Origin of the sequence: Psychrobacter immobilis, from assembly GCF_904846185.1 — a bacterium.
Lineage (GTDB): Bacteria > Pseudomonadota > Gammaproteobacteria > Pseudomonadales > Moraxellaceae > Psychrobacter > Psychrobacter immobilis_B.
On sequence record NZ_CAJGZQ010000016.1, the window covers coordinates 1 to 89,521 of the forward strand.

Consider the following 89,521-nt stretch of genomic DNA (forward strand, 5'->3'; position numbering starts at 1 on the left):
CTGATCTAAACCCTATCGAGAAAAAGTGGGCACAGGCTAAGTTTCTACGCCAAGGGTGGATGGAGAATAATTTACCAAAACTGTTTCAGGATATGGGCTGTATCTCTTTTATTATAGACTGACTATAGTTTGATTGTATTCAAGCTCAATATAGAGCTTGTAAGACTTGACTAAACCTTATCAGATTATTATTTTAATAAGTAATTTTAGAAAAAATTATTTAATGTAATTGATGTAGAATTAAAAAAATGTACTTACCGTACTATAATTTCCATTTTCTGTACTGACCGCTATCAAAAAAGGAGTTTTTATGAAAAAGCTTGCGGCTTGTCTTGGTTTTGCCTTGGCTTGCATCTCTACCTCTCATGCTGAAAGCATCGCTGGTTACAGCTTTGAAAAATACCCTGCTAAAATCTATAACGCTAAACAAGCGCCCTTAAAATTAGGTGACTGGCGCTCTTTTCGTACTCGTCTTAGAGAAGCTCATAAAGAGGGTCACATTAACTTCGCGGGTAACTATATCGTAACAACTTGGGGCTGTGGTACAAGCTGTGTGTCAGGGGCTATGATTGATAAACGTACTGGCAAAGTATACGATATTCCACTAGGTGAAACTGAGGATAGTGTCACCCCTTATGAAAGTGGCGCAGAATGCTTCGCAGACGGCGCAGAACTTGATGACAACGAGCGTTTGGCTTTCTATCCCAATAGCCGCTTATTTATCAGTCGCAATTGTGAAGGCGAGCAAGTCAACGAAACCACAGGTAAACAACTTATCACCTATTATGTCAACATTTGGGATGAAAAGACCAAGACATTCAAACTAAAAAAGGTTCAGCAATCTAAACTCGTTAAAGTGGACTACAGTCAATTTTAAACTAACTTTTTTCCTGTATTTACCTTTTAAAGCCAAGTTTTTAGCCTAAACTTGGCCCATACTACTCCCTACCTTTTTTAGAGGCCTTAGCTTGGGCTATCTTGACGGAAAAAATCAACCACCTCAACATTGTAGTAGCACACTAAATTTAAGCTGTATTTAAGAGAAGATCTGCTGCCCACAAAAAAGCCAGGCAACTCAAGCTGCATGGCTCTAAAATCTTGAAAGACTTATCTATGATTAGGTTCGCGCCACACAGCATGCTCACATACCTCACAGCACCAACGCTCTTTTGAGCGCATATATGGAATGTCTGCTGGTATCTGTAAAGGGCACACATAACCACAGTATTCGCATCGCACATCATCTAAATAAGCAAAACACTCACCGATTGTTTCGAATAGTACTTGAGGGCTTATCTCATACTTCTCACAGACGGCTTCTACATGCACTATATAATCACTTTCGTTATCATATGTCCAGTAATCCTCACAGATTCTTAGATCTCGTGCATTCTGCGTCATATGCGGCTGAAGCTTTACAGTCATCATGTTCTCCTCAGTAGCCGACATAGTCAGAGTGCGGTAATAGCTCATAAAGCTCGCTTTGAAGCTTACTGCACATATCTTCTACAAAGTAACCATCCTGAGCATCTAAGCGCTTCTGCACCCATACACGCATTGCCATATCGTTATCAAAGCAGCGCTTCACTCCCAAGAAGCGAGCGAGGTTATGACCCGATGAAACATACAACTCACGCATCAATGCATTAGCAATCTCATTCGCATCCTCACTGATTGCACCATCAGGCTTAAACTCAGCAAACAGCTCTCCATAATTGATGATTTTCATTGTGACGTCTCCTTGTCAGCTTGTATGTTCGTGATTAGCCCTTCTTTAGTCTCAGAGCTATTTGATGTGCTGGTTAGCTTCTCCTTGCTCGCCAGTAGCAAATTATCCATCGCTGAGCCATCCTGTCGAGTGATATCAGGAACATAGCGGCTATACACCCGAAACAGCATCTCCGTACTGCTGTGACCCATCTGCCGTGCTATCCACTCAGGATTTTCACCAGCAGCCAGCCAAAGCGTCGCTGCGGTATGCCGAGTCTGATAAGCACGCCTGTGTTTGAGACCGAGCAGTGCAAGCGTAGGCTTCCACACCCGCCGATTTACATTGCGGTACTCCATGGGATTACCTTGTGAGTTGCAAAACACAAACTCTGACTTACCATAGGTGCGCGCCTTCTGCTCTAGTAAGGCGTCATAGACTAACTGTGACATCGCAATATCACGCTGTGAGCCTAATGTCTTCGTCGGACCCATCTCACCATTGACTAACGCTCCTCTGATACTGATCTCACGACGAGCAAAGTTAATACATTCCCACTTAAGCCCATCAATTTCACTGGTACGCATTCCTGTGAAAAAGCGAATGGTGTAGTAGGGCTTATAGTCAGCGCGTACGTGCTTTAAAAACAGCCATACCTCAGCTAGGGTAAAAGGATTTACATCAGGACGAGCCTGCTTGAGATTCTTAATATTTTTATAAGGCATCTCAAACTCATGGCGATCTGACGCTTCTTCTAGTATCATACGAAGAAGTATCATGATCTGATTGATTCGTGCTACTGACAGACTTGACTGACCATCTTTACCGTAACGAACTTTGGCGAGAGAGCTACGGAAGGTCAGCAAGTCTGGTTTTTTTATAGCATGTACCGCTTTACCCCCAAACTCAGGTAACAAGTACTTATTCAAAATAATCTGTGTCTTTTGCCGATAGCTCGGCCGCCATTCAATCTTCCTCTCCTCATAAAAAATCTCTGAAAACTGCCTAAAGGTGGGATTACGACTGATACAAGCTTCCGCTCTATCAGCCAGTGCGATCATCTCCTGTGCCCGTTCACTTTTTGGAAAGTAGGCGCCATAGTCAAAGATGCCTAAAGTTATTTCTGCTTCCATTTTCTTCATTACTTGTGCTAATTTTTTACGATTAGCTGGGTTGTCTTCTAAACTCGTCTTTTCTCGACAGCGCTTACCTAAGTAGCGGAAGTCAACGACCAGTTTGCCAAACCGTCCTCTCATAGTAGCCATAGTAAATCTCCTTCTACTATTGAAGTGCCATTCCATTGATAGCGCTCATGACCGGCTTACACATATCCTCTTCGATACGCTCCCATACATACAGAATCTTACGACCACCAAAAGGGCGTATATAGTGAATGTTCTCGATCAAGACAGTGTCCTTGAGTTGGTTACGGATAGTACGCGCATCGTATTTGATACGTTCGGCTAGTTCTTGAGTGGTGAGATAGGTCTGTGACATAATAGTTCTCCAGTCAGTATTAAATAGTTTTCAATAAACACTTTGTTATTGCCAACGAGTACTATATTATCAGAAAAGTAGTCATTGGCAAGTACTTTTTACTTACCAATAAGGAATTTATTGTGATTTCATGTAACTTACCGGTTCTTTTAGCAGAAAGAAGGTTGCGTGTAGCAGATTTAGTGAGAATGACAGATATCAGTAAATCGACGCTGCATAGAATCTATAATGATGATACGACTAGAATTGAGTTCGATACTTTGAGTAAGCTATGTAATGTATTAGAAGTAACGCCAGGGGATATTTTGAAGTATGTTCCAGATGAACTTGGTGAGGACGACTCTTCAGGAAAAGAGTGAATTAACTATCGCGATAACCATTGATAAGGAATTTCTAGCCAAAAACTGATTAGGGCTAAAGCATATTTACAAGGCTTAATAATTTCTATTGTTAGGTTGGAGTCATCAATTTTTAAATGACGGTTAGCTTTAAATAGTGTGGATCTTAAATACATTTCCAATAAATGATGCATTTAAAAAACACGTTTTTTGCTGAATTGAGGTTGGGTTCAAAATCATCATAGTGCCAAATTTATTAGGTTAGGTGTCAGGATGGTTTTTAGCGAAAAATAGCTAGGTTGTGGTCAGTTATGTAGGTGAGGTTTTAGGGCAGGGCACAGTTTGGGCACCAAATGGGCACCGCACCGAAAACGAGCTTTTTGACTGAGTAGATAAACTTAACTATATTAAAAAAGATATTTCGAGAATTTCTCTACAAACCCCGAAAATTGGACAAAAAAAAGCCTCACTGTTAAGAGGCTTTTTTCAATTTACATTGAACAACTTCATAACTTAAGGAATAACAAAATAACCCTTTAAAGCCTTTATTCTATTGATATTCAGCATTTATAGATATATCATGTACTACAACGTACAACATTATTCTATAATATAAAACATTCTAAATGGCTACCAAAGTGGCTACCAGAATGGCTATCAAAAAGGGTTAAGGTAATGGCAAAGCAAGAGATAAAACTAGACTCACAAATACCAAAGGCCATAAGAGAAGCTACTCAAGCTGGCAAGACAACTATTTATCCTATTGCTGGCTATAAGGGCTTAGAGCTAAGAGTTAGACCGCATAAAGATAGCCCAGACGCTACAGCCGACTTTAGACATCGCTATACCCACCCAATTACTGGCAAACGCCCTTATATGACGCTAGGACAATACCCAGCGTTAAGCCTTGCTGATGCCCGTCAATATCACAGCGACAATATGCAACTACTAGCCAAAGATATAGACCCTTTAGAGAACAAAGAAACACAGAAACGGCAAGAAATAACCGATCGTCAAAACATACTTAATCATTTCATTAATGAGTGGCAAGCATTACAGGATAGTAAGAACCTGAGCGCAAAAACAATATATAACAATCAGCTGCTAATTAAGCCCATCAAACAAAAACTAGGGCATATGAAAGTAACAGATATAACGCCAAGTATTGTTATAAGGTTTATTCAAGATATACAAAAAACGCATCTCAACAAAGGGTTAAGGGCTAAGATCATACTTAAAAGCATTTTACAAATAGCTAAGGCTCATATGATTATTGAGTACAACCCAGCAAGCGACCTACAAGGAACGCTTAAAAGCCCCAAAACACAACACCGCCCATCATTAACAGACCCTAAAGAGTTTGCCGAACTGCTAAGAGATATTGACCAGCTAGACGATGCAAGCCAGCTTTATAATAAAAGAATATTACAATTATTATCGCTTACGTTTGTTCGCATTGGTGATGCTTGCACTATGAAATGGAGTGATATTAATTGGCTTAAAAAACAATGGGAGTTTAAACCGCAAAAGTCTGGCAATAGAGGGGATATGGTGGCCAGTATCGTTATACCACTAGCACCGCAAGCCATTGCTATATTAGAGCAGATGAAGCCGCTTACAGGTGATAGCGAGTATGTATTTCATAACCCTAGACGCAAAAAAGAGCCTTATCACCATACGCAAGAAGTGAATAAAGTATTAAACAGTGAGTTAATGAATAACGGACTAGGCTATAAAGATATTCACAGCCCACACGGTTTTAGAAGTAGCGCAAAAACTATGCTAATGGAGCGGCTAGGTTATGACGAACTGATAACCGAACTGGCACTAGGCCACCGCATGCTTAACGCTTATGGCACTGCTTATAGCCGTATGGATTTACTACATCAAAAAGCTAATATGATGACAGCATGGGCGAACTACCTAGACGATATTAAAGCAGGTAAGTTTGACAATGTTATTCATGCTGATTTTAAGAAAGCAGCCAAACAGAACCACGGCTAAAACCTAACCAACAAAACCCACCAATGGAGAAGCAACAATGATGACACTAGACACCAAACCAACACGCCAGCAATTAGATGACCGCGCATTTTGGGATAATCTACCGCCTGATGGTGCAGAATATGACGGCTTGAAATACGCACCTATTTACTCAGTATTAATTAATGGGGAGCTTGTCAAATATAAAACTGACCACGGGAAAAAGCTTAATAATTCATTTTTCTATGATGTTGCTATAAAAGAAGTAGAGCGACTATCAAATGATCGTGAAAATGTTGATCTAAAGATAACAGGCTATTGGCAACAGTTATGACCATATTTAGCGACTAAACACCGCTACAATGACCATGCAAGGCTAGGACTAATTACCCGAACGGCTGCAATTTACACACCTTAAAGCAGCCAGCGCCTTGCACCTATTTTTATTAAGGTGTGTAAAGGTGTGATGATATGGGATTAATGGACAAACCAAAACAGGATTTTGAGCAAGATTATATTTCAATAAAAAACTTTATTTTATATCTAGCATTCACACAGAAAGAACCCGTGGAAACCGTTGTTTCATGGTTACTCTATAATGGCTTTGATCAAGATATTACTTCTTATAATGTAGATAAACATTATAGAACTTACGAATGTAAGAAAAAGAAAGGCAAAGATAAGAACATCGTGGATTTTTTTAGTCAAATTAGTATTGATACCTATCATGCCTACCATGAGTTTGAAAACGATATAGACCATGAGTCTTATTCACATTCTTATAAGTTAGTAGACGATTATTTTTTTCTAGCATTCGAAGACTTAGATAAGTTGGATTATTTAAAAGATTTTGATATAGACATAAGAGAGGCTACAAAATATAGCTACACTATATATAACTGTGATAATGTCACTGTTAAGACCAAACTTAAACACCCACTTGTAAGAACGGGCTTAACATGGATAAATTTTAGCTTAGAAGAGAGAAATAGCAAACAGGCTAGCAATACTGCAAAGGGTCATGATGATAATGCCCTCGCAATAAGTTTAGATTACATTACTAGGCAAATAGAATGGGCGGCTAGTGGTGAATCTAACCCTAGCGAAGATCACGAAAAAGATGAACAGCTTATCAGTGAAAATCAAATTACAAATAGTCGCAATCAAGATAGTAAATTGATAGCAGTATTAGCTTTATTGCTTGCTAGAAAATCTAGCGCTTATACTATTGGTGACAACAAACCAAATGCCACGCAAATCAGCAATGCCATTTATCAGTTTGCAATTGACGACCTACAGATAGCTGATGAAGATACAAATGGGCTAAAAGCGAACATAGCTAAAATTAGTAAGTCTATTCAAGAACATACGGACATTCTTTACAAGCAACCACTGAAAAAACCTTAACTTTAACTTTAATTAATTAACTTTAATTTTTAACAACACCCCACATCGCACAATAAGCCTTAACAACTTTCATTAACTGAATAGGAGTTAAGGCAATGCCTAACACTACCCACGCAGCACCCACCAATAAGCTAAACCTAGCTTACCTATTAGCGAACCCAAAAGAACTTTATCAGGTTAAGCAGATAGCCGATGTATTCCAAAAACACCCTGAAACCATTAGACGCTGGATCAAAGCTGGCACGATAACAAAGCCGTTATCTATCAATGGCGTTTACTACTTCAAAGGTAGCGACATTGTGGACTATCTAAACGCTACTAATGAGGGAGCTTAGTCATGGATAAGCTAAAACGCAGCCAAAACCAAATCATTAAAGATCATCTTTTGACTGGTCAATCAATCACACGCTGGCAAGCTATCGAGCTTTATAAAATCGCCACGCTACCCACTCGCATTAATCAGCTAGAAAATACAGGCTTAACCATACAGCGCAAGCGAGTAGATAAAGACGGCAAGCATTGGCACGTTTATTGGGTTGATACCGATCATCTGGCTAATGAGGTGCAATTATGAGTAATGACGAACTGGTCAACGAAGTAATGAGCAGGCTCAAAGAACAGGGCTTTTTGATGATAAACGAAGATTTTATAGATCAGCTCATTATTACCTTACACGCTAATGTAACCATTATTAATAACATGACCCAGCTTGCAGAGCTAGAAACCAAGATACTAGGCAGTTTGCTACCTAAAGGCAGTAGGCAAGTGGAGTCACTAAAAAACCTATCTATAAAAATAGCAGAGATAGCCTTCAGCGTAGAGGGAGTGAGAGATGAGCAACGATAACAGAACCAACTTAAAAGCCGACCACAACCAGCACAGTGACAACCAGCACCCCAAACGCAAGCGCTCGATTATCGGTTATATCTCAATCATAGCTTGCTTGCTGATGTTGTTATTAGCCATTTCATGCCAGCCTAAACACCCTCAAATATTTACACAATTGGAGGCAATCAGTCATGACTAGCAATTCAGATAAACCGCAAACCTTTTTTGATGCACAAGTCGCCTTTGCTAAGTCAAAACATGGCAAAGCGCAAAAGGCAAAGGATAAACACGGTTACCGCTACCACCAAATCAAACAGGCAGCGACTCAGACGCGAAGTGATGCTAAGGAGTGCAAAGATGATAGCTGAAAATAACAAAGCCCATGCTATCAGCACAGGCTTGTCACAATTTATAGCAGATTTTAGACTCGCTACATTGGCAGATGTAACAGGTCATGGCACGTTAGAAAGCTTACTAAGTAATGGATCATTAAACTCAGTTATCTATCTAGATAGAGATATTAGCATATTTACAGGAGCGCTGGCAGGAGAAAAGCAGCTCGACACTGCTAACACTATCGGACTGCTAAAAGTTAATAATCAAGCTGAGATTGTCACACTCGCCAGCATACCGCTTGACGATAACGGACGTATCTTTATATCTGACACTGATATACCGAGTGCTTTTGTCATTGGCTCAATGAGTCGTGATAGTAAGTGGATAGTCATAGCTGATCTTGCTGAGGCAGTGCGATGTTATAACGCTTATTGCAAGATAGGTATTGATATAACGGTACTCACTTGCCTTGTACCTAGTTTGTTTAATCGGACGGTGAAACATTTTGCAGAGGTGCAGCAAGTAACCATCATGACCACTTCACAGCACAAGGCCAAAGTAATAACACCACTTAAGGGCGTGAATGTTGAAGCTATTATCTGTGAGCATACGCTCATTTATGACGCGCTTGAGTTTAACGCTGATTATGATGACTTGATCGCTGATGCTGAGGTTATCGACTTGCAAGCATTAGGCAAACCAAAGCCCAAACCGATTAGCCAAACCTTGCCACCAGTTAAGACACTCACAAGCGACATGATGCCTAAACTGCTATGGGATTATGCTTCAAACAGTGCTGAGCGCCTGAGCGTACCGATTGAATATGTGCTCATGCCCTTGATGGTATCGTTAGGTAGCTTGATAGGCTCAAAATTGAGCATTTACCCTAAGATGTACGATAACTGGGAGGTAGTACCGAACTTTTATGGTGGCATTGTAGGCAATCCATCAAGTAAAAAAACACCGTCTTTGACTGAGGGATTAAAACCTATTAGCTACTTAGAAGCACTGGCTGAACAAAACCATCATAAAGACAAACTTGAGTATGACACGCAAAAAGAGCTAAACAAGCATATGACAAAGGCAGCTGAGAAGCAGCTCAGTGACCTTGCCAAAAGACTAGCGACCCAATCTGATGATGATGCTGATGCTGAAATTAGTCATGATGATTTAAAAGCCAAAGCGCAAGAGTTGGCAGAGGCAAAGCAAAGTGATGAGCTTATACCTGAAATGAAACGCTACTCTACAAATGATGGAACTATAGAGAGTATCGGAGAGCTTGAGAATAAACATAAAAATGGAATGTTAATAATACGAGATGAGCTGACAGCATGGTTTGCTTCGTTAGATGGTGATGCTAATAGTCAAAATAAATCATTTTTTCTTGAAGGCTTTAACGGCTTAGGTAGTTTTAAAGTCGATAGAATTGGTAGAGGTCACGTACCTGTCAGCAATCATTGTCTATCGGTCATTGGTGGCATACAACCTGACAAGCTCGAGTATTATTTATCTAAAACGATGAAAGGTTTAGGCAATGACGGACTTATTCAACGCTTTCAGCTGATGGTTTATCCTGACCCACTACCAAACAGTAAAGAGCGTGATTTGCCACCTGACAAGCAGAGTCGTGATGCTATCTATAGCTTGTTTGAAACTATCGACAGTATGCAGTTAGGTGACTTTATGCGCTATGGTGCTAACCCTATTGATGACTATCACAAGCGCCCTTATTACCGCTTTACTGATGAAGCCTTTCAAGTGTTTATGAATTGGTATGATGAGCTGAAACTCAGAGCTGGTGACGCTGAGCATAGCATCATAGCTGAGCATCTGATTAAGTATGCTAAAACAGTACCGTCATTAGCGCTAGTCTTTCATTTAGTGGATTGTATCGAACACGGTACGTCTTTAGGTGCAGTCAACTTGAACGCACTTAATGCAGCGCTGGCATGGTGCGAAGTGTTAGAGAGTCACATGATAAGAATATATAGCACCGTTACTGACAGCGCTAATATCAAAGCCTCTTATCTAGCCGATAAAATAATGAAAATGGTCAAAAAGGGAGCTGACAAAACTGACACAACCGATTGGATCGGTCACGGCTTTACCGCACGCCAGCTAATCCGGAAAGGGTGGAAAGGTTTGACTGATACTGATGATGTACTTAATGCGCTTGAAATATTAGTCGAAAATGACTGGTTAAGCTGGCAGGAGATACCAAGCACAGGGCAAGGTGGCAGACCGACTGAGCGCTATACTATCAATACAAGATTGACTGAGCTTAAATAGGTTTTGTCAGTTATGTCAGTGCAGTATCTAGGCATTATTGTAATTTTAAACGTTAAAAAGCCTACTATTTTTAGTAGGCTTTTTATATAGGAATTTTTATTTATTGGAATACACACTCATCGACAAATGGCATACCAATAACTTCTCCAGCACCACGACACAATAAGTTAACTTGTTGTCCTTTACTAAGTGTAGAAGCAGTATCAGTAAAATTATCATCACCTTCTGCAGATACACTCATAAACATTTCTCCAGTTCCTAACTGAAGAACAGCTTGGTCTGAAATTCCACTATCAATACTTTCAATAGTTCCTGATATTTGAAGTAGCTTACCTTTATACTGTTTATCTGCTCCAACTTCATTACTGTCATAAGCATTATATAGTTCGGTAGCTGTCACAGGAATAGCTGTTTCAGTTGAGACCGTATCAGTTGTTGATGAAACACTACCTTCGTCATCACCAGAAAAAATAAGACCTATAACAAATAAAACAACCAAAATTATTACAATCCACTTTACTATTTTCTTCATATTCTTTCCGCTACGGTAAAATTATAGAAAGTTAACTATACAAAATGTTACGTTTAAATGATATGTTATTAAACATTAGAATACATCAATTATGATTGATTTTACTGATGAATAGGTCTTAAATGTTATAATATAATAAAACTACCTAATGGTTTAGATAACATGCCAGCGCTTGCCACCACTCACAGCTTGAATGATTACTTAAAGTTACCCATCTCACGCTATCGTGAGCAGCTTAAACAAGGTAACGCTAAATATATAGGAGTCAACTACACCCACCGCAACAAACCCTATCAATATTCTATTCAGCTAACAAAATCAGCTTGTCACTATGGCGGTTATCGTTACTGGTGGCTATGCCCTCAGTGTAGCAAGCGTGTCAGTGTTTTATATTGTGCTGGGTTATACGTTTGCAGACATTGCATAAATGCACCTTATGGCAGTCAGCTACAACAGCCGATAGATAGAGTGTTTAGCCGTATAAGTGAGATTAGAGTGCGTTTAGGTTGGCAACAAGGCGTTATTCATGGAGTAGGTGCAAAGCCTCGCTATATGCACTCAAAGACGTTTGATAAGCTGGTTAATGAGCATGACAAGCTTAGCGCTCAAGTTTGGCAGCAAACACTAGATAAACTAAATTGCACTCACTGAGGGATTAAATGCGATTACCTGACCTTAACGACTTGATCCAAGATTTACAGCTCGCTAAGCAAATGGCGATAGATGACCACAACCCAAACGCGCTAGTAGTCGCTACTATTGCACAAGCGAAGTTACTAGGACTGGATAAGCCGATTAAAGACGTAACGGCAAACAATGATGAGTCAGTCGTTTTTAATATCACGGGTGTATCGCCTGAACCATTAACGCCTGAGGTAGCGCTCGCTATCAGTAAACGATTAGAAGATGAGTATTGAGATAATGAGCAGATTAACGCTAGATGACTTACTAGATCAGTTAGAACAAGCGCGTCAAATGGCCATAGAGGAACGTAAGCCCACCGCCATGATACAAGCGACTGTTACCACAGCAAAGCTACTAGGACTCGATAAGCCCATGATTAAAGATGTTAATGCTGATGACGTACAGACCATTAGTGATCTTATGAATGAGTTGTCAGCTGAGCAGGCAGCAATAACCTATAAAAATATTATGGGGTAAAGAATGAAAATGAGTATTGATGACTTAATGACTGAGCTTGACGACGCTAGATTGATAGCTAAGGCAAACGGTCAAGCGTCTGCTATGGTCACCGCTACAATGAGCAAGGCCAAGATATTAGGATTATTAGACAATCCACCAATGCGAGATATTGAACCGATAGCAAACAGACCTACAGTGATAAGACTGATAGCGCCAACATTAGACAGTAAGGGTAAGGCGGTATAAATGAGTAAAGTAACGATTGATGACTTAATAGCTGAGTTAGATAATGCTTCAAAGCTGGCTAGTGACTGTCAAAAACCATCTGCTATGATTACAGCGACTATGAGCAAAGCTAAGCTGTTGGGATTAGACAAGGGCGTTAATAATGCTGATGAGGTGCAGCCAGTAAAAGTAGTTATCAATGTAGAGGACGCTCGCAAGCCTGACAGAGTTTGCTAGTTGTTGAACGAGCAAAAAAATGATCCTAACCTCAACTTGAGATTAAAGTAAAAAGCAATAGCTAAACTTTTAATTACGCGGCTGTAAAAATATGCGTATAGGGGCGGTCATTACTAATAAAGAGCTAAACAATCACACCGCCCTATGGCCACCAGTAAGCATAGGTAACTATGAAAATGGCTACCAAACTGGCTACCATATAGCAGGTAATTTAAGAAAACTATATTATAAACAATAACTTACGCACAAAAAAAAGCCTCACTGTTAAGTGAGGCTTTTTAAGTATTTGGAGCGGGAAAAGAGATTCGAACTCTCGACCCCAACCTTGGCAAGGTTATGCTCTACCACTGAGCTATTCCCGCTAATTATCAATTAACTATCGTCAGTTGATGAAGGCGTATTATACGCAGTTTTTTGAACGTGTCAACAGTTAGTATGAAAAAAAGTAAAAGATAGTAAATTGGCATATTATCCTAGCCTTCATCTGTGATATAACAGATTGTTGTAATCTATATTCCAAAAGCTTTGCTTTCTATAAATAGGCTGGAATACAGTTTTATAATGACTTTAACCATATTAATCATTTTCATGATTTATAAAGATAACACTTAAGGATAAGTACTATGAGTCAACAATATACCATCGCTGATTATTTGTTTGATCGTGTCGCAGAAGCAGGCGCGTCAGAGATATTTGGCGTACCTGGTGATTTCAACTTAACTTTTTTAGATAATATTATTGCCTCTGATAAGCTGCGCTGGGTGGGTAACACCAATGAGTTAAATGCAGGTTACGCAGCTGACGGCTATGCACGTGAGCGCGGCTTTGCGGCGATGGTGACGACCTTTGGGGTGGGAGAATTGTCAGCGATTAACGCGACCGCAGGCTCTTTTGCTGAGTATGCACCAGTGCTACATATCGTAGGCGCGCCAAGTACGGCTTTACAAGATTCAAAGCGCCGCATCCATCACTCACTTGGTGACGGCGTGTTCAATCATTTTATTAAGATGGTAGAGCCGGTCACGGTAGCACGAGCGCAGCTTACCCCTGAAAATGCTGCCTCAGAAATCGACCGTGTGATTCGCTTAATTCTTAAAAAACATCGTCCAGGCTATCTGTTACTATCGCCTGACGTTGCTCGTCAACCTATTTATCCACCGACTACAAAGCTTGTTGATAGCCAAGAAGACATCACCAGTCAAGCAGCATTGGCAGATTTTAAACAAGCGCTCATAGAGTTTCTGCCAAACAAAACCACGACGCTGATGGCAGATTTGATGGTGCATCGTTTGGGACTACAGCCGCAGCTTAAGGCATTGATTGCCGATACGGATATTCCCTATACGACGTTATCATGGGGCAAAACTTTGCTTGACGAAAATAGTGAACGTTGGGCAGGGACTTATGCTGGCGTGGCATCACGTCCCGTGGTCAAGGATGCAGTCGAAAACTGTGAGTGCTTAATAAAAATAGGTGTGCAATATACCGATACTACGACGGCAGGTTTTAGCCAAGATATTGATGAAAGTACAGTGGTTGATTTGCATTATGAGCGCGCGAGCATTGCTGGCAAAAACTTTGCGCCCATTGCCCTAAAAGACGCCCTAAAAACGCTACATGAAGTCTTGACCTCAGATATTAATATTGTGCCAAAGCCGTTCTGTAAAGAAGTCAAGCCGCATGAGCAGCAGGGTAAGGACAGCGAGGCTATTTTTCAAGATGATCTATGGCATATCATTGCCGATCATCTAGACCATAATAATTTGGTGTTTGCAGAACAGGGAACGGCGTATTTTGGCATCAGTGATGTGCGTTTACCAGAAGGCGTGACTTGTTATGGACAACCAATGTGGGGCTCGATTGGTTATACGTTGCCGGCAAGTTTGGGTGCGGCTATTGCATCGCCAAACAAGCGCAGTGTCTTATTGATTGGTGATGGCTCAGCATTATTGACCATTCAAGAAATCGCGGTGATGATTCAAGAGCATATCAATCCAGTGATTGTACTGATTAATAATGATGGCTATACCGTGGAGCGGGCGATTCATGGTGAAAACCAGCGCTATAATGACATTCCTAAGTGTAACTGGCAGATGATGCCAAAAGCTTTTGGTGCCACCGATGATAATAGTCTGCTGCTAAAAGCAGAAACAGCAGGCGAGTTAAAAGCGGCTCTTACGCAAGCAGCAGCTGTAAAAGACAAATTGGTTATGTTGGAGGTCATCGCTGATAAGCATGATATCCCGCCACTACTCGCCGATATCAGTGCCGCACTGAAGCCAAAAAATGATTGAGTGAGTAATAGAAAACTCGCTTCATAAAAATGAATAGCCCCATTGCTAGATGGGGCTTTTTGCACGTTTTTATCATATAGATTAATTAATCAGCTATTGCTCTTATGTCGGTTTGCAGACTTTAGTATCATGGTGGATTGGGCTATTTCCAGCCCTTATCATTCCATAGGAGATGACCCCGTCGTGATTTGGTTAAAAATGCTTATTGGTGCTCTAATGGTATTGGCGATTCAATTATTCGCGCAAACCAGATTTTTTTATTTGGCAGCACTCGCGCCACTGTTCCCCACATTTACGTTAATCAGTCACTTTATTGTGGGTACTGAGCGTAGCCCCGCTGATTTAAAAGTCGCATTAATATTTAGTATGCTCGGTGTCATACCGCATCTTATTTATACCTTTGTGGTATTTTTTAGCATCGGTTACGTCAGCTTATATAAGGCATTACTGTTCGGCGTTGTCGCTTGGACAATAGCCGCAGCGATTTTGGTCCTTACATGGCAGTACATTCAGGCTTAGTTGTGGTTAGAAAAAAACGTAAACTCTGTCAAAGGGCAATATATCAAAGGTATATATGAAATTCAGTACATATTTCTACAGATAATTTTTATAGATTCGGTCGTAGATGTTATTCTTAAGAGCGATTTTATGGTGCTACCTGTAGCAAACTAAAATTAGAATTATCGCGATAACTCCATTCATTACAATTTATAAAAATAGGGCTTAAAAAAGATGGATACCTTAAATATCATCTATCTCGTAGGGGCATTGTTAATTTTCGCCAGTATTATGGCAAGTACGTTATCGGCGCGCTTGGGCGTTCCGCTATTGCTGTTGTTTTTGATCGTAGGGATGTTGGCTGGCGAAGATGGTATTTTAGGTATCGAGTTCGCCCAATACGGGCTTGCTAATTTCGTTGGGCAGGCAGCTCTTGCTTGTATCTTGTTAGATGGTGGGCTACGCACATCTTTTAAGTCATTTCGAGTGGGTCTCAAGCCTGCTATTACCTTAGCCACTTGGGGCGTACTTGCGACGGTAATGATACTGGGTATATTCGTCACTTGGCTACTCGATGTTGATTGGCGACTTGGTTTGTTGATGGCGGCCATTGTTGGTTCAACCGATGCAGCAGCGGTGTTTTCGCTATTGCGTAATGGCGGCGTCAAACTTAACGATCGTGTACAGGCTACATTGGAGCTAGAATCGGGCGCGAACGATCCTTTGGCTATTTTGCTGGTGACAGGATTAATCGCTTTAAATGTTGATCCCGCTGGACAGACAATACTGGGCTTTTTAGGGTTGTTATTACAGCAGCTTGGCTTTGGTTTGGGCATGGGCTTACTGTTTGGTTATTTATTGGCAAGGCTATTACCAAAAATACACTTGGCAGAAGGTATGTATGCCATTTTGATCATGTCTGCTGGCTTGGCAGTCTTTGCCGCGACTAATCTGATTGGCGGCAGTGGATTTCTGGCAATTTATCTCACTGGTGTGCTAATTGGCAACCATAAAGTGCGCTCAACTGAGCATGTGATGCGGGTGATGGATAGCTTTGCGTGGTTGTCACAAGCGGTATTATTTGTGGTACTAGGGTTATTGGTGACGCCATCGCATGTGATTGATGTTTGGTATTACTCCGTCGCGATTGCAGCTTTTATGATTTTTATTGCTCGCCCTATTGCGGTCTATACCAGTGTGAAACCCTTTAAATTTAAAGACAGAGAAATCGGCTTTATTTCTTGGGTAGGTCTGCGCGGCGCGGTTCCTATTACGCTTGCCATATTACCGGTGATGGCGGGAATAGACGGCGCTTTTATGTTGTTTGATATTGCTTTTGGCGTGGTGGTTTTGTCTTTGATTTTACAAGGCACGACCATTCCTTTTATGGCAAATTTATTCAAAGTGCGTATTCCTAGTAATAAAGATCCAGAAGAAGAGCATGAGGTTTGGGTATCTGACAAAGCAAGCATTACTTTATATGAGTTTGAAGTAAAGTCAGGGGCATTTGCGATTGATCGTCATCCAATGGCCATCTCTAAGCGCATAAACCCTGATGAAATCAGTGTCTTTGCCTTGGTACGCAGGCAGCATATTATCGTTGTTGATGAAAATACCAAGCTCAAATGCGGTGATAGGGTGTGGTATGCGATGACAGGGAACCACGCCACCCAAATTGCTAAGATTTTCAATGATACGACCCTTGATCATAAAGCCATGGATGACTTCTATGGCGATTGGCTGCTATCTCCAAGCGTGAAGCTTGGAGATTTGCCGTTTTTTACTGGTATTATGGCGTCTGAGTCGCTTGTCGATAAACTCAAATCCAAATCTGAGGACAGCGCCAAAAGCATGTGGGATCAAACGGTCGCTGAATATATCAATGATAGCTTAGAGATAAAGCCAGTATCGGGTGATACGGTCGACATCAATGACGAATGGTCGTTGGTCATAAAAGAAGTGGATGATAAAGGGAAGCTTAGAACCATTGGTTTAAAGCATCTAGAGTGATTAACAGCAGGGTAGCTATGTAGCTATTTGCCGTCATTATTCACAAAAGACGCGTCATTTGACTTAAAAACTCGGCGACTTGTTTGTGTAAGTTTTCTCGATAAGCCCAATGATGCTTGACCTCGTAACTGGCCTCATTGGGCAGTAGTATTTTCATCAGCCCCATTTCTTCATAACGCTTGGCTAAATCATTAGGCAAGTAACCAACATGATGACCCGCCAGAATGAGCTGCGCGGTCGCCTCCATATGATAGGTAGTGGCACTCAAGGTTTTTGGACGGACATGATTGATACTCAAATCGGTAATATAGCCTCGTTTTATCCATGGATAGTTTTGTTCCAAATCCTCAAAAGTTAACCCTTCTGACCCATAAAACAATCGATGCTCGCGTCCACAGCAGACCACCTGCTTTTCAATAAATGCGGGCTGAAAAGTGAGTAGTGGTGGAAAACTGCCAAAATATCCCACACCAATATCACTCTCGTTGCTTAGCAGCTTCTCTAGCATGCTTTCAGGGCTTTGCACATCGATAGAAAAGTGGATAAGGGGATTGTCACGATAGCTAGCAGCCAAGCATTGGCGCAAAGCATCATAAAAAAACGTCGGCATCTGGTCAATGAGACACAGTCGGATATGACCGCCACGCACCGAATCCAATTGGCGAATATAGTGCAGTTGATGCTGAAAACTGGCAACCGCTTCAGTAAAACTCAAACAGGCTTCATAAACCGCTGCGCCATCTTCTGTCAGCTTAAAACCCGCGCGCCCACGATGACAAAGCGTCATACCTAAGCGATCTTCTAAATGGGTCAAATGACCACTAATGACAGAGGTCGTCACATTTAAGCGAGACTGTGCGGCTGTCACGCCCTGACACTCTACAATCGCCATAAAGCTGCGCAAGGTTTTGATGTCTATTTTTATCAATTCATCTAGCATCGGTCATTATTCCTCAGTAGCTATGATGTCTATCAAAATGAATCTTATATTTATCACTTTTCTAACATCAAATTTATATCAAACTTCTGATAATAACGGTTAAATCTAAATTACTACGAAAAATAAGAAGTTTACTTCTAAATTTTACCATGGTCTGACTTCAAATATTTAGGTATTGTCAAAGCATATAAAAAATTGCCTATTTTAAACAAACTGAAACAAGGATGTGATTTATGAAATTCAATCAACCATTAAGCGGCAACGATATGCCAAGATTTGGCGGCTTTGCTTCTATGATGCGCTTGCCGACTCAAGCTGATGCAGAAGGGTTAGATGTGGCGTTTGTGGGTGTGCCTTTAGATATTGGTGCGTCAAACCGTAGCGGTGCGCGATTGGGTCCACGACAAATTCGTGATGAATCACGCATGATTCGTCCCTATAATGTCGCCACTCGTGCAGCGCCTTTTGAGTCTTTACAAGTTGCTGATATCGGCGACGTGCCTATCAATACTTTCAACTTGCTAAAAAGCATTGATATCATCGAAAAATTCTATACTGATAAAATCGTGAATCATGGTGCTATTCCATTGACGTTGGGCGGCGATCATACCATTGCCTTGCCTATCTTACGTGCGCTTGCCAAAAAACACGGCCCTGTCGGCATGGTGCATATCGATGCGCATGCAGATATCAACGATGAGATGTTTGGCGAAAAAATCGCTCATGGTACACCGTTCCGCCGTGCTGTCGAAGAGAACTTAATCGATGGTAACCGCGTGGTACAGATTGGCTTACGTGGTACAGGCTATAGCGCCGAAGAGTTTGATTGGTCAACCCAGCAAGGCTTTCGTGTGGTGCCTGCCGAGGAATGCTGGTACAAGTCGCTGACGCCATTGATGGCAGAAGTACGCGAAAAGCTCGGTGATGGCCCCGTCTATTTAAGTTTCGATATCGATGGTATTGATCCTGCGTTTGCACCGGGTACGGGCACTGCTGAAATCGGTGGCTTGACCTCAACGCAAGCGATAGAAATCATTCGCGGTATGCGCGGACTTGATGTGGTGGGTGGCGATTTAGTAGAAGTGTCACCGCCGTATGATCCATTTGGTAACACCTCAGTATTGGCGGCAAACTTGCTGTTTGAGATGCTATGTATCTTACCGGGTGTGCGCTATGACGATAAGGTAAAGGCGGTGTATTAAGAATAATTTATAATCGCAAACTGCTTTTTATCAAGCTGCTTTTTATAAGGGATTAAAGGGCAGCTTGGGTTTAACACTGAACAACTTATTTAAACGCGATTGAACTTTTTAGGATGATTAACTCATGACGCAAACGCTTCAAACATCTTCTTCAGCGCCCGCCAAGCCGTCTCTGACATGTGGTGAGCTGCTCGTACAGTGGCTAGAGTATTATGGGGTAGAGACCGTATTTGGTATTCCGGGTGTGCATACGGTCGAGCTATATCGTGGTCTACCAAACACCAACATCCGCCACGTGACGCCGCGTCATGAACAAGGCGCGGGGTTTATGGCTGATGGCTATTACCGAGCGTCTGGCAAAGTCGGGGTATGCTTTATTATCACAGGCCCCGGTATGACCAATATCATGACAGCCATGGCGCAGGCGTTGGCAGACTCTATACCGATGCTAGTGATTTCTAGTGTTAATAAAGTGGCAGATACGGGCAGCGGTGAAGGGCACTTGCATGAATTGCACGATCAGCAAGGCATGGTCAGTAAGGTTACACTCATGAGCAAAACTATTTGGCAGCCTGAATCGTTACCCAAGGTCATCGCTGAAGCGTTTGCATTATTTAATGGCGCACGTCCAGGGCCAGTGCATATCCAGCTGCCCATTGATGTGATTACCGCAGATGCCAGCCATGTCGCAAAGCCCTCTAATTATTTAAATAAATTTGTAAAAAATTCAACTGATGCACATGGTTTAACGTTACCTCAAGTAATGAGACCGCTGCCCAATCCTGCGCAATTAGATTTGATCGTTGAATCTCTAAAAGCGGCAAAAAATCCAGTGATACTTTATGGTGGTGGCTGCGTCGATGTCGATCATGACACGCAAAAACTGGCAGAGCTTATCGATGCACCGACGTTTTTAACCATCAATGCCAAAGGTTTGCTGCCACCTAGCCACCCATTAAGTTTGGGTAGCAATCAGTCATTAGAGGCAGGTCGCGCCGTTATTTCTGAGGCTGATTGGGTATTGGCGATTGGTACTGAGCTGAGTGAGACTGATTATGATGTGTTCTTTAATGGCGAGTTTAAAATCAATGGCACGCTGATTCGTATCGACTGCGATGCCCAGCAATTACAGCGTCCTTTTAGAGCCGATATCGCAGTATTGTCCGATGCGCAAATGGCGGTAAGTGGTCTATGTAGTCGTTTAAAGGGTCAGGTGTTAAATCATCAAGCGGTATCACGAGTAAATGAGGCAAAACAAGCACTATTAGCAGGAATGACACCAGACTTTGCTGGGCAAAATGCGCTACTTCAATTGATTCGAGATGAAGTGAAAGACGTCATCTTCGTTGGTGATTCAACGCAGCCTGTCTATAGCGGCAATCTTGGTTTTGAGGCATTGGCGACGCGTCGATGGTTTAATTCATCGACTGGATTTGGCACGTTAGGTTATGGTTTGCCTGCTGCCATTGGTGCCATGATTGGTTCAAACAGTCCAGTGGTCAGCTTGATTGGCGACGGCGGTATTCAATTTACCATCGCAGAACTCATCTGTGCCGCCGAGCTTGAGCTGCCATTGATTGTGCTGCTGTGGAACAACCAAGGCTATGGCGAGATTCGTCGTTATATGGAAGAGGGTGGATTGCCACTAATCGGGGTTAATATTAAGACGCCAAACTTTGAGCCGCTGGCAGCAGGATTTGGTGCAGGTTATCGCAGAATCACAGCCAAACAGCAATTGCTCGACGCTTTAAAAGAAGATATCAAAGGTAAGCAACCCATCATCTATGAAGTTGATGAAGCCGATGACTTTTTGATTGAAATGGGTAAAACGTTCACCTGCTTTAGCTAACAATATAGTTAATCCTATATAAATCAGATACGGTGTCAGGCTTGCTTAGTCTGCTATTTGTAGTGCTTTCACTCGCCTTCCTTGTATCTAAATTATATTGAACCAACTATACCAACACTAAGCATAATAAAGGCTGGTCGCTCAAGGAAGAACGTCTATGATGCCACATGCTAACCGCTCGTCTGGTCGCTTGAGTACCTCGCTGGCAAGCTTATTAACGGATTTATCCGCCGTTGTTGGCGCGACCAATGTATTGACCAAACCCAGCCAGCAGCAGTCGTATACACAAGGAGCGATTGCTTCTATCACGGATGCTGTCGCGGCAGTTGTGATACCAGACTCTCTTGTGGCACTATGGCGCGTCATTAATCTCTGTGCGGCGGCTGATGTGATTATTATTGCTCAGGCTGCTAACACAGGGTTGACAGGAGGCTCGACACCTTACGGAGAGTACGATCGAGCAGTCGTCGTGATTTCTATGCAACGATTGGGCGGTGTTCATCTGCTCAATGATGCAGCAGAGCTTGTTGCCTTGCCAGCGGCTAGCCTCCAGCAGTTGGAGTCTCAGCTTGCGCCATTAGGGCGTGAGCCGCATTCAGTGCTGGGCTCAAGTTGTGTTGGTGCTTCAGTGATTGGCGGTATTTGCAACAGCTCTGGCGGTATGTTGGTGCAGCGTGGTCCGGCGTATACCGAGATGTCGCTATTTGCCAAACGTAATGCCATGGGTGAGTTTGAATTAATCAATCACTTAGGCATTGATTTAGGTGCAGAACCAGAAGAGATGCTTAGGAATTTACAAACTGGCACGTTCAATAAAAATCCAGATAGTGCCAACAGCAAGTCCTGTACAAACCATCATTATCAACACAAAGTGCGCGATTGCGAGGCAGACACACCTGCCAGATTTAATAATGACCCTAACGGATTATATGAAGCCTCTGGTTCAGCAGGCAAAGTCATTGTCTTTGCGGTTCGAGTCGCGACATTTGCCAAACCGACGCAAGAGCAAACGTTTTATATCTCGACTAATGACGCCAATACTTTGACCACACTCAGGCAACAGTGGCTAAAAAGCGAGCTAAACCTGCCTATTTTGGCAGAATATATGCATCAAGATTACAACGATATTACCATGCGCTATGGCCGCGATACTTGCTTAAGTATGCGAAAACTGCCAGCCAGTAAGATAGGAGCATTGTATCGGTTACAAGCCAAGATTGGCTATTATTTGGATAAATGGCGACTGCCTCAGACTTTACCAGATCGGCTGCTACAAATGACTGGTGTTTTCATGCCGCCGTCATTACCCAATTCTTTGGCTGAGCAGGCGTGCTCCTATCGTTATCATTTAATCATTAAAGTCGCGGATGGCAATAATACGGACGATGATAATAGCAATGATAACGGCAGTCATGGTCATATTGCCGCCGCTCAAGTATTTCTAAAGTCCCATATGCAGCAGCATCAAGGCGTCGTACATCTTTGTACAGCAGCAGAATCCCAAGCATTATTGGTGTTTCGTAGTGCGGCAACTGCTGCCATGTTTCGTTATTACAATCTTAACCACACAAGGTTTGGCGAGCTATTATCTACCGACATTGCCTTACCAAGGAATGCCGTAGATTGGGATGAAGTGCTACCTATTAACTTACAAAAGCAGGTCAGTAAACCCTTTTATTTGGGGCATTTTTTCTGTCATGTCATGCATCAAGACTATCTGTTATACCTTGAAGTGGATGCAAAAAAATTCAAGGATGAGTTGTTGGCGTTCTACGATCAACGTCGTATAGAGTACCCTGCTGAACACAATGTCGGTCATGTATATACCGCAAAATCTGCACTACATACTTTTTATAAAAAACTAGATCCGACCAATTCGCTAAATCCAGGCATTGGTCAGACAGCAAAATGGAAAAATTGGCGATCGTCGCCCATCAAGGAGGAATTAAATGACGAATTATCTCGATAAGTCGCAGCAACCGATATTAGGAAACGATGTTGTCGATTCAGAAACGCCGCAAGGAGAGCAGTGGCGTGCGTCAATGTGGAAGTTTTTATTGTTTTCAGCATTGGGCATTGCACTATTTATAATACCGTTCCAATGGGACGGAAAGGTTACGATTTTATTGGGTGTGTTAACGGACGCTTTGCAAGCTTTGTTGGGCGGTTCTGTCGTTTATGTGGCAATGGCAATCGTGACGACATCCTTTCTTGGGGCGCTGGCTGTGAAGGTATTAAAGCCCAACCTACATGAAGACTCTATAGTCAAAAAACTCTTCGATGTTGATTGGTTTTGGCTCACTGCCCGATTGCTAGGGATGGTGTTTGTCTGGATGATTTATCTGCAAGTCGGCCCTGAGTTTATTATTAATCGTAATACGGGCGGCGTTATTTTTGAAGATTTGATTCCAATTTTGATTCCTTTGTTTTTCTTCGCCATTTTATCGTTACCGTTTTTGACAGATTTTGGTTTGATGGAGTTTTTGGGCACACTGGCGAGCAAAATATTTGTCAAGCTGTTTAAGTTGCCAGGACGCTCAGCGGTAGATGCGATGTCCTCTTGGTTTGGCGCGGCTTCTATCGGTTTGCTGGTGACCATGCAGGAGTATGATAAAAGCTACTATAGTCAGCGTGAAGCGGCGATTATCGCGACGACTTTTTCGGTGACTTCTATCGCTTTTACTTACGTCGTCGCCAAAACCATCGGCGTGGACGATAACTTTGTTTATTTTTATCTGACCATTGCTTTGACGGGCTTTATCGCCGCGATTATTATGCCGCGTATACCACCACTTTCCTTAAAGCCTGACACCTATCATTCTGGCAAAAGTATGCTCGATGAAGGGATTCCTGCTCAGTACACAACTTACCAGTGGGCAGTCAATCGTGCTGTGACGCGCGCGCACTCAATGCCAAGTCTGGGTCAAGTATTCAAACGTAGTGTAAAGAATTTATTCGATATCTATTTTGGGCTAATCCCCGTGATTTTCGCAATTGGTACGATTGGTCTGGGCTTAGCCGAATATACGCCTGTGTTTAAATGGTTGTCTACACCGTTGGTACCGCTGCTTGATTTGTTACAAATTCCAGAGGCAGCAGAGGCGGCTCCAGCGATGATTATGGGCTTTGCGGATATGTATTTGCCAGCCTTGGTCGGTAAAAGTATTGAGAGTGAGATGACAAGATTTATCGTTGGTGCATGTTCTATTACTCAGATTATTTATATGTCTGAAGTGGGCGCGCTGATTTTGAAATCAAACATCAAGCTGAATGTGTTAGAGCTGTTTATGATTTTTATTCTTCGTACTCTGATCAGTTTGGTGGTGATTACCTCAGTGGCACATTTACTTTATTAGCCATGCAGTCAATATTAACCCAGCCTCTAGCATAACGAGATAATGTGCTAAATAATCGGTTTATCTAACTAAAGAATAAACTGATTATTTAGCGAATGATTTATAGAGACACTTATAAAGACAATAGGTATAACAACAATTATATCAAACCATATAAGGTGATTGACCATCATGGAAATGACGAATGCTAACAGTTTAACTAGAGAAAGCGCCATCCAAACGGTTCAAGATGAAGTGATGTTAAATACAGCCTATATAGATGGCAAATGGATGACTATTGAAGCACCTGCTACCGATACTGCTGATGCTGATAGCTATGATTCGAATTATGATTTATATGATTCAAATTCGGGAACAATGATCGCTACCACTCGATTGTGTACCAAGGTACAGGTAGAAGTGGCAGTCAATGCGGCTTCTGCGGCGTATCCATCTTGGTCGCAAACCGCCGTAAGCGAGCGCGCATCGTATCTCAACGCCATTGCTGATACGATGGATCGGCAGTTTGACAAATTGGTGGGATTGTCTGTGTTAAATAACGGTAAGCCCATTGAAGAGGCAAAAATAGACGTGAGCGATGCCATTGCCTGCTATCGCTATTATGCCAATTTCATCACAGAACAAGCGACTTGGTCGGAGGTATCTACTAGCGAGTCAGGCATACGTTTGCTAAAAACGTATGCACCTATTGGTATTTGCGCCCTTATTGTCCCGTGGAATTTTCCAATGGTGACCACTGCTTGGAAGTTAGCTCCTGCATTGGCTGCAGGCTGTACGGTGCTATTAAAGCCCTCCGAGGTGACATTATTGCCAGAGTTGATGCTGGGCAATATATTGTCTGCTATTAAACTACCGAAAGGAGTCGTTAATATTTTACCGGGTGCAGCTGAAGTGGGCGCTGCCATGACCTGCCATCCATTAATCGACAAAATTTCCTTTACTGGTAGCAACGCCGTTGGTGAAAAGGTGATGAGCCAAGCGGCAAAAGGTATCAAAGATGTCAGTCTAGAGCTGGGTGGTAAATCAGCCATTGTCATATGTGCAGATGCCGAGATCGACTACGCTTGTGATTTAATCATCGGTGGCATATTTACCAATGCCGGTCAGATCTGTTCAGCCACCTCAAGACTGCTCGTTCATGAAAGCATTGCTCAGTCGTTGTTCGACACATTAAAAGTTAAGACAGAAAGTTTGCAAATGGGTGATGGCTTTGACACTGACACGCAAATGGGTCCACTGGTTAGTGAGCAGCAGCTGAATCAAGTAAAAAAATATTTCGACATTGCTGCTGCCGAAAACCTGACTTGTCTCACAGGTGGTGAGGTCTTAAATCGACAAGGGTATTTTGCGATGCCGACCATTTATACCAATGTTCCAGTGACCAGTCGATTATGGACAGAGGAAGTTTTTGGGCCGGTACTAGTGAGTCAAACGTTTACCGACCATGCCGAGGCGATTGCTTTAGCCAATGATAGCCAGTTTGCTTTGGCCGCGAGCATTGTCAGCGCTGATGAAACGGCGGCAGTCGAGATGGCGCTACATATTCAAGCAGGTCATATCTGGATCAATGAACAACAAATTGTACTGCCAGAGTCAGGGTGGGGCGGCTTTAAGCAAAGTGGTATCGGTCGTGAGCTGGGCGTAGATGGCTTGTCTGCGTATCAAAAAAGCAAGCATGTGCTATTGAGTCATTAAACGTTGGGCGCTTTCATATCTTATTTAGCCATTGATATTGCTACCAATGGCTAAATAAGATAGTTGCTCTGTAAATTAACTTTACTGGACTAAGAATGCCATTCGATATAAAATTGAGCAATCATTCAAATTTTATCGCTGTGCTTATTTTTATATGAGATTACGGCTTTTGAGATGGAAAAACTATGTCACGTACCGCACTTTATAACCGTCAGGATGCCTTAGAACGCGCGTTACAGCTTTTTTGGCAAAAAGGCTTTCATGCTACTTCGTTAAAAGACATAGAAGAGGCGCTCGATATGCGTCCAGGAAGCATTTATGCTGCGTTTGGCAGTAAAGATGGATTATTTCAAGAAGCGTTAGACTACTATGCTCGCCTAGGTTTGAGTGAGCTTGAGCGGGTAATGGGCGCTTATCAATCGCCGCTGTTGGGGTTAGCCGCTTTCGTGCGTCAGTTGGGCGGTATTCGTGATAAAGGGCTGCCAAGTCAGGCTTGCATGCTGGTCAAAAGCTTACTGGAGCTTGGTGCTCGTGAGCAGACAGCGCTACAAAAAGTTGAAATGCTGCTGGCAGGTATGGAGCTGCGTTTTATAAATTACTTTACCGAAGCACAGCGGCTGGGTGAATTGGATACTGAGCTTGATGCGACTAGGCTTGGACGACGACTACAGGCGGAAATCATGGGGCTGCGTGCTTTTGCGCAGCGTGATGTCGAGAGTGCAGCGGTGCAAGCGTTGGCTGAAGATATGGCGCTCTCTATAGAAGCACTGCGTATTGATAAGCATACTGGCGTGTAGTGCATGTTGACTATTTGCAAATAAGCACTGCTAAAGGGTTATTGCCGATTAAGTAAGGCTGATTGCTAAGATATTTTTGGTATGAAAAAAAAGGGTTTTAGCGTTACTGTATAGTCTCGGGCTATACAGAAACTCTAAAACCCTTAGCTTTTCTAAAACCCTTAGTCTTGAAAACTCAACCATCAATAGATGATTTAGTCTGGCATGTCAGCCAACTGCTGCAAAATGCTTTTATAATTCTCAACACCTTGAGCACCGCTAATTAAATGACGCTCATTGAAAACCATAGATGGCACACTTTGAATGCCTTGTTGCTGCCAATGCTGCTTTTCTTTTTCTACCGCTGCAGCAAATCGCTGATCTTTTAAGATCGCCAGTGCTTCGCTACGATCCAGTCCGATTTCTGCTGCCACATCTGCAAGTACGGTACTGTCAGCCACATTTTTATTATCGACGAAATGTGCGACGAACAATGCTTGTTTTAGGTCGTGTATACGTCCTTGCTGATCAGCCCAATGCAGCAACTGATGCGCATTAAAAGTATTGTAAGTATGAAAGTCATCGGTAAACTGAAAATTAAATCCAGCTTCAGCACCTGCTTCGGTCATTCTAGCTCGGTTCTCTTGAATGTCCTCAGCAGTCGTACCGTACTTCTCCATGATATGCTCACGATAGTTTCGTCCTTCGTGCGGTGTATTAGGATTTAACTCAAATGGATGCCAGTGAATCTCGTGCGGAGTGTTGGTTTGTTTTAATGCCTCGGCTAGTTGACTATAGCCGATAGCGCACCAAGGGCAGACCACGTCCGACACGATATCTATTCGTAATGGCTTTTTTAAATCACTCATAGTGGCTCCTTATTGTATGCTTAGATAAATGGTCTTCTTATATACTGTACTTACTTGTATATGATGTTTTCTTATAGGCCTTATACAAAGGGCTATCCTAAATAAAATAATCTAGAATAGCCCTTTGTATTTTACACAATTTGTATTTTACACAATTAGTCAGCTTCAATTAGACAGCTTTATGCCATTCAAACTTTTCGAAAGGCTTGTCGATTGGCGTGTTGGCTAAATGGTTGGTGTAGTTGCTCATTACTTTTTGAGCCGCTGCAAGAACCACTTCTAAAATCTGACGTTTAGTAAAGCCTGCATCTAAGAACGCTTGAACTGCGTCATCATTTACATTACCACGATCACGAACGACCGATAGCGTAAAGTCGCGTAATGCTTCTAGTTTTGGAGTTGGTAGTGGCGTCTCGTTACGCAATGCTTCGGTGATTGCATCATTTACTTTCATACTTTTGGCAATACCTGTATGAGCAGGGACGCAATAATGACACTCATGCTCGACGTTGATGGTTTGCCATACAACAGTGGTTTCCTCATCATCAAAACTGCTGTCTAAAAATAGTTGATGTAGCTGTTGGTAGCCTTCGAGCAAGCCAGGCGCTTCAGCCATGACGGCATGTAGATTAGGTACCATGCCAAATGCTTTGATAGATACATCAAGCAAATCTTTACTTTCTGCTGGGGCTGTGTCTTTGTCGTGTAGAGTGAAGTCAGTCATATTAAAACCTTTTATTCATTATTAATAAATTGTTGTAAAGTAAGTGTGCAAGTGACTAAAGAGCCAAACATTTATTTGAGCGATTACTCATATTAATCAATGGAATTTACTTGAGTCGCTTAACAACTGCAGCCACTATAATTCATTTTGAGCAATCGTTCAAATAATATTTGAGTGAATGCTCAAGTTGTTTGTAACTTTGACTTACATTCAAAGCTAGGCGGCATCACGACAGTTATTTGTTTTTCTTAACCAAGTCATTGCTAAATGGCATTGTTAACAATCCCCATAGCGAAGCATTTTGTTTGGCTGCTGGGTATTCTTTTAGTCCAATATCTAGCTCATTATCAGACTGCTTTGCTTTACCCTTATAACTATCAAAAATCCAATCCCACCAAATGACACTAAAGCCATAATTTGAGTTGGTTTCACTGACGCGTTGGCTATGGTGAATACGGTGCAAAATCTGGGTCATTAATATTAATCGCAGCGGTTTTTCAAGCGAAGGTGGCAGGCGAATATTGGCATGGTTAAATATCGCTAAGCCATTTAACGCAATCTCAAATATCAATACGGCGATGGCAGGAACGCCCAACAAGCTGACGGCAACGAGCTTCACTAGAATGCTTAAAACGATTTCAATGGGATGAAATCTAAGCCCTGTACTGGCATCGACATGTGCATCAGCGTGATGGACTTTATGCAGACGCCATAGCATAGGCACGCGGTGAAATAATCGATGCTGCCAGTAAATGATGATGTCGAGCAATATTAAGCTTAGTATGATGACGACAATGCTTGGCAAATTGATGATATTAAATAGACCAATCCCATGCTGCTGATTATAAAGCGCCACAGCCGTTAGACCGACAGGCACCGCTAGACGAGCAATAACGGATGACGCAAACACCAAGCCAAAGTTAGCGAACCAGCGTTTGCTGCTTTTGATCGGTGCTTGACGTGCAGGCATGCGCCATTCTATCAGCATCATAATCACTAAAATGCTTAAAAAGAACCCAAGCCGCCACCATACTTCGTTAGTCATTAGCTGCCTCTTAACTTATTATATTTATATACTGTTTTTATCTATTTCTAGCTGTTTAAGGGTATGGTAGCCACCATGGATACGGGTAAAAATCGTAATTGCGCAAGCAGTGGCAAAAATGCTGGCGAGTAATACAAAGTGCTGTGGCCACAGGCAAAAAGCGACAAACAGTGCGATGGTTTCGGTGCCCTCAGTCAAACCGTTTAAATAATAAAAACTCTTATATTTAAACTGCGGTTTATTCAGTGTAAACTTTTCCGCAGCAATGGCAAACGCTAAGAAGCTAGAGCCTGTGCCAATAAAGGTCGCGAGTAATAAAGCGCCAGCAATGGCATTCTGTTCAGGATTTGCCAATATAAAACCCAGCGGGATGGCGGCATAAAATAAAAAGTCGAGCGTAATATCTAAGTAGCCGCCTGCGCTAGAGCTTTGCTTTGCATAACGGGCTAAAGCGCCATCAAGACCATCAAAAATACGATTTAATGCAATGGCTGCCAGTGCGCCATACCAAAGCTCAAACGCCAGTAATGGCACCGCTAACATACCGATTAAAAAGCCTGCCACCGTGAGTTGATCAGCCGTAATACCGCGTTTGTGCAAGACAACGACGACAGGGCTTAGTATCGGCTTAATCATGGGCGTAAGAAATTTATCTAGCATGCGCTTGCCTTTTGTATTTCGCTTTGATGTTTAGAATTTAGATCTACAAGTTTAAAAGTATAAGCCTAAAACTACAGGTCTAAATGAATAACTTTACCGTTTGCGGCCTCAGCATCGCTATAATCGTGCGTGACCATGATGGCGGGAAGTTTATGAGTGCGGATTTGCTCAAACACCAGTTGCCGCGTATCTACTCGAAGTTGGGTATCAAGCTTGCTAAAAGGCTCATCAAGTAGTATCGCTTTTGGTGCGCTGAGCAAGGTGCGCAGTAGCGCCACTCGTGCTTGTTGTCCGCCCGATAAATTATCAGGATGGCGATCTCCCATGCCTGCTAGCCCCACTTGTGCCAGCGCTTGTTCTATTTTTTCACGGCGCTGTTTTTTATTGCTGTTTTTATTACTTTTAGGCATCGCAAACGCAATATTACCTGCGACCGATAAATGCGAAAACAGTAGGGCATCTTGATACAGTACCCCAATATGCCGCAGATGCGTCGGCAGATGGCTTACATTTTCATCATTTAACCAGACCTCACCAATAGCGGTAAAACCATTTGGCAATATACCTGTGAGCCAATTCAATAAACTCGATTTACCACTGCCAGATGGACCCATGATGGTTAGTATTTCACCACCAGCAATCTGCTCATCTAGGCTGAGTAGTAGCTCGCCTTTTCGATATAACTGTAAGTTTTTTATCTGTAAAGAGGATTGCATCAAAGGCCCTTTTCTTTGCGTTTTTATTATTAGGTATTTTCAAAATTAGTGCTATTTAGAATCAGTGCTCTTCAAAACGAATATATTTTAAAAAACGTTTTAACGGCTGCTATTTTTACCACTTTTAAAGAAGTACTTTGGCAATATCCACGCCAATATAAAGCCAACTAAGGGTAGCGCCATTTGGATGATGGCATACACTGCACTGGTGCGTCTACTGGCACCATTAGCGAGGGTTACGGCTTCTGTGGTGATGGTGGCGATTCGTCCGCCACCTGCCAATAATGTCGGTAAGTATTGACCAAAGCTAATGGCTAAACCAAGGGCAATGGCAATTAACAACGGCGCAAACAGTTGTGGTAATTTCACCTGCAAAAATACTCTAGCAGGAGTTGCACCAAGGCTTGCCGCTACATGAGCAAAACGAGGGTCTAGACGTCGATAACTGCTAGCAAGCGATAAAAACACATAGGGCAGCACAAAGAGCAGATGGGCAAATGCCACATTAAAAAATGCCGTTTGATTATTCACCAGTTGCTGTAGCCATACTAAGCCAAATAAAAAAGCAATGCTCGGCACTAACAGCGGCAAATAGATAATTAAACTGGTAAATTTTGAAAGTGGCTTTTTACTTAATTGCTCAGCTTCTAAACACAATAAAGTCAGCACAATGGCAAATATAGTACTCACGATACCGATTGTAATGGTATTAAATAGCGGCGTACCCATTTGCGTAAAGGCGCTTTGAAAATGTAATAACACTAACTGCTCTGGCAATACAGCTGGGAAACGCCAAAAACCAGCCACTGACCACATTACCAGCCCAATGAGCGCTAGCAAGATAAAGCCAATTACCACAGTGGTCAACGCTGCGGTGATTTTTTGCCATATGACATCGGCATAGTGGCGCTTACCATTTATCAACGTGCCATTAAAGCAAGTTTTTATCGCTTTCTCAGCACCCAGCCACAAAGCGATTAAACCACCCGTCAACGCCAGCTGTAATAACGCGCCCGCCGAGGCTTTTATACGTAAGTTTAAATCAACATCGTTAAACCATTGCATGATAGTGACCGCCAGTGTTGGCGGCGTGTTTGGACCGAGTATCAATGGCATCTCGACACTGGCACTGGCATAGGCAAGCACGGCTAAGATAGGCAAACGTAAAAAAGGATAGAGGACAGGAAGTACCGCTTTAAAAAAGGCAGTAATGGGGTAATAGCCGAGATTTAGCGCGACTTTATACTGCCGCCGTAGCTTTTTACCAAGCTCTGGTTGTGCCAAAGCGCCTAGTGCCATGAGTAATAAAAATGGCAGCTCTTTTAAGGTTAAACCTAAGATAATACTGATGCCGTAGGGGTCATGTGGAAATATACCGTCTGGAGCCAATTCCCAGCCACTTAGCCATGGTGATATAAGGCGTGAAAACATACCAGAAGGCGCAATTAAAAAACCAACGGCGATGGCTGCTGCTGCATGAGGAATGACCAAGATTGGACTAAGTAAATGCTCAATACGGGTCAACCAAACGCTATTAAAAAATGCCGCCAATATCATCAATGCTATGACAAAAGCGAGTAGCGTGCTTATCAAACCAGTAGCGATGCTTAACGCTACCATTTGGGTAAGACCAGGCGTGTGCCAAAGATCGTTAAAACCTTGTAGACTAAAGGTCGTTTTCTCAAGTGCAGGCACCCAGCTAAAGGCAGGTAACAGCACACTGAGCAGACCACCGAGCACCGGTAATATCAGTAGCAGCAGTAAAAATGTCGGACTCAAGGAGACGGTACGCGTAAATAGATCTGTTTTATAAGGCGCGGTTATGCGAGTGCTTGTTGCGGAATTGACGTTTTTCTTCTCCCTTTTATTGTTAGAATCTTTACTCATGGGCTGACTCCATAACGTGTCTGCCAGCCTTGCATAATGGCATCAACCCAGCTCGGATGTGGTTCATTCACGGTACGTTTTATAGCGTCAACAGGTAGGGCGCTCGGATGCGGTTTGTTAGTCTTGAATAGCGCTTGTTGCTCAGGGTCGAGCGTCGATTGGATGAGTACGGTTTTATCACCCCACACAGCAGGCGTTTGCTTTCTAGCCTGTGCTTCTGGGCTTAGCAAGAAGTTTGCCACTAGCTGCGCGGCTTGTGGGTGGCTGGCGTTATAAGGAATCGCCACAAAATGGGTGTTACTTAAGCTGCCATCGCTCATGGCATAGCTACGAATGCTCTGGGGTAAATCATAACGCTGCACGGCTGCGGGTACTTCAGGTGCAGAAAAAGTAAAGGCCAAGCTCAGCTCGGTATCATCGACCAAACGCCGCATGTGCGCGCCCGTTTGCACAAACTGCTCACCCTTACGCCATAGGGCGGGGTGCAAATTATCTAGAAACGTCCATAAAGGGGATAATATAATATCTGTATTTTGCTCAGTAGCTGGCAGGTTCAGCTGTGCCTTGGTATTTTCGCCTGTTTTCGCATCATGTTGCTCGTGTAGCATGACTAAGGCATATTTTAAAAAGCTCATGCCTAAAAAGTCAGGCGGCTTTGGGTAGCTAAATCGTCCGGGGTTTTGCGCTGTCCAATTGACTAGCTGATTTAAAGTAGTTGGTGGTTTGTTAGTTGATAAGCTGTCGTAATAAAAAGTCAGCGAGGCTTGTCCCCATGGCGCTTCCATACCATTGGTCGGTACACCAAAATCAAAGTTAACCGCAGGATTATTATCTGGATCGGTCAACGCAAAGTTAGGAAGCTTGTTCGCCCACTGTTTCAGCAATAACGAGTTCTCACTCATGGTGGCAAAGTTGGCACCATTTATCCAGATGAGATCCACGCTGCCTTTATCGTTATTATTGGCTGATTTTTCTGCGAGTACGCGACTGACGGCTTCACTGGTGTCACTCAATTTGACATGAACCAAGTTAATATTATATTTGTCATCGACTTGCTCGGCGGCCCACTGTAGATAGGCATTGATTTGCGGGTCACCGCCCCACGCATAGAAGTAGACATCTTGATTGCTACCTTGCGCCTCTATCTGCTGCCAAGATGATAAATTTTGATTAAGGTTAGCAGTAGTGGGTGAGGCAGTGCTTGCTGATATACCAATACAAACGCTAAGCACCATAGCGTAGGCGCTATAGCGGCTTAGATTTTTTAACGTGGTCAAAGCTGGTAAAGATTTAATAACGTACATTTATGTTCTAACCTCGGCGCCATGTATGGTATTTCTCAAGCCAGTTTAATACCGTTTCGGGCGCATGATTACGTTTCCATTCACCAGCCGCGTACTTATTCCCCTCCGCCCACGTTGGATACATATGGATAGTGCCGAGTATTTTATTCAGCCCTAAACCGTGCTTCATCGCCAGTATGAATTCTGGCATTAAGTCCCCAGCATGCTCAGCGACGATGGTCACGCCCAGTATTTTATCTTTGCCTTTAGGCGTAATGACTTTGATAAAACCATGATTGGCACTTTCCGTCACCGCGCGATCTAAGTCTTTAAAGTTGTAGCGGGTAATTTCAAAATCGATGCCTTTTTCGATAGCTTCTTGCTCATTTAAGCCCACGCGTGCGACTTCTGGATCGATAAAGGTTGTCCACGGAATGACGCGGTAATCGACTTTAAACTTCTTTAGATGTCCAAACAAACCATTTACGGCGGCGTACCATGCCTGATGGGAGGCCACATGAGTAAATTGGTAAGGACCAGCGACATCACCAGCGGCGTAGATATTAGGGTAAAGGGTTTCTAAATAGTCATCGGTATCAATCGTACGCTCCGTTTCGATGCCCAAATTTTCAAGGCCATAACCTTGTAAGCGGGCACTACGTCCAACGGCACAAAGCAACTCATCATATTCAATTGCGATTTCTTGCTTGTTTTGACGGTCTTGCTTAACGGTACTGCCGCCTTGCGCTTCAACGATAATGAACTTTTTACCATCGCGAGTTTCACAGCGAATCGCTTGATGCGAGGTTAAAATATTTACGCCGCTCTCAACGAGGACTTTCTGCGCAAATTCTGAGACTTCCACGTCTTCTTTTTTCATCAGACGCGCGCCTCTTTCGATTTGGGTCACATTGGAGCCTAAGCGTGCAAAGGCTTGCGCCAGCTCAGAGCCGATTGGTCCGCCGCCAAGGACGACCAGCTTTTTCGGTGCTGCTTCTAATTCGGTAAATTTATTCCATATAGTATCGCTGGTCACATAGCCGGTTTCTTTCAAACCCGGTAAGTCTGGGATAAATGGACGCGCGCCAGTAGCGATAACGATGGAGCGTGCGGTAAGGGTTTGCGTGCCACCATCGTTTAGCGCAATATCTACTGTCCACGGGTCGATGAATTTGGCATAGCCTTTTAGCACTTCGACACCCAAGTCCGTATAACGCTCGACGCTATCATTTGGGGCGATGTCAGCGATGACTTTATGAATGCGGGTCATGACGTTCTTAAATGAAAACTCTGGTGGTGTATTCTCCAAGCCGTAACGATCAGCATGGCGCATTTGTTCTGCCACTTTTGCGCTTTTAATGAGGGCTTTACTGGGTACACAGCCATAGTTTAAGCAGTCACCACCCATCTCGCCCGCTTCGATTAAGGTTACTTTTGCTCGGACGGTCGCCGCGATATAGCTAGTGACTAGCCCGCCAGCACCTGCGCCAATCACGATCATGTTCCGATCGAATTTTTTTGGTTTACTATAGTTTTTATAGACGCGGCGTTTTTTTAGCATATTTAATATGCCTTTTGCGATTAATGGGAAAAAACCTAACAACGCAAATGAGACAATCAAATTAAACGATAAAATTCCCGACAAACTGTCAATTTGCGCCAATTGCGTACCTGCATTGACATACACGAAGGTACCAGCGAGCATACCGATTTGGCTTACCCAATAGAATGTCCTCGCTTTAATCGCGGTGACACCCATGAGTAAATTAATCAAAAAGAACGGAAATATCGGCACTAAGCGTAGGGTAAATAAGTAAAATCCGCCTTCTTTTTCGACGCCAGCATCAATGGCTGCTAAGCGCTCAGGAAAGCGCTGCTTAATCGTATCACGCAGTAAATAACGTGAGGTTAAAAAGGCGAGTGTCGCGCCAATACTGGAGGCAAATGAGGCGACCAGTAACCCTTGCCATAAACCAAATAATGCGCCAGCTGCCAAGGTTAAAATAGCGGCACCCGGTAAGGATAGGGCGGTGACAACGATATAAAGTAAAAAGAATCCACCGATAATCAATAATGGTGATTGCGTTTTATAGTCGTTAAATTGCGCCATTGAGCCTTTTAAACCGTCAAGCGTCAGTAATTGATTGAGGTCAAAGTAGAAAAAGCTTGCTGCCAATATTAATATTAACAGTATTAACAATATGCTTTTAATCATAAAATATCCGGCTAAGTAGTAGAGCGAAGGCTAAAGTCATCGTCATTCTTTTATGATTAAGAACCTTGACCATGTTAGTGGTAATGACAAGTTAGTGGTAACGATAATTGCGTTAAGTTTTTTGCATGGTTTGTGCATTTATATACAATAAAACAGCTAACTTAGTAGTCTTCATAGTATAGCGCTTGAGTTTCGGACGCTAGTATTTATATTCTTGCATGTTCAATCCAGTCCAATCTAACGATAAATATGACTGATGTTTAGGCTAAAGAAACTTTTTTGCCCAAGGTTAAGGTATCCCAGTCTCTCATTAAGAAAAGCGCCAAACACGCAGCCAACATCGGCCATGCTGCAAAGAACAACAAGTTATCAAAAGGCTTGAGATATAAGCCAAAGGTTGAGAACGTCGAAATCGAATGAAGTAGCAAGATAATGCCGTAAGTCCAAGTTTTGAATAATCCTGTGACGAACAACAGAATGAGGATGAATTGAGCCGCGCCAATGACATAAAACACGGTGTCGCCTATACTTTCAAAACCATAAAAACTAGAAAAGACGCCTGCGGCATGATCAGGATTAATCAGCTTATCTAAAGTCCAGACTAAAAAAACAATGAAAATACCCAGTCGAAGCAATAACAGTGAAAGAGGGAGATGTTTTGGCATAAGTTATTTCTTCTTAATAAGCGTTGAAAGTGAGTGCGAAAGAGTTTGGCAAGTCTAATCAATGGAATATCTGGCAATGACTACTATTGTTAGGTAGTAAGCATGAATAAAGTGTTTATTTTGAGTGATTACTCAAAATTAGATAAAATACTAACGCTCAGTAGGTCAATAAACTGCATTGTAGTTGTTATTGAATGGTTGTTCAAGTTCGTAGCCTCAAGCATGCTACTGTTCGAGAGTATCGTTACGTTTTTCAACCAAAGCAGCAAGGCTCGCTTAAAGGTGCTCGTTTGTTACATAATAAAAAGCCTTTCATAGACTGATATAGTCCATGAAAGGCTTTTCGCTTACATGATAAGCATCAAGACATTGAACGGTTACCACATCAAATCATCTGGAATCACATAGGCGGCATAAGGATCATCTTCTGCCAGTACTTCTTCTGATGTATCGTTAGACACGACTATGAAGCCCTCCATTTTCGCATCGATGCGATCTGCCAACGGACGAGGAAGGAGGGCATAGCCTTCTTCTAAGCGTGCAATCACCACATGACCGGCGACGATTTGCTCATATAGTTTTTGAGTGACAAAGATTTTTTTAACCTTAGCATTATCGACAAATTGATAATTAACCTCGCCATTGGTATCAGCAATCTGATGCTGCTTAATCATTTGTACGATATTGGCCTTGAGCATCTTCTCTTCTAAAACACGTTGTTTTTCTTGATTGAGCTTTTGATCTTTCTCTAGTTTTTTCGCTTGGGCTTCTGCCAACGCTTTTTTTGCTTCCATGCTTTCTGAGTCACCAGTACGCTTGGCATGCTGAGTCTGCTTGCTGATTTTCTTGGCTTTTTTGCTATCCACCAATCCCGCTTTTAATAACTGAGCCTGTAGGGCATTTTTTGCCATAATTCCATCACCTAGATAAGGATACTTAAATCATAAATGCTAAAAAACCATTGTAGCAAAATTCGCTACGGCATGTTGTTAGACGATGACAAGACTTTTTTTAATTATGGTAGAAGTGGGCACACATCGCTGGCTGAAGCCATTTAAATTGGTTATTATCAAGGCAGTGGATATGCTTTTTCTGCCGATATGCTTTTTGGTAACTATGTTCTTTGGTAACCATGTTTTTCGGTGACCATATTTATAGTGGGCATAGAAAGCTGTATAGGATTAAATCGTTAAATTTAAGGACGGAATATGACAACATCACAGCACATTTTAGCCTGTATAGACGGCTCGGCAGTGACTGAATCGGTTTGTGACTATGCAGCATGGTATGCCAGTAAGTTAAATTTACCCGTAGCGTTGTTACATGTGAGTGAGGTTCCAGCCTCGACCAGACGCGATTTGTCAGGCGCAATAGGAGTCAATAGCCGCCAGTTTTTATTGGAGGAATTGACACAGTTAGACGAGCAAAGAGCGAAGGTGGTGAACAGTTATAGCAATGCTTTGGTACAAGACGCAAAAAGCCATATCCAAGGCAACTTTACTCAGGTCGATATTCGTATCTACCAACGTCGCGGCAAGCTGTTACCTGCCATTGAGCATTTTAAAGCAGAAAATCGTGCCATCGTCATGGGACGCCGAGGTGAAGATCACAAAAGCAGCCGTATTAATATCGGTAGCCAAATCGAAACCGTTGCCCGCGCATCTGACGTTCCTATATTGATTTGCTCAGAGACGTTCAAAGAGCCTAGCTCATATATGATAGCTTTTGATGGTAGCAAAACGGCTATTAAAGCAGCATGGATGGTTGCGAGAAGTCCTGTGCTAAAAGGATTGCAAGGTCATATCGTCATGATAGGCAATCATAACGACGCGTCAAAACAGAGCTTAAGCGCCGCAGCGGCACAATTGGAGGATGCAGGTTTTAGCGTAGCGGCACATCATTTATCTGCCTCCGATGCCGTTGATGGCTTGTTAAGATTTCAGGTAGAAAACCACATTGATATCATGGTGGTGGGTGCTTATGGACATTCGAAATTGCAACAATTATTTCTTGGTAGTACCACGACAGAAATTATCGCCAGCACGCTATCTCCTGTGATTTTAGTACGTTGAAAACTCGGTAAGGTTTATAATAGCGAGGTGCAATCATTGCGCCTTCAGCTGTCGATAACGTTCAATAATCATATCTGACGTTTGCTAAAGGATCATCTCATCATACTATTTTTGGACATGGTTTATGCTTATTCATGCAGACTTTACCCGCCGCGCTGCCCTTACACCTGAACAACACCAGTGGATTAAGTCACCACAAAATGGAGTAGAGCGCGTGATGCTTGACCGTGTGGGTGCAGAAAAAGCACGTGCCACTAGCCTTGTACGCTATGCGCCCAATTCTTATTTTCCGCATCATCTACATCCGGGTGGTGAAGAGATTTTAGTATTGTCAGGTACTTTTTCTGCAGATGACAAACATTACCCAGCAGGTTGGTATTTGCGCAATCCACCGACCTCAGGACACAAGCCTTATAGTGATGAAGGCGCAGTGATTTTCGTCAAGCTACGTCAAATGCCAGCTGATGAACCTCATTATGTGGCTATCAATACTAAAGATAAGGCTCATTGGCAACAACAGGGCAGCCGTGATGTTTGTCCTCTATTCTCGGGTGATAATGAGCAAGTGAGTTTGCAGCGTATCAAGGCAGGCGAGTTACTGTTTAATGAGGCAATCTGTGGCGGTGCAGAAATACTGGTGTTAGCAGGCGAGTTGATAGATGAGGGTCAAGTTTATCAGCGCGGCAGCTGGATACGTCTGCCAGCAGGTGAGCATGCGCAAATACAGGCAGGATCTGAAGGAGCTACAGTGTATCTCAAGACAGGTCATTTAATGCAAGTGATAGGGTTGTAGGGGTAGTGATCACATTTTATGAGCAGCTCACCAGCTGCTCATATTCTACAATGTCACTATACTTTTATTTAGACAACAAAAGTAGATAAGCAGTGGAGTAATGATTAGTAACGCAAAATTTATCAATCATTATTTAAACCGCTTTCAAAATAGTTCAAAAATACAAAACGTCATTGCTTATCACTCTATACTTTGGGCATCCTCTCGTTTGACAATTTTATGCTGGTCTTCTGTGCTATCGACTTTCCAATAGCTAGATATGTACAAATGCGTTTTGGGTATTGGGCGATCTACCTTAAAATAATGGCGTAGAGCGCGCATACTATGGAACTCGCAAGCTGCCCAAACAGCAGGTTGTCCTGCTAGCCACGTAAGCGTTTTAACGCGATCAAGTAATGGGCTAGTTTCTGCATTTGGATGCGCGTTTATCACCCAATGAATATCAACGTTGTCTGGCTTCTTGAGTAGTTGCTTATCTGTTTCAGTGGTAATCTCAAGGACTGCATAGCCGTGTGCGTTAGCAGGTAGCTGGGCAAGATTGACGGTAATCGCCGGCAGCGCTGTCATATCACCGATCAATAAAAACCAATCAGCCTCATTGTTAATCAGCTTCTTTGGTCCAGGGCCACCTACCAATATTTGCTCGCCCACTTGGGCGTTACGTGCCCATGCTGAAGCAGGGCCTTCTGTCTCGTGCAACACAAAATCGACATCTATTTCGTCATCACGTTGAAGGCTGACGGTATAGGTGCGCATCAATGGTCGAGTGTCATCGCCTTGAGGGAATATTAGCTTAATGTACGCGCTTTCTTGATCTGCCGGAAAATCAGTCAATCCAGCACCGCCAAGCGTGACGCGGCACATATGTGGCGTGAGGTATTTACTTCCAATTACATCTAGCATTCTTGGGGTAGGTTTGGCCATATTAATACTTTCCTTTATTTAACTGTTTCATATTTTTAGCCCATTTATTAGATTTGGTTGAGATTGATATTCTCTGGTAATGGTAAGTTCTACATTGCCTAAAAATTGGCTTTTAGGCTGACGGATATTTGGCGCTCAGGTCCCATCCAGCAATTGTTAATATCATAACAAGCGCCGACATAGGTCTTATCAAAGAGATTGTTGATACTCGCGCCGACAGTGAGCATCGGATTGATTTGATAATTACCGCCAATGTCTACCAACGTCACGCTTGGTAATTCGTCTGAGTTTTGCTTATCAAGTTGCATACCGCCTTCATAGCGTACGCCAGCATTGAGACTGAGCTTGTCAGTAGCATAATAATCTGTCCACAATGTTGCCTTGTGCTTCGCCGTTTGCGCAGGGGTATTGCCGACCACATCAGGGTTGAATTCATCCTCTGTAATCTCAGCATCGGTATAGCTGTAGCTTGCCGCGACATCTACCCAGTCGTTGAGCATATGACTGCCCGAAACTTCAAATCCTTTAGAGGTAATTTCACCCGTTTGAACTTTTTGTTGATAATTAGATGGGTTCGTCACTATGACATTTTTTTGAGTGATATCAAATACCGCAAGCGTGCCTTGTGTGGCGCGATTGGCAGAGAGATATTTGACACCAGCCTCTAGCTGATCGGCAGTCGTTGGCTTAAATGGCGCATTGGTAATAAAGTTACTACCGACCACTGGCTGAAACGACTGAGAATAGCTTGCATAAGGAGATAGACCATTATCAAAGTCGTAAATGGCTGCGAGACGACCACTGGTTTTTGAGGCATCATTGTTAATTGTTTTTTCATTATAAATAACGCCTTTAGTGGCTTCGGTTTGCTCAGTACTACTATCAAAATTGTCGTGACGTAAGCCTGCTACCACTGTCAAATCTTGCCATTTCATCTCATCTTGTACATAAAAACCAAGCTGGCTTTGTTCAATGTTTTCATTTTGACGATAAGCCTCTAAAGGCAACGTATCGGCATTTATTTGTGAGTAATCTGGATTGGATAAGTCAAGATTTGGCGTGCCATTTGCGCCAGCATCATAATAAGTGGCGGTACTGTCTGTCTCTTGATACTCAATACCAAATAATAAATTGTGCGAGGTATTGGTAGTATCTAGCTGATAAGCAAGTTGGTTGTCCGTGGTCCAGTTGTTCATGCTCTCATCGGTAGTATAGGCTACGCGGTTGAGTATCTTATCACTGCCGTTTACAAACCCGCTGTTGTACATATTACGCTGCTGCGCCTCGGCATCGGTATAGCGCGTGATATGTTTAAAGGTGAGCGTATCATTGATGTTCCAGTTCACCGTGACACTCGGCATGAGTACTTCTTTGCTGAAGTGATTCCACTCATCGCCGGCATAGGCGTCACTGCCCAGTTTTCCATAGCTGGCATGGTAGACAGTGCCAACGGCAGGCAGTGGAGTGGAAGGCACCATTTCCGGATCATCTTGATAAAACAGATTGGCAAGAACGGACACATCTTTTGTCGGTTGCCATTCCAGTGACGGATTGATCAGGGTACGTTCTTCTTCTGTGGTTTGCATCTGCCCGTCTTTTTGTCGTTTTAATGCCACCAGTCGATAATTGATTGTGTCTGTGATAGGTCCTGTCGTATCGACCGCCACTTCTTTTAGGTTTTGATTACCCACTCGCAACTGTACCTCAGATGCTTGAGTGCTTTTTGGGGTTTTGGCGACTTGATTGACCATGCCACCTGGAGATGCATAGCCATAGAGTGAGGATGCGGGCCCTTTGACTACTTCGACTGCTTCTGTTGCGTAGATATCAACTTGCGGCATCAGATTCCAAGCCCCATCGTAGGGCAGTCTTAATCCATCGTAAAAATTGGAGTAAGTCTTAAAACCGCGAATATTGTATTCATCAAAGATGGACACCGTACCGCGACTCTCAGTACTCACCCCTGGCTCATAACGTAACGCTGCATTGACACTGTCTGCTTGACGTTTTTGTAACAGCGCTTGATCGATTCTCGTATAGCTCATGGGCGCATCATTAGGATCTAACGCTGTTTTGGTGCCTGTGCTACGGTAGTTGTCGGCATAGACAGTAATGGTATCCAAGGTGGTCGATGGTGTCACGGTCTCATTATTATTAACATCATTATCAACGTCGTTCTCAACACTGTTTTCGATGTTATTCGGCATTGTCTCAGCATAAGCTGCATGGCTCAAACCCATTACCAATCCCAGTTGCACCGCGAGAGTTAAACGTTTTTGACGAATGGATGTAGACGTTGAGATAAAACGCATCATATTTCCTTGTAAATTATTAAATGCCGAAAGCGAAAGAAAAAGAATAATAACATTAATGATTATCATTATCATTAAAAATTTACAAACAAAGCGCTGTTAGTAAGATGTCGAGTGAAGTGGCCCCATTTTTAGCCCATCAAGATGACTATGATGCAAACATGAAAATTGAAGAAACGCCTTAATATGACGATAATTTTTGACTGTAAGCAATGGTGTTTACAAGGCTTTTCTCGTATGATGCAGCCGTCTATTTGGAATCAACTTTTAGATCAACAGACAGACAGGATTTATTACTACTATTAATAGGTCTAGGTCGTTCATTGAGCAACCAAAGATTGTTAAAGGTCATATTTATGAACAGACATACAAGTCAATCAACCAATACTCAACGCTATTTTACGGTATGGCGTTGGCATTTTTATGCGGGAATGTTTATAGCACCTTTCTTAATTATCCTAGCTTGCAGCGCACTTGGCATGCTGTTGATGTCTAACATCTCAGGTCGTGATGATGATCGTCTCACCATTACCACCCCAGATTCAGCGGTGACGGCATTAATTACTGCCCCTATTTCTACGCAAGCTAAAAATGCGTTGAACACTTTACCTGACAGCACGCTGGTGAAATATATCGCGCCTCGTGATACGGACACCGTTGCCTTGTTTCAAGTTAAGTCAGCCAGTCAGGATTATATGGTGGCGGTGAATCCTTATACGGCTGATGTCGTTAAAAGCACACCGACTAATAGTGGTCTGTACTATACCTTTAATGATATTCATGCTGATTTACTATTGGGCAAAGTCGGTGATTATATCCAAGAAACCACTGCTTCATTAACCATCTTAATGATTCTAACGGGTTGGTATCTATGGTGGCAAAAACGCAAATCACTCAAAGCCATGCTTATAACCATTGATGCTGTGAATAATAAGAAAAAACGCTCATTCATACGTACCATCCATGCGACATTGGGCAGTTGGATATCTGTGTTGCTACTGTTTTTCTGTATTTCAGGAATGGCATGGGCAGGCATCTGGGGCGAGCGTATGGTACAGGCATGGAGTCAGTTTCCTGCGGGCAAATGGGGCGTTGCGCCAATGCCGCTTTCCATTGATCACAGTCAACATCATGCTGGTATGGATATGAATAACGCTGAAGCCACGCCGCACGTTCATGGAGCAACACCAGCCACAGCACCCACGCATGGTGATGCACTAAATACGGGTAGTACCAAAGATGTGCCTTGGGTGCTTGAATTGACACCAATGCCAGCATCTGGTACTGTCGCTGGCAAGGATGGTATCGAGTCCAATATACCGATTATGATCGATACTGTAGATCGATTTGCCCGTGAGATTGGTGTTGTCGGACGTTACCAATTAAATCTGCCACAGGGTAGTACGGGCGTCTGGACGATTAGCCAAGACTCAATGAGCTATGATATGAAAAATCCAATGGCTGATCGTACGGTACATATCGATCGTTATTCGGGCAATATTTTGGCAGATATCCGCTTTGATGATTACAATGCTTTTGGTAAATTTATGGCGGCAGGCATTGCGATTCATATGGGGACGCTTGGATGGTGGAGCGTATTGGTCAACGCCCTATTTTGCTTATCGGTTATTGCTATTTGTGTGAGCGGTTACATGATGTGGTGGCAGCGCCGTCCACGTCATGCCAGTGAAAAGCTTGGACTGAATCCACCAGCGCGTGGTCTCAGTTTTTCTATATGGTGGCCGTTTGCCATTCCTTTGTTAGCAGTGGCAATCATATTCCCAACCGCCATCATCGCGATTATTGCTATCGGATTACTAGATTTCTTAGTCATTTCACGGGTTGGGTTTTTACAGAAATTATTATTTTGAAATTAAATAAAATAAGAGAGCCATTCAAAAAGTCATTCTTATTTACACAAAATCGGGGCAACTTTCTAAAAGATGCCCCGATTTTTTATTGCTCGCCATTAACTTTTTACTAAGCCAGTATTTACGCCAACATAGCAATGGCATCGGCACTGGCACGTTGCCGTTCTTCAGCATTTAACTCAATCAATCGGCCTTCTTTCATCAGTAATAATCGATCTGCATGCTCAAAGTAACCATCATCATGACTGATGATAAACAGCGTTTTACCCAAGGCTTTGAGTTCAGGTATCAGTGTTTGGTAAAACACTCGGCGAAAGGCAGGATCTTGGTCAGCCGCCCATTCATCAAGTAGCAGTATGTCTTTTTGTTCAGCCACGGCAATGAGCATGGCCAAGCGCTTGCGTTGTCCTTGTGAGAGCTTGTCTGTCGATAATTGGTTATCAGTTACGCTGACTTTATCTTGTAGATTCAATTTATGCAGCCATGTATTTACGAGCGCTTCATCGGGTTGCTGTCCCTCTCTACCAATCAGTTGTTTAAAAAGATGCTGATCGCTAAAAATGGCAGAAAAAAGCTGTCGATAATCGGCATTATTCTGTGAATCAACGAGCTGGCTGTCTATTTTTACAGCACCGATGCTAGGGGTGAAAATCCCCGTGATAATCTTTGCAAGCGTAGATTTACCGCTACCATTCGCCCCGATTAAAAACACCACATCGCCACGTTTCAAAGTCAGATTAACCGATTTTAGGATATCGCTAGCATGCTCGTTTTCTTTAACCACTACCTCATTTGCAGTGGTATCGTTACTTGCATAACGATAGCCAATATCATTGAATGATATGGACTGCCAGTTGTTTACCACAATATCCGTCGTAAAGGTTGGTTGGTACTCCGCCAATTCCAACGATTGTATTTTATCCAGCGCCACTTGTGCCGTTTGTAAGGTCGGGTATGCGCCGACGGCATGGAGGATGGGTGATTGCATGAATAGAATGGTTAAAGAGAAAGTGGTGGCAATACCCATTGGAATAGCAAGATAATTTGACACGGCAAACACCACACCAATGGCTGCGAACATCATAATATTCGACCAATTCACGGCGGATAAATGATATGTATCCGATTTAATCACTCGATTTTGATAAGACTTGGCATGATTTAAGAAATCATTTTTATAGAGTTTTTCAGCGCGGTGTTGATTAAGCGCCAGCTCTTTTCGACCATCTATAATGGATTGATAGTCCTCATATAAAAGATCATTAATCTCTCTGAGCTCTCTTAAATGAGTATAGACATGCTTTACTAAAATGGTGCTTATCCAAATCGTCATCGCAATCCAAAACATGACAATCAATAATAATGGCAGCGACAGCCAGCCTAAATAAAGGGCGACACCAACCGATAAAATAACGCCTTGCACCAGCTCCGGCATACGCACAAAGGCGACGGTAATCGATTGAATATCTGAGGATAAGCTGGCGAGTAACCGTGCGCTACCCAAATGATCTATTTGCGGAACTTTGGTATCGATGATTTGTTTGACCAGCTTGGTTCTAAGCTCGTAGACGAACTGATGCCCCAAACGGGTCAGTGCATATTGTGATACGAAGGTCGTGACTAATAGCAGCACCACCAAAGCTGAAAATTGACCCAAGCTTGCCCACGATAAGGTATTAAAAACAGGCTGACTGATAAAGGTGTGATTGATATAGGCAATGATGCCCACACTGACCGCCGCATTCACCAAATTAAGGAAAATAACTTTAAGAAAGGGCAGGCGATAGTGTGCCCAAATCATCTGATATAAAGAAACGGTGGCGTGAGAGGACATAATGGCTCAATAATAGAATGGTTTTTTGCGTATTTTTGATAACATAAAAGGGAGTAGGTGGTGCCTAATCCCTTTTATCTAAGTCTTATAAACGTGGTTTAATGGGCATGTATTAAAAGTCGAAAGTCGCTGATACTTTTAGGGCAGTAGGCTCACCGGCATTTAAATACCCAGCACCCGCATAACCACCCACTGATTGCCAATAGTCTTCACCAGTAATATTAGTAACTACTCCTTTTAGCGTCACGTCTTGTCCAGCGAGCATGGTTTTATAGCGAGCACCTAGATCTAATGTGGTATAACCGTCAACTTTTAAGCTGTTGGCGGCATCGGCATAACGTGCGCCTGTGTGAATGATATCGCCGGTCACTGTTAATCCTTCAACTGCTGCTAAATCATATTCTAGGTTGACGTTGCTTTGTAGCGTGGGCAGTCCGATGACTCGGTTGCCGTCGAACGTCACATCGCCCGTGTCTTTTTGCTCAGCATTTAAGTAAGTAACACCAGCATTGAAGCGCATGTTTTCGCTTGGGCTACCAAATACAGTCAATTCCACCCCTTGATGGCGATTTTCTCCAGCAGCGGTAAAGGTGTTTGAGTCATTGATATAAGCACGCGGCTCATCGGTGCGGAATACCGCCAAACTACTGCCAATAAGACCGTTGTCATACTTAACGCCAACCTCAGTTTGCTCACTCACATAAGGGTCTAAATTTTGACCACCATTGGTGACAGCACCACCATTATTAGTCAGAGGTGCCCTTGCGCCTGGCGCTAGGCTTTCGATATAGTTGCCATAAACAGACCAGTCCATGCTTGGTTGATAGACGATACCGATACTTGGTGTCCACTCACTTTTATCGTAATCTGCCGTTTTAGCCTGAGTGTTAGGATCATAGCTGGTGGTTTTTAAATTCTGATGACGCACGCCTAAAGTGGTTTTTAGTTTGTCATCGAACAATGATATGGTATCGGCTAGCGCAAAGCTTTGGAATTGCTTCTCGTTGGTTAGTTTTGGATCGTCTAAGTTACCACCGAAGATTGCTGTGCTTGTAAAAGGGACCTCAGCGTAGTCGGTAGGATGGTACAAATTGGTCGCGGGTTGATTACCAAAATCATAGGCGAACGCCCCTTTTTCTTCTTGGTCATAGAGATCCGCTGCTAGTACCCAATTATGAGCCACTTCACCTGTTTGCCATTTACCACGCAGACCGAGCTCAGCACTTTGTACCAAATCTTTTCTAGAATTATCAAAGCGATAAAACGTACCTGCACCATCAACATTGTTGACGGTTAGATTGGCCAGTGAGTTTTCTTCCTCACCACTTCGCACACCGTAAGCACCATAAGCGGTAATATTATCAGTAAAATCATATTCTCCTCGAATGGTACCAAAGACATCTTCTTCATCTGAATACGTCCAAGGCTGCGCCCAATTCTTTGAGCCGTCTGGTGCTTTTGGTACTCTAGAAACACCAGCAAGTGTGACACTAGGACGGGTCTCTTTGAGTTTGTTGTCTTGCCAGCCCAAATCAGCTGATAGTCGATACTGATCGCCTCTGTAGTCTAATCCTAACGCTGCCAGACCCAGTGTTGAAGATTCATCATCAATCGCGCTGTCGCCATCTTGATAAGCGGCGTTAAAGCGAACGCCAAACGCATCATCAGTACCAAAGCGATCACTGACGTCTACGGCAACTTTGCCTTGATCACCTTGACCATAACCGAGTGTCACCTTACGTAGCGGGTCATTGCCAGCTCGTTTGGGCAGCAGGTTAATCGTACCACCGGCGTTACCACCACTGGGTGCTGCGCCATTGAGCATGGCGGATGCCCCGCGCTGAACCTCAACACGCTCGAATAATTCAGTGGCGATATACTGCCTTGGCAATATGCCGTATAGACCGTTATACATGGTGTCATCAGAGGTTGTGACAAAGCCGCGCATAAAGTACGCTTCTTGAAAGTTGCCAAAGCCTCTAGCGACACGAACAGTCGGGTCTTTTTTGAGCAGGTCGCCCACACTTTGGGCTTGTTGATTGCCGATATACTCATTGGTATATGAGGTAGTGGAGAACGGCGTGTCCATGATGTCTTGATTGCCCAAGATTCCGACACGGCTTCCTGTCGCTACTTGACCACCTTCATAGGCATCTGGCAACCCATCGGCTGATGCATCAGCACTACTGGTCACGACAATCTCATCGAGTACCACGCTTGGGGTATCGGATTGAGCGTCAGCATTTAAATCTGTTTGTGCCCACGCGGCTTGGCTTGCACCCAGTAGTATTACCGATGTGGACAGACAAGATGAGCACAGTGATTTTAATGACAAGGGATGGCGAGACATATTCAATAGAGTAGGGCGAAATAAAGCAGAGTATAAGCGAGACAGTTGCATGAATATTTCCAGCACATAGATTAAATGCTTATTATAATGATAATCATTTTCATTACAATATATTACTGGATTAAATCTCAATATATTTTTATCGTGTTAAGTGTACGTTTTTGTTAGGCAAAGTAGTAAGTCGTCTAAAGTTGGTCAGTCGCGCTATGTTGATTAGTTACGCTATGACAGCAGCAAAGATTGCTAATCGCTCAATTTAGCAGTCAGCATAAGTGGTTGGTAAGTGGCTAAATGCTTTCTGTTTATGACTAAATGTTTGCTACTTATTAAATGCTTGCTGTTTATAAAAAATGCCACTTATAAAAAACATAATGATTATTGCGCACGCCAGTAGACTTTAATGACCATATCCTGACGTGATAGCCCAAGGGTTGTCTTTAGTTGCTGTCGTAATGATTTGATATTCGCTGCTTCCAGCGCGCCCCATACTTTGTCAATTTTGACAGGCAGTCGCGCAAATTGTGTATTTAATAATGCCATTATTTGCTCAGTAATATCAGTTGTTGGGGTATTAACCAGATGGCACACATTATTTTGCAAAAAATGCGCCTCATGGCGTAGTTGATTACTGAGTGTTAGGGTATGTAGATAACGGATATCGTCTGGATCATTAGTGATGGCAATGACGAGGGGCGGCAATGGATTCTGCCAGTTTTCCAATAGATTGGCCACCGTAGGCAAGGAGGTTTCATCACAGATGAGTAAGCACTGACCAGTGCTGAGATGTTCTATTTTCTCTGGATATTCACGTACTGTTTTGATTTGACTGCCACAGTCAAGTGCGCGCGCCCAATTGCCTCCTGCCGTGTCGCCGTGAATGTAGACATCTATCCACGCTTGGACAGACGAGCTGCTCGAATCTCGCCATGCTTTTCGCAAGGTATAGTAGCGCTGCAAAGGTTTGTTGCTATCTCTTGAATGGTCTTTTGACTGGTGTTTTTTAGCAGATAGACCGTCCGCATCCAGCTCAAACAAATACGCGTAGCCCGGATGAGAGAGTGGCGTACTATCGGGTGCGGTTACCAGCAGTCGATACATATTGGCGCTGGCATAATAGCCATTAATGACTGTAAAACGCTGTTCTTGAAGCTTGATCGTGCGCTTGCCAAGCTTATTGGCAGATGTTTGCAATAGCGTTATATATTGCTCTTGTAGCGTCATAGAGTCACTAATAGGAACTGTAAAATCGATAAAATATTGACGGCTGAGCTTGCTGCTGTTTGTTAAGGTATCGTTGTCATGATGGGCGGTTGTGACATCCATTAGTATCCCATCAGTATACAGCTCTGCTATCGAGGCGATCTCGTGCTCACTCACTGCCGTGGTAGTAAAGGCATTGATAAACATCGCGAGTTCATCTTGATGCTCTTCATTGACATGACTCATAAACTGGGCTTTGTCAGCCATGTCGAGCGGCGTTTTATCGAAATCGTACTGAGTAAGTGGTTGAGCCATAAAATGTCATCCAAGCCAAAATTCAAATAATTGTTCAGCAAAATTTTTAATTAATAAATGATTGGCTGCTGATTAAGGGCAAGATGGAAATATAATAGTTAATAAGCATAAAACATTCAAATATTAATGATTATTAATGTCATTTAGGTTTTGATTACGATAATATACCATACGTTAATTTATTTACAATCCTAAAAGGACTGGTGTTATCGAATGACTAATAGCTTTCTTGTAATGCTTGGCAGTGGTGACTCTTAGACTGTGTATAAACGTTATCGCCCAACCTATTTTTGCAAGGTTTGATAGCTTACAAAAAAGGGTTGGGCGAGCTAAAGTCGAACAGTAAAGTGTTAAGGAGCAGGTTGAATGTCTATTTTAAATTCCCATGAGGTCGCAGTCGTCGCTGAGCTATCAGGGTAATTGATTTTATCCAAACGCACGCGGGCATAGCTATTGCCTTCAGCGGATCTAATGAGCGCGCCTTGAGCGCTGTCAACCGCTTTGGCATTTAGTTGATGCGTCATGCCATTGTAGGTATACCAGCCAAAGTCTAGGTTCGGGAAATTACCCGTATAAGCAGGATTGAGATCCGAGCCTTTACTATCAATGACCCAGCTTCTGGCACTCATCGGTTTATCGTACACAGCGGTGTTGGTAAGGTCGGTTAAAGTTGCCGCACTACCATCGGTTATAAACTTGCTGACAATGGGCTCACCTTTATCATCATAATACCCTATTGGTGTTTTTGATAAGAAGCCACCAACTTTGCCTTTATGAGTGCCAATTGCAGAATCGCCACCATTTAAAATAACACTATTACGCTTAAAACCAATCTGCCAAGTGCTGTTTTTATCGGTGCTACTTTGTCCTGTGGTTAGATCAAAATAGACCCAGTTATCATTGTTTGAGGCATCGATGGTTTTCGTCTGCACCTTGTTCGGTAGCGCTGTATCAATCCAGCGCAGAGTAGGGTAGCCCGAGGTTCCAGCATTATTATAGTAGTTGGTAATCTGCATGGCATAAATAGGCTGCTGGACGCTGCTGTCTGTCATGGCGCTGCTATTATCTGTGGTGACAAGGTAGACACGATTGTTCGGGTAGAGCTGATGGTTGTCTTTTAAATTGTATTCAAACCAAGGCTGTGCATCAAAAATACCACCACTACGGTCTTCATTGTAGTGCATGGTAATATCACGACTGGTATCAGGATCTTGAGTTGCATTGCTATAACGACTCAGATCTGACCAATCGATTAAACCAAAAACGCCGCCTTTACCATCGCCAGAATCACCACTATTTGACCAAAGCTTGACCGAACGCGCTTGGTTATCAAACTTGATATCCCATTTATCCTCAGCACACGAGCTTTCAGCTTTGGCATCAAAGTCATAACAGGTCGCAGTATTAGGCGCTAGATTGGTGACTTGCCAAGTGGCCGTTTCGCTAAAGCTGGCAGTGCTAACAGGCGGCGTGTTACCACCATTATCGCCATTTCCGGTATTGCCACTACTCGAGCCATCACTGCCGCCTCCGCAACCGGTCATGCTGAGTGCTAAAATACTGCCACTAAACAGTAATGCCAATTTGGTCGGCTTGGTGTGAACTGCTGGGAAAATGGGGGTCATATCAGCTTCCTTGAAGGTTGTGGTTTCAGATAGAGGGTACAAAATAAGGGGAAAAATAGCGGTACAAATACATTTGCTTTAGAATGATTGTGAATCAAAGGCTTACCAATGGTAGCTGGCGCCAAGTAACCACTCGCGATTATCAATGGGACGATAGTCACTGGTATCGGTGACAGCGCGCTGCACATCAAAGATATTATTAATCGCTGCATACAAGCTCAAGTTTGCAGTTGCGTCATAATTGAGCTTGCTATCGAGCGTCCACCAAGACGGTGAATACGCTTGCTCGCTGGTACTAATCAGCTGTTTGGATTCATAATTGAGGCGCGGGATCAGCTGTAATTTGTCATTAAGCTGATAATCTAGTGCCAGCATCGCTTTGTGATTGGGCTTATAGGTCAGCTCGGTATCTGTCACATTGTTATGCGTTTTTAAATAAGCATAGCTGGCTTGCAGTTTGGCGCGCTCGTCCACTTGCCAGTCAAGGCCAATATCGCCGCCATAAGTTTTGGCACTATCGACGTTCATATATTTATAAATGGCGATGTTAGCGTCGAAGGTAGCGTTGTCCTCGTCGGTCTGAATCAGGTCATCTATCTCGTTATAAAAACCATTGACCGTCAAATTCATGGTGTCGCTCAGTTGACCTTGATAGCCGATCTGGTAACTGGTTGAGGTTTCAGGCTGCAAGTCGGGGTTGCCCATGACTTTATAACCCAAATTGCTATGGTCAAAGACGTAGTAGCGTTCTTTCAGGTTGGGCACGCGATAACCACCGCCAATACTGCTACGAAAGACATGGTCACGACCGCTGGCATCCAAATGGTTGTATTTGAGTGATACTTTCGGCGCTGTATGACCACCAAAGTCTTCATCGTTTTGATAGCGAACACCGCTCAACACTTCCCAGTTATCGCCAATCAGCCAATCATCTTGTAGATATAGCTCACCGACATCACGGCTGACGTCATCGCTGATAAGCTCGCTGACTTGGTTTTTCGTTTGGCTTAACTTGTCTTGCTGAACCTGACCGCCGACTTGGATAAGATGAAGGTGCTTATCGGATAGCAATAGCTCAGGTAGATCGAGCTGGGCTTGCGCCAACGTCGTACTAATTTCTGTATCACGGGCACTAGTGATGGCTTGCTGTGTTTTAGTATTGGATTCGCTTTGATATTCCTCATGCAGCGCTTGAGCGGACAATCGATAAGTCTTGCTGCGATCATCGACATGCGGCGCGATATCAGCGCGTGCACCGACACTAAAGCGCTGCTTGGTGATGTGCTCATCTCTTTGCTGTGCCAAATAGCGCGGCGCGACATAATAATTAAAGCGACTAATATCATCTTCTTTATAGTGGCTGGCTTCTAGCCAATATTGAGAATTTTTGACCAGTCGGCTATCGTTGCGGTCATTGTTATTACCTGATGTGTCGTTACCGTCAGGGCGGTAGCTGAGGCGAGCACTGACTTGTGATTGCTCGCTGGCATCTTTTAATCTGGGCCATGCTTCATGGTCTAAGCTTAAGCCATCATTATCCAGATACGAGCCTGATAGACGCGCGTGAAAGCGCTGGTTTTTATCCAATGCCCCTTCCACGCTGGCTTCTACATAGCGCTTATTGGCATCTAGCTTTTTACCAGATGGATTTTGCTGCCCATTGCTGGCAATCTCGGTGGTGATATGTCCTGTTGCCGCGCCAATGGGTTTGGTGATGATATTAATGACGCCGCCCATCGCCGCGCTACCAAACTGCGCTGACGCCGCTCCTTGCACCACCTCTATCTGTTCGATATCCATATTCATATATTGATTCAAGTTTACTGTCGAGCCAGTGCTTGCCGTAATCGGTAAACCGTCAATCAACACCAATACTTGATCACCCGTGAAGCCTTGCATGCTGACTTCGTAACCTGTCTTGCCGTGGACTTCACGTAAGTAGACATTGGGCAACAAGGCCAGCGCTTCTTTTAAAGTATGCGCATGGTTGTCATCGAGCTGCTGGCGACTGAGTACTTGCAGGGCAACTGGCGCATCACTTAAAGCGCGCTCAGAGCGAGTCGCCGTTACCACGATAGGGTCTAAACGCGTGCTCGGCATGGCTGCATCGTCGGTCATATCACCATTCGTCTCTGCGAAAATTGGCGCTGCTTGGGCTGAAACTGACGTAAATGCAAACAATGCTAATGCCACACTTATGGCTAATGGGCTACGACGCAGCAGTGAGGGATGGGTGTTTAGTCCCGTATGAGTCAACGATAAATCAAACGCTAAAATTGACATAAATAAAACAGCCATCGTAAAAAGAGAAAGTAAGAAAGTCGCGTTGCTTAAAGACCTTTTGCTACAAAAAGAGCGATCTAAAGCGACCTTTTCATAGTATTAATTATTAAAGGTTTGGTTACTTGATTCACTAGATTAAGTAACAAAGCCCAGACATAGTATTTCAAACGATAATAATTATCAAGATGTAAATGATAATTATTATTATTTACAAAGTGAAAAAATGTTGCCATAATGATTTCGTCCGAAGCTTAGAGACAAAATTATAAATGATGAACTAGCAGCGATAATTGCTAACAGCCTGCTTGATAAATACACCCTTGCTGCATCATTGCAAGACCTGTAGTACAGCAGGCATTGGTTTTATCAAATATCAATCATAGGCATCGTCGCTGCTATTTTCTGAAGATATTCATATCTCAATACTACATAGCCAAGATCATTGGCTTTTTTACTGCTATTTATTTTATGGAGACCATCATGAGTCAACCGTTATCGTTAACCAAAAAAAATACTGAGCTGTGGCAACAGTACCAAGCATTAAAAGCAAAGACACCGATGTTATTTCCTACAGAAGGAGCGGCTGCGCTAGGTGTCAGCGAATTTGAGCTGATGTTAGCCTCCCCTTATAGCCAGTATATGGGTGATCAGTGCAAAGCTGTATTAAAGCAATTTGAAAAATTTGGTGAAATGGAAAGCATTGTCAGAAACGAGCTGGCCGTGCATGAAAAAACAGCGCCATATCATAATCTTAAGCTTGGCGAAAAGATGGGATTGGCACTCAATGTGGGTGGTCTAGATTTGCGATTCTTTATGTGGCAATGGCAGCATATGCTGGCGGTAGCGGATACTAGCCGCGCGGATAAGCCCTCTTATAGTATTCAGTTCTATAACGCCCAAGGTGCTGCTATCGACAAAGTGTATCTACGAGAGTTAAGCGCTGAGACTATTGCACGCTGGCAAGCGATGATTCAGGAGCAGCAGCAAACGGTGAATAATGAGACGCTGACGTTAGAGGCACAAGAACCACTTAATGACTGGCGTTACAAGGCATTAAGTGAAGATGCGCGCGCGCAGTTACAGCAAGGCTGGCAAGCGATGACAGACGTGCATCAATTCCACTCATTATTAAAAAATCTCGATATCGATCGTGCTAGTAGCTACCGTCAAGCACCAGAGCAGATGACGCAGCAGCTTGATATTAGCGCGGTCGAAGCGGTATTTGAGCAAGCGCGTGATGCCAAATGCCCGATTATGATATTTGTCGGTAATAGTGGTCTGGTGCAGATTCAGACTGGCACCGTGCAGACACTCAAGCGCATGGGCGATTGGTTTAATATTTTAGATAAAGACCATAATAACTTTACGCTGCATTTAAAAGATAAAGCATTGGAGCAAGTATGGAGCGTTAAGCGCCCAACTAAAGACGGCATCGTGACTTGTATCGAAGGTTTTGATGGTCACGGCGTCAGTATTTTTAGCGTGTTCGGTCAGAGAATTGAAGGCACGCCTGAGCTTGAAGCATGGCAGCAAATTGTCTCGACGATCATCGAAACGCATTCGTATGCAGAATCCTTAGCAGCAGTTGCAATGGCTGAAGCAGAGAGCGTGTAAACCCGTCATAAAAAATCAGCAAATTTTGCGATATTGACACTCACATAACGGATAAGCCATAGCTGTTGTGTGAGTTATTTGGGATGCTTAATACACGTTAATGGTTCTGTTAATAGTGTCATTTTTTACGTTAGCAAATTAGGAATGCTTATGTCTTCTGCATTATCAAAAACAGTAATAACTCACGCAGTGATAAATAAAAAATTGATGAGTCGTGCTATCAGTACTGCGGCTATTATTGGCGCATTTGCCGTGCCCTCACTTTCTGCCCAAGCTTATGATCGTATTGTCGCCATGAGTCCAGATGTTGCAGACGTCGTGGTGGCACTAGGAGCGACCAATAAGTTGGTTGGTAAAGATGCAACCAATCATAATCCAGCGTTAAAGAATGTACCAGCCGTGGGTATGCACCGTAATATCACCGCCGAGTCAGTGTTGGCGGTCAAGCCTGATTTAGTGCTCGGCAGTTATATGGTGCAGCCTGCGAGTATTTATCAGCGCTTAAACGGCTTAAAAGTTAAAGCCGTCAATGTCGCGCCTAAAGAAGAGGTAAGCACCTTTGCCAACAGTATTAAATCTATCGGCAGTTACGTTGATAAAAAAGCTGAAGGGTCGCAGCTTGCGAAGCGTTGGAATACAGGGATGAGTCCAATGGCAAAGACGGGTAAGCGTTATTTATTAAGTTACGATGGTCGTATCGTTGCAGGCAAAGGCACGGTAGGGGATGAGTTGATTCGCCGAGCTGGTGGGATTAACGCTGCAAACGTATCGGGGTTAAAACCTATGTCCCGTGAAGGCTGGCTGGCCGCCAAGCCCGATGTCATTATTATTGCTGATCATAATCAGGAAGTGGTTGGTGGGGTCAGTAAATTTAGTAAGCGTCCAGAGGTTGCAGCAAGTGCCGCAGGCAAGAAGGGCGGCGTACATTTTTGGCCAGCAGATGACTTTCTGCGTTATGGCTTGCATTCGCCTGACGTCTTAAAAAAGCTGAACGCTGTAGCAAAATAGCCTAAGCAAAAATAATTTATCTCATATTCAACAAAATGACATCTCACATGGCAAATACGATTTCTGCTTCTATTCCTACACAAACTAGAAAACATAAACATAGCCTCTACTATATTGCTGCCGCTGTCGTATCTTTACTGCTAATTTGGTTGGCGCTTGGTATTGGCTTTGGCGAATGGTCAAGTCCTAGCCATCTTGACGATACTATTTGGCAGCTACGCTATCCGCGTGTGGTGACGGCATTACTGGTTGGTATGGCATTGTCAGTTAGTGGTGCAGCATTACAGGCTTTATTTGAAAATCCTTTAGCGGATCCAAGTTTAATCGGTACGTCAGGTGGCGCGGCGCTTGGTGTTGTTTTGGTTCTGGCATTGGGATTTGGTGGCATTGGGATACCGCTTGCTGCGTTTACCGGAAGCGTGCTGGTGTGCTTGTTTATTCTAGCTTGTCATCGGTTTTTAGGTGGTGGGCAGATGGGCTTGCTGATATTGGGATTTGTCATCAGTGCTTTTTGTGCTGCGGTGGTCAGCCTAATTTTATTCATGTCTGATGACATGGTGCTGCGCTCCGCGACCAATTGGCTGTCAGGCAGTATGGCGGAAGCGGGCTTTGTACCGCTGCGATATTCAATTATTTCTATGGTTTTAGGCTTAGCGATTTTATTGCCGTTAGGTCGTCAGCTAGATGGACTGATGCTTGGTGAAGCCGCTGCTAAGTCCTTGGGTATCAAAGTGGGTGTGGTTCGTTGTTTGGTCGTGATTGCCTCGGCATTATTAACAGGGGCAGCGGTGTCTTTAGCAGGTGTCATTGGTTTTATTGGCATGATGGTGCCCAACCTATTGGCTATTCTGTTTGGTGGCGGACGTATGCGCCTCATGATTTGGTCTGGCTGGCTTGGCGCGATATTATTACTCGTCATTGATGGCGCGGCGCGGCATGTTGCTTATCCAGTGGATGTGCCCGTTGGCATCGTTTTAGCGTTGCTTGGCGGTCCATTCTTTATTTGGCTGTTTGTGCGTAGTAGCCGCCGTTAATTGGAGAGAGTGTTTATGTTTCATTCGTATTTTACGGCTACATCAAAGACATCATTAGCGAGTCGAGACAGTCGTATAAATAGTAGTGATACAGGCGAGCTGTTGTCGATGCAAGATATTCATATCTCGCATGGCCATAAAACATTGTTAAAGATAGACAAACTAACCGTGCCAAGCCAAAAGCTGGTCGCCTTTATCGGACCAAATGGCGCGGGTAAAAGCACGTTACTACATACGGTTTTAGGTCAACACACAGGAACCGCGCTTAAAACGGATGGTCACATTACGATTTACGGTCAGCCGATCAACGAGGTCATGAATGATGGTCATATCGCTTGGGTTGGACAACATGAGCGTTTTGAGCTGCCGTTAACGGTATTGGATTATGCGCTGTTAGGAGTCTCGCCAAATCTTGCATGGTATCAGCGCCCAAATAGCCATCATGTTGAGCGCGCGCAACGTTTACTACAAGACTTTGAGTTATCAAGTTTGGTCAGTGCCCGCGTGCAAACCTTATCAGGCGGTGAAAAACAGCGCTTGGCTATCGTGCGTGCGCTAATGCAAGACACTAAAATCATGATGTTTGATGAGCCGACCAATCATCTTGATATTCGCCATCAGCGTTTTTTACTGCATTATTTGCATAATTTGGTGCGACAGCAACGCAAAAGTATCTTGGTTGTGTTGCATGATTTGACCCATGCGCATCGCTATACTGATGAAGTGGTGCTATTAAACGGTGGACAAGTTGTTGCACAAGGAACGCCTAGTGAAGTGATGACACGCTCGCAATTAAGCGATGTTTATGATGTCGATATTAAGGTGCATCAAACTGAAGATGGTTTGGTGTTTATATGATTCTGAGCACTTGAGCCATTATTCCGACTTTACGATAGGCATTTGATGATCAACTTGGCTTTTTAATCTGTATATATCGCACGGATTTATTCGGCAGTAAAAAACCCTTCATGCTATATAAATAATAGGATGAAGGGTTTTTTCACATCTTAACTATTGTAGTGAAGCAAATATTTTTAATATAACTATGCAAAATATAACTATGCAAAATATAACCATACTAATAGGATAGTTTTCAGTTAATAAATAATTTTAAACCTAAAAAATTTTGCAGTAAACTCGCATAACGATCGGATTTAGTAGAAACTGTAAACCACTAGGTATTTGTTCTGAACGGGAGAAACTCATTGCGCGCTATTCCTTATAAACTGATTGTTAGCGCACTACTGCTCATCATTGTTGCGGGATTTTTTGCCTTTCGCTGGTGGCAAGGACCACTATTACCAAGCTATAGAATATCTTCGATGCCTTTGGTGCAGACGGTCGTAGCGACTGGACGGGTCGTTGCCGTATCAAATACTGACATTGGTAGCGAGATATCAGGTGTCGTATTAGAGCGACGGGTAGCAGAAGGCGAACAAGTCGCTGCAGGAGATTTATTATTAGTACTAAGCTCCGATGACGTTGCAGCCCAAGTGCGGCAAGCAGAAGCCGAGTTGGCGGAATTGATTAGTAGCACTCGTCCACAGGCAGCAATAGATTTGGCAAATGCCGAAGTAGCGTTGGCGCAAGCTGACCGTAATGTCGAGCGTAGGCGCGAATTGGCTGCTATCTCGGCCATCTCTGATGAGGAAATGGAGCAAGCGATTCAAGCCCAAGCCCAAGCACGCAATGACCTTGAAAATGCACGCCTGAGAGCGAATGCACTCTCCTCTGGTGGTGTTGAAGAAGATTTATTACGTGCTCGTATCGCTGCATTGCAGGCTCAGCTCAATAAAGCGCAAGTACGTAGCAAAGTATCAGGCACTATTCTGACCCGAAATGTAGAAATAGGCGATTTGGTACAGCCAGGTCAGAGCTTGTTTACTATTGCCCTCGATGGTAAGACTGAAATAAGAGTACCGCTTGATGAACGTAATTTATCTCGGTTGGCTTTGCAGCAACCGGCTGTTGCTATTGCCGATGCCTATCCAGATAAACCGTTCCCCGTACGTATTAGTTTCATTGCACCAAGTATAGATCCGCAACGCGGTACGGTAGAGGTGAGATTGTCCGTCGATCCTGTACCTGATTTTTTGCGTCAAGACATGACAGTATCAGTGAATATCGAAACGGATCAACGCGCAAAAGCCTTAGTCATTCCTAATGATGCACTAGCCAATGTTAAAGAAGACAGCGCCGAAGTATTATTATTGCGTGATGGTAAAACACAACGTCGAGTAGTGAAATTAGGGTTACGCGGGCTATCAGCATCAGAGGTGCTCTCAGGACTGAGCGCAGGTGATGAGATATTGGTTGATGCGACAGTCTCACTGGCTGATGGAAAAAGAGTGAGAACCGCGCTTCAAGCAGCACCTTTTGCCGCTCCTGATGCTGACAAGATAACGACGGTAAGTGATAAGAGCCAAGCAGCGGAGACAGTCAATTGACGGCTTTTTTCGGTAGACTATGGATTGATGCCACTATTGCCATCAGTTTTTTACGCGAGGGACGAGTACAGTCGTTGATGATTACTCTGGGAGTGGCGATAGGTGTTGCCGTTATTATATTTATCACCGCACTCATCCAAGGATTACAGACCAACCTTATTGAAAGCACCCTTGGCAGTCAGGCACATATTCGCTTAGTAGCGCCAGACGAAGTAAACCTAATAGCGCCGTCTGCTGATACGCTGCAACTGATACAAGAGGACAAGCGTCCACAGCGGCTACGTTCTATTAATAATTGGCAGCAAATCACTGACACGCTAGATCAACTGCCCTTATTAACTGCCGTATCGCCAAACGTGTCTGGGCCTGGGTTTGTCCGGCGTGGTGAGGCATTAGAGTCGGTGATACTAGTAGGTACTGACTTGGCGCGCTATCAGAATATAATCCCACTTGATGAATACTTAATCAGTGGTGAGCTGCGAGTGGGCGCAGATAATGTATTGATTGGTAGTGAACTGGCTAAAGATTTGGGTGTTGAGGTCGGCAGCAAATTACGTTTGGACACAGGTCAAGACAGTGATGATAATGGCAACAATAATCTGAGTAACAACTTTGGTAGCAACCTTAGTAACAACAGCGCTGTAGTCAATATCGCTGGTATATTTGAGCTCGGCGTACGAGAGCTTGATGCGCGCTACGTCTATCTAGACTTAAAACAAGCGCAGTCATTACTTAACCTACCGGGCGGTATCACAGTCATTGATTTGACGGTTGAAGATATCTTTGAGGCGGAGGAAATCGCTGCACAAGTGGGTCGTTTGACCTCACTGCAAGCAGAAAGCTGGATTGAAACCAACGCCCAACTGCTGAGTGGTCTCACGGCTCAAAGTTTATCTAGCAATATGATTGTTGTTTTTGTGGCGATCTCAGTAGCTTTTGGTATTGCCAGTGTGCTATCGGTCAGTGTGGTTCAGCGTACGCGCGAGATTGGTATCTTACGAGCCATGGGTGCAACTCGTCAGCAAATCCTACGAATATTCTTAATTCAAGGGGCTATATTTGGCTTGTTAGGCTCTATTGTCGGTAGTGGTGTCAGCTATATATTGGTCTGGTCTTTTAATACTTTTGGGCCCGACATATTTACAATTCCCATATCGATAAACCTGATCTTAGTGACTATGTCGTTAGCAACGCTAACTGGTGTTATAGCAGCCGCTATTCCAGCGCGGCGCGCAGCAGCACTTGATCCAGTGGTGGCTATTCGTTATGTCTAATCATGATTCTAGCGACACTTTTAATAATGACTTTAACAATGTTTCTGCCAATCCTTTTAATAAGACGTCAACTCCTATGTCCAGTCAATCTCACGAAGTTCTGCGTTTAGAGGCACTAAAAAAGTCTTATAATATCGGTCAACCTAATGAGATTGAGGTGCTGCACGGTATTGACTTAACCATCAGCAATAACGACTTTGCTGCCCTGATTGGTCCTTCTGGTTCAGGTAAAAGTACTTTGCTAAATGTACTAGGGTTACTAGATCAGCCAACCAGCGGTGAGCTATATCTATTGGGTCAAGCAACCAGCGCTATGAATGATGCTGGTCGCACCGCTTTGCGTGGCAGTAGTATTGGCTTTGTCTTTCAATTTCATCATCTGATTCAAGCGTTTAGTGCATTAGACAATATCTTAATGCCGCTAACATTGACAAGGGGTCGTCCAAATAAGCTTACTATCCAAAAAGCGCGCGAGCTACTGGCAGCGGTTGGGTTAGAGCGCTTTGCTGACAGTAAACCTAACGAGCTATCAGGTGGTCAGCAACAGCGTGTTGCCATTGCACGTGCCTTGATAACCGAACCGGCATTGCTATTGGCTGATGAACCTACAGGTAATCTGGATACCGTGACGGCTGGAGAAGTGTTTGAGCTGTTCCGCAAAGTCAATCAGGAACGTGATTGCGCGGTATTGCTGGTCACCCATGATCCACGCTTGTCAGCATCTTGCGATCGAACGATTAATTTGGTTGATGGTCGTATTGATAGTGATACGTTGAATAATTGAAAAATATCGTAGTGATAATAAAAGTCATATTGGCGGATTACTTATCTGCTTAACAAGAATTCCTATAAATACCGCCGTCAATATAGTCATTCCACTATAAAAGCATTACAGCGTTAGCCTCGCTTGAAGTATTTAATATACATCTACACTCGGTTGCCTTGTACTACTTTTAAATTGAATCGACTATAGTGACATCAATAAAGGTAGCGGCTTTGATTGTATGAAATCTCATAGAAAACACCCAATAATAAAAAACCCTTTTTTATAAAAATTTAAGGTAAAAGCTAAATATATCTATATTTCTAGGTCAATGTATTCGTGTCATCACCTTTAGAGCCATGCTCATTCAAAATGATTTTGTTATCTATTGTTAAATACCAGTAGATGCTATGTATAATGCAGCACTAGCATAGCTTTCACTCAGTATGGCTTTCACTCATATGCCTTTAATAAGAAGATTACATTATGTCAAACAAGCGTCCTTTATATATTCCCGTTGCAGGCCCCGCTCTTTTAGAGACTCCTTTACTAAATAAAGGCAGTGCTTTTTCATCAGAAGAGCGTGATAGCTTTAATTTAACTGGGCTATTACCTCATAACATTGAGACAATTGAAGAGCAATCACTACGCGCTTATCATCAACTGCGCTCATTCACTAATGATATGGATAAGCATATTTACTTGCGTAACATCCAAGATACCAATGAAACTTTATTTCACCATCTAATTGAGCAGCACATTGAGGAAGTCATGCCGCTCATTTATACCCCAACTGTGGGTCAAGCATGTGAAAAATTCTCGCAAATTTATCGCCGTAAACGGGGTTTGTTTATCTCATATCCTGAGCGCCATAAAATTGATGACATGCTGCAAAATGCCACCAAGCAAAACGTCAAAGTGATCGTTGTCACTGACGGTGAACGTATATTGGGCCTAGGGGATCAAGGTATTGGTGGTATGGGTATTCCTATTGGTAAATTGGCTTTGTATACCGCTTGTGGTGGTATTAGCCCTGCTTATTGTCTACCAATTTTGTTGGATGTTGGTACCAATAATCAACAACTACTTGATGACCCTATGTACATGGGTTGGAGAAACCCACGCATTTCTGGTGATGAGTATAATGAGTTTGTCGACTTATTCATTCAAGCCGTTAAACGTCGTTGGCCTGAGGCATTATTACAATTTGAAGATTTTGCCCAAGAGAACGCGACACCATTATTGAATAAATATCGTGACCAATTATGCTGCTTCAATGATGACATTCAGGGTACTGCTGCTGTTTCAGTAGGTACCTTGATTGCCGCGTGCTTAAACAAGGGTCAGAAGCTTAGCCAACAAAAAATAGCATTTTTAGGCGCAGGGTCTGCTGGTTGCGGTATTGCTGAGCATATCATTCGCCAAATGCAGCGTGAAGGGTTAACGGAGGCGCAGGCTCGCAGCCAAGTATTTATGGTTGACCGCTATGGCCTGCTTACTGATAACATGACGGAGCTACAAAAATTCCAAGAACCGTTAGTACAAAAAGAATCTGCTATTGAAAGCTGGGATAAAAGTAAGAAACTCGGTTTAGCACAAGTGGTTAAACAAGCAAAAATAACCGTATTATTCGGCGTCAGTGGGCAAAAAGGTCTGTTCACCCAAGAGGTGATCGAATCCTTGTGTGTTAATACTGAACATCCTATTGTATTACCACTTTCAAACCCCACGTCTCGTGTGGAAGCGACGCCGCAAGAAGTGACTAATTGGAGCAAGGGTAAGGCAATTGTTGCAACAGGTAGCCCTTTCCCTCATACCACTTTTGAAGGTCAATCTTTCGAGGTTTCTCAGTGTAATAACAGCTATATTTTCCCCGGAATTGGTCTGGGTGTTTTAGCAGCACGGGCGACGGGTATTAGCGATAATATGCTCATGGCGGCAAGCCAAGCCCTTGCAGATATATCAATGGAATACGAAAAAGCACCTGGTGCCATCCTACCGCCGATTAAAGTTATCAGAGAGATCAGTGAAAAAATAGCGTATGCAGTGGCATTGCAAGCGGCTCAAGATAAGCTAGCACTACCTATCACAGCGGAGAATTTACAACGTCGATTAAAAGCGAATTTTTGGTTACCTGAATATCGTAATTATCGCCGTACTTCTTTCTAATGTTAGAAATTAGATATAACAAATTCTAATATTAGGCACATTATCTAAGTAAAATATTAAATGAAAAAAGGTTGCTAACGCTATATTACATATAGTATTGGCAACCTTTTTTACTGCTATCCAATCCATTAGTTTACCAAGTTTACTTTTACCGATTCTTCAGCACAGTTCAATGATTGTTTTCTATTAAATTCTAGACAATAAAAAACCCTTACAAGTCAGCAGTGACTGTAAGGGTTTGAATTTGGTGGGCCCAGTATCAACCACATTAAAATATCAAGTTATTGATTTAATTAATTTTATTTAAAAATATTTTTCATTATACCAACGGTTATACCAACAATTTAATATTGTTGTTAGCCTAAATCTACGCAGTAAAAAGTAAGAATATAAACATGTTAATTTTTGTTATTTACAAACCTCAACTAAAATTAATGCATTTCCATAAGATTGATGACCTTGCGTAATGCCATCATAATATAGTCTTTCCTCAATGCTTTGACATTCACTTGTCAGAACATGTTGGAATAGGTGCTATAAATTAACGTCCAATTATAATTGCTTTTATGCTCCAACTGCATTAGCTTCTCTTTTTCGTAGATTGATTAGCGGGCTATGTTATCGCAAACCTCAAATCATAATATGATTCATGGATGTTTGTTATTATATCGAGTAAAAGACTTAAGTTAAGCCTTTACATTCGCAGTTGTATGGCATAAATTAAAAACGTTTATAAACGCCAATCTCAACTTATCGTAGGCTTTTGATTTTTATAGAATTTAAAATTCTAATTGTTTTAACTGAAATTTTAAAAACTAAGTAAACCAATACCTTAGAAAAACAAGTTGAGAGTGGGGTTTTATAAGTACTTTATTTATCAGACTATATTATAAGGAAGTAAGAATGAGTGATCCAAAAAATGGTGGTACAAATTCAGAAGGTAGAATAGGCTCTGGTATCGAGTCAGACAAAGGTTCGTGGCCATTAAGCAATAAGGGACAGCAACCACCTCCTCCTTCTAGTCAAATACCAGAACTTAAAAAACCTAAAAAATAGCATACTCACCTCGGTAGCAGTAAACCTTAGTTATGATTATAAACTCATTGAAATCAATAGGACAAAATCATGGGGAACTCAAGTAACAATAGTTCTGATTCAGATCGTAAAATAAAATCCGATCGAGGAGGTTCTGTAAGCGGATCTTTAGGTGATGCATCAATTGGGCAAAGACCAACACCGCCAACCAGCGCGCTACCACCTCTCAAGAAACCAAAAAAATAATACGTTTAATTTTTTTTAACATAACGCATTTCTAAGAGTTTGATGTCTTCTCTAGGGAAGTAAGTAACCATACTACCAAGATCATCTGCTAGCTTGACGTCATCCTCTTCTACCCAATCTCCATCTTTTTTTGCAATATGCGTTACATAAAAGGCAATTCCATCGTCATCCATAGTAAAGGGCGCAAATGGCTCACCTACAAAATCAACTGTATTATTACAAGCATAACAAGTACCATCTTTGTGGTATAGCTTAACTTGTAGTGCTCCTACTTTTTTATGTGAAGATAGCGTTTTCCATACATCTCCTAAATTTAGAGTGTTACTCACATTTCTTTTATATAGAAAATCTCTCCACTTTTCTTCACCCCATGTCAGCCACAAGTATGCAATCAACAGCCCTGAGGGTATAGCAAAATAAGCATACGGTGAATCCCATAGCTGAACTGTTAGAGCAGTTGGCAGCCCCAACACTAGTATAAGCATCCACACATCAACTAGCTTTTCAGTCTTTCTATGGTCGCGCCTAAGTAAGACATAACCGATATAGCCAGAAACTAGTGTGGCCTGTACTTGTAAAGGCAACTGTAGTAATTCTTGCATAAGCATCCCCTAACTTTTGACTATTATTATTGCACATACTCAGAGTGCAGTTTAAGAATGAAACGCAATAAAAAACTTGTTACTATTAAACGAATTACCTTATAAAAATACTAGGAAAGATTAGGCAAGGTAACTTAATTTAGGCTTTAGTTTTTTAATATGCACCAACCTTATTTGTCAGCAAATTAACTTGAATATAATTTAAAGCTTCGATAATTAAAATTACTATAGTTTTCATATCATAAAATTTCAAAACTCACATTATCTAAAACTTCACCCAGTGAAAATAAATTGTTGTCAACAATACTGTAACCATAATGGTGCTTGTCATCAGAGAGCAGTTCTTTTTTCTTCCAGTCTAGAATATCTTTATCGATACGCCCGGCTGATTCTAATAGTGAATAGAAAGAAATCTTTTTATGGGTAGAGTTCGTATCTAGTAGTTGAAACTTGACTTCGGCTTGAAGGACTGTATCATTTTTAAACCTTCGCATTAATGGCTGAGAAAAAAAATGGTATTCATAATATGCTTCATTATAGTTAAGGAAAACGATATCAAAAAAATCCATTATATTTTTCAAATCTCTGAATAGAAATTTTATCGAATACGCTAAATCTCTATTTATAGAAATAGATTTTTCTGCAATTCTATCAAATTCGCTTTTTAGCTCTTCATTTTCAGGCCAGCCGTAACATAAAGCCATTAACCTACCTGAATGCTTGTCTATACCCCTGATTTGAGATACTAGATCATATACATCCTTATCTTGGCTAAAGCGTTCTCCAAGCATTCGACCACTATAGACAGCTAAACCTTCATTATCGCTATCAATATTCTTAATTAGAATCTTCTTCAAAGAATTACTATTTGTTGATATTCTGCTTAGGAAATCTATAAGGTTAATGTTATCGATGTCATCAATATTATCTTCAATAAAACTTAAGATGTAGGGGGCGGATTGAGCATCTTTTGATGAATATTTAGCTATGAACCCCCAAACAGGTTGGATGTTATCGATACTATATCTTGATATCTTACTGAAATCTTTGTCGATTACTTTATAGATATAGTCGAAGTTTGCTATAAGTTTATCTGTCATAACTCTACTATGTTTATAACTATCATCAAAACTTAATTCAGGACTAGCACGTCTTTCTTCATCAGTTCTATCTGCCATGTATTGAGACTCATCAAATAGCTGATAGTAATCATCTAGACTTTCTAGAGTTAGAAAGCCAAAAAAAGCAATGCGTCTATCCACTTGAAAAGTTGGTCCAGTCTGGAACACTAAATTTTGAGATACCTCCAAAACTGTTTCAGGAGATTTTTCCTTTATAAAGTCGAAATATGTTAAAGCAGATGCTGATTTTATCACCTCATTCTCTTCATCATGGAACTGGCTTAATCTACTTACAATTTCATCATCACCAATACGGTTTTGAGCCAGCTCACTTATAAGCTTTAATCGCAAGTTTTCTGCCAAAGGTAAGGAGGTTGAGATTAGATCTTCAAAATTGGGAATTAAGTAAGAATAGTATTTAAAAACTACTTCTGGAAACTTTGATAGATTTCGAATTGCTAACTGCTTAATTTTATCATTCTGATGAAAATGACTAACCAGTGTATGTAATGCTTCGTAATATCGTCCAGTCTCTTTACTCAATGACTCAAGTTCATATTCAATAAAATTATCTAGAATGTTTTTATCAAAATAATTTTTATCCAATGTGATTAATGGAGATAATGCACGCTCTCTAAATTTACACTCTCTGTCAAAAAGTATTTTCTCAGCGATAATAATACCTTCTGAAGGTTTGTTTCTAAACACATCTTTTATATAATATGCAGATATAGACGTGTATGCATTAGTTGACTTAAAGTAGTTTTCTAAAGACTTCTGTACCTCCTTGTCATCACTCCAACCAGCTAATAAAGCCGTTATTGACCAATAGGCATTAGAAGAGCTTTCTAAGGTATCCAAGAATTCTCTTTTATTTTCATCCGTACGTCCAATCAAGCCAGCATAGGATTTTTCCATTTGTGGATGTATTCCTTTGGCGCTTTTGATTTTCTTATTAACTACTGAAATAACTTTAGGATTGTTACTAAAATTTTCTGCTAATAACTTCCATAAAATAGCGGAATGTATAAATGGAAAAGGATACTCTTTATTTTCAAACTCTTCTGTTATCCTATCTACTACTTCGTCTAAGTCATTATAGTGTTCAAACAAGATACGCCATGCAGTTTCTTTCCTAATTTTTGCATCACTTATACTTAAGTTTAAAGAGTCAATAAGATGTATATAGAGCTCTTTACTCTTTGACCAACCATCAATTAAAATTCTTTCAATCTCATCATCGAGTGTATAACTTGCGCTGCTTTGCTTATTAACGAACGTATCTAAGTCTTTAATAGTATGACAACCTAAATGAATCTTTAATTTCATGACAAAGACAAAAATATCAGGGTGCTCTGTAGCTCCATACTTGTTTAGATATTTCTTTCTAATCCTATTATCGACCTTGTCAGAGATTATTGAATTAACGAAATAGGCAAGTATTTCAGGGTTATAACAGCTTTCCATAAGTTGAGTAACTTTATCAAATAGCCACTTATCATTAATAAATTGCTGTATTCGCTTGGATGCTTCCAATTTTTGATAATGGTTTCCGTCAATAATGGACTTAAACAAAAACTCTTTGATAGCTGGTGTAAGTTGGTTGAAATTGGCATGCCCTAGTGCTTGTAGACGAGTATCACTGTAATTATACTTATTAGGGAAGTATCTAAAAAAGAAATCGAGTAGTTGAGAGCGTATTTTGTTATTAAAAAGGGCTTTTAACAGTATCTCCCACATAATTTCTTTTTTGGCGGGATTGGTCTCGTATTCGAATATTTTGATAAAATCACTAAGGTAGTTTTTGGACAAATCTACTGGTGCATTACTTAGTGTTAAAGCTATGGAAGCTTTTAGAAAGTCTACATAATGTAACTCATTACCTTCCGATATTTTTATACAATCGAAATGCTGTTTAAAGTATTTTTTCTTCGGTGAGGGGATTAAGCCAAAGTAAAAAGTAATCACTTGATTCCATTGTAGTAAGCTTGCATAAGCCTCAATCTTGCCCTGTGATACATCAGAATCAAAATTCATAAGGTACTTAGCAGACATAAATTCTTGAAACTGACGGTGCATAAAAGCAATTTCAGTAGGTGATTTTTCTATGATGATACCAATTTTGTTAGCGCCTATATCCAATATATCTTTACTGAGTTTTTTTGCTTGCGGAGAGTGATAGTGCATTTCTTCTTCAAAGTATTTGCTAATTACCTTGGTTGCATCATTTTTTGATATTACTCCATCATGATGCTCTTCTTGAATATGCATAGCCAGTATGATGAAGACTTCTTCAATATCAAAATCAAGGTCTATTTCTTCTGATATATTTGCTGATACTCGACGTTTAGTAGGGTGTTTTTTTATCAAGTATTCAGTAATACTCTCAAGTATTTCTACTTTATTTTTAGGTAGTACTGCATTCTGAAATCGTTGAGAAATTAGTATGCTAAGTAATAAAGGGTTGTCGGATAATCTGTAGAGATCTTTAGACTTCTTTAATTCTACTAAAAATTGATTTGTCTCCAATTCAACGTATCCGTTAATTGTCTTATTTAAATGAGCCATCAGTTTAGTGTACCAATAACTTATGTGTTCTTTTTTTTGAGTATCAGATAGGTTGGCTATAGTATGGATTTGTAATTGTTGAAAGTACTCTTGCTGAAGTCTATATCCGTAGGGCCTACTAGAATAAATAACTTTCGCATTCTTGAGAGAGGTTTGAGTCTCAATTTTTGCTATAGCTTGCTTGGCAACAGTTATATTTGTCCATTCATCGACACCATCTACTACCAATAGTAAGCGTTCGTCATCTAACGCATCTTTGACTATGTCGAATATAGACTCACTGTTATTACTTCTGAACCATAAACACAATAAGTCACTAAGGTTAAGGTTTTCGTCTCGATGCAGATTTTTAGTAATAAATGCGAATGGCAACCAAATAGGTAGTAAGTCGCCCCATTTCTTAGTTATATTTTTAAGTTTGGGATGCGTAGATAATAAGTCTAATACAAGATAACGCAACAATGTACTTTTGCCAGAGCCAGGCTCTCCTAGTATCATTATGTTATCTGAGGTAGGTAAATGAGCATCTATGCTCAATCGAACCTCGGTTTCATAATTAATAATTTCAAAACTCTTAGGCTCTTTAGTTTTATCTAATTCACTTTCTTTAGAGAGAATATCAGAGTATTCGAAATCATCTGCTCTCTTATCAAGACGTCTATACTCACTTGCTTGTTGTTTTTGTATAAATTCTGGCTTAATAAAACGTTCTTGAAGCCTGATAGCACAATCATCTAGATAGCCAGACGGAATGCTAGGGTCATATTTTTGAAAAATAGTATCGTATATCCTATAGAGTTCTACTCGATAAATAGTAATTTGATGAGCATCTAACTTCTTAGTCTTTCGGATTTGGTTTAGTGCATCTTCTCCATGAAATGCTTTCACCCATCCTTCACCAAAAAAATCGAATACAATGGATGGATAGTCTTTCAATAGTCGTGAAATTTTAGACTTATCGAGTGTCTTAAATGTGATACCTTGGTTCGCAAGCTTAGTTTTCAACTCATTAAATTTATTTTGTAATTCAGTTCTATCCAGCGTTGTACTGGTACAAAAGGTAAACTCATCACTATTTTTAAACCAATCTCCATCTTCGAAAACTTTAACAGCCTTGTCCAAATCACCCTCTTTAACTTTTTGATATTTTTTACATTGGTAGGAGGCATACTTATCCCCCTTATAAGCAAAGATATCAATACCATCCTGCTTCTGACCTTTAATACCATAGATTTCACAATCATCAATCGAATGATCAATTTGAACTATTCTAAGGCAGAGCTTTTCAAAGTCTTCCCAAGCCAGCTCTTCAACTGGCAAAGTATCAACTGTTCCTTGAATTGGAGGTTTTACTTTAGAAGTGTTAGGAGTATGAAGGTATGTAGTATTTAATTCATTAATCATGGAGTAGCCGTTTCGATTATGACAATTGTTTAGTTAGTATAATAAGGGTTTAAAGTTATTTGTATGGGCTGAGTTTGGAATGGAAAGATTATGACACTCAGCACCCCAATATTAACTAAGCCACCTAATAAAAAAATGGTGGTGTATCAGAAAGTATGCTGGTTAAAACTTGAACAATTTTTGAAGCCTTGAAAGCCCTATAGAATCAGAGAACTTAGCATAGATTTCTTATTGACTTCTATCGCCAGCATACTTTTTAGAACACCACCAAAAAAATTAGTAATCTACCATGCACGTACTACGAACATTAGCTTAAATCGTTTATAAGCATAGCGATCCCATGTTCTGGTTAATAGTAGTAGGTTTATAAATGACTTTCATATACCCGCAATATGAGAGTTACTAGCACCTAGTAACTCTCATATTATAATTATAAATCAAGCCGAAATTAGCATTACACAGCATTCCACCTAAGTAGAATGTAGCAGTCAAAGTGAGTTTAAGTAATCTGTTCTCTCCGCTTCCAGTTCTCTTGACCTAAAGGCATGCGATTGAGTAAGTCACGCCTTGATCGCCAGTCAGGCATCTGAGTATCTAGCAGAGCCTTGAACCTATCGTTATGCTGGCGCTCTTTGAAATGCAGTAGTTCATGAACAATAATGTACTCTAAGCAGGGCAGGGGCTTTTTTGCCAACTCTAAGTTCAGTAGAATGCGACTTTCCTTACTATTACAGCTACCCCATTTAGTCTTCATTTTTTGCACTTGCCAGCTTTTGACGGTGACATTGAGCTGCTCAGACCATTTAGTAATCATAGTAGGGATACGTGCTTTTAATCGAGTACGATAGTATTCATTGAGCAGCTTTAATCTATCGGTAGTCGACGTTCCAGTATTTACGGATAAAACGAGTTTGCCACCTTTTAGCTTGACGTTAGGTGTGAAGTTTTTAGCGGCGTCTAACTCCAGTATTTCAAACCCCGATATTAACGACGTCACCTAAGAAAAGTAAACTTCATACCTCAGTCCTCTACACTATATAAATAGTAGCATATAGAGCTTTCTCGACTCATCAGATTTAAATAAACCCATAGTAATTATAGATATTAGTAATATTTCGAGCACTATAATATTGAGGGATCCATTATCTAATAAGTTATAGTGTAGATTGTTGTAGGTTAACTGATATCTAATGTCGATCTCAAATTCGGAACTGAGTCTTTAACTTGATTCAAATCTAGTACTCATCTAGCTACTCAGCAAACATATATACTCTTATACGCTGACCTATTTTATTATGCCACTACAATCTTTCTATTCACTATTTTTGACTTGATAGCGTACTGGGCGATTGAGCTTCTTCACAACTCCATCATCAACAGCGCGTTTAAGCCATTCAGTTAACTGAGACTTATGAAGTTTAGTACTTTCAATCAGCTCGTCGACAGTCAGTGGATTCTCAGCCAAACGTTGAAGCTCAAAGCTAAACAGTTGATAAAAATCGATAGGTTCCAATTGTGTAGTGTTACTTTCGGCGGCCTCTTCTGAACCAGATCCAATATCTGCTTGTAGCTCGATAACGGTTCTATCAGATTCTACTCCGTTAACGTCTTTCTCCGACTCTGATTTTGGCGCAGGTTTAAAGTCTGCTTCGGCAAATAACTCAGGCTGTGCATATTTGGAAAATAGATCACCTATAGGTTCGCTTACCTTATTCACAAGGTTTTCTTTACTGCTCACTAAATCTGTAATTGTGAAAGCTTGAATATCCGCTTTTAACCAGTTGCCACCTTTGGCAACCAAATCGGCATTAGCTGCATCCTTGTCTGTGGTTTGTTTAATCCATAACGGCACCCAAGATTTTTTCAGGTTTTCTTGTGCGCCGCTGAGTGTGCCACCTTTTTTGCCAGAATGAATTACCAAAGAGCTATCGGCTAGACAATAAATGTATTTGTTACGAGCCATGGCGTTACCGACATTGAACCCAGCTTCAGGGTAGAAAGGCGATATCAATACAACATGGCCATCCATCAGACCCTGTCGCCACTTACTACTGGTTGCAGCTCTTAACAGGCGATCAGCCATTACGCCTACGACCATACCCCCTTGTCGCATAGCCCCAATCATCACTGTCTCATCGACACCACGTGCACCACCAGAGATAATGGCGATATTTTCTGATGCTGCTTTAGCACCTATCTGGTCTGTAAAGGCGAGGTCTGGATCACTAGCATTGCGCGAGCCGATCACTGCTAAGCCACCTGAATTTAATAAGTCTTTATTTCCGCAGCCAAACAATACAGGAGGGCAGTCTGTTTTCAATCGCTGTTTTAATCGCTTCGGATATTCCGCGTCAGAACGTGTTACCACCCAAAGACCTGCACGTTGCCATTTCTCCATAGCCAGTGCAAGGCTATGACCACGCTTCAACAATTCAATGATACGCTCCGCACTGATACGCGTATCATGCCAACCTTGCAGCAAGGCTTGAGGATCGCCAACCAATAGGTCAGCTGGTGTAATAGACTTTTCTTTTAACCACAAGGCAAAGCGACCCCATTCTGCATTACTTAGTGGCTTAGCACTTTCGTTACTGGATTTTGAAAAATAGCTCGTTAGTAGCAAGGTTGCTTGGGCTGTAGGAGATAATAAGTTAGATGCATTCATGAGTCTTTCACCGAAGATGAAGCAAGCGCAATAGGGTAGACCGAACCGCTACCTGCTTGCTGCAAAAGTGCCGCAATTACTGTGAGTGTCCAACCGGAGTCTACAATATCATCTACTAATAAAACCGGTTGTCCCTCATAAGGCTGAGTCACAGCAAATACACCATCCAGATTGCGACATTGGTGGAAGCGATTTTGCTGACCTTTTTGTGGTTGATTATCTTTAATTTTACTCACGGCATCTACAAATGGTAAACCTAATCGATCAGCCAAACGTTGTGCAAAACCCGGTACCAACTCAGAATGATGGCGTGACGGCACACAACACACCCACTGAGGCGCTGGATTGGGCTGCCAACGTTGTTGAATCATTTCTGCCATAGCTTCAACTAATTCATCACTAAATCGACCTGCATGCTTATTGTTGGCAACCATCTTCCCCCAACCTGCATCACCCCAACGGGACAAAACACGGCCTTCTTGTGCGCGAAGTTTCTGGGGTAGATTGCCGCGAAAGCCATAATCCAAAAACGCATTGGCTGCAACTTGTGCTTTTGGGGTAATCACCATTTCTGCGTGCTTAAGGAAAGTACCTGCACGATGTGCCAAAGTAGGATCAACCGAAATATTGATAACAGGTTGACCTAAGCAAGACGAACATTTACCGCACGGCGTAGGATCTAGATCGTCTAGCGCACGGCGTAAAAATGTCATTTTACAGTTAGTATTATCCAGATATTTCTTCACTTCTTGCCATTCCTGTACACGTTGTCCTGTTAAGTGAGTGATTCGGGCATGGTCCATTTTATAGGGCACTGGTGTCCTAACCCAACGGCTGCCATCTTTGATTACTGGCGCCGGACTTTCCACACTCAGTAGCTTCAGTACTTTTTCAATCTGGCCATGACGCAGATTAGTTTGCTCTTCCATACTGCGAATCGACAAGCTATCGCTGTTTTCCAATACCTGTAAGATCTCATTCACTTGCACTTCTGAAGGAAAAGCCGATTCTCGGAAGAACTCATGAATATTATGATCTTCCATACCCGACATCAACATACCCACAGCATGATCAATACCACGACCAGCACGACCCACCTGTTGGTAATAGGCAACGATAGAGCCTGGCGCCTGATAATGAATCACAAAGCTTAAATCAGGCTTGTCGTAACCCATACCCAGCGCCGTGGTGGCTACTAACACCTTTAACTGGTTATTGAGAAGCAGATTTTCTAGATGCTGACGATAGGTATTACTGTCTTCAAAGCTATCATGTGTAACACTGCCGTGGTATGCCTTGGCATCTATATCATTAGCAACCAGCCACTCGGCTACTTGCTCAGCATCCCTTACTGTTAAGGTATAAACGATACCTGTACCCGGTAACGTAGGTATCACCTGTGCTAACCAAGCTAATCGTGAAGCCTGATCGGGCAATATCATGGTTTGTAGAGCGAGACTTTCACGAGTTAGTGGGCCACGATGAATATTGATATCACCCAGCTGGGTTTGTATGTCTTCGATTACACGGTTGTTAGCTGTCGCTGTAGTACCCAGTACTGGCGTGTTGGAGGGTAACTGGCGCAAGATATTTGTAATACGGCGATAATCTGGGCGAAAGTCATGACCCCAATCAGAAATGCAGTGCGCTTCATCAATCACCATCAGAGCAATGCGGTCGGCAATGGGCTGTAATACCGTTTCGATAAAGCTGTCGTTAGCTAGGCGCTCAGGAGAAATCAACAAACAGTCTATTTCATTATTAAGAATGCGCTGAGTCACCGAATGCCATTCATCGATATTCGTAGAATTCATAGTCTCCGCTACTATACCCAAACGCTGGGCCGATTCGATCTGGTTGCGCATCAGGGCGAGTAGGGGCGAGATAATAATCGTTGGCCCCATACCTCGGTCACGAAAGATTTTGGTACTGATAAAGTAAACCGAGCTTTTACCCCAACCGGTACGCTGCACGACTAGAAGTTTCTGTCGAAGATTGACCAAAGCATCAATGGCTTCCCACTGTCCATCACGGAACTCTGCTGTCGGGTTTGCCAAGGCAGTTTGCAATAGTTGTTGGGCTTGGATCCGGTTCATTATCACTCCTTGATTCACACGTTGAGTTCGCCGCTCATAAGTTTGGGTAGTAGTAGGTCACGAGCTTGAGCGAGCTTTTTGTTATATTCTTTTAACTTGTATACCTGTTTGAATATGTTTCCTACTTACGCCTTAGACCCCAATACCTTCTAGACTACCTAATAAAAGATATGAATTAAGAATTTAACTACAAACTTTGTATGTTGAGTATTTGGCTACGTTTTTAGTAATGAAGCTCTAGTCAGTTAGGCTTTCAAAAATATTAAAATATAGGTTTCTGAACCAAAAATACCTTGTAACGTTTCTGGATTGGCTTGCTCAATCGCCCATATAGCACCTTGCAGTGCTGGCCAATGTTAACTGTAGTTTCACGAACGTCTTGCCAGCGCGCCGCTTCTGGAATTTAGAAATGGTGATTTTCTGCAAAGGCGGCGTACTCTATATCGCAATCTGATTCAGCTAAAGCCTTTTCAAACTCTTCATCGGACATACGCTTAAAGAATAGTGATGGGAAGATATACTACTTGTAGTCGCCTGTATTGATGGTGCCGCGCAGAGTAGTAGCGGCGTCCCAGTTGTATTTTTCTAATTCTTGTTGGGTCATCATATTGATGCTTACTCGATAAGTAAAGTGGTTTCAAACGCTTTATAAATACTCTCAATCAAATGGGCTAAAGGAATAATGTCATTATGGTGAACATCTAATTGTGATAATCTATCGAAGGGTATTCTTACGTTAATATAATAACCGAAAGAAATATTGAACAAGGTTCTATTTGAATTTAAAACCTTATCTTGCCACTGACACTTGCTTTTCCAATCGAAGCTTATGTGCTCATCTAACAAAGCTTCGGTCTCTTTCCAAGCCTCCCTTCTGACTCTACCCGTGTATTTATGAAAATTACGTTTGGTATAGAGGTTTTTTTTAAAATCATCTTCGTCTAGCCAAAGACCAGTGATGTATGATTGCCCCATTAATTTGATATGGTAGTTTTTCTCTATAGCGTAATATTCACCATCAATATTTAATTGAGGGTTAAATTGGGGTTCATTGCGAAAGATATGATAACCTTGACCTTTGGTATTACCAGGGTATATCTCTACTACAAGATCGCCTGTTTTTTTATCTACATTAAATAACACTTCGTTAGCCCACCCCTTCGTAAATGTGGTGCCTAATCGGTCTCTATAAGCGAGCTTTTCTATTGCTTCGTTATTATCACAAAACTTTATAATTGCTGATTCAATTCTTCTAAAAATAGATTTAGCGTTAACGTTTTTTAGAGACCCGATCGGTGTCTCGGGTAACCAGCTAAAGTTATGTTCTTTGACTAGTTGGATAAAATCGGTGAGGAATCGGTTTGTATTACCTGTCGTCTTTTCAAAACTAGCGACTTTGACGGCTATCGCCATTAATTTTTTCCAATTCAAATCAAACGGCGTAATTACTTCTTGGTTATTTTCGAAAGGCTTATTCTGCTTATTGAAAATATTGAGTATTTGGTTATAGAGTTGAGAAGTGCAGTCGATATTATCTCTTTTAGCTTCTACAACAATGAGTATATTATTTATAGTAATTACTAAATCGCAAATTGGATCATACTCAGAATCGTGATTTTGTTGCCAAAAATTAGACATAGCACTTTCGCTCAACGAAACGGCGAAGACCTTGTCAAACTCTTCAATTAGACTCGTCCTCTTTTGGATCTCTATTTGTACATCTGTATCGCCATCAAGATCTTCAAATAACCTGTTGTACAAACCTGAGTCATCGATGATTGTTTTTAGTACTTCATGGAAAAACAGTGCGTCTTCTTGTAGGCATATTGCTAAAGCTCTCGTTAAGTCATTTTCTAGTTGATAGCTTCTGTTTTTCTTAGTGTATGTTTTAAAAATATTTAAGTGCTTATTCATCATATAAACCTAGTTAGTATAGTTTTAAACTTATCTTCAGCTTCAAGGCTGGCTTGCCACGCTTGTTTTAAATCAGCCATAGCTTCTTCAAACCCCAATATCACACATACCACCTGAGTATTTCGTAAAACCTTAAAAGCGCTGCTAAGTCATTTTTGATTTGACTTAGCAGTACTTTTTTTTGCTAGGTTATGCTAAACATACAGTTCTTTATTCTATTGAGGCTAATACTAGCACACCCCAAAAAATGATGATATTAACACCTAAGCAGTAGAGTTCGCCCAATTTTTATATACTGACGAAAGTTGGTATATGATTTGTTCTATATAATATACATTCATAGTCCTTGTAAAATAACCCGCCTAACAATTAATTATAATTATTGAAACGAACAATTGAATTTATAGTCAATCCAAAATAAAATTGGTACAACCCATATCATGAAACAGTTTAGGTAAATTATTCTCCATCCACCCTTGGCGTAGAAACTTAGCCTGTGCCCATTTTTTTTCAATAGGGTTTAAATCAGGGCTGTAAGGCGGTAGAAATAACAAGCGATGACCATGCCTGTTGAGTAATCTCTGAACGCGTTTATGAAAGCTGGCGTTATCCATGACGATTACGCATTTTATTTTAAGACTTGGTATTAGCGTGTTTTTGCACCAGTTGTAGAATATGTCGCCATTGATATTCTTTTCGAAGTAATCAAGTGCAAATAACGCTTTTTCATATAAGGCACCGATAACATTGGTGCGTTTTTTACCTTGCCAGTTATAGCTATCGATGCAAGGGGTACCAATAGGTGCATAGCCATGAGAGCGGATGGTCTCAGCCTCGAAGCCACTCTCTCCATGTATACAATTGCATAGCCTTGAGCGATGTAGTCGCCCAGTTTACTTAGATATTTAGCTCTCTTTAATGGGCAAGCTTTTGGATGCTCTAAGGTCTTTTTTTTGACTAATGCCAAGACGTTTTAAAGCGGCCTCGATGCCCGACTTACTACAGCCAAAACGCTGTGCTCTCTCGTACATGTAATCGTCTGGATGCTGTTCAACATCTTTTAATAAAGCTTCGTTAGGTATTTTACTGGGTGGTTTATTGCGAGTGAGTTTAATACTAGGGTCTTTGAGCCAATTCTGTAGCGTGGCCTTACTAATGTCATAAAATGCACAAGCTTGTCTGATACTCATATCTTGTTGTTCGACACTTTTAATCACTTGAGCACGGAAGTCTGCTGAATAAGTCATAATCTTTTTACTTTTCGCTTGTTTTAAAACTACTGTACCACTTTTATAAAGGCTCTACTATAGAGTACTACATAACCTAGAAAATAAATTATTAAGTAGTTCATTATACTTACGTAATAGCCACAAGTAATGAGCGAATTAATATGACAGCTGCTTTGAGTAATGAGTATGACCCTTCTATTGGAGCATTAGCACAAGCTTGTGCAATCACTTTCCAAGGTAATGCCAGTAATAATCTGCAGCAAGATGCTTTTTTCTTTTTGGATAATTGGTATCAAGAAGACTTAGGCGTGATGGCAGTGACATCAGTCGAGCTTCCGTTTTGTTTAGCAGTCTCTGACGGTGTTGCCAGCTCTAATTATTCACAGTACTGCTCAAAGGCGGTGGTAAAAGCGATTGGTTGGCTGTGGGACAATAAGAAAAAGCTAACCTCAGAGGGTATTCAACATCTGATTGATAAAACCAAGCATTCATCCAAACGTCATGGTGCAGCAGCAACCCTCGCGATGATTGTTGGAGAGCTAAATAGTGACAGAGGGGTAAAAGCAACGATAACGCATGTGGGTGACAGTCGTGTTTATTGGCTGCCCAAAGGCGCGGCACAATGGCAATGCCTGACTCGAGATCATAATCTGCTAAATGAACTCATCGACCAGAAGGCACAGGAACAAGGTCGCTACGCAGAGTTTTCTGACTATAACGGAGAAGGAATGGCGGGAAGCTTATATAGCATTACTGAATGCTTTGCCTTGACCAGTGATAGCAGTTACCTAAGTAGTGAAGCGCCAGAAAGCATCTCTCGAACGATGGATATTGATGGTGGCGACTGTTTCTTAGTTTGTACGGATGGCATTCATGATTTAGTGTCAAGTCATGAATGGCAAGCTGTCAGTGCGGAGACTGATTTACAGGAATGGCTAATAACTCTTAAAAATCAGGTCTATGATTCAGATGGCAATGCCTATGATAATGGCACAGCCATTTTGCTTCGTTTTGATTGAACCATTGTTTTAGTAATGAAGCTATAAACTTATCATTGAACGATCTAACTGAGCAACCCATATGCCCACACACCCAATTGCTAATTATAAAAAATCAGAACGCCTATTTGCTTTATATCAATGTTTGCCTCGGAATAAACCTGATGCTATGTCATTAACAGAGCTTATGGTTGGTTATGGTGATGAACCGGATAATTTCGCTAATGAACGTAAAAACTTAGAGAATGATCTGATTGGCTTAAATCAAATATTTAACGATATTTTTTATAGTGACGCCTTGGTGAGAGTACCAGCGTGGGGTGAAAATATCAGCGGACAAACAGCACGGTTTTTTATTGAGCCGAGCTTTAGCATCGATATTATCAATGAGCACACGGTGTTCTTTTGGGAGATGCTTGATAAGTATACCGCAAACTATTTACCAACCTCTTTTAAGCAAAGTATTGCAGATAAACTTACCCAGTTAGGCCGGCAGAATAAAGATGGTTTCAATCAAAGTAAGCTAGGTCAATGGCAAGATTATCTCATTACCTTACCGAGCATAGTACAGGCACCGACGCTTAAAAATGATGTGATTGCAAGCATTCACCAAGCTCTGTTAAATAGACTGCAACTTAAAATAAGCTATCAAAATAAATGGCATGGCAGTTCTGCTGAAAGAGTCATCTATCCTAAAGGGCTTATCTTTATTGACAATATGATCTACCTCACAGGCTTTAATCCTACTGATGATCATATCGATGATGACGTACTGTTAAAAGCGCATCGTAATTTTGCAGTCAATCGTATCAGTGAGGCAGGAGTAATAGATAAGGTGATACCTGATTGGGTAGGGCGAGATATTTTTTCATTAGATAACTTGAATAAATTAGGTAAGTTAGAACCGACTGATAGTGTCCAGATAAAACTGGTTTTAAGGGTACAGAAATATGCCTGTCAACATCTTTATGAGCGTCCATTATCACAAGATCAGCAGATTACTATGATTGATGATACTTGGAATCGAGTCAGCGCTACTGTGGCTAATACTAAGCGTCTGCAAGATTGGTTGGCGAGTATGTCGCAGCTGGCAGTGGTGGTAGAACCAAATGAGCTTAAAACAGTGATTCTTGAGCGTTTAAAGAGTGGACTGGAGCTTTATGAGCATTAGTAAAATACTATGTACTAAATAGCTATTAATAAATTATAAGGAAGCGTAATTGTGAGCGAAGTCCAAACTTTAATAAATGAAGTCAGCCAAAAAGTCCAAGCTTTAGAAACGGCGCAAGCACTTTATAGTCGCCAGCTTTCACCAGATTTTAATACTTTTGACTATATCAATACCGATGAATTAGGACTTAGTCGTATCTTAGCGGCTTTGCTTGATCCAAAAGGTAGTCATGCTCAGCAAGAAACCTTTTTAAGATTATTTATTGAGCATTGCCTACCTGATATGTACAAAGCTCCAGAATGGCAGGTTTTTCTTGATAGTATTGATAAAACAAAGGTTTTTGTTGAGCAAGTTACATCAAGAAATAATAGCCTACGCCGTATGGATATTTATCTACAATGTCAGGTGGGTGATAACAGTTACGGTGTTTGTATTGAAAACAAACCTTATGCGGCAGACCAGTTTGAGCAGTTAAAGGATTATGCTGAAGAGCTTGAAAAAAGAAGACACAAGGCTTGGCACCTTGTTTATCTTAATGAAGCTAATGAGGGTCCGAGCGAATACAGTATTGATACGAGTAAATTAGAAGCGTTGAAAAAGGAGAATCAATATAGCCATCTTCGTTTTAGCGACCTCATTCCTTGGCTCAAAGCGTGCCAAGCAGAATGCCAAAATCATAGTGTCAGTGAGTTTATTGCACAATTAATTAAATTTATTCAAAAGCAATTTATGGGAATAAAAGATATGAATGAAGACAATGCAGTATTAGAAATAATGAAGCAGAGTGAAAGTAATTTAGATGCTAGTCTAAAAATTTATAAAAACGTACAGAAAATGAGAATAGAGCTGATACAAAAACTTAAAACAGGTTTGATATTAAAGTGTCAGGACAGGGAGTATACGTTAGATTTTGACAATATTGGCAAGGGCAAAAATTGTGAGTACTTTGGTTTTAGAATGAAAGATGATCCTATAGGGTTCATTAGCTTAGAGTTCGCAACAGACTTTAACAATCCGGTATTAGGTATTAGGTTTTATACTGAAGAAGATACTAAAGACCCTGATAACCAACCTTATGCAATTGAAGTCAAGCGTGTGTTTAACGATTATTTTACCAATAATAATATTGTATCTAATAAATGGTGGCCTGCGTATTACGAGTTTCAACCTTTTGACTGGAAAAGTGCAGGTAACCCGTGGTATCAAATTGAAACTGGGGCAATGGCAAGTAAAGTTTTAGAAGAAGTTGATGTTATTTACTGCATGTTAAAAGCAGGAAGTTCATTTCATATTAAGGATAAATAATATGAATAACGCTTCTAATATAAAGCCCTGGCTGACAGAGCTTTGGGCATGGGCTGATAAGTTTAAGATTCCTGAGGAAGTGTTGCCACGTGATCACGCTGCTTTATTGGCGTTAACAGACCTGAGTATTGATTGTAATCAATTAACTAATTTACCTGAAGGTATCGGTTATTTATACAACTTAACCAGTCTCACGCTAAACTGCGATACGCTTGAGCGTTTGCCAGAGTCTATAGGTCAATTAAGCCAGTTAGAGAGATTGACGATCACTAGTCATAAAATACAGCAGTTTCCTGATGGTCTTGTTAATCTTAAGAAGCTACGCCTAATAATAGATGTTCCTAATGAGTTAATTGACCAGTTACCGATTGGTGTTATTGAAAGGCATCGAAGGAGAGAATTGGGGATTGTAAATATATCCTCTACAAAATTGTATACACCACAAATGAGTGAATATGAGTTATCTAAATTTGGATTTTTCCTTACTAATGACAATTGGGATGAAAAAGCACTCATTGATCTGAAGTTCAAAGCAGCATCAGTATTTTTACTTGGTTTGCAAACGACTGAAAAAACGATCAAGCAATTTGATGTGGTAGATGGTGTCGTTATTTGCAGACCTGATGAAGTACAACGAGTCATGAATATGTTTGCAACTGTTTTTAACGAATTTGCGGGGATATGCGTTACAGATATTGAAAAGATGCTAAGTTTTGCAAGGCCTGCTAAGTTTATACAAGCTAACGTAATGGGAATGTTTAAATCAGAGCAAGTGCTTAGTCAGATTATTGATCAAATTCCTGAAGAGATAACCCTAAAATCTTTAATGTTTCAAGTTGAAAGTAACCACTATTTTACGTTTGACGAGTTCAAAGTTATATCAGATATCATTGATAATATGGGTGTAGAGGATGAACATATTTTCTATAATGCAGAAGTTGTTGATAAGCCTGAGCACTGCTGGATGGGTATGATATATATGGTTTCGTAGTTGTATTAAGTATAAATATAGCTTGAATAAAACTGTAGGCATCGTTGAAAAACGATTATCACTTAAGAAGCAAAGAATATAGAAGGTGACAGATATGAGTACAGCTTTGTTTAACGATTTTATCCAAGCTCAAAATACTGTTTATCCATCGGTTATTAAAGAGTTAATCGAAGGGCGTAAGCGGACCCATTGGATGTGGTTTATTTTTCCACAGGTGGAAGGCTTGGGGCGCAGTACAATGGCTCGGCGCTTTGCGATAGAGAGTCTAGAACAGGCAAAAGAGTATTTGCAGCACGACGTTCTTGGAGCACGGTTGAGAGAGTGTGCTGAATTATTATTGTTGCATTCCGATAAAAGTGCTTTAGAAATTCTCGGATCAATAGATACGCTGAAATTACACTCTTCGCTTACGTTGTTTACTTTAGCGTCCTCTAATAAAAAATATATTTTTAACGAGCTTTTGGATCAGTATTTTGAAGGCAGTTACGATATAAACTCTATCAGAATGTTAAAGCAGATCAATGATCAGCAAGCTAAGTGAATAAAACTGAACGATACTCTAAAAGACGATGTAATCCTTAGTGAGGATTAAACTTCAATAAACGAATTATGCCAGATGATAAATATCTTAGAGACTGTGCAAGCGCGCTACTGCCGTCAAATCTCGCCAAAGTTTGATACTTTTGACTACCTTCAAACTCCTTAATGATCAGTGAGCATAACCATGAAGTATCAGATTGATGACTCGTATAGAGATGATATACCTAGTGCTGTTCTATATCGACAAACCATGGATCATTACCCAAAGTCTGCTATTGGTTGCTTTATCATCAGTGATGCTTGGGATGAGGAGGCGCTAATAGAGTTAAAAGAGAAGTCAGAGGCTTGGTTTTTAGTAGGCTTGCAAATAGATGATAGTGAATTTAAGCGCTTAGATATTATAGAGGGCGTTATTAGATGTCAGCCTAATGAAGTAGATAATGTCATTAGAATACTCGATGTAAACTCTGCAAGTACCATCATCGGTATAGATGTTGTGGATATCAAAAGTCTGTTTGAGTATGGCAATTCATTCCAGTTCATTCAAGCAAGTGCCCCAGGTGAATCTATATCGAAATCAGTAAAGGCAGCTGCACAGCAGTTAGTTAGTCAACTTATAAAAGCTCGTAATGCTAAGAGACTGTTAGTTACCATAGAGAGTATCGAAAGCCCTTCGCTAGATACTCTTTCCTATATAACAGAAGCCATTAAAAATTCGTTATCTATTAATGATGAGTTCATATATTACAGCTCAAGAATCACTGATGAGCCAGACTGTTTTTGTTTAAAGGCGATATATGCTGAGGACTAGGTAGAGGCTCAAACCTAAGCGTTAGTCTATAACTAAAGCATTACTCTTGATGTTTCCAGTTTTCCTGGTTTAATGTAAGCATCCGACCATCCCCTATTGCGATGGCATCCAGAGATGAGGTAACAACTCATCCAGATCCTCTTGAATAGGCAGGCGTCTTAGCACGTCTGTCAAATAGGCAGACACATCCAAGCCGTTTAAGCGAGCCGACTGGATAATCGACATAATATTCGCAGCACGCTGCCCACTTCGTAGCGAACCGGCAAACAACCAGTTTTTACGCCCAAGCGCCCACGGGCGCATCTGATTTTCCGCCCAATTATTATCAATCGGCAACCTCCCATCATCCAAATAACAAGTCAGCGCTTGCCAACGTTTTAGGCAATAATCAATCGCCTTAGTAATACTGGCATTCTTAGTGGTTAACTGTCTTTTTTCTTGTAACCATTGGTGCAGCTTATCCGCAATCGGTTTGGCTCTATCCTGCCTGATTTTCCGGACTATCTGGGGATCTCTTGGCATTGGGGATGTATTTTTTTCAAATCGCTCATCAATCTCACGTTCAACCGCATACAACTGCCCGAATAACGCTAATGCGTCAATGCTAATAACACTTTGTCCAGTAACGTGCAATTCATGAAACTTACGCCGTGCATGGGCCATACAACCGATTTCGCTCACGCCTTTTTCGCTCACGCCTTGATGAAATAAAAACTTATATCCACTGTAATCATCGCAAATCAGCTTACCGTGCCATTTGTCTAAAAAGGCTTTAAGGTGCTCATTACGACGGCTCTGGGCAAAGTCATACACCACCGCTTTTAATGCACCGTGCTGTGGCGTGAGATACGCCCAAACATAGCCTTTCTTTAATGATTTACTGCCGGCTTTCACAGGGTTTTTCATGATAGACACCGGTGTTTCATCGGCATGTAAGATAGGCTCAGATAGTAACCGCGCATGCAAGCGATTCACTAAAGGTGCCATGGCAACACCACAGCGTCCCACCCAGTCTGCCATGGTGGCATCGGGAATATTTACCCCACTTCGCTTATAGATAATATTCTGCCGATATAGAGGCTGATGGTCTGCATATTTGCTAATAAGGATGTGTGCAAGCAGCTCTGGGGTGGCGATGCTTTTGTTAATAATCTGCTTGGGGGCAGCCGCTTGATGAATGATGTCACACTCACGGCATACCCATTTTGGATAGAGGTGTCGCTCAATATAAAACTGCTTGGGGATGAGTCCAAGTTTGTCCTGTTTATCCTCCCCAATGCGCATCATTTGACAGCCGCAGTCACAAACGGTGGTGAGTGGCTCATGAACCTGGGTTTTCACCTCAAGGTTGTCAGGAATAACCGTGTATTTAGCACGCTTTGTTTTTTTAGGCTGATCAGTGGCTGAGGGTAGCGATCCGTCAGTGATCTGTGTGCTTGGTTCAAGGTCGCTCTCACCGATGAGCATTTCTGTCTGGATAGGATCGATAGCAGGTAGCTTGGCAAGCTGATCTTGGGTTAAGTCGTGGCGGTAGTCATCTCGGATTTGTTCTAGTGCAGATAAATCTTCTTGCGCAGCTTCCTGGTTTAAGTGGGTTTGTTTGGCACTTAAGCCTTCGCTCTTTTGTCCATACAGTTGATGGATGAGCCGCTTTTGTTTTTCGATGAGTTCCAGTACTTTTAGATACAGCTTGTGGTTTTCCTCAAAGGTTTTATTGACGAGCTGCTGTAGTTGATCGTGACGCGTGTTTGTTTGAACAATCTGTTGTTGCAGGTGCTCATTACGCTGTTCAAGCAGGTGGATTTTCACCAGGAGCTCGGCGTAAATGGGGTCTTTCGATAAGTCGGATAGAGTGGCAACAGTCATGGTGCTATGTTGCTAGAGTTTTATTTGCCTGTCATCGGGTATTTATAGGATGGGGGTCAATGTATCTTTGCCCATGTTACGCCAAGGCAATCCACTGATTAAGGCATTAAATTGCTCACGGTTGATGCTGATGCCGGTTTGAGTGGGGGTGAGTGGTTTGGTTAAGCCATGAAACTTGCTGTCGTCTAGCTGACGGCTGCAAAGCCATACGCCAAGCCCATCATGAATGAATACTTTTAGGCGTGTGTCTGCTTTGTTGTAAAACAGGTAGGCACAGTGAGGGCGGATGCCTTGGTGCTGGGTGATGATGTGAGCCAGTAGTTTGCCGCTGCCACATCGCATGTCCATGGGCGCGGTGGATAGCCAGATGTGATTGATGGGTATCATTGTAGGCCTCGTAGTAGGTCAATCAAACTTTGGGTGTCTATTTGGGCAATAGTGAGGCTTATGGACCCAGGTCCTGGGGCTCTGATTTGCAGCTTGATGTTTTGTATGACGGAGGGTGAGGACAGATGAGTTGCTTGAGGTTCAAGGCGGATTGGGATAAAGCAGGGGTTTGGATCAGCAGGACTGTTTATGGCAGCAGGTAATATGCCAGTTTCAGTCTTTTTGCGGTGATGCTGACGTTTCCAGTTATGGAGAAGGTTCTGGTTGATGCCATGGTCTCGAGCGATACTGGCAATTGATCGCCCTGAACCTTCAGCTTCTTGTACTAAAAGTTCTTTAAACTCAGCGCTGTAAGTTCTACGTTTGGGTTTGTTAGGTGGTTGTGTTGTCATGTTAGTGTCCACGATTATTAATCGTGGACACTATCTCGCATTTTTTAAGTGAGGAAAAGATGGGATGGTCGGATGCTTACGGTTTAATGGCATTTGGTTGAGTAAATCTCGTCTAGATCTCCAGTCTGGCATGTGAATGTCGAGCAGAGCTTTAAATCTATCGTTGTGCTGCCGTTCTTTGAAGTGTAGTAATTCATGCAAGATAATATACTCCAAACAAAACAGTGGTTTTTTGGCCAGGTCTAAGTTTGAATAGATTACAAATACTTGATGCTAGTAGTATTACTGGTATTAGGGCGTGTCCCTAATTGGAAAAAGGGGTAATAGTCGCTAAAATAAAGGTTATATTTTAGCGATCGATAGGTATTCATTAAAGATGGCCAGACAAGCATTAACCGATAACCTTTGGGAGCAGCTACAAGCGACTATGGCACAACATGGTTGCTATCAAAAAGAGAATAACCGCGAAGTAATGGAAGCCATTCCTTTGAAACTCCGTACAGGCGCTCCTTGGCGAGACATACCTAAAGAATTATGCCCGTGGAAGACCGCTTACAACCGTTTTAATCGCTGGTCAAAAACGGGTTTGTGGGAGAAATTTTTTTTAGCCTTTGAGCAGAAATTGATACGGAGTGGGTATTCATCGACGGAAGTTATATACGCTGTCACCAACATGCAAGTGGAGCTCGGCTTGGTGAAGATCGAGCAATTGGACAAAGCCGTGGCGGAGTAACTACAAAGATATACCTATCCTGTGATGCCGATGGATATCCGCTCGATTTTAAAATCACTGGGGGTGACGTCCACGACAGTCAAGTTGCAGGTGAATTGATTGACATGATTGGACAAGCTGATTACTTTATCGCTGATAAAGGCTATGACTCAGAAGCCATCAGAGACAATGAGCTATGCTGAAAAAACTGTAGAACTAAATTTGGTAAACTAATGACTCAATGAAGAGTTTGTTATGACCAAGAAAGTAAGAACCTACAGTGACGAATTTAAAGCCGAGGCCGTCAAGAAGATATCAGACAATAATGGCAATATCTCAGCCACTGCAAAGCAGCTTGGCATTGCCATGCAAA

General features: G+C 41.9%; 79 protein-coding genes, 1 tRNA gene and 1 pseudogene. 45 read left to right on the forward strand and 36 right to left on the reverse strand.

What is annotated here, in order from left to right; all coding sequences use genetic code 11:
* Nucleotides 1-310: 310 nt before the first annotated feature.
* The gene (locus tag JMW94_RS09590) at nt 311-877 is read left to right on the forward strand and encodes a hypothetical protein (protein WP_201604196.1); all 567 of its coding nucleotides are present in this window, start codon (nt 311-313) and stop codon (nt 875-877) included.
* 230 nt (nt 878-1,107) lie between these two features.
* On the opposite strand, the gene JMW94_RS09595 is transcribed toward JMW94_RS09590, so the two are convergent.
* The 4 genes from JMW94_RS09595 to JMW94_RS09610 are packed head-to-tail and all read right to left on the reverse strand — an operon-like array spanning nt 1,108 to nt 3,205.
* The gene (locus tag JMW94_RS09595; RefSeq protein ID WP_227685477.1) at nt 1,108-1,428 is read right to left on the reverse strand and encodes a hypothetical protein; all 321 of its coding nucleotides are present in this window, start codon (nt 1,426-1,428) and stop codon (nt 1,108-1,110) included.
* A gap of 7 nt (nt 1,429-1,435) precedes the next feature.
* The gene (locus JMW94_RS09600; RefSeq protein WP_201604199.1) at nt 1,436-1,729 is read right to left on the reverse strand and encodes a hypothetical protein; all 294 of its coding nucleotides are present in this window, start codon (nt 1,727-1,729) and stop codon (nt 1,436-1,438) included.
* The gene (locus JMW94_RS09605) at nt 1,726-2,973 is read right to left on the reverse strand and encodes an Arm DNA-binding domain-containing protein (protein ID WP_201604201.1); all 1,248 of its coding nucleotides are present in this window, start codon (nt 2,971-2,973) and stop codon (nt 1,726-1,728) included. The genes JMW94_RS09600 and JMW94_RS09605 overlap by 4 nt, the downstream gene beginning before the upstream one ends.
* A gap of 16 nt (nt 2,974-2,989) precedes the next feature.
* A complete protein-coding gene (locus JMW94_RS09610; protein ID WP_045456309.1) occupies nt 2,990-3,205 on the reverse strand; it encodes a hypothetical protein in 216 nt (71 codons plus the stop codon).
* A gap of 122 nt (nt 3,206-3,327) precedes the next feature.
* Between JMW94_RS09610 and JMW94_RS09615 the strand changes: the two genes are divergently transcribed.
* From JMW94_RS09615 to JMW94_RS09660, 10 genes are all read left to right on the forward strand, one after another.
* Nucleotides 3,328-3,564 (forward strand): helix-turn-helix domain-containing protein, encoded by a 237-nt coding sequence (locus tag JMW94_RS09615; RefSeq protein WP_179799722.1) that lies wholly within the window; start codon nt 3,328-3,330, stop codon nt 3,562-3,564.
* A 654-nt stretch (nt 3,565-4,218) separates the two neighbouring features.
* Nucleotides 4,219-5,547 carry a tyrosine-type recombinase/integrase gene (locus tag JMW94_RS09620; protein WP_201604203.1) on the forward strand — a complete coding sequence of 443 codons (1,329 nt, stop codon included), beginning with the start codon at nt 4,219-4,221 and terminating at the stop codon, nt 5,545-5,547.
* Between the two features lie 37 nt (nt 5,548-5,584).
* Nucleotides 5,585-5,860: a hypothetical protein gene (locus JMW94_RS09625; RefSeq protein ID WP_101206449.1), complete on the forward strand. Its 276-nt coding sequence runs from the start codon at nt 5,585-5,587 to the stop codon at nt 5,858-5,860.
* A gap of 137 nt (nt 5,861-5,997) precedes the next feature.
* On the forward strand, nt 5,998-6,933 hold the full coding sequence (locus JMW94_RS09630; RefSeq protein WP_201604205.1) for a hypothetical protein: 936 nt from the start codon (nt 5,998-6,000) through the stop codon (nt 6,931-6,933).
* A 95-nt stretch (nt 6,934-7,028) separates the two neighbouring features.
* The gene (locus JMW94_RS09635) at nt 7,029-7,268 is read left to right on the forward strand and encodes a helix-turn-helix domain-containing protein (protein ID WP_201569317.1); all 240 of its coding nucleotides are present in this window, start codon (nt 7,029-7,031) and stop codon (nt 7,266-7,268) included.
* Nucleotides 7,269-7,270: 2 nt separating this feature from the next.
* Nucleotides 7,271-7,507 (forward strand): helix-turn-helix domain-containing protein, encoded by a 237-nt coding sequence (locus JMW94_RS09640; protein ID WP_201604207.1) that lies wholly within the window; start codon nt 7,271-7,273, stop codon nt 7,505-7,507.
* On the forward strand, nt 7,504-7,779 hold the full coding sequence (locus JMW94_RS09645; RefSeq protein ID WP_201604209.1) for a hypothetical protein: 276 nt from the start codon (nt 7,504-7,506) through the stop codon (nt 7,777-7,779). Before JMW94_RS09640 ends, JMW94_RS09645 begins: the two co-directional genes overlap by 4 nt.
* Complete coding sequence (locus JMW94_RS09650) at nt 7,766-7,960, forward strand: hypothetical protein (RefSeq protein WP_201604211.1); 195 nt, start codon at nt 7,766-7,768, stop codon at nt 7,958-7,960. The genes JMW94_RS09645 and JMW94_RS09650 overlap by 14 nt, the downstream gene beginning before the upstream one ends.
* On the forward strand, nt 7,953-8,129 hold the full coding sequence (locus tag JMW94_RS09655) for a hypothetical protein (RefSeq protein WP_201604213.1): 177 nt from the start codon (nt 7,953-7,955) through the stop codon (nt 8,127-8,129). Before JMW94_RS09650 ends, JMW94_RS09655 begins: the two co-directional genes overlap by 8 nt.
* A complete protein-coding gene (locus JMW94_RS09660; protein WP_201604215.1) occupies nt 8,119-10,386 on the forward strand; it encodes a YfjI family protein in 2,268 nt (755 codons plus the stop codon). Before JMW94_RS09655 ends, JMW94_RS09660 begins: the two co-directional genes overlap by 11 nt.
* Nucleotides 10,387-10,486: 100 nt before the next feature.
* Here JMW94_RS09660 and JMW94_RS09665 read toward each other — a convergent pair whose 3' ends face one another.
* A complete protein-coding gene (locus tag JMW94_RS09665) occupies nt 10,487-10,918 on the reverse strand; it encodes an OB-fold protein (RefSeq protein ID WP_201604217.1) in 432 nt (143 codons plus the stop codon).
* A gap of 162 nt (nt 10,919-11,080) precedes the next feature.
* On the opposite strand from JMW94_RS09665, the gene JMW94_RS09670 reads away from it, so the two are divergent.
* From JMW94_RS09670 to JMW94_RS09690, 5 genes are read left to right on the forward strand one after another with little or no spacing between them, the layout of a single operon-like run.
* Nucleotides 11,081-11,569, forward strand: coding sequence for a hypothetical protein (locus JMW94_RS09670; RefSeq protein WP_201604219.1), 489 nt, complete (start codon nt 11,081-11,083; stop codon nt 11,567-11,569).
* Nucleotides 11,570-11,577: 8 nt separating this feature from the next.
* Nucleotides 11,578-11,835, forward strand: coding sequence for a hypothetical protein (locus tag JMW94_RS09675; RefSeq protein WP_201604221.1), 258 nt, complete (start codon nt 11,578-11,580; stop codon nt 11,833-11,835).
* Entirely contained in the window at nt 11,825-12,079 is a 255-nt protein-coding gene (locus JMW94_RS09680) for a hypothetical protein (RefSeq protein ID WP_201604223.1), read from the forward strand. Before JMW94_RS09675 ends, JMW94_RS09680 begins: the two co-directional genes overlap by 11 nt.
* Nucleotides 12,080-12,082: 3 nt before the next feature.
* Nucleotides 12,083-12,307: a hypothetical protein gene (locus tag JMW94_RS09685; protein WP_201604225.1), complete on the forward strand. Its 225-nt coding sequence runs from the start codon at nt 12,083-12,085 to the stop codon at nt 12,305-12,307.
* On the forward strand, nt 12,308-12,523 hold the full coding sequence (locus tag JMW94_RS09690) for a hypothetical protein (RefSeq protein ID WP_201604227.1): 216 nt from the start codon (nt 12,308-12,310) through the stop codon (nt 12,521-12,523).
* A gap of 287 nt (nt 12,524-12,810) precedes the next feature.
* Here JMW94_RS09690 and JMW94_RS09695 read toward each other — a convergent pair.
* Nucleotides 12,811-12,885 (reverse strand) — tRNA-Gly (locus JMW94_RS09695).
* Nucleotides 12,886-13,146: 261 nt separating this feature from the next.
* On the opposite strand from JMW94_RS09695, the gene JMW94_RS09700 reads away from it, so the two are divergent.
* From JMW94_RS09700 to JMW94_RS09710, 3 genes are all read left to right on the forward strand, one after another.
* Nucleotides 13,147-14,817, forward strand: coding sequence for an alpha-keto acid decarboxylase family protein (locus JMW94_RS09700; RefSeq protein WP_087814204.1), 1,671 nt, complete (start codon nt 13,147-13,149; stop codon nt 14,815-14,817).
* A 183-nt stretch (nt 14,818-15,000) separates the two neighbouring features.
* Nucleotides 15,001-15,336, forward strand: coding sequence for a GlpM family protein (locus JMW94_RS09705; protein ID WP_227676529.1), 336 nt, complete (start codon nt 15,001-15,003; stop codon nt 15,334-15,336).
* 213 nt (nt 15,337-15,549) lie between these two features.
* Nucleotides 15,550-17,325 carry a potassium/proton antiporter gene (locus tag JMW94_RS09710; RefSeq protein WP_087814202.1) on the forward strand — a complete coding sequence of 592 codons (1,776 nt, stop codon included), beginning with the start codon at nt 15,550-15,552 and terminating at the stop codon, nt 17,323-17,325.
* Between the two features lie 40 nt (nt 17,326-17,365).
* Here the strand turns inward: JMW94_RS09710 and JMW94_RS09715 are convergent, their stop codons facing one another.
* Nucleotides 17,366-18,265, reverse strand: a complete 900-nt coding sequence (locus tag JMW94_RS09715; RefSeq protein ID WP_201604230.1) for a LysR family transcriptional regulator — start codon at nt 18,263-18,265, stop codon at nt 17,366-17,368.
* A gap of 233 nt (nt 18,266-18,498) precedes the next feature.
* Between JMW94_RS09715 and speB the strand changes: the two genes are divergently transcribed.
* The 6 genes from speB (at nt 18,499) to JMW94_RS09745 (ending at nt 27,164) form a co-directional block, all read left to right on the forward strand.
* On the forward strand, nt 18,499-19,467 hold the full coding sequence (speB, locus tag JMW94_RS09720; RefSeq protein ID WP_055125012.1) for an agmatinase: 969 nt from the start codon (nt 18,499-18,501) through the stop codon (nt 19,465-19,467).
* A gap of 124 nt (nt 19,468-19,591) precedes the next feature.
* On the forward strand, nt 19,592-21,316 hold the full coding sequence (locus JMW94_RS09725; protein ID WP_201604232.1) for a 5-guanidino-2-oxopentanoate decarboxylase: 1,725 nt from the start codon (nt 19,592-19,594) through the stop codon (nt 21,314-21,316).
* A 157-nt stretch (nt 21,317-21,473) separates the two neighbouring features.
* Nucleotides 21,474-23,285: a D-lactate dehydrogenase gene (gene dld / locus JMW94_RS09730; RefSeq protein ID WP_201604234.1), complete on the forward strand. Its 1,812-nt coding sequence runs from the start codon at nt 21,474-21,476 to the stop codon at nt 23,283-23,285.
* On the forward strand, nt 23,266-24,672 hold the full coding sequence (locus JMW94_RS09735; RefSeq protein WP_201604236.1) for a YjiH family protein: 1,407 nt from the start codon (nt 23,266-23,268) through the stop codon (nt 24,670-24,672). Before dld ends, JMW94_RS09735 begins: the two co-directional genes overlap by 20 nt.
* A 171-nt stretch (nt 24,673-24,843) precedes the next feature.
* Nucleotides 24,844-26,367, forward strand: coding sequence for an aldehyde dehydrogenase family protein (locus JMW94_RS09740; protein WP_201604238.1), 1,524 nt, complete (start codon nt 24,844-24,846; stop codon nt 26,365-26,367).
* Between the two features lie 185 nt (nt 26,368-26,552).
* Nucleotides 26,553-27,164 carry a TetR/AcrR family transcriptional regulator gene (locus JMW94_RS09745; RefSeq protein ID WP_201604240.1) on the forward strand — a complete coding sequence of 204 codons (612 nt, stop codon included), beginning with the start codon at nt 26,553-26,555 and terminating at the stop codon, nt 27,162-27,164.
* Nucleotides 27,165-27,358: 194 nt separating this feature from the next.
* On the opposite strand, the gene JMW94_RS09750 is transcribed toward JMW94_RS09745, so the two are convergent.
* The 10 genes from JMW94_RS09750 to JMW94_RS09795 form a co-directional block, all read right to left on the reverse strand.
* Nucleotides 27,359-28,012: a DsbA family protein gene (locus tag JMW94_RS09750; protein ID WP_201604242.1), complete on the reverse strand. Its 654-nt coding sequence runs from the start codon at nt 28,010-28,012 to the stop codon at nt 27,359-27,361.
* A 169-nt stretch (nt 28,013-28,181) separates the two neighbouring features.
* Complete coding sequence (locus tag JMW94_RS09755) at nt 28,182-28,736, reverse strand: carboxymuconolactone decarboxylase family protein (RefSeq protein WP_201604244.1); 555 nt, start codon at nt 28,734-28,736, stop codon at nt 28,182-28,184.
* A 235-nt stretch (nt 28,737-28,971) separates the two neighbouring features.
* A complete protein-coding gene (locus JMW94_RS09760) occupies nt 28,972-29,781 on the reverse strand; it encodes a sterol desaturase family protein (protein WP_201604246.1) in 810 nt (269 codons plus the stop codon).
* Nucleotides 29,782-29,805: 24 nt separating this feature from the next.
* Entirely contained in the window at nt 29,806-30,441 is a 636-nt protein-coding gene (locus JMW94_RS09765) for a CDP-alcohol phosphatidyltransferase family protein (protein WP_087814194.1), read from the reverse strand.
* Between the two features lie 71 nt (nt 30,442-30,512).
* The gene (locus JMW94_RS09770; protein WP_087814193.1) at nt 30,513-31,157 is read right to left on the reverse strand and encodes an ATP-binding cassette domain-containing protein; all 645 of its coding nucleotides are present in this window, start codon (nt 31,155-31,157) and stop codon (nt 30,513-30,515) included.
* Nucleotides 31,158-31,256: 99 nt separating this feature from the next.
* Nucleotides 31,257-33,044: an ABC transporter permease gene (locus JMW94_RS09775; RefSeq protein WP_201604248.1), complete on the reverse strand. Its 1,788-nt coding sequence runs from the start codon at nt 33,042-33,044 to the stop codon at nt 31,257-31,259.
* Nucleotides 33,041-34,348, reverse strand: coding sequence for an ABC transporter substrate-binding protein (locus JMW94_RS09780; protein WP_201604250.1), 1,308 nt, complete (start codon nt 34,346-34,348; stop codon nt 33,041-33,043). Before JMW94_RS09780 ends, JMW94_RS09775 begins: the two co-directional genes overlap by 4 nt.
* A 7-nt stretch (nt 34,349-34,355) precedes the next feature.
* Nucleotides 34,356-36,542, reverse strand: coding sequence for an FAD-dependent oxidoreductase (locus JMW94_RS09785; RefSeq protein WP_201604252.1), 2,187 nt, complete (start codon nt 36,540-36,542; stop codon nt 34,356-34,358).
* A 260-nt stretch (nt 36,543-36,802) separates the two neighbouring features.
* Nucleotides 36,803-37,207: a hypothetical protein gene (locus JMW94_RS09790; RefSeq protein ID WP_201604254.1), complete on the reverse strand. Its 405-nt coding sequence runs from the start codon at nt 37,205-37,207 to the stop codon at nt 36,803-36,805.
* Nucleotides 37,208-37,584: 377 nt separating this feature from the next.
* Nucleotides 37,585-38,118, reverse strand: a complete 534-nt coding sequence (locus tag JMW94_RS09795) for a DUF2058 domain-containing protein (protein ID WP_201604256.1) — start codon at nt 38,116-38,118, stop codon at nt 37,585-37,587.
* Nucleotides 38,119-38,415: 297 nt separating this feature from the next.
* Between JMW94_RS09795 and JMW94_RS09800 the strand changes: the two genes are divergently transcribed.
* Entirely contained in the window at nt 38,416-39,279 is an 864-nt protein-coding gene (locus JMW94_RS09800) for a universal stress protein (protein ID WP_201604258.1), read from the forward strand.
* A gap of 124 nt (nt 39,280-39,403) precedes the next feature.
* Nucleotides 39,404-40,072, forward strand: coding sequence for a cupin domain-containing protein (locus tag JMW94_RS09805; protein WP_201604260.1), 669 nt, complete (start codon nt 39,404-39,406; stop codon nt 40,070-40,072).
* Nucleotides 40,073-40,252: 180 nt separating this feature from the next.
* Here JMW94_RS09805 and JMW94_RS09810 read toward each other — a convergent pair whose 3' ends face one another.
* Both JMW94_RS09810 and JMW94_RS09815 read right to left on the reverse strand, forming a co-directional pair.
* A complete protein-coding gene (locus JMW94_RS09810; protein ID WP_201604262.1) occupies nt 40,253-40,996 on the reverse strand; it encodes a siderophore-interacting protein in 744 nt (247 codons plus the stop codon).
* Between the two features lie 98 nt (nt 40,997-41,094).
* The gene (locus JMW94_RS09815) at nt 41,095-43,311 is read right to left on the reverse strand and encodes a TonB-dependent siderophore receptor (protein WP_227685478.1); all 2,217 of its coding nucleotides are present in this window, start codon (nt 43,309-43,311) and stop codon (nt 41,095-41,097) included.
* A gap of 353 nt (nt 43,312-43,664) precedes the next feature.
* Between JMW94_RS09815 and JMW94_RS09820 the strand changes: the two genes are divergently transcribed.
* Entirely contained in the window at nt 43,665-45,179 is a 1,515-nt protein-coding gene (locus JMW94_RS09820) for a PepSY-associated TM helix domain-containing protein (protein ID WP_201604264.1), read from the forward strand.
* A 121-nt stretch (nt 45,180-45,300) separates the two neighbouring features.
* Here the strand turns inward: JMW94_RS09820 and JMW94_RS09825 are convergent, their stop codons facing one another.
* From JMW94_RS09825 to JMW94_RS09845, 5 genes are all read right to left on the reverse strand, one after another.
* Nucleotides 45,301-47,013: a multidrug ABC transporter permease/ATP-binding protein gene (locus JMW94_RS09825; protein ID WP_201604266.1), complete on the reverse strand. Its 1,713-nt coding sequence runs from the start codon at nt 47,011-47,013 to the stop codon at nt 45,301-45,303.
* 112 nt (nt 47,014-47,125) lie between these two features.
* Nucleotides 47,126-49,414: a TonB-dependent receptor gene (locus tag JMW94_RS09830; RefSeq protein ID WP_201604268.1), complete on the reverse strand. Its 2,289-nt coding sequence runs from the start codon at nt 49,412-49,414 to the stop codon at nt 47,126-47,128.
* Nucleotides 49,415-49,738: 324 nt separating this feature from the next.
* The gene (locus JMW94_RS09835; RefSeq protein ID WP_201604270.1) at nt 49,739-50,878 is read right to left on the reverse strand and encodes a siderophore-interacting protein; all 1,140 of its coding nucleotides are present in this window, start codon (nt 50,876-50,878) and stop codon (nt 49,739-49,741) included.
* A 350-nt stretch (nt 50,879-51,228) separates the two neighbouring features.
* On the reverse strand, nt 51,229-52,503 hold the full coding sequence (locus tag JMW94_RS09840; protein ID WP_201554022.1) for an HmuY family protein: 1,275 nt from the start codon (nt 52,501-52,503) through the stop codon (nt 51,229-51,231).
* 102 nt (nt 52,504-52,605) lie between these two features.
* Nucleotides 52,606-54,786 carry a TonB-dependent receptor plug domain-containing protein gene (locus tag JMW94_RS09845; protein WP_201604271.1) on the reverse strand — a complete coding sequence of 727 codons (2,181 nt, stop codon included), beginning with the start codon at nt 54,784-54,786 and terminating at the stop codon, nt 52,606-52,608.
* A gap of 480 nt (nt 54,787-55,266) precedes the next feature.
* Here JMW94_RS09845 and JMW94_RS09850 point away from each other — a divergent pair, with 480 nt between their 5' ends.
* From JMW94_RS09850 to JMW94_RS09890, 9 genes are all read left to right on the forward strand, one after another.
* The gene (locus tag JMW94_RS09850) at nt 55,267-56,400 is read left to right on the forward strand and encodes a ChuX/HutX family heme-like substrate-binding protein (RefSeq protein WP_201604272.1); all 1,134 of its coding nucleotides are present in this window, start codon (nt 55,267-55,269) and stop codon (nt 56,398-56,400) included.
* Between the two features lie 150 nt (nt 56,401-56,550).
* Nucleotides 56,551-57,408 carry a heme/hemin ABC transporter substrate-binding protein gene (locus tag JMW94_RS09855; RefSeq protein WP_265088316.1) on the forward strand — a complete coding sequence of 286 codons (858 nt, stop codon included), beginning with the start codon at nt 56,551-56,553 and terminating at the stop codon, nt 57,406-57,408.
* Nucleotides 57,409-57,455: 47 nt separating this feature from the next.
* A complete protein-coding gene (locus JMW94_RS09860; protein ID WP_201604273.1) occupies nt 57,456-58,442 on the forward strand; it encodes a FecCD family ABC transporter permease in 987 nt (328 codons plus the stop codon).
* A gap of 15 nt (nt 58,443-58,457) precedes the next feature.
* Nucleotides 58,458-59,300, forward strand: a complete 843-nt coding sequence (locus JMW94_RS09865) for an ABC transporter ATP-binding protein (RefSeq protein WP_201604274.1) — start codon at nt 58,458-58,460, stop codon at nt 59,298-59,300.
* Between the two features lie 347 nt (nt 59,301-59,647).
* A complete protein-coding gene (locus JMW94_RS09870; protein ID WP_201604275.1) occupies nt 59,648-60,889 on the forward strand; it encodes an efflux RND transporter periplasmic adaptor subunit in 1,242 nt (413 codons plus the stop codon).
* Nucleotides 60,886-62,163 (forward strand): ABC transporter permease, encoded by a 1,278-nt coding sequence (locus tag JMW94_RS09875; protein WP_201604276.1) that lies wholly within the window; start codon nt 60,886-60,888, stop codon nt 62,161-62,163. Before JMW94_RS09870 ends, JMW94_RS09875 begins: the two co-directional genes overlap by 4 nt.
* 76 nt (nt 62,164-62,239) lie before the next feature.
* Nucleotides 62,240-62,947, forward strand: coding sequence for an ABC transporter ATP-binding protein (locus JMW94_RS09880; RefSeq protein WP_109592754.1), 708 nt, complete (start codon nt 62,240-62,242; stop codon nt 62,945-62,947).
* Nucleotides 62,948-63,412: 465 nt separating this feature from the next.
* Entirely contained in the window at nt 63,413-65,095 is a 1,683-nt protein-coding gene (locus JMW94_RS09885) for an NAD-dependent malic enzyme (RefSeq protein ID WP_045446305.1), read from the forward strand.
* Nucleotides 65,096-65,998: 903 nt separating this feature from the next.
* A complete protein-coding gene (locus JMW94_RS09890; RefSeq protein WP_201604277.1) occupies nt 65,999-66,151 on the forward strand; it encodes a hypothetical protein in 153 nt (50 codons plus the stop codon).
* Between the two features lie 230 nt (nt 66,152-66,381).
* On the opposite strand, the gene JMW94_RS09895 is transcribed toward JMW94_RS09890, so the two are convergent.
* From JMW94_RS09895 to JMW94_RS09930, 8 genes are all read right to left on the reverse strand, one after another.
* Nucleotides 66,382-66,978 carry a hypothetical protein gene (locus JMW94_RS09895; RefSeq protein ID WP_201604278.1) on the reverse strand — a complete coding sequence of 199 codons (597 nt, stop codon included), beginning with the start codon at nt 66,976-66,978 and terminating at the stop codon, nt 66,382-66,384.
* 239 nt (nt 66,979-67,217) lie between these two features.
* On the reverse strand, nt 67,218-72,071 hold the full coding sequence (locus JMW94_RS09900) for an NACHT domain-containing protein (protein WP_201604279.1): 4,854 nt from the start codon (nt 72,069-72,071) through the stop codon (nt 67,218-67,220).
* A 499-nt stretch (nt 72,072-72,570) separates the two neighbouring features.
* On the reverse strand, nt 72,571-73,068 hold the full coding sequence (locus JMW94_RS09905; RefSeq protein ID WP_201604280.1) for a M48 family metallopeptidase: 498 nt from the start codon (nt 73,066-73,068) through the stop codon (nt 72,571-72,573).
* A gap of 315 nt (nt 73,069-73,383) precedes the next feature.
* The gene (locus JMW94_RS09910) at nt 73,384-74,736 is read right to left on the reverse strand and encodes a DNA-processing protein DprA (RefSeq protein ID WP_201604281.1); all 1,353 of its coding nucleotides are present in this window, start codon (nt 74,734-74,736) and stop codon (nt 73,384-73,386) included.
* Nucleotides 74,733-76,832: a RecQ family ATP-dependent DNA helicase gene (locus JMW94_RS09915; RefSeq protein WP_201604282.1), complete on the reverse strand. Its 2,100-nt coding sequence runs from the start codon at nt 76,830-76,832 to the stop codon at nt 74,733-74,735. Before JMW94_RS09915 ends, JMW94_RS09910 begins: the two co-directional genes overlap by 4 nt.
* 615 nt (nt 76,833-77,447) lie before the next feature.
* Nucleotides 77,448-78,749, reverse strand: a complete 1,302-nt coding sequence (locus JMW94_RS09920; protein ID WP_201604283.1) for a hypothetical protein — start codon at nt 78,747-78,749, stop codon at nt 77,448-77,450.
* A 404-nt stretch (nt 78,750-79,153) separates the two neighbouring features.
* On the reverse strand, nt 79,154-79,603 hold the full coding sequence (locus JMW94_RS09925) for a transposase (RefSeq protein WP_201604298.1): 450 nt from the start codon (nt 79,601-79,603) through the stop codon (nt 79,154-79,156).
* Between the two features lie 48 nt (nt 79,604-79,651).
* The gene (locus JMW94_RS09930) at nt 79,652-79,993 is read right to left on the reverse strand and encodes an IS630 transposase-related protein (protein WP_201604284.1); all 342 of its coding nucleotides are present in this window, start codon (nt 79,991-79,993) and stop codon (nt 79,652-79,654) included.
* 143 nt (nt 79,994-80,136) lie between these two features.
* Here JMW94_RS09930 and JMW94_RS09935 point away from each other — a divergent pair, with 143 nt between their 5' ends.
* The 6 genes from JMW94_RS09935 (at nt 80,137) to JMW94_RS09960 (ending at nt 85,791) form a co-directional block, all read left to right on the forward strand.
* Nucleotides 80,137-80,994, forward strand: a complete 858-nt coding sequence (locus tag JMW94_RS09935) for a PP2C family protein-serine/threonine phosphatase (RefSeq protein ID WP_201604285.1) — start codon at nt 80,137-80,139, stop codon at nt 80,992-80,994.
* Nucleotides 80,995-81,055: 61 nt separating this feature from the next.
* A complete protein-coding gene (locus JMW94_RS09940; protein WP_201604286.1) occupies nt 81,056-82,144 on the forward strand; it encodes a helix-turn-helix transcriptional regulator in 1,089 nt (362 codons plus the stop codon).
* A gap of 51 nt (nt 82,145-82,195) precedes the next feature.
* Nucleotides 82,196-83,449, forward strand: coding sequence for a PD-(D/E)XK nuclease family protein (locus JMW94_RS09945; protein WP_201604287.1), 1,254 nt, complete (start codon nt 82,196-82,198; stop codon nt 83,447-83,449).
* Between the two features lies 1 nt (nt 83,450).
* Nucleotides 83,451-84,440: a leucine-rich repeat domain-containing protein gene (locus JMW94_RS09950; protein WP_201604288.1), complete on the forward strand. Its 990-nt coding sequence runs from the start codon at nt 83,451-83,453 to the stop codon at nt 84,438-84,440.
* 94 nt (nt 84,441-84,534) lie between these two features.
* Nucleotides 84,535-84,981, forward strand: coding sequence for a DUF1810 domain-containing protein (locus JMW94_RS09955; protein ID WP_201604289.1), 447 nt, complete (start codon nt 84,535-84,537; stop codon nt 84,979-84,981).
* Nucleotides 84,982-85,164: 183 nt separating this feature from the next.
* Nucleotides 85,165-85,791 (forward strand): hypothetical protein, encoded by a 627-nt coding sequence (locus tag JMW94_RS09960; RefSeq protein ID WP_201604290.1) that lies wholly within the window; start codon nt 85,165-85,167, stop codon nt 85,789-85,791.
* A 93-nt stretch (nt 85,792-85,884) separates the two neighbouring features.
* Here the strand turns inward: JMW94_RS09960 and tnpC are convergent, their stop codons facing one another.
* From tnpC to JMW94_RS09980, 4 genes are read right to left on the reverse strand one after another with little or no spacing between them, the layout of a single operon-like run.
* Nucleotides 85,885-87,657 carry an IS66 family transposase gene (tnpC, locus tag JMW94_RS09965; protein WP_201604291.1) on the reverse strand — a complete coding sequence of 591 codons (1,773 nt, stop codon included), beginning with the start codon at nt 87,655-87,657 and terminating at the stop codon, nt 85,885-85,887.
* A 42-nt stretch (nt 87,658-87,699) separates the two neighbouring features.
* Nucleotides 87,700-88,044, reverse strand: a complete 345-nt coding sequence (gene tnpB, locus JMW94_RS09970; protein ID WP_201604292.1) for an IS66 family insertion sequence element accessory protein TnpB — start codon at nt 88,042-88,044, stop codon at nt 87,700-87,702.
* Nucleotides 88,041-88,436 (reverse strand): transposase, encoded by a 396-nt coding sequence (locus JMW94_RS15125; protein ID WP_201604293.1) that lies wholly within the window; start codon nt 88,434-88,436, stop codon nt 88,041-88,043. The genes tnpB and JMW94_RS15125 overlap by 4 nt, the downstream gene beginning before the upstream one ends.
* Nucleotides 88,437-88,466: 30 nt before the next feature.
* Complete coding sequence (locus tag JMW94_RS09980) at nt 88,467-88,694, reverse strand: M48 family metallopeptidase (RefSeq protein ID WP_265088317.1); 228 nt, start codon at nt 88,692-88,694, stop codon at nt 88,467-88,469.
* Nucleotides 88,695-88,812: 118 nt separating this feature from the next.
* Between JMW94_RS09980 and JMW94_RS09985 the strand changes: the two are divergent.
* Nucleotides 88,813-89,345: pseudogene (locus tag JMW94_RS09985) on the forward strand (IS5 family transposase); the annotation flags it as partial.
* A gap of 58 nt (nt 89,346-89,403) precedes the next feature.
* The coding region (locus JMW94_RS09990) for a transposase (protein ID WP_201604294.1) at nt 89,404-89,521 on the forward strand (118 nt) is incomplete at its 3' end.

Bases quoted from the DNA above. Each gene is read 5' to 3' on its own strand.
- JMW94_RS09605 (WP_201604201.1), bottom strand. From the start codon at position 2,973: ATGGCTACTATGAGAGGACGGTTTGGCAAACTGGTCGTTGACTTCCGC.
- JMW94_RS09935 (WP_201604285.1), top strand. From the start codon at position 80,137: ATGACAGCTGCTTTGAGTAATGAGTATGACCCTTCTATTGGAGCATTA.
- JMW94_RS09660 (WP_201604215.1), top strand. From the start codon at position 8,119: ATGATAGCTGAAAATAACAAAGCCCATGCTATCAGCACAGGCTTGTCA.
- JMW94_RS09740 (WP_201604238.1), top strand. From the start codon at position 24,844: ATGGAAATGACGAATGCTAACAGTTTAACTAGAGAAAGCGCCATCCAA.
- JMW94_RS09815 (WP_227685478.1), bottom strand. From the start codon at position 43,311: ATGATGCGTTTTATCTCAACGTCTACATCCATTCGTCAAAAACGTTTA.
- JMW94_RS09800 (WP_201604258.1), top strand. From the start codon at position 38,416: ATGACAACATCACAGCACATTTTAGCCTGTATAGACGGCTCGGCAGTG.
- JMW94_RS09930 (WP_201604284.1), bottom strand. From the start codon at position 79,993: ATGACTTATTCAGCAGACTTCCGTGCTCAAGTGATTAAAAGTGTCGAA.
- JMW94_RS09760 (WP_201604246.1), bottom strand. From the start codon at position 29,781: ATGACTAACGAAGTATGGTGGCGGCTTGGGTTCTTTTTAAGCATTTTA.
- JMW94_RS09790 (WP_201604254.1), bottom strand. From the start codon at position 37,207: ATGCCAAAACATCTCCCTCTTTCACTGTTATTGCTTCGACTGGGTATT.
- JMW94_RS09610 (WP_045456309.1), bottom strand. From the start codon at position 3,205: ATGTCACAGACCTATCTCACCACTCAAGAACTAGCCGAACGTATCAAA.
- JMW94_RS09900 (WP_201604279.1), bottom strand. From the start codon at position 72,071: ATGATTAATGAATTAAATACTACATACCTTCATACTCCTAACACTTCT.
- JMW94_RS09650 (WP_201604211.1), top strand. From the start codon at position 7,766: ATGAGCAACGATAACAGAACCAACTTAAAAGCCGACCACAACCAGCAC.
- tnpC (WP_201604291.1), bottom strand. From the start codon at position 87,657: ATGACTGTTGCCACTCTATCCGACTTATCGAAAGACCCCATTTACGCC.
- JMW94_RS09880 (WP_109592754.1), top strand. From the start codon at position 62,240: ATGTCCAGTCAATCTCACGAAGTTCTGCGTTTAGAGGCACTAAAAAAG.
- JMW94_RS09625 (WP_101206449.1), top strand. From the start codon at position 5,585: ATGATGACACTAGACACCAAACCAACACGCCAGCAATTAGATGACCGC.
- JMW94_RS09755 (WP_201604244.1), bottom strand. From the start codon at position 28,736: ATGACTGACTTCACTCTACACGACAAAGACACAGCCCCAGCAGAAAGT.
- JMW94_RS09590 (WP_201604196.1), top strand. From the start codon at position 311: ATGAAAAAGCTTGCGGCTTGTCTTGGTTTTGCCTTGGCTTGCATCTCT.
- JMW94_RS09835 (WP_201604270.1), bottom strand. From the start codon at position 50,878: ATGGCTCAACCACTTACTCAGTACGATTTCGATAAAACGCCGCTCGAC.
- JMW94_RS09635 (WP_201569317.1), top strand. From the start codon at position 7,029: ATGCCTAACACTACCCACGCAGCACCCACCAATAAGCTAAACCTAGCT.
- JMW94_RS09640 (WP_201604207.1), top strand. From the start codon at position 7,271: ATGGATAAGCTAAAACGCAGCCAAAACCAAATCATTAAAGATCATCTT.
- JMW94_RS09820 (WP_201604264.1), top strand. From the start codon at position 43,665: ATGAACAGACATACAAGTCAATCAACCAATACTCAACGCTATTTTACG.
- JMW94_RS09890 (WP_201604277.1), top strand. From the start codon at position 65,999: ATGAGTGATCCAAAAAATGGTGGTACAAATTCAGAAGGTAGAATAGGC.
- JMW94_RS09775 (WP_201604248.1), bottom strand. From the start codon at position 33,044: ATGAGTAAAGATTCTAACAATAAAAGGGAGAAGAAAAACGTCAATTCC.
- JMW94_RS09885 (WP_045446305.1), top strand. From the start codon at position 63,413: ATGTCAAACAAGCGTCCTTTATATATTCCCGTTGCAGGCCCCGCTCTT.
- JMW94_RS09745 (WP_201604240.1), top strand. From the start codon at position 26,553: ATGTCACGTACCGCACTTTATAACCGTCAGGATGCCTTAGAACGCGCG.
- JMW94_RS09795 (WP_201604256.1), bottom strand. From the start codon at position 38,118: ATGGCAAAAAATGCCCTACAGGCTCAGTTATTAAAAGCGGGATTGGTG.
- JMW94_RS09785 (WP_201604252.1), bottom strand. From the start codon at position 36,542: ATGATTAAAAGCATATTGTTAATACTGTTAATATTAATATTGGCAGCA.
- JMW94_RS09845 (WP_201604271.1), bottom strand. From the start codon at position 54,786: ATGTCAATTTTAGCGTTTGATTTATCGTTGACTCATACGGGACTAAAC.
- JMW94_RS09620 (WP_201604203.1), top strand. From the start codon at position 4,219: ATGGCAAAGCAAGAGATAAAACTAGACTCACAAATACCAAAGGCCATA.
- JMW94_RS09690 (WP_201604227.1), top strand. From the start codon at position 12,308: ATGAGTAAAGTAACGATTGATGACTTAATAGCTGAGTTAGATAATGCT.
- JMW94_RS09915 (WP_201604282.1), bottom strand. From the start codon at position 76,832: ATGAACCGGATCCAAGCCCAACAACTATTGCAAACTGCCTTGGCAAAC.
- JMW94_RS09850 (WP_201604272.1), top strand. From the start codon at position 55,267: ATGAGTCAACCGTTATCGTTAACCAAAAAAAATACTGAGCTGTGGCAA.
- JMW94_RS09805 (WP_201604260.1), top strand. From the start codon at position 39,404: ATGCTTATTCATGCAGACTTTACCCGCCGCGCTGCCCTTACACCTGAA.
- JMW94_RS09725 (WP_201604232.1), top strand. From the start codon at position 19,592: ATGACGCAAACGCTTCAAACATCTTCTTCAGCGCCCGCCAAGCCGTCT.
- JMW94_RS09645 (WP_201604209.1), top strand. From the start codon at position 7,504: ATGAGTAATGACGAACTGGTCAACGAAGTAATGAGCAGGCTCAAAGAA.
- tnpB (WP_201604292.1), bottom strand. From the start codon at position 88,044: ATGATACCCATCAATCACATCTGGCTATCCACCGCGCCCATGGACATG.
- JMW94_RS09765 (WP_087814194.1), bottom strand. From the start codon at position 30,441: ATGCTAGATAAATTTCTTACGCCCATGATTAAGCCGATACTAAGCCCT.
- dld (WP_201604234.1), top strand. From the start codon at position 21,474: ATGATGCCACATGCTAACCGCTCGTCTGGTCGCTTGAGTACCTCGCTG.
- JMW94_RS09715 (WP_201604230.1), bottom strand. From the start codon at position 18,265: ATGCTAGATGAATTGATAAAAATAGACATCAAAACCTTGCGCAGCTTT.
- JMW94_RS09670 (WP_201604219.1), top strand. From the start codon at position 11,081: ATGCCAGCGCTTGCCACCACTCACAGCTTGAATGATTACTTAAAGTTA.
- JMW94_RS09955 (WP_201604289.1), top strand. From the start codon at position 84,535: ATGAGTACAGCTTTGTTTAACGATTTTATCCAAGCTCAAAATACTGTT.
- JMW94_RS09655 (WP_201604213.1), top strand. From the start codon at position 7,953: ATGACTAGCAATTCAGATAAACCGCAAACCTTTTTTGATGCACAAGTC.
- JMW94_RS09630 (WP_201604205.1), top strand. From the start codon at position 5,998: ATGGGATTAATGGACAAACCAAAACAGGATTTTGAGCAAGATTATATT.
- JMW94_RS09855 (WP_265088316.1), top strand. From the start codon at position 56,551: ATGTCTTCTGCATTATCAAAAACAGTAATAACTCACGCAGTGATAAAT.
- JMW94_RS09960 (WP_201604290.1), top strand. From the start codon at position 85,165: ATGAAGTATCAGATTGATGACTCGTATAGAGATGATATACCTAGTGCT.
- JMW94_RS09920 (WP_201604283.1), bottom strand. From the start codon at position 78,749: ATGATGAATAAGCACTTAAATATTTTTAAAACATACACTAAGAAAAAC.
- JMW94_RS09600 (WP_201604199.1), bottom strand. From the start codon at position 1,729: ATGAAAATCATCAATTATGGAGAGCTGTTTGCTGAGTTTAAGCCTGAT.
- JMW94_RS09710 (WP_087814202.1), top strand. From the start codon at position 15,550: ATGGATACCTTAAATATCATCTATCTCGTAGGGGCATTGTTAATTTTC.
- JMW94_RS09685 (WP_201604225.1), top strand. From the start codon at position 12,083: ATGAAAATGAGTATTGATGACTTAATGACTGAGCTTGACGACGCTAGA.
- JMW94_RS09675 (WP_201604221.1), top strand. From the start codon at position 11,578: ATGCGATTACCTGACCTTAACGACTTGATCCAAGATTTACAGCTCGCT.
- JMW94_RS09750 (WP_201604242.1), bottom strand. From the start codon at position 28,012: ATGAGTGATTTAAAAAAGCCATTACGAATAGATATCGTGTCGGACGTG.
- JMW94_RS09895 (WP_201604278.1), bottom strand. From the start codon at position 66,978: ATGCAAGAATTACTACAGTTGCCTTTACAAGTACAGGCCACACTAGTT.
- JMW94_RS09840 (WP_201554022.1), bottom strand. From the start codon at position 52,503: ATGACCCCCATTTTCCCAGCAGTTCACACCAAGCCGACCAAATTGGCA.
- JMW94_RS15125 (WP_201604293.1), bottom strand. From the start codon at position 88,436: ATGACAACACAACCACCTAACAAACCCAAACGTAGAACTTACAGCGCT.
- speB (WP_055125012.1), top strand. From the start codon at position 18,499: ATGAAATTCAATCAACCATTAAGCGGCAACGATATGCCAAGATTTGGC.
- JMW94_RS09865 (WP_201604274.1), top strand. From the start codon at position 58,458: ATGTTTCATTCGTATTTTACGGCTACATCAAAGACATCATTAGCGAGT.
- JMW94_RS09810 (WP_201604262.1), bottom strand. From the start codon at position 40,996: ATGGCCAAACCTACCCCAAGAATGCTAGATGTAATTGGAAGTAAATAC.
- JMW94_RS09770 (WP_087814193.1), bottom strand. From the start codon at position 31,157: ATGCAATCCTCTTTACAGATAAAAAACTTACAGTTATATCGAAAAGGC.
- JMW94_RS09680 (WP_201604223.1), top strand. From the start codon at position 11,825: ATGAGTATTGAGATAATGAGCAGATTAACGCTAGATGACTTACTAGAT.
- JMW94_RS09950 (WP_201604288.1), top strand. From the start codon at position 83,451: ATGAATAACGCTTCTAATATAAAGCCCTGGCTGACAGAGCTTTGGGCA.
- JMW94_RS09595 (WP_227685477.1), bottom strand. From the start codon at position 1,428: ATGATGACTGTAAAGCTTCAGCCGCATATGACGCAGAATGCACGAGAT.
- JMW94_RS09735 (WP_201604236.1), top strand. From the start codon at position 23,266: ATGACGAATTATCTCGATAAGTCGCAGCAACCGATATTAGGAAACGAT.
- JMW94_RS09665 (WP_201604217.1), bottom strand. From the start codon at position 10,918: ATGAAGAAAATAGTAAAGTGGATTGTAATAATTTTGGTTGTTTTATTT.
- JMW94_RS09910 (WP_201604281.1), bottom strand. From the start codon at position 74,736: ATGAATGCATCTAACTTATTATCTCCTACAGCCCAAGCAACCTTGCTA.
- JMW94_RS09830 (WP_201604268.1), bottom strand. From the start codon at position 49,414: ATGCAACTGTCTCGCTTATACTCTGCTTTATTTCGCCCTACTCTATTG.
- JMW94_RS09825 (WP_201604266.1), bottom strand. From the start codon at position 47,013: ATGTCCTCTCACGCCACCGTTTCTTTATATCAGATGATTTGGGCACAC.
- JMW94_RS09700 (WP_087814204.1), top strand. From the start codon at position 13,147: ATGAGTCAACAATATACCATCGCTGATTATTTGTTTGATCGTGTCGCA.
- JMW94_RS09860 (WP_201604273.1), top strand. From the start codon at position 57,456: ATGGCAAATACGATTTCTGCTTCTATTCCTACACAAACTAGAAAACAT.
- JMW94_RS09940 (WP_201604286.1), top strand. From the start codon at position 81,056: ATGCCCACACACCCAATTGCTAATTATAAAAAATCAGAACGCCTATTT.
- JMW94_RS09780 (WP_201604250.1), bottom strand. From the start codon at position 34,348: ATGTACGTTATTAAATCTTTACCAGCTTTGACCACGTTAAAAAATCTA.